Genomic DNA, 112,531 nt, shown 5'->3' on the forward strand with positions numbered 1-112,531 from the left:
ATGCGTCTCGCAACGGCGAAAAGACGGTTGCCGACGACATTTAAACTGTTTAAATAAACGGTTTTAAAGCCGCGTTGCTGCGCGTTCGTCGGGGAGGGATCGTGGCACAGAAAATCAAGCTTTCCACCATCGCGGAGACGCTGGGCGTTTCCACGGCGACGGTGTCGCTTGCGCTCCGCGACAGCCCGCTCGTCGCTGCCGCAACGCGCGACAAGATCAAGGAACAGGCGCGCGCGCTCGGCTATATCTACAACCGCCGGGCCGCGAGCCTTCGCACATCCCGCTCGGGCATCATCGGCGTCGTCGTGCACGACATCATGAACCCGTTCTATGCGGAAATCCTGAAATCCATCGAAAGCGAGCTGGACCGCGACCGGCAGACCTTCATCCTCTCGAACCACTACGATTCCGTCGAGAAGCAGCGCAACTTCGTCGAGACGTTGCTGCAGCTCGGCGGCGACGGGGTCATCATGTCGCCGGCCATCGGAACGCCGCCGGAGGATATCCAGCTCGCCGAGGACAACGGCATGCCGGCGATCCTGATCGCGCGCTCCATCGAGGGGCTGGACGTGCCGATCTTCCGCGGCGACGACAGCTACGGCATCTCGCTCGCCACCAATCACCTGATCGGCCTCGGCCACCGCACCATCGCCATGGTAGGGGGCACGGACCAGACATCGACCGGCCGCGACCGCTACCAGGGCTATGTCAATGCGCTGCGCAAGGCCAATATCGAGGTCGATCCGGGCCTGCGCATTCCCGGCCCGCGCACCAAGCAGGGCGGTTTCGAGGCGGCGGTGCATTTTCTTTCCCTGCCGCAGAAGCCGACGGCTGCCGTCTGCTGGAACGACCTCGTCGCCATCGGCCTGATGAACGGCATCGCCCGCGCCGGGCTCGTGCCGGGCCGCGACGTCTCCGTCACCGGCTATGACGACCTGGAGGAGGCGGCGATCGCGACGCCCGCCCTTACCACCGTCTGGAACGGCCAGTCCGAGGTCGGGCGCAACGCCGCCCGCGCGCTGCTCGACAAACTTTCCGGCAGCCATGAGCCCGATGGCATTCATCTCATCAAACCGGAAATGCGCATCCGGCAATCCACCGGACCGCTGAAGCCTCATCCGGAAGGCTGAGCCCACCCGACCAGAGGAGGTTTTGCCATGGCGGCCAAGACACGCATTCTCGTGCCCGGCACGATCCGCGAGCGGGTGCTCGATCGCCTGAGGGACGATTTCGACATCGTGCGTATCGAGCGGGCCGATCCGTCGCTGCTCGCCCGTTCGGAGGCCGCGAGCATCGCGGGTGCGGCCGTTTCCGGTTCCTTCGGGGCGGCGCTGATCGAGCATCTTCCGGCGCTCGAAGTCATCGCGAGTTTTGGCGTCGGCTATGACGGCGTCGATGTCGCGGCCGCCGCCGCGCGCGGCATTGCCGTCACCAACACGCCCGATGTCCTCAACGATGAGGTGGCCGACACCACCATCGGCCTGCTGCTCAACACGGTGCGCCGCTTTCCGCAGGCGGAAGCCTGGCTGCGCGAGGGGCGCTGGAAGCGCGAAGGCGCCTTTCCGCTGACGCCGCTCAGCCTGCGTGGCCGCCGGGCCGGGATCTACGGCCTCGGCCGCATCGGGCAGGCGATTGCCGAGCGGCTGAAGGGGTTCGGGCTCGATATCGCCTACCACACCCGCCGCCCGCGCGAGGGCGTCTCCTATGCCTATTACCCCTCGCTGCTGGAACTGGCAGGCGCGGTCGATATCCTCATCGCCATCGTGCCGAAGACGGCGGACACCCATAAGACCATCGACGCGGACGTGCTGCGCGCGCTGGGGCCTGATGGCGTTCTGATCAATGTCGGACGCGGCTGGACGGTCGATGAGGCGGCGCTTGCCGATGTGCTGCGGGATGGTGTGATCGCCGCCGCGGGCCTCGATGTTTTCTACGACGAGCCGAATGTACCGGAGGCGCTGCTGGGGTTGCCGAACGTCTCGCTGCTGCCCCATGTCGCCTCGGCCTCGGTGGTGACGCGCAATGCCATGGCCGATCTCGTCGCCGACAATCTCTTCGCCTGGTTCGATCGCGGCGCGGCGCTGACGCCGGTGCCGGAAACACCCTTTACGCGAAAAACGAGGTAGGGGCCGGAAAGCCTTCGTTAACCTTTCGGCAAGTTTGCAGGCGCATGCTTTTCCCATCGAGTCGCCGACGGAGAAAAGCCATGAAGACACTGACGATTGCCGTTCTGGCCGGTGCCGTGTCGCTGGGTCTCTGGAATTTCATGAGCCAGCAGGCCCCGGGCGTGGACCCCGTGGTTTCGGGCTCCATTCCCGCGCGCGGGGCGGCCGGGCACAGCTATACGATTTCCAACGTGGTGGCGAACACGGCCTGCCTTGGCGAGCGCGGCAGCCCGATTTCGAGCCGCAGCGCCCGCTTCGTCGCGGGAGCGGATTGCGATAGCGTCTGGCCCGGTCTTTCCAAGGCGCGGACCTGGACCAACAATGGCGACGGCACGGTCGTCGTCGCGGATGCGCAGGGCGAGGCGATCCTGACGGTCGTCGACGGCGACGGGCTTGCCTATGAGGCCGTCGAGCCCGCCGACGCGATGGTCACGATGATTTCAGCGGACTGACGGCGGCCTATTCGGCCGCCTGTGCAATGCCGGCCTTGGCGGCGGCATAGTCCCGCACGGCCTTACCAAATGCGGCGAAGAGCTTGTTGGAAGGCTGGTCGGAACCCACCCAATATTCCGGATGCCACTGCACGCCGACGGCGAAGGCCTTCGCGCCGATGACCGAGACGGCTTCGATCGTGCCGTCCTCGGCAAGGGCTTCCACGGCAAGGCGCGGCGCCTTTTCGGAGATCGCCTGACGGTGCAGCGAATTGACCTGAATCTCGCCGGCGCCGATCACCGAGGCGAGGCAGCTGCCTTCGTTGACCTTGACGGTCTGGCGAATGCCGTAGGCGACATCCAGCACGGGCGTATCCGGCTTGCGATGGTCCCACATGCCGGGCTGGTCCTGGATCTCGTTGGCAAGCGTGCCGCCGAGAACCACATTGAGTTCCTGGATGCCGCGGCAGATGGCGAGCAGCGGAATGCCGCGCTCCAGCGCGCGCTCGATGAGCGGCAGGCTGGTCGCGTCGCGCGCCCTGTCATAGGGGCCTTCGGCGTCGGTGGCTTCCCTGCCGTAGAGCGAGGGATGCACGTTGGTGCGCGAGCCGCTGACCAGAAGCCCGTCCACCCGGTCGAGGATGCCGTCGAAATCGTTGTCGGCTTCCAGCGCCGGCACGAGGAAGACGGTGACGTCTGCGCCCTTGACGGCGGCGCGCACATACTGGTTCGGGGTGGCCTGCCAGACGTTGCCTTCGATTTCCCTGATGTCGGCGGGAATGGCGACGACGGGTTTCGACATGATGGGCTCCGGAAAAAGAAATACCAAAAGAGGATTTGCTATCAAATCCCGCGCCAGTCAATTCCCCCTTTCTGGCGAAATGACGACAAAAAGGCGGGTTTGAGCGGTACCGTGTCGCCCGCGCATCACGATACCCTGCTAGTTTTGAGGGGGCTGGCGAAGGGAGGGCGTTAACCACGCTCCTGCAAACGAGGATTGCAATGCAAGTTTCTCGCACTTTCATTCGCGCAATACTCTATCGCGTCGGAGTCAGGAAATTGCGCGACGCATGTATGGCAGGTTGAGTTTCTTTGCGTGAAACTTGTTATTCTGCAATATTGAGTTGAAGAGAGCTTCCCTTGGTTGAAAAGGCGTGCAATAATGCCTGAACGTACCCTCTTTATTGGGTAATTTCCCGAAATCATTCATTAAATTTTGGCCGGTAACCCTCGAACGTCATAGGGAGTGCCGAGTCCATGAAGGATAAGGGTCAAAACACACTGCCGGCTGATGTCTACCTGTCGTTCGTCAGCTCGCTGTATGGAAATCGCCAGACCCTTTTCGTGGGCATGATTTCGCATGTCATCACGTTCTCCTTCGTTTACGCCAAGACGTCCGATCCTTTCTTCCTCGTCTGGAGCGCGCTTGTCGTGCTCGTCTGGTCGCTGCGCGCTGAGGGCATGCGCCATTTCGACCGGGCGGAGAAAAGCGCCCTTGGCATGGATGGCATCCGTTACTGGGAGAACTGGTACAATCTCGGCGCCGTCGGCACGACGCTCGCGCTGGGCACGGCCTGCTGCTACAGTCTGATCGTCAGCCGCGACAGCTTTGCCGAGATCGCCTGCATTTCCGTGACCTTCGCCACGATGGTCTCCGTCGTCGGGCGCAATTACGGCTCGCCGCGGGCGGTGGACTACATGGTCTTCTCCGCCTGCTTCCCGATCGCGGTCGGTTTCCTCGCCCTGCAGGATTTCTACCACGCCGTGCTCGCCTCGCTCGTCCTGCCCTTCGCGATGACGACGCGCACCATGGCGAACGGCGTGCGCACCTTTCTCTACAAGAACGTGCTCGCCGCGCGCGACCTTGCGACCATCGCCGACCGCTTCGACACGGCGCTCAACAACATGCCGCACGGCCTGTTCATGCTGGATGCGGACCATCGCATCCTCGTTGCCAATCGCCGGGCCTGCGAGCTTCTGCATCTCGGAAGCCAGGAGCGTCTGAAGGATTGCCATCTCGACGTCGTCCTGCGCTTCGGCGTGCGCAACACCTTCTTCAACGCCGAGCAGAGCAAGACGATCCTGCGCCAGCTCGACGAGCTGCTGCGCGGCGAGCGCTCGCGCGCGCTCGTTCAGGTGACGGACGGGCTCTATCTCGAATTCACCGCGGCCCCGCGCGACAATGGTGGTGCCGTACTGATTTTCGAGGATGTGACGGCGCGCGTGCGGGCAGAAAAGAAGATCCTGCACATGGTGCGCTACGACAGCCTCACCGGCCTGCCGAACCGCACCTATTTCGCCGATCTGGTGCAGGAGGCGCTGGCCGAGCGCAAGAAGCCCGGCACCGTCGGCTTCATGGTTCTCGACGTCGACGACTTCAAGCATGTCAACGACATGAAGGGCCACGTGACCGGCGACCGGCTGCTCTGCGCCATCGCCGAGCGGTTGCGCCGGCTTGCTGGCGAGCGGGTGCTGGCCGGCCATCTGATGGGCGACGAATTCATCCTGTTCTTCCCGAACGAGGCGAACCGGCGCGATCTCGAGGATCGCATGCGGCGCTTCCACGACCAGCTGCGCGGCACCTACGAGTTCGAGGGCATGACCCTCTTCGTTTCGTTCAGCGCGGGCTGCGTGACGGTGGCGAGCGATGACTTCCGGCTGGAAGAGATGCAGATCCGCGCCGACCTCGCGCTGTTCGAGACGAAGTCGCGTGCCAAGGGCAGCGTCACCGTCTTCGAGCAGGAGATGGACGCGCGCTACATGGACCGCCAGAAGCTGAAGGACGACCTGCGCCTGGCGCTGGCCGAGGATGCGCTGTCGGTGGCCTATCAGCCGATGTTCGTGCCGGACGGTTCACGCATCGAATGCTGCGAGGCGCTGTCGCGCTGGACGCATCCCGAACGCGGCCCCGTCGCGCCGAACGTCTTCATCAAGGTCGCCGAGGAGATGGGCATCATCTCCGAGATCACCCGCTTCATGATCAACCGCGCCTGCGCCGACTGCGCGACCTGGCCGGAGCATATGGGCGTCTCCGTCAATCTCTCGGTACAGGACCTGCGCAGCTCGGCGATCATCGAGGTCGTCGCGCAGGCGCTCGACGCCGTGGGCCTTGCGCCGCACCGGCTGCATCTGGAAGTCACCGAAAGCTGCCTGATGGAGGAGCCGATCAAGGTTCAGGCGATCCTGCAGGAGCTGCGTGCCCGCGGCATCACCATCGCCATCGACGATTTCGGCACCGGCTATTCCAGCCTCAGCTATCTCGACCAGCTGCCGCTCGACGTCATCAAGATCGACCGCTCCTTCGTGCGCAACATCGCCGAGGATCCGCGTCGCTTCAAGCTGCTGCGCGGCACGGTGAACCTCTCGCGCGAACTCGGCCTGCGCATCGTCGTGGAAGGCGTGGAGACCGAGGAACAGCTTGCTCTCATCAACAAGTACCGCTGTGCCGATCTGGTGCAGGGCTACGTCTTTGCCGCGCCGATGTCGCCGGATGCCCTGCGCGACCGGTACGAGAGTCTTGGCGGCAAACCGGTCGAACCGCGCCGTCGCGGCCGCCGCGTCGCCTGACGCACCAGGCTTTTCCCTTCGCTAAATCCATAAATCTACACGATATATCAGTTTCTCCGAATTTAGCGTTAACCACGTATTAAAGTTAACAAATAGTATTTTGTACAAATTGTCCTATATCGGCGATTATGGTGTCGGCGGCGGGGTGCGGCCGGCTTTCTGAATTCGGGGTATGGGGCAATGGCCATGATGGAAACGACGAACGGTCGTTTTTCCGACAAGCTTCTCGGGCTGCTCGACAAGGTGGAGTATCGCCGCGTCGAGACGAGCGAGGACATGGAGGACATCGCGCGCATCCGCTACAAGGCCTACAAGGCCGGCAGCGTGATGCATCTGGGCGAGGAAACGCCGCTCTTGATCGACGAGGCTGACTTCGACAGCCAGGCCTATGTCTTCGGCGTCTATCACGAGGAACGGCTGATCTCGACGGTGCGCCTGCATCATGTGACGCCGGATCACCGGGTCACCTCTTCGGGCAAAGTGTTTCCCGACGAGATCAAGGCTTTCCTGGATGCAGGCATGTCGTTGATCGATCCGGTCCGCCTGGCCGCCGATCCGGAAATCTGGAGCGAGATGCCGGCGATCCCGTATCTGACGCTGCGGCTGGCGACGATGGCGGCGGACTATTTCGATGCCGACCGCGTGCTGCAGATGGTCAAGCCGGCGCATGCCGCCTTCTACCGGCGCGTTTTCGACGGCGACTTCGTCGCCTCGCCGAAGAGCAACCAGGGCAAGTTCATCATCGACCTGATGCTGATGGCGACCCGCTGCAAGGATGTGCGCTCCTCGCTCTACAAGCGCTTTCCGTTTTTCCAGTCGGAAGCCTTCGAGCGGCGCCTGCTGTTTGCGCGCGGCGAGGAGATGCCGTTCAGCCCGCTCACGGTGCGCCCGACGGCGCGCCTTGCCCATGCCCATAGCCGCATCGACATCGCGGGCGGGATCTACGGCTGAGACTTGCGTTCTGATGTCGCAGGACGGGCCGGTTTCAGAGGGAAACCGGCCCGTTCCGTTTCGGAAACCATGGCGCGGGGCAGGCGGACTGCGCCTTGCCGTTGCGCTTTGTGCAGCCATTGTGTATGGCCAGAAAGACGCGCATTTTCGCGCTTGAGGGAATCGCCGGCCCGCATGGGTCCGGCCTTGAATAGGCGCTCATCGGGTGGAGTTTTCCGGCTGGCGGGTGCGGCTGCTTAGGAGAAGGTGACTATGGCTGAACATCATAACGGACCGGTCGAACTCGGTGCTCCGATGGACTATCCCGAGCACGAGAAGACCTACGATCTCTTCATCGGCGGTGCCAAGTACGGCACGCTGTTCTGCGTGGCGCTGCTGATCGCCATGGCTGCCGGTTTCTTCACCAGCGCCGGCTTCTTCTCCAGCCTTCTCCTGCTGATCATCCTCAACGTCGTCGGCTTCTTCGCCCTGCGTTGATCCGAACGGCCGCCTCGGCGGCCTTCGCCATACCGCGTTCGATCCGCTCGGCTCCGGGAAGGGGCCGGGCGGATTTTTGCGTTTGTGCATGGAAAAGCGGTCCAGCCAAGGGCCACGCAACGTTCCGGCCGAAACAAAAAGCCCGCGAGACGATCGCGGGCTTTTTCGTCAATGGATGGATGAACGGGATCAGGCCGGCTTGGCGACGGCGCCGCGGGTGCGGGCAAGGCCGTCGCGGGCGGGCGCGTAGTTCGGGTCCAGCTTGAGCGCGTGCGAATAGGACTTTGCTGCGCGGGCGAGGTCGCCGCGACGCTCGTAGATCAGCGCCTGGTTCGCCCAGGATTCGGCAAGCTTGCCGTCGAGGTTGATCGCGGTGTTGAAATCCTGGAACGCGTTGTCGTCGTCGCCCTGGGCGGCATAGGAAATGCCGCGGCCGTTATAGGGTTCCGCCGAATTCGGCGACAGCGAGATGGCCTTCGAGAAGTCCTCGATCGCCTTGTCGTGCTGGCGGCGGGCCTGATAGATCAGGCCGCGATTGTGATAGGCGCGCGGATCGGTCGTGTCGAGCTGGATGGCGCGGTTGAAGTCGCGGAAGGCGTCGTCCAGGCGGCCGGCCTGGCGATAGAGATTGCCGCGGCCGATATAGGCGACGTCATAGTTCGCGTTGAGCTGCAGCGCCGTGTTGTAGTCGGCGGCGGCCTGCGCCTGATCGCCGAGGCTGCGCTGGATGAGCGCGCGGTTGGCATAGGCCTGATAGAAGCGCGGGTTCAGCTCGATGGCGCGGTTGAAGTCTTCGAGCGCCCGGCGGTACTCGCCTGCGCGGCCATAGGCCGAGCCACGGACGTTGTAGCCTTCGGGATCCTGAGGATTGGCGGCAATCACGGCGGAGAGCGAGGAGATGTTCTCCTGCGAGCCCTGCGCGCGCTCGACCTTCAGAACGTCCGTCGAGGTGGTCGACTGGCAGCCGGCGAGCAGAAGCGCAAGCGACGCTGCGGCAACGGCAGCCACCAGGGGACGGCGAGCGCGAGCGGACGCGGAAAGGGAACGTTCGATCGGGAACCCGGTAGATGCAGCCATGTCCAAGTGCGAATCCTCAAAATGGGCTTCTTCACGCTTCATGCGCGAAGAATACGCTACGGCCTTCAAGGCAATTCCGGCAAGGGTGCGTAGCGGTCGAGCCCGGAATTGCACGGGAAGTCTTTCACATCCGTGAAATTCTTCCGGTCACGTCAAAAAAGGCGGCGGCGAATTCATCGCCCCCGCCCGGTCTTGCATCCGAAAACGTCGAAATGACGGCCGATTAGCGGGCGCCAGGACGGCCGCCGATGAGGCCTTCGCGCTGGGCGCGCTTGCGAGCCAGCTTGCGAACGCGACGAACGGCTTCAGCCTTTTCACGCGCACGCTTCTGCGACGGCTTTTCGTAATAGTCGCGCATCTTCATTTCACGGAAAATGCCTTCGCGCTGCATCTTCTTCTTGAGAGCGCGGAGAGCCTGATCAACGTTGTTGTCGCGGACAAGTACCTGCACGAGAATCCCGTTCCTTTGTTGTTGCAAGCCCGGCGATTCTGTGGGTCGTCAGGCAAATAGATGACGTTCGTGCAGCCCAGAAGGCTGACGATTGGCGCGTCGAGTACCAGATAGCTGCGCAGAAGTCCAGTCTCCTGCGCTTCGATGTTAAGGATATTTGCGTGGAAGCCCGGGAAAACCGTTCTGCGGCACCCTTCGGGGTCATGTCGCATGTGGTACAAGGTGCGCCTGAATGCGTCGCAAAGAATACGGCGCGGGACGCCAGGATTTGCTTTCTATCGGGACAGGAAACAGCCGGCTGCGGCCGGCAGACATCGAGGACTTGGGTAATGCGCAAATATTCGGTTTTCGCCGTCGCCCGCGAGGCGATGCGTGGCCACAAGGGATGGGAGGCTCAGTGGACCTCGCCCGAGCCGCGCAAGGAATATGACGTCATCATCGTCGGCGGTGGCGGCCACGGCCTTGGCGCTGCCTACTACCTTGCCAAGGAGCACGGCATCACCAATGTCGCGGTCATCGAGAAGGGCTGGCTCGGCGGCGGCAATACCGGCCGCAACACGACCATCATCCGCTCGAACTATCTCTATGACGAGAGCATGGACATCTACGAGCACTCGCTGAAGCTCTGGGAGGGCTTGAGCCAGGATCTCAACTACAATGTCATGTATTCGCCGCGCGGCGTGATGATGCTGTCGCACAATGTGCACGACAAGCAGTCCTTCCAGCGTCACGTGCATGCCAACCGTCTCTACGGCATCGACAACGAATGGCTGACGCCGCAGCAGGCGAAGGAGTTCGTGCCGGTTCTCGATATCTCCGCCAGCGCCCGCTACCCGATCAACGGCGCGGCCCTGCAGCGCCGCGGCGGCACCGCCCGCCACGATGCCGTGGCCTGGGGCTATGCCCGCGCGGCGTCCGACCGCGGCGTGCACGTCATCCAGAATTGCGAGGTCAAGGGCATCCGCCGCGGACCCGACGGCGCAGTGACGGGTGTGGAGACCTCCAAGGGCTTCATCGGCGCCAAGAAGGTCGCCGTGTCGGCCTCCGGCCACAACTCGGTCATCCTCTCCATGGCCGACGTGAAGCTGCCGCTGCATTCGGTGCCGCTCCAGGCGCTCGTTTCCGAGCCGATGAAGCCGATCTTCCCCTGCGTGGTCATGTCCAACTCGGTGCATGCCTATATCTCGCAGTCGGACAAGGGCGAGCTCGTCATCGGCGCCGGCACGGACCAGTACAATTCGTACTCCCAGACCGGCGGCCTGCAGATCATCACCCATACGCTGGATGCCATCTGCGAGCTCTTCCCGATGTTCCGCCGCGTCAAGATGATGCGCCAGTGGGGCGGCATCACCGACAACACCCCGGACCGTTCGGCGATCCAGGGCGTGACGCCGGTGAAGAACCTCTTCGTCAACTGCGGCTGGGGTACCGGCGGCTTCAAGGCGACGCCGGGCTCGGCTCATCTCTTCGCGCATCTCATCGCCAAGGGCGAGCCGCACAAGCTGGCGGCCGGCCTGACGCTCGACCGCTTCCGCACCGGCCGCCTCATCGACGAGGCAGCGGCCGCGGCCGTGGCTCACTGAGTTCCCATTTTTTCACCCCGCGCGCCCGGCGGCCCCGAAAGGCCGGCCGGCGCGGGACAGGAGAAACCCGATGCTTCTCATCTACTGCCCTTACTGCGAGGAAGAGCGCTCCGAGCTCGAATTCCGCCATGGCGGCGACGCGCATATCGCCCGCCCGACCAACATGGCCGATATCAGCGACGAGGAATTCCAGGACTACTTCTTCCTGCGTGACAACCCGAAGGGTTTGATCTTCGAGCGCTGGCGCCACATCCATGGCTGCGGCCGCTTCTTCAATGCGGCGCGCGACACGGTGAGCGACAAGTTCTACATGAGCTACAAGGCCGGCCAGCCGAAGCCCGAAATTCCCGGTGTGACCCCTGCCACCGAAAAGACCGTCGAAACCTATGAAGCCACGGAAGGAACCGCGAAATGAGCGGTGCTAATCGCATTGCCGGTCAGGGCCGCCTGACGCCCGCCAAGACGGCGCGTTTCACCTTCGACGGAAAGACGATCGATGCGCTGGAAGGCGATACCGTCGCCTCCGCGCTGCTCGCCAATGGCGTGCACCTCGTCGGGCGTTCGTTCAAGTATCATCGTCCGCGCGGCATTCTCTCGGCCGGCCCGGAAGAGCCGAATGCGCTGATCGACGTTTCGCGTGACGCGGCCCGCCGCCAGCCGAACGTGCGTGCGCCGGTGCAGGAAGTCTTCGATGGCATGAAGGTGTCGTCGCAGAACCGCTGGCCCTCGCTCGCCTTCGATATCGGCGGCGTCAATAACCTGATGTCGCCCTTCTTTGCGGCCGGCTTCTACTACAAGACCTTCATGTGGCCGAAGGCCGCCTGGGAGAAGCTCTACGAGCCCTTCATCCGCCGCGCCGCCGGCCTCGGTGTCTCGCCGACGGAAGAGGACCCGGACCACTACGCCAACCGCTATGCCCATTGCGACGTGCTGGTCGCGGGCGCCGGCGTTGCCGGCCTTTCCGCAGCGCTTGCCGCCGCTGAAGCCGGCGCAAGCGTCATCCTCGTCGACGAGCAGCCGGAAGTCGGTGGTGCGCTGCACTACGACCTGTCGGTGAAGATCGACGGGCAGAGCGGCTATGCTTGGGCGCAGGCGACGGCCGCGAAGCTGAAGGCGATGGAGAACGTCACCGTTCTCACCCGCACGACGGCCTTCGGCTACTACAACCACAATTTCGTCGGCCTCGTGGAACGCGTGACGGATCACCTCGCACGTCCCGACAAGACGCTGCCGCGCGAGCGGCTGTGGCAGGTCCGCGCCAAGCGCGTCATCCTCGCCACCGGCTCCATCGAGCGGCACATGGTGTTCGCCAACAACGACCGGCCCGGCATCATGCTGGCTTCGGCGGCGCGCACCTATCTCAATCATTTCGGCGTCGCGGTCGGTCGCAAGATCGGCGTCTATACGGCGAACGATTCTGCCTACGAGGCCGCCTTCGACCTGAAGCGTGCCGGTGTCACCGTCGCCGCCATCGTCGACAACCGTGACAAGCCCGGCGAGGCCGTGCTTGCCGAAGCCCGCAAGCTCGGCATCGAGGTATTGACCGGCCATTCCGTCATCGACACCAAGGGCAAGCTGCGCGTCTCCTCCATTTCGGTCGCCCGCAACGGCGGCGGTTCGGCACGGTCCATCCCGGTCGACGCGTTGCTGATGTCCGCCGGCTGGACGCCCTCCGTCCACCTCTTCTCGCAGTCGCGCGGCAAGGTCGCCTATGATGCGGCTTCCGGCCGCTTCCTGCCCGGCACCTATGCGCAGGATTGCCTTTCGGTCGGCTCGTGCAACGGCACGGACGGCCTGCAGGCGACCATTGAGGAATCGCTGGCGGCCGGCGAGCTGATGGCCCGCGCCACCGGCAACGAGGGTGGCGGCAAGGTCGAGCTTCGCGGCGAGAACGCCTTCGAGTGGACCGGCGGCATGGCCGGGGCAGGCGAGGGCGCGGGTGTCGACACGACCGTCAAGGCCTTCGTCGACTTCCAGAACGACGTCTGCGCCAAGGACATCCGCCTTGCCGTGCGCGAGGGCATGCACTCGATCGAGCATATCAAGCGCTTCACCACCAACGGCATGGCGACGGACCAGGGCAAGCTGTCCAACATCCACGGCCTTGCCATCGCGTCGGAAGTGCTGAACCGCGAGATCCCGAAGATCGGCCTCACCACCTTCCGCGCGCCCTATACGCCGGTCACCTTCGGCGCGCTGATCAGCCATTCGCGCGGCGACCTGTTCGACCCGGCGCGCAAGACGCCGATCCACGCCTGGGAAGAGGCGCACGGTGCGGTCTTCGAGGACGTCGGCAACTGGAAGCGTGCCTGGTACTATCCGCGCTCGGGCGAGACCATGCACGATGCGGTCAACCGCGAGTGCCGCACGGTGCGTAACGTCGCCGGCCTGTTCGACGCCTCGACGCTCGGCAAGATCGAAGTCGTCGGTCCCGATGCCGGCGAATTCATGAACCTCATGTACACCAACGCCTGGGATACGTTGAAGCCAGGCCGCTGCCGCTACGGCATCATGCTGCGCGAGGACGGTTTCGTCTATGACGACGGCGTCGTCGGTCGCCTGGCGGAAGACCGCTTCCACGTCACCACCACGACGGGCGGTGCGCCGCGCGTCATGCACCACATGGAAGATTACCTGCAGACGGAATTCCCGCATCTCAAGGTCTGGCTGACCTCGACCACGGAACAGTGGTCGGTCATTGCCGTACAGGGCCCGAAGGCGCGCGAAATTCTCGAGCCGCTGGTCGAAGGCATCGACATCTCCAACGAGGCCTTCCCGCATATGAGCGTGCGCGAAGGCAAGATTTGCGGCGTGCCGACCCGGCTCTTCCGCATGTCGTTCACCGGTGAAGCCGGCTACGAAGTCAACGTTCCCGCCGACTACGGTCAGGCCGTCTGGGAAGCCATCTGGGCACGGGCAGAACCGCTCGGCGCCTGCGCCTACGGCACGGAGACCATGCACGTTCTGCGCGCCGAGAAGGGCTATATCATCGTCGGCCAGGATACGGACGGTACGGTCACGCCCTTCGACGCCAGCCTCGGCTGGGCCGTCTCCAAGAAGAAGGCGGACTTCGTGGGCATCCGTGGTCTCAAGCGCCCGGACCTCGTCAAGGAAGGCCGCAAGCAGCTTGTCGGCCTGCTGACGAAGGACCCGAAGGTGGTTCTGGAGGAAGGCGCGCAGATCGTCGCCGATCCGAACGAACCCAAGCCCATGAAGATGCTCGGCCACGTGACCTCGTCCTACTGGTCGGAAAACTGCGGCCGGTCGATCGCCATGGCGCTCGTCGCCGGCGGTCAGGCTCGCCTGGGCCAGACGCTCTACGTGCCGATGCCCGACCGCACCATCGCGGTCGAGGTCAGCGACATGGTCTTCATCGACAAGGAAGGAGGACGCCTCAATGGCTGATCACGCTCTTCGCAAGGCGCCGCTTGCCGGCCGCCATGGCGGCTCCGCCGGCGCGCGCGTCACGCCCGCCGCTCCCGCAACCCGTCTGTCGCTCCGCGCGGGCGAGGATGCCATCGGCACGCTCTCGCTGGCCTTCGGCCTCGAACTGCCGCGGCGGCCGAAGACCTCGGCGTCCGTCAGCGGTCGCCACGCGCTCTGGCTCGGTCCGGACGAGTGGCTGCTGATCGACGAGAACGGCGCGGACCTGATGGGCATCGCGTCGGGTGTTTCCGCGCTGCATTCGGCGACGGACGTTTCCCACCGCAACACGGCGGTCCTCGTTTCCGGCCCCAATGCGGCCGGTGCGATCGCCAGCGCCTGCCCGCTCGACCTCGGCAATACGGCCTTCCCGGTCGGCGCGGCGGCGCGCACGGTGCTCGGCAAGATCGAGATCGTGCTGCTGCGCACGGGTGAAGAGGATTATCGCGTCGAATGCTGGCGCTCGTTCTCGCCCTACGCCTTCGGTCTTCTCGCCGAAGGTGCGGAAGACGCCGGCCTCTGATCCCTCAGAGGAAGCGGTAGAAAAACAGGGCTGTCTCCCGCGTGCCGGGGGACAGCCCTTCGTACAGGTGCCTGTCGAAACCGCCGAGCGCAAAGCCCTGGCGCAGATAGAAACGGCAGGCCGCGACATTGTTCGTCTGGGTCTCGAGGCGCAGGCCCGGCAGGCCCTTTTCCCTCGCCCAGTCGGCGGCGTGCTGCATCAGCCGCTGCGCAGCGCCCGTCCCGCGCCATTCAACATCAATGGCAAGATCGTCGATGACGGCGAAATTGTTCCAGCCGATGGAAAGCGCGATGTAGCCGACCGGCGTCTCGTCGCCGATGACGACAAAGAGCGCCTTGTCCGTCGCTTCGATGCTGGCTTCGAGGTCCGCCGGGTCGAAGCCGTAGCTCTTGGCATAGGGCTCCACGGGGTGGGCGCGGGCCAGCCAGTCGCCCTCGAAGGGCGGGGCGGCCTCGCGGGTGACGAGGAAGGAGAAGTCGCAGACGGCAAGGGCGCGAGGATCCTCCCGCGTGGCGGCACGGACCTTCACACGCTCTCCGGCCGATCCTTCGGATCGAACTGGATGATGGTGATCCAGTCGGCCGTCAGCGCCGGCTTGCGCTCGGTCTCGACCTCGACCGATGCATCGTAACGGATCGTCACCATGCCCGCGCCGCGGAAGCGGGCCTCGGCCAGCGTGAAGCGGCCGCGCACGCGCGCACCGCTCTTCACCGGCGTGATGAAGCGGATTTTTTCGAAGCCGTAATTGATGCCCATCGTCTGTTCGACGATGCGCGGCAGGCAGTCGTAGTTCATCGCCGAGAGCAGGGAGAGGGTGAGGAAGCCATGCGCGATGGTGCCGCCGAACGGCGTTTCGGCCGCCGCCCGCACCGGATCGGTATGGATGAACTGGTGATCCTCCGTCGCATCGGCAAAACGGTCGATCATCGCCTGGTCGACGGTGAACCAGCGCGAAACGCCGATTTCCTTTCCGACCTGGGCGGGAATGTCTTTCAGATGAATGGTGGCTGGCATGAGGCCTTCTCGCCGCTTGAAGGAAGTCTTTTTTAGAGAGACGGTTTGTCCGGGCAATGAAAATCAGTAGGTTTCGACAAAAATTTCGACTGTGCGTGCCTGCAGCATGCCGCTCGCGGGATGGTTGACGGCAAGAAGGCTCGTCCAGCCGCGCCCTTCCGGCGGTGGAAGCGACAGGGCCTGTTCGCCATGGCTGCGGTTGATGGCGATAGCAAGGTGGACGATGCGCTGCTGCGTGCGGTCAGGCGTTCTCAACAACACCAGCAATGTGCCGGCGAAGGGAGCCTCCCAATCACCGACCGTCATGGGACTGCCGGAGAGTGTAAGCCAGGCGACATCGCCCGCGCCGCTGAGGAAGGTCGTTTCGCCGAGGGCGGGGAAACGCTTGCGGATCGCCGAGAGCATGGCGGTGTGTTCGATCAGGCCTTCGTCCAGCCGGTCCCAATGCATCCAGGTGATCGCGTTGTCCTGGCAATAGGCATTGTTGTTGCCCTGCTGGCTGCGCCCGCCCTCGTCGCCCGCCGTCAGCATGACGGTGCCGCGCGCGAGGAAGAGGCTGGACAGCAGCGCCTTTACATCCGCGCGGCGGGCGGAAAGCACGGCGCCGTCCGTGGTTTCGCCCTCGGCGCCGTTGTTCCAGGAATGGTTCTCGTTGTGGCCGTCGCGGTTGTCCTCGCCGTTGGCCGCATTGTGTTTGACCGTATGCGAGACGAGATCCATCAGCGTGAAGCCGTCATGGGCGGCGAGGAAGTTGACCGTGCGGGTGCGTTCGGCGCCGTGGCGGGTGAAGATGTCGGAAGAGCCGGCAAAAGCGGTGACGAAGGCGCCGAGCTTGTGGCTGTCGCCGCGCCAGAACATGCGCGTGTCGTCGCGGTAGCGGTCGTTCCATTCGAGAAAGGGGGCGGGGAAGTTGCCGAGCTGGTAACCGCCCGGACCGATGTCCCAGGGTTCGGCGATGAGAATGCGGTCCCTGAGCAGCGGATCGTTGCAAATCTCCGAGAGGAGGGCGGCGCGGGCGGAGAAGCCGTCGGCCTCGCGGCCGAGAATGGTGGCAAGGTCGAAGCGGAAACCGTCGACGCCGGCATGGCGCACGAAGTGGCGCAGGCTGTCCAGCACCAGCTGGCGCACGACCGGGTGCTCGCCGGCAATGGTGTTGCCGCAGCCGGTGTCGTTGATCAGCTCGCCCGGCCGGTCGGGCACGTGGCGGTAATAGGTGAGATTGTCGAGACCGCGCATGGAGAGCGTCGCGCCGTGGCGGTCGCTCTCGCCGGAATGGTTGAAGACGAGGTCGAGGATGACGCCGATGTTTTCCGCGCGCAAAGTCGCGACGGTGTCGGCCAGTTCCTTCATGCCGCCCGGAACGAGGCGCGGATCGAGCGCCATCAGGGCGATGGGATTGTAGCCCCAGCTGTTGGAAAGACCGAGCGGCGGCAGGTGGCGCTCGTCGATCCAGGCGGTGATCGGCATCAGCTCGACCGCATCGACGCCGAGGCGCTTCAGGTGGGCGAGCACGGCGGGGTGGGCGAGGGCGCCGACCGTGCCGCGCATTGCCGCGGGCACGTCGGGATGCAGCATGGTGAAGGCGCGGACGGCCACTTCATAGACGACGCCGCCGGGTCGGAAGATCGGCGGCTTTATCGCAACTGGCTGGTCCCGGATGACGATGGCCTTCGGCACGATGTCGGCGGTCTCTGCACCGAAGAGCGCCAGGCGTCCGTCATGCACGAAGCGGCGGTCGAGTTCCTTGGCATAGGGATCGACGAGCAACTTCGCCGGATCGAACCAGAGGCCGTGGTCCGGTGAATAGACGCCATCGGCGCGAAAGCCATAGCGCGTGCCGGCGGCGGCGCCTTCGACGAAGACGCGGTGGAAGCCGTTCTCGTCCCGCCCCATGGTGAGGCGGGCGAGTTCGGTCTCGCCCTGGTTGTCGAACAGGCAGAGATCGACGCGGGCGGCGTCGCGCGAATGGACTGCGAATTCCACCCCGTCCCCTGAGAGCGTGGCGCCCGGCGCGAAGGAGGGGGCGGTGACGGTCATGTTACGTGATCACCGTCGGTTCGGTGCGGCCCGTGCGGCTCTTGATGCCGGCGATCTCGTCGGCGACCGCGATGAGGTCGGCCAAGGCTTCCTGCGTGTCGATGTCGTGACGGGCGGCATCGGGCTCGAAGCGCTCGATATAGACGCGCAGCGTCGCGCCCGACGTGCCGGTGCCGGAGAGACGGAAGACGACACGCGAGCCGCCGACGAACAGGATGCGGATGCCCTGGTTCTTGCTGACGGACTGGTCGACCGGGTCGTTATAGGCGAAGTCGTCGGCCGTCTCGACCGTAAGGGCGCCGAAGCTCTTGCCCGGCAGGCTGGCTAGCTGATCGCGCAGGTTCGCCATCAGGCCGTTGGCGGCGTCGGTGTCGACCTCCTCGTAGTCGTGGCGGGAATAGTAGTTGCGGCCGTAGCTCGCCCAGTGCTGCTCGACGATGGCGAGCACGCTTTCCTTGCGCACGGCGAGGATGTTGAGCCAGAGGAGCACGGCCCAGAGGCCGTCCTTCTCGCGCACGTGGTTGGAGCCGGTGCCGGCGCTTTCCTCGCCGCAGATCGTGGCAAGGCCGGCGTCGAGCAGGTTGCCGAAGAACTTCCAGCCGGTCGGCGTCTCATAGATGCCGATGCCCAGCTTTTCCGCCACACGGTCGGCGGCGCCCGAGGTGGGCATGGAGCGGGCGATGCCGGCAAGGCCTTTGGCATAGCCGGGCGCGAGATGCGCGTTGGCCGCGAGCATGGCGAGGCTGTCGGACGGGGTGACGAAAATGCCCTTGCCGATGATGAGGTTGCGGTCGCCGTCACCGTCGGAGGCGGCGCCGAAGTCCGGGGCGTCGTCGGCCATCATCGTCTCGTAGAGCGCGCGGGCGTGCACGAGGTTCGGATCGGGATGGTGGCCGCCGAAGTCCGGCAGCGGCATGAAGTTGAGCACCGAGCCCTTGGCCGCGCCGAGGCGGTTCTCGAGGATTTCCTTGGCATAGGGGCCGGTGACGGCGCTCATGGCGTCGAAGACGATACGGAAACCACCGGCAAGCAGCGCGCGGATGGCGGCAAAATCGAAGAGCTGTTCCATCAGCTCGGCATAGTCGGCGACCGGATCGATGACGGTGACCGTCATGCCTTCGATCTCATGGCTGCCCTCGAGGTCGAGATTGACGTCCGCGACATCCGCGATCCGGTAGCTGTCGATGGATTTTGTACGGGCGAAGATGGCGTCGGTGATCTTCTCCGGGGCCGGGCCGCCATTGCCGATATTGTACTTGATGCCGAAGTCTTCCGTCGGACCGCCGGGATTGTGGCTGGCCGACAGCACGATGCCGCCGAAGGCCTTGTTCTTGCGGATGACGTTGGAGGCGGCGGGCGTGGAGAGAATGCCGCCGCGGCCGACCAGCACGCGGCCGAAGCCGTTGGCGGCGGCCATCTTGATGGCGAGCTGGATGACCTCGCGATTGTAGTAGCGGCCGTCGCCGCCGATGACCAGCGTCTCGCCCTGAAAGCCTTCCAGACTGTCGAAGATCGACTGGATGAAGTTCTCCGCATAGTTCTTCTGCTGGAAAACGGGAACCTTCTTGCGCAGGCCCGAGGTGCCGGGCTTCTGGTCGCTGTAGGGTGTGGTCGAAACGGTCTTTATGGTCATGGCTCAGGCTTTCGAAAGAAGGCTGGAATAGAGATCGGCGTAGCGCGCGGCGCTGTTTTCCCAGGAAACGTCCGACTTCATGCCCTGGTTCTGGATGCGGGCCCATATTTTTGGCTCGCTATAGGCCCGGAAGACACGGCGCAGCGCCTGGCGCAGGCCATCGGCATTGATCGGGGTGAACTGGAAGCCCGTGGCGACGCGGGCGGAAAGGGCTGCCTCGTTGGCGTCGATGACCGTATCGGCAAGGCCGCCGGTGCGCGCGACGACCGGTACGCAGCCGTAGCGCAGGCCATAAAGCTGGGTGAGGCCGCAAGGCTCGAAGCGCGAGGGGATGAGGATGGCGTCGGCGCCCGCCTGCATGAGATGCGACAGCGGCTCGTTGTAGCCGATGACGATGCCGATGCGGCCGCGATGGCGCGAGGCGGCGGCGAGCAGCGCGCCTTCCAGCCCCTGGTCGCCGGAGCCGAGCACCGCGAGTTTGCCGCCTTCACCGACGATCCAGTCAGCGACTTCGGCCACGATGTCGATGCCCTTCTGCCAGGTGAGGCGGCTGATGATGCAGAAGATCGGACCATTGTCATCGGCAAGGTTGAACCGTTCGGCAAGCGCCTGGCGGTTGGCGATGCGCTGCTTCAGCGAGCCGGCGGCATAGGGGCGGGCGATGTGCGTGTCGGTCTCGGGATTCCAGACGGCCGTGTCGATGCCGTTGACGATGCCGGCAAGATCGGTGGCGCGGGCATTGATCAGGCCTTCGAGCCCCATGCCGTAGTCGGGCGTCGTGATCTCCTGCGCATAGGTGGGGCTCACCGTGGTGATCGACCAGGCGGTGCGCAGCCCGCCTTTCAGGAAGCCGACGTCGCCGTAATATTCGAGGCCGTCGACCGTGAAGGCTTCCGGCGGCAGGCGGAGATCGGCGAAGATTTCGGCGCCGAACTGGCCCTGGAAGGCGAGGTTGTGCACGGTAACGACGGCCGGAATATTCTGCAGGCCGGTATAACGCATATAGACGGCGGTCATCGCCGCCTGCCAGTCATGGGCGTGCACGACATCGGGCTGCCAGTCCGGCAGAAGGCCACGGGCGATCTCGGCGCCCGCCAGCGAAAGGGCGGCGAAGCGCCGCCAGTTGTCGACGAAATCCTTGCCGGTGGCATCCGTATAGGGGCCGCCCGCACGGTCGAAGAAGCCCGGTGCATCCAGCACGAGGATATCGAGCCCCTCGTGCATGGCCGCCAGGATACGCGCCGGCTCGCCGAGGAGATCGTCGAACGTAGCGACCACCTCGACCTTGGCCAGACGCTGCATGACGGCCGGATAGCCGGGCATGAGCGTACGCATGTGCATGCCGCGCCCGGCAAGCGCGATGGGCAGGGCGCCGGCGACGTCGGCGAGGCCCCCGGTCTTGATGAGCGGGAATACTTCGGATGCCACCGAAAGGATTTTCATGTCGCGGCTAGAGCTCCAGCTTGTCGATCATGGGTTGGGTGATGAGGCAGATGCCGCCTTCAGAGCGGCGGAAACGCTTGGCGTCGAGTTCCGGATCCTCTCCGACGATGAGGCCTTCCGGAATGACGACGCGACTGTCGATGACGACGTTTTTCAGCTGTGCATGGCGGCCGATCATGACGTTCGGCAGCACGACCGCGCCTTCGAGGCGGGAGTAGGAATTGGCGCGCACGCCGGTGAAAAGCAGGCTGCGGGTGAGCGACGAGCCGGAAATGATGCAGTCGCCCGACACGAGCGAGGAGATCGCCGAGCCGCGGCGGTTCTCGTCGTCATGCACGAACTTGGCCGGCGGCTTGATCTCGGCGAAGGTCCAGATCGGCCAGGAACCGTCGTAGATGTCGAGCTCGGGCGTGACGTCCGTCAGGTCGATATTGGCCTGCCAGTAGGCGTCGATGGTGCCGACGTCGCGCCAGTAGGCCTCGCGCTCGAAGTCCGAACGCACGCAGGAGGCGGTGAAGCGATGGGCGACGGCTTTGCCGTGCTGCACGATATAGGGGATGATGTCCTTGCCGAAGTCGCGGCTCGACGTCGGGTCGGCGGCGTCGCGGCGCAGGAGATCCATCAGGAACTTCGTGTGGAACACGTAGATGCCCATGGAGGCGAGCGCCATGTCGGGATTGCCGGGAATGCCCGGCGGATCGGCGGGCTTTTCCACGAAGTCGATGATCTGGTCCTTCTCGTCGACATGCATGACGCCGAAGCCGGTCGCTTCCATGCGCGGCACTTCCAGGCAGCCGATGGTGACCTGCGCGCCGGAATCGACGTGCTGCTGGAGCATCAGCTCGTAGTCCATCTTATAGATATGGTCGCCGGCCAGGATGACCATGTATTCGACGCCGTAATCCTCGATGATGTCGATGTTCTGATAGACGGCATCGGCCGTGCCTTCGTACCACTGCGTCTCGGAGACGCGCTGGGAGGCCGGAAGGATATCGAAGCTTTCGTTCCGCTCCGGACGGAAGAAGTTCCAGCCGCGCTGCATGTGGCGGATCAGCGAATGCGCCTTGTACTGGGTGGCGACGCCGATGCGGCGGATACCGGAGTTGAGCGCGTTGGACAGCGCAAAGTCGATGATGCGGGCCTTGCCGCCGAAATGAACGGCGGGCTTGGCGCGCCGGTCGGTCAGCTCCTTCAGGCGGCTGCCGCGTCCCCCTGCCAGGACATAAGCCATCGCGTCGCGGGCGAGGGGTTGATTGCGCTTCTGCATGGTGTCCTCCCGATTATCCCTTGGTCTTCTGCAATTCCGGCAAGGTGCTGTTCAGTCTTGCTGGAATTGCAGGCATTACACGTCCAGCTCGAACATCATCGTCGCCAGGGGCGGCAGCGTGATATTGGCCGTTATCCTTCCATTGGCATGTTTCTTGGCCTGCACCGCGCCGCCATTGCCCTTGCCGCTGCCGCCGTAGATCTCGGCATCGGTGTTGAGGATTTCCCGCCAGCGCCCCTCCGACGGTAGCGGAACCCCGTAATTCTCGCGGTAGACGGGGGTGAAATTGGTGACGACGGCAATCGGCTTTTCGCCGGGCGCCTTGCGCAGCCAGGCGAAGACCGAGTTCTCGCGGTCGTCGGCAATCAGCCATTCGAAGCCGTCGCCCTCGCAGTCGCGCGCATGCAGCGCGCCCTTGCGGCGATAGGTGCCGTTGAGGTCGCGGATCAGGCGGCGCATGCCTTCGTGCAGCGGGTATTCGAGCAGGTTCCAGTCGAGCGAGCGGGCCTCGCTCCATTCCTGCCACTGGGCGAATTCCTGGCCCATGAATAGCAGCTTCTTTCCGGGATAACCCCACATGAAGCCGTAATAGGCCCTCAGATTGGCGAATTTCTGCCAGTCGTCGCCGGTCATCTTGGCGATCAGCGAGCCCTTGCCGTGCACCACCTCGTCATGGCTGAGCGGCAACACGAAGTTCTCGGTGAAGGCATAGAGCAGACCGAAGGTCATGTCGTTGTGGTGGAACTTGCGATGAACGGGCTCGCGCGACAGATATTGCAGCGTGTCGTGCATGAAGCCCATGTTCCACTTGAAGCCGAAGCCGAGCCCGCCTTCATGCACGGGATGGGAGACCTTCGGCCAGGAGGTGGATTCTTCCGCGATCGTCAGGATGCCGGGATGGCCGGCATAGACGTGGCGGTTCATGGACTGCAGGAAGCGCACGGCCTCCAGGTTCTCGTTGCCGCCATATTCGTTCGGCACCCATTCGCCGTGCTTGCGCGAATAGTCGAGGTAGAGCATCGAGGCGACGGCATCGACACGCAGGCCGTCGAGATGGAACTTCTCGGCCCAGTAGAGCGCGTTGTTGATGAGGTAGGACAACACCTCGGCGCGGCCGAAATTGTAGATCGCCGTGTTCCAGTCCGGGTGGAAACCCTGGCGCGGGTCGGCATGCTCGTAGAGCGCGGTACCATCGAACTGGCCGAGGCCATGGGCATCCGTCGGGAAATGCGCCGGCACCCAGTCGAGGATGACGCCGATGCCGACCTTGTGGCAACCATTGACGAAGCGGGCGAAGCCTTCCGGTTCGCCGAAGCGCGCCGTCGGCGAATAGAGGCCGGTCGTCTGGTAGCCCCAGGACGGGTCGAAGGGATATTCGGAGATCGGCAGGAACTCGACATGGGTGAAGCCCATATCGACGCAGTAGGGGATGAGGCGGTCGGCCAGTTCGTCCCAGCTCAGGAAACTGCCGTCCTCATGCTTTTGCCAGGAACCGGCATGGATCTCGTAGATCGAGATCGGCTGGCGGCGGGCGTCCGTGGTGGCCCAATGGGCCAGATGCGCCTCGTCTTCCCATTTCTGCGCGATGGGGCCGGTCGTCATCGAGGCGTTGTTGGGGCGCAGTTCCGAGCGGCGGGCAAAGGGGTCGGCCTTGAGCGGCAGGACCTGGCCGTCGATGCCGACGATCTCGTATTTATAGGCGTGGCCTTCGGTGATGCCGGGCAGGAAGATTTCCCAGATGCCGGTGTCGCGGCGCAGGCGCATCGCATTGCGCCGGCCATCCCATTCGTTGAAATTGCCGACGACGGAGACGCGCTTGGCATTCGGCGCCCAGACGGCGAAATGGAAACCGTCGATGCCGTCGAGCGTCATCGGATGGGCGCCCAGCTTGTCGAAGAGACGCAGGTGCGAGCCTTCGCGGATATAGTAGTCGTCCATCGGGCCGAGCACGGGGCCGAAGCTGTAGGGATCGACGACGATCCATTCGCCGCCGTCGTTGCGGGCGCGATAGCGGATCGGCTGCAGCTTCTTGAGCGCGACCTCACCGGCGAAGATGCCGGCCGGATGCACTTGTTTCAGCGCGCCGATGTCCTTGCCGGCCAGTGTTTCGGCCGTGACTTCGGCTGCGCCCGGCAGGAAGCAGCGGGCCACATAGCTGTCGCCAGCCGCCCCACCGCTTACCAAATGCAGGCCGAGCACGGCGAATGGGTCCCAGTGCCGGCTTTCCAAGAGTGCATCGATGTCCGCCTTCGCCAGAAGCTCTGACGGCTCCCCCGTCGTGCCTTTTTTCGGCGGTGCGGTCATCAGGCCCTCCAGATATCCTTGGCGTATTGGCGAATGGTTCGGTCGGAGGAGAACCAACCCATGCGGGCTGTGTTCCGTATCGTCTTGGAATACCAGGCGGTCTTGTCGGTCCAGATGGCGTCGACTTCGCGCTGGGCTTTCGCATAGGCGTCGAAATCGGCGGCGACCATGAACCAGTCGTGGTTGTAGATGCCGTCGACGAGGCCGGTGAAACGGTTGCGATCGTCCGGCGAAAAGACGCCGGAGGCGATGGCCTGCAGGGCTTGAGACAGCTCCCGCGACTGTTCGATGATGGCGCGGGGATTGTGCCCTTCGGAGCGCACCTTCGCCACTTCCTCTGCCGTCATGCCGAAGATCACGATGTTCTCTTCGCCGACATGGTCGCGCATCTCGACATTGGCGCCGTCGAGCGTGCCGATGGTCAAAGCGCCGTTCAGCGCGAACTTCATGTTGCCGGTGCCGGAGGCTTCCATGCCGGCGGTGGAAATCTGTTCGGAAAGGTCGGCGGCCGGCACCATGATCTCGGCGAGCGAGACATTGTAGTTCGGCACGAAGACGACCTTGAGGAGACCCCGCACGGCCGGATCGTTGTTGATCACCTTGGCCACGTCGTTGGCCAGCTTGATGATCAGCTTGGCATTGTGATAACTCGGCGCCGCCTTGCCCGCGAAGAGTTTGACGCGTGGCACCCAGTCCAGCTCGGGATGCGAGCGGATCTGGTCGTAGAGCGCGACGGCCTCGATGATGTTGAGGAGCTGGCGCTTGTATTCGTGGATGCGCTTGATCTGGATGTCGAACATCGCCGAAGGGTCGATGCGCACGCCCATGCGACTGCCGACGAGATTTGACAGCCGGTTCTTGTTCTCGCGCTTGATGGCGGAGAAGCGGTCCTGGAAATCCCGGTTGTCGGCGAAGCTGTCGAGCGCTTTCAGCGCCTCCGCATCATCCATGAAGCCTTCGCCAATGGACTCGCGGATGAGGTCGAACAGGCCCGGATTGCACTGCATCAGCCAGCGACGCGGCGTGATGCCGTTCGTCTTGTTGTTGATACGATCAGGGTAGAGCTTGTGGAGGTCGGCGAAGACCGTCTCCTTCATCAGCTCGGTATGGAGGGCCGATACGCCGTTGATCGAGTGCGAGCCGACGAAGGCGAGGTTGCCCATGCGCACGCGCCGTTCGCCCGATTCCTCGATCAGCGAGATGTTTCGGATGCGCTGATCCTCGAAGCCCTTTTCCTTGCGGGCTTCCACGAGGATCTTGGCATTGACCGCATAGACGATCTGCATGTGGCGCGGCAGCAGGCGCTCGAACAGCGGAACAGGCCAGCTTTCCAGCGCTTCCGGCAGAAGCGTGTGGTTGGTGTAGGAGAAGGTTCGGCGGGCGATATCCCAGGCGACGTCGAAATCGAGACCGTGCACATCGGTGAGCAGGCGCACCAGTTCGGCGACCGAGACCGCCGGATGGGTGTCGTTGAGCTGGATGGCGACGGCGTCCGGCAGGGACGTGAAATCGGGATATTGCTGGAGATGGCGGCGCAGGATGTCCTGCAGCGAGGCCGAACAGAAGAAGAATTCCTGGCGCAGGCGCAGCTCCTGGCCGGCGGGCGTCGCATCGGCCGGATAGAGCACGCGCGTCAGGCTTTCGGCCTTGTTGCTTTCGCGCAGGGCGCCGATGTGGTCGCCGGCGTTGAAGGCGTCGAGCAGGATCGGGTCGATCGGGTTGGCTGCCCACAGGCGCAGCGTGTTGACGCGCTTGGCGTGCCAGCCGACGGCGGGCGTATCGTAGGCCGTCGCGATGACGCGCTCGGCCGGCTTCCAGACGAAGCGCTGCTTGTCCTCGCCGATATTGATCGTCTCGACCGCGCCGCCGAAGCCGATCTCGTAGGAGCTTTCGCGGCGCTCGAATTCCCAAGGGTTGCCATGGGCAAGCCAGGTTTCCGGCAGCTCGACCTGCCAGCCGTCCGCCATCTGCTGGCGGAACAGACCGTGCACGTAGCGGATGCCATAGCCATAGGCGGGAACGTCCACCGTGGCCATGCTCTCCATGAAGCAGGCTGCGAGGCGGCCGAGGCCGCCATTGCCGAGCGCGGCATCCGGCTCCAGCTCGGCGATGACATCGAGATCGACGCCGAGCGAAGAGAGTGCATGGCGCATTTCGTCGAGAATGCCGATATTCGTCATGGCGTCGCGCATCAGGCGGCCGATGAGGAACTCCAACGACAGGTAGTAGACGCGCTTTGCGCCGGTGGCGTAGGTGCGACGCGTGGAATCCATCCACTTGTCGGTGATGCGGTCGCGCGCCACCAGGATCGCGGCCGTCAGCCAGTCATGCGGTTTGGCGACTTTCGGGTCCTTGCCGATGCGGTATTTCAGGCGCTCCAGAAGCTCTGTCGCGAGCTGTTCCCGGTCCGATGACCGGGGGGCCGGCGCGAGGTCGTTGTTGGTTACCCGGTTCATCATCGGTGAACTTTGCCCCCTCGCATTCCATGCGTTCGTTCTGGCGAAAATCGCGTTTAAATCAATTTATGCATCTATCCGAAGCGCTTGCAATATGCCTTTTCAAGAAAGGCCGCATGCATTTTCGACATGCCTGAAACAACCAGGGCATGCTAAAAAAGCCCGCTGCGCGGAGCGCAGCGGGCCGATATTGCGGACGGATTTTTCTGGGGTCAGTTGGTGAGGCGCGAGACCATGGCGGCGGCAGACTTACCGATATTGTTGAAGGCGTCGATCAAGTCCTGGCGGTTCTTTGCCTCATAGTAGTTCGCGGGTGTCGAGGCGCAGCTCTTCAGAAGTTTCTGGCCACGCTCCGGCGCCATGAAGGCAACCGTATAGACGAGGATGCCGGCGTCTTTCGCGGTGGTGCAGGAGGCCGACGTCTTCTTGTCGGATTCATTGGCGCCCCAGGTAGACACGGTGTTGTCGTAGCTGGTGTTTTCACCGTCCGTCATGAAGATGAGGTATTTCACCGGAACCAGCCCGTTCTTTGCGGCGTGTTCCTTCTTCTCGGTATCCTCGCCATTCTTGGTGGCCGTCAGTTTCTCGACGGCGGTGGCGAATGCGGTGTGCGAATCCGTGCCGCCGGTCGGCTGCGTGGGAAGGGCGTTGACATAATTCAGCGCATCGGTCGTTCCCCAGGCCAGGCCCGTCTCCTTCTGCGTCGAGTTGTTGTAGGAGATGGCGCCGGTGCGGACATATTCGCTGTTGGGGTCGGCTTTGTTCATCACGTCGACAAGGCTTCCCACGGCCGTTTTCAAGGCGGCGATCTTGCGGATGTAGCAAGGTACTTCCCATTTCGGGTTGCCGCCCCAGTTCGACTCCGTCCAGTTCTGGCACGACACCGTCGTGCTGCCGACCTCATCTGTCTTGAAGGACATCGAGCCCGACCGGTCGAGGACCAGGAACATGGAGACCGCGTTCTTCGATCCCGTGGAGCTTTCGGCCGAGCCCTTGGTGTTGATCTTCGCCGTGGTCTGGCCGAACAGGCGCGTCAGCGCATTGAGCTGCATGTCGTAGCCGGTGGCGATATCGACCTTGAAGGCCTTGGCAGAGCCGGCCTTGGCGGTTTCCACGATATTGACCGTCGTGGACTTGGTCATGTCGGTGCCTTCGGCGGCAGAGCCGACGAGCTGGGTCTTGAAGAAGGTCATGGCGATGACCTTCGCCTCGGCGACGGTCTTCTTGTCGTTGGAAAGGGCCGAGGCGGCGGCGAGCGCGGCCGAGTCGACGGCGTCCTGCAGCTCCGCCCGCATCAACACCATGCGGGTGAGGTCCATTGCAAAGCCGCCGGCACCCAGGATGACCGGCACGGCGACGGCCGCCATGACGGCGAAATTGCCGCCGCGATCCCCTAGGAACCGGGACAGGAACGAGCGCTTTTCCGTCTTCGTCGTCATGAGACTTCACCCACCATCGTCATAATGTGGGCGAAGCCTAGCAGCGAAGTGTTATTCAAGGGTTCGGCGGCGTGGTATAGTTTTCGTAAAATTGCGCGGACCCCGCCTTTCCACCGTTCCCGTTGTTTCCAAACGGGATTTTACGGTGTCTGGCGAACAGGGATGACGTCGACGGCCTGGCTGGTCTGGTGCTGCCCGTAACCTTTCAGGACACCGATGACCGGTGCGACGTCCGCATAGTCGCGGCCATAGGCGACGACGATGTGGTCGGTGCCGGCGGGAATGTTGTTGGTCGGGTCGAGTTCCATCCAGCCGTTCACCCGGCCGCACCAATAGCGCACCCAGGCATGCATGGCGTCCGCGCCTTCCAGTCGCTCCTTGCCCGGCGGGGGGATCGTGCGCAGAAAGCCGCTGACATAGCCGGCGGGAATGCCGAGGCTTCTCAGCGCCACGATCATCACGTGGGAAAAATCCTGGCAGACGCCGCGCTTCAGCTTGAAGGCCTCGCGCGGGGTGGTGTCGACATTCGTCGCCTTCGGATCGTAGGTGAAATCCTTGTGGATGCGGGCGCAAATGGCCGTGGCGATGGCGCGCACCGTCATGTCCGGCTTGGCGATCGCGCGGGCATAGTCGGCGATCTCGGGGTATTCCTTCAGGCGCGGGCTCGGGCCGGTATAGTGATGCGGCGAGCCGGCGTCGAGCGACCAGTAGCCCGCGATATCCTCCGGCAGATCCGCTGCGCGCGGCGAGAAATCGGCCGCCGGCTCCGGCACGTCGACATGGACGCGCGCCTGCATGCGAATGTCCAGTCGCTCATGCGCGTTGCGGAAGAGGATCGCGCTCATCGGGTTTTCGAAGAAGTCGTGGTGATCGACCCGCTCGCCCGGGCCGGGCGTAACGCCGACCGTGCCGGCGACGAGCCGCTGGCGCCCGCCGATGGAGAGCGGCAGCACGCGCACGATATGCCGGCCACCGGAAACCGGGGTGTCGTAGAGATAGCTGATATGGAGGTTGACGTCGTAGAGCATGATGACAGCGCCTCCCTTTCGCTCAGCCCAGATAGGTTTGTGCGAGGATGTCGGACAGCTTTTCGAGTTCCGCCTCGAAGCGCTTGTAGACGGCATCCGTCATGGTTTCCGGCGTCATCACCGCCAGCCCCGCATGCAGGCGCATGGCCTCGCGGTAGAAGGGCGACATCTGGCCGTTGGTGTAGGCATTCGGCAGTTGCTCGACCTCGTTCTTGATCTCGTTGAGCTGATAGAGGATCGAACGCGGGTTGAGCGCGTCGAGCGCCAGAAGGTCGGTGACGGTGAGGCGCGCAGTCGCCACGTTGTAGCGGCGGCGATGGGTCATGACGCTGTCGCCGATCTCCAGCAACATGTCGAGCGCGCCATCCGGCGCGTCCTCGCCGGACATGTGGCCGAGCAGGCGTGTCATATGCAGGCCGCGTTCCAGGTAGCGGCCGATGGACAGAAAACGCCAACCGGTGAAGCGGTACATGTTTTCATGCACGAGACCGGCAAAGCCCGCGAGCTTGCGCAGGAGCACGGTCATGGCGCGCGTCGCGTCGTCGCCGGCCTGCACGCTGACATGGAAGCGGCGAGCCGTCTTCGACAGGTCGTTGAGCGCCAGCCAGCCATCGGGCGAGAAGCGGTCGCGGATGTTGCTGGCGGAGAAGACGGCGCTGTCGATATTGCGGATGAGGCTCGTCGGTACCGCTTCGGACGTGTCGATGTCGAGCGCATCGAGATAGTCGCTGACATCCTTCAGCAGCGGCTGCTCGGGATTGGCATATTCGGCATAGCGGCCGTGCCAGGCGCGCAGGATGCGCAGCGCCCCTTCCGCCCGCTCGATGTAGCGGCCGAGCCAGAAGAGGTTGTCGGCCGCGCGGCTCGGCAGGCTGCCGGGCATGTTGCGGGTGAAGATTTCCTCGGCGGGCAGCAGCGAGGTGCGCTCGACGGGCTTCTGGCTGACGATCCAGACGTCCGCGGCCGAACCGCCCTCCTGCATGGCGATGGCCGAAACGTTGTCGCCAGAGCCGATGCGCGCAAAGCCGCCGGGCATGATCTGCCAGCCGTCGCGGGTGCGGGCGGCGAAGACGCGCAGCGACATCGGCCGCGGCACCAGCTTGCCCTCGACGAAGGCGGGCGTGGTGGAAAGCGTCACGGCCTCCTGGCCGACGAGTTTGGTGCCGTCGTTCGCCAGCCATTCGGCGATCGACTGTTTTGCCGTGTCGCGCAGCGTCGAGCCGAGCACGGACTGTTCGTTGTCGTCGAAGAACGGCCGTGTCGAATAGGCCGGGCCGATGACCATGCGTTCGATATTGGCCGCGACATGGGCGCGCTCGTCCTTCTGGCCGCACCACCAAGTCGCGACGGAGGGAAGCAACTGGTCTTCGCCGAGAAGCTGCCGGCAGATGTTCGGCAGGAAGGCGAGGAAGGCACGGGTTTCGACGATGCCGGCGCCGAGCGCGTTGACGAAGGTGACGGAGCCGGAGCGCAGGGCCTCCACCATGCCGGGCGTGCCGATATGGGAGTTCTGGTTGAGTTCCAGCGGATCGGCGAAGGCGGCATCGAGGCGGCGCCAGAGCACGCCGACCGGTTTCAGGCCCGCGACGGTACGCACCATGACCTTGCCGCCGACGACCGTCAGGTCCTCGCCCTCCAGCAGCATGAAGCCGAGGTAGCGGGCGATATAGGCGTGCTCGAAATAGGTTTCGTTGGCAAGGCCCGGCGTCAGCACGGCGATGCGGTCTTCCGCCGGCTTGCCCACCTGCAGCGTGTTGCGGAAGGCGCCGAAGAAGCCGGCAAGGCGATGGGCATGGGTCTCCGCATAGACATCGGAGAAGGCGCGCGTCGTCGCCACGCGGTTCTCCAGCGCGAAGCCGGCGCCGGAGGGCGCCTGCGTGCGGTCGGAGAGAACCCACCAGTTTCCGTCAGGACCGCGGCCGATCTCGAAGGAGACGAAATGCAGGAAGTGCTGGCCATGCGGCTGCACGCCGACGAGCGGGCGCAGGAACTCGCTGTTGGAGGCGACGAGGGCAGGGGGCAGCAGGCCGTTGGCGACCAGTTCGTTCTTGCCGTAGATATCGGCGACGACGGCTTCCAGAAGCTCCGCGCGCTGGACGAGCCCGCGTGCGAGATTGTCCCATTCCGCCTCGTCGATGAGCACGGGAACATGGGAGAGCGGCCAGGCGCGGTCCGAGCCCGCCTCCTTGCCGTAGGCGCGGTAGAATACGCCGGCATCACGAAGATAGCGGTCGGCGCGGGCGAAACGACCGGCAAGATCGGCCTCGTCCATGCGGTCGAGCGCCTTGAGGAAATGCCGCCAGACGGGGCGCACATTGCCCTGCGTGTCGACCATCTCGTCGGCGACACCCGGAAGCGGCGCATAGGCGCGCTGCGGCTTCTGCGCCGCGTCGGCCGTCATGCGTTCTGCTTCCACGCTGGTGGTCTTCAATCCGTGTACTCCGTATCGAGGCTAGAGGCCGGGCGGTCGGCGCAGATCCAGCGTCAGCGGGAAATCCGCCGGCGGCGTTTCCGGCCATAGCGTATAGCCGCCTGCCCTGTGTCCCCAGGGCTCGAACCGCGCCAGCCGGCGCGCCTCGGCCTCGTTGCCGTTCACCGGGAAGGTGTCATAGTTGCGTCCGCCCGGATGGGCAACGTGGTAAATGCAGCCCCCGATGGCTCTGCGCGACCATGTATCATAAATGTCGAACGTAAGCGGTGTGTTGACGGGCAGCACAGGATGGAGGCCGGAGGCGGGCTGCCAGGCCTTGAAACGCACGCCGGCGATGGAGACGCCCTTCGTGCCCGCAGCCTTCAGCGGTACGGGCCGGCCGTTGCAGGCGACGGTATAGCGTTCGGGATTGGCGGTCTCCAGCGTCACCTGCAGGCGTTCCACGGAACTGTCGACATAGCGCACGGTGCCGCCGATGGCGCCTTCTTCGCCCATGACATGCCAGGGCTCCAGCGCCTGGCGCACCTCCAGCTTCGCGCCCTCGTACTCGACCTCACCGCAGAAGGGGAACCGGAATTCGAGCTGGGCGGCGAACCATTCCGGGCGCAGGTCGAAGCCATTGTCCCGGAGGTCGGCGAGCACGTCGAGGAAATCCTGCCAGACATAGTGCGGCAGCATGAAGCGGTCGTGCAGCGTCGTACCCCACCGCACGAAGCCGCCCTTGGCCGGGTTCAGCCAGAAACGGGCGATGAGCGCGCGGATGAGTAGTTGCTGGGCGAGGCTCATGCGGGCATTCGGCGGCATTTCGAAGCCGCGGAACTCGACGAGGCCGAGGCGGCCGGTCGGGCCGTCCGGCGAGAAGAGCTTGTCGATGCAGATTTCCGAGCGATGCGTGTTGCCGGTGACGTCGGTCAGCAGGTTGCGGAAGAGACGATCGACGAGCCAGGGCAGCGGCGTCACGCCTTCACCGGGAGCGGGCACCTGCGAAAGCGCGATTTCCAGCTCGTAGAGCGAGTCGTGCCGGGCCTCGTCGATGCGCGGCGCCTGGCTGGTCGGGCCGATGAAGAGGCCGGAGAAGAGGTAGGAGAGCGAGGGGTGACGCTGCCAGTGCAGCACGAGGCTTTTCAGAAGGTCGGGGCGGCGCAGGAACGGGCTGTCATTGGGGTTCTTGCCGCCGACCACCACATGGTTGCCGCCGCCGGTGCCGGTGTGGCGGCCGTCGATCATGAATTTGTCGGCGCCAAGGCGCGACTGGCGGGCCTCTTCATAGATTGCCGTGGTGATGTCGACGCAGTCGTCCCAGGTGGAGGCCGGGTGGATGTTGACCTCAATGACGCCGGGATCGGGCGCCACGCGGATGACGTTGATGCGCTCATCCTGCGGCGGGGCATAGCCCTCGATATGGACGGGCAGGCCGAGGGCGGCGGCTGCGCGTTCCGCCGACGCGACGAGGTCGAGATAATCTTCGACACTGACGGTCGGCGGCATGAAGACGCAAAGCCGGCCGTCGCGTGCCTCGACGGAGATGGCGGTGCGCACATGGCCGCCGATCTCGTCGGCGGCTTGCGCGATCTGCGGCTGCTGGCCGGCAAAGGGCTGGAAGTGGGCGGCCTGCAGGGGGCGGCCCGTATCCTTGCCGAAATCCGGCAGGTCGTCCCGCTCGATGCTCGGGTCCATCGGGTTGATGTAGGGATAGACGGCGGGTGAAAGCCAGGGCAGCGAATTGAGTGGCAGACGGTAGCCGACAGGACTGTCGCCCGGCGTAAGGAAGAGCCGGCCGCGGCGGGTCTGCCATTTCTCGCTCGTCCAGCGGCGACCGCTGGCGCGGGAATTCCAGGCCTGCACCGGCAGCACATAGCCGGTCGGACGGGTCAGGCCACGGTCGAAGACGCGGGCGATGCGGCTGCGCTCCTCGGCGTCCTCCAGCCTGGAATTGGACGGATCGACATTGTCGGGGAGCCTCGCCTCCTTCACCAGCCATTCCGCCGGATCCTCGAAAGCGGGCACGACATGGCTGGGTGCGATGTCGAGTTCGCCGGCAATGGCGGTAAGCAGGCGGCCGGCATCGTCTTCCGTGACGGGATGGGCGGTGCCTTCCTCGGCGATGAGGTCGGGGTTCTGCCAGATCGGCTTGCCGTCACGGCGCCAGTAGAGCGAGAAGGTCCAGCGCGGCAGGCTTTCGCCGGGATACCACTTGCCCTGGCCGTAATGCAGGAAGCCGCCGGGGGCGAATTTTTCCCGCAGACGGCGGATGAGCGTGTCGGCCTTTTCCCGTTTGGTCGGGCCGACGGCGGCGGTGTTCCACTCGGCCGATTCGAAATCGTCGATGGACACGAAGGTCGGTTCGCCGCCCATGGTAAGGCGCACGTCATTGGCGGCGAGTATGCCATCCACCTCGCGGCCGAGCGCATTCAGCGCCTCCCAGCTCTCGTCGGAGAAAGGCTTGGTGATGCGTGGATGCTCGGCGACGCGGGTCACCGTCATGGCGAAGTCGAATTCGGTCTGCGCTTCGCCGAAGTAGCCGCCGCTGATCGGCGCGGCGTTGCGGTAGTGCGGCGTGGCGGCGAGCGGAATGTGGCTTTCGCCGGTCAGGAGGCCCGAAGTCGGGTCGAGGCCGATCCAGCCGGCGCCGGGGATATAGACCTCGCACCAGGCATGAAGGTCGGTGAAATCGACTTCCGTGCCGGAGGGGCCGTCCAGCGCCTTCAGGTCCGGCGTCAACTGGATGAGGTAACCGGAGACGAAGCGGGCGGCGAGACCGAGATTGCGCAGGATCTGCACCAGCAGCCAGCTGGAATCGCGGCAGGAACCGCGCGCGACGGTCAGCGTCTCCTCCGGCGTCTGCACGCCCGGCTCCATGCGGATGACATAGCCGATTTCCTGCTGCAGCCGCGCGTTGAGGCCGACGACCATGTCCACCGTGCGCTGGCGGGAGCGGTCGACGGTTGCCATGAAGGCTTCGAGCGCCGGCGTCAGCGGTTCGGGCGTGCGATAGATCTTCAGGTCCTCGCGCAGATCCTCCGGATAATCGAAGGGCCAGTGCTCGGCCTCCTCCTCCACGAAGAAGTCGAAGGGATTGTAGACCGTCATGTCGGCGACGAGATCGACCTCGATCTTCAGTTCGGTGACCGGATCGGGGAAGACGAAGCGGGCGAGGTAGTTGCCGTAGGGGTCCTGCTGGAGGTTCACGAAGTGATTTTCCGGCGAAACCTTCAGCGAATGACTGATGACCTTGGTCTTGGAATGCGCCGCCGGCTTGAGCCGGATGATCTGGGGTCCGAGGCGGACCGGGTTGTCGTACTTGTAGTGGGTGAGGTGGTAGATACCGGCCTTGATCGACATACGCTCTCTTGTTCCCCTCGGACGGTCTGGCGCCGCCGCGAGGGGGAGTTTGTGCAAGGCGAAGAGAGATTGCAAGCGGGAATGGCGTGGCCTTGCCGCTTGCGCTTTCCGGCGTTCAGCGGGCCGCGGCGACCAGCGAGAAATGGGCACCCTGCGGATCGGTGCAATTGAGGATCCAGGCGCCGCCCGGCACCTCCATCGGTCCCATCAGGATGCTGCCGCCGCCGTCGAGAACACGCTTTGCCGCGGCATCCAGCCCTTCGACCACGAAGTAGTAGCCCCAGAGCGGCGGCGCGGGCGAGCCGGGCGGGTTCGTCATCATGCCGCCGAAGGCGTTGCCGCCGCTCACGGCAAAGGTCTGGTAGGTGCCCATGCCGGCTTCCGACATGTCGACGGCCTGGTCCTTCGTCCAGCCGAAGATCCCGGAATAGAAGTCCCAGGCCTCGTCGAGATCGCCGGCCATCAGCTCGTGCCAGCCGACGCGGGCGGGCTCCATCATGCCGGGCTGCTCCGGGCCTTCGTCCTCGGTGCTGAAGAGGGAGAAGATCGCGCCGTGCGGATCGGCGGCGACGGCGAAGCGGCCGATGCCGGGAATCTCCTGCGGTTGCCGGTAGACCCGGCCACCGTTTTCGGTGATGTCTTCCAGTGTCTTCTCTATCCGGTCGGTGAAGATATAGCCCATCCACATCGGCGGCATGCCTTCGGCATCGGCGGGAAGCCGCATCAATCCGGCCACCTGGTCCTCACCGGCATAGGCGAGCGTGTAGTCCATGCCCTCCATGCCGGAATCGCGCATCGACCAGCCGACGACCGACGCATAGAAGCGCTGGGCTGCAGGCACGTCAGGGGTCATCAGTTCGTACCAGCAGAACTTGCCGTAGTCCTTGTGCATCGGTCATCCCCTCTCGGTTGGGCTATGGGTTCAGTCGCAGCAGGAAGACGTTCTGGGGGCATCGTCATATTCGTCCTTGCGCTTGACGAAGCTGAGCGTGCCTGTCTCGTTGCGGCCCTTCGGCGCGCGGTCGAGGATCATCAAGGTCCCCAGCGCCTCTTCGCCGCCGCGGGCGTAGTCGGAATAGGTATGGTAGACGGTTCCGTCCTCGTCCCTGAAGAAGGCGCTGAGGCCGGGCAGTTCGTCATGCGCGTCCTGCGAGGCTGTTTCGCGGTAGTTGTAGTTCACCTTGCCGCTGGCCAGTTCCTCCCGGGTGAAGGAGACATGGTAGTCGAAATTGAAGTCGCTGCCAAAGGAAGAGAACCACGGAAATTTCCAGCCCATGCGCTTCTTGTAGGCGGCAAGCTTTTCCAGCGGCGCGCGGGAAACGGCGATCATGGTGACGTCATGGTGGTTGAGATGCGGCAGCATGCCGTCGATATGGTCGGCCATGAAGGAACAGCCGGGGCAGCCGGCCTCCCAGTCGGGGCCGTACATGAAGTGGTAGACGATGAGCTGGCTTCGCCCGTCGAACAGGTCCGCCAGCGCCTTGCGTCCCTCCGGGGTCTCGAAGGTGTAGCTCTTGTCGACCCTGACCCAGGGGAGGGCGAGGCGTTCGGCGCGCACCTTGTCGCGCAGTTTCGTTTCTTCCTTCTCCATGGCAAGCAGCGCCTTGCGGGCGGTGAGCCATTCCTCCTGGGATACGATCTCGTGGTTCGGTCTCATGCTCGGAACTCCTCTTTCGCGGGCTTTCGACAAATAAGTTGGTATCAACATTAATGGCCCATGTCAAAGCGACGGCCGCTCTCATCCCTCCGGCGCGGATTGTTTCTCAAGTACCTGTAACGCCGCAATGACGGTTTGTGTTGCCTCGGCGATTGCCTTTTTGCCCAAGGTTTCGCCGAGCGCGTTGGCCCAGACGGTCTGTCGGTCCTTGATCGTTTCGAGTGCGGCCTTGCCGTCCGGCGTCAGCACCATCAGCTTGGCGCGCTGGTGGGCGGGGTTTTCGGCGTAGAGAATGAGGCCGTCCTTTTCGAGCAGGTCGGCGACACGCTGCACGCCCTGCCGTGTCATGCCAAGCGCCCGACCGGCGTCGGCGACGGACATCGGCGCGTGATCGGCGGCGGCGAGGACCTGCCAGCGGGCGCTGGTCTGGCCGGCAGGTCTGGCGAGCGCGTCACCGGCATTCTGCAGGTGACCGGCAAGGCGCAGGACGGAGATGGCAAAGGTGGCGAAGGCATCGCCGGCAGGGGTACGGTCAGGATTCATATTGACAACATGCTGTCATTGTGTGAGATTGAATTTGACAGTATATTGTCATTTTCGTCACGATGACGCAAGCGAGGAGAGCGCGATGTTGAAGACCTACAAGGGAAGCTGCCACTGCGGAAAGATAAAGTACGAGGCCGATATCGACCTGGAGGCCGGCACAGGCCGCTGCAATTGCTCGATCTGCTCGAAGAAGCGCTATTGGGGCGCCCAGATCAAGCCGGACGCCTTTCGCCTGCAATGCGACGAGGCGGATCTCGGCGACTACCAGTTCGGCACGATGAGCGGGCACCACCGCTTCTGCAAGACCTGCGGCGTCTCGGCATTCGGGCACGGCTATGTGGAGGAGATCGGCGGGGAATACGTTTCGATCAATGTCGCCTGCCTCGATGATGTCGAGCACAGCGACCTGGCGGCGCTGCCGATCCAGTATTTCGACGGACGAAACAATGCCTGGTGGAACACGCCCGAGGCGACGAAGCACCTCTAGGAAGAGGCCCGGGCGCGGGACAAGCCCGCGCCCGGCAAAAGATCATTCCGGCAGGATGCGCACGGCGCCCTTGTCGGCGCTGGCGGCGAAGGCCGCATAGGCCTTCAGCGCCGTCGTGACATTGCGCTTGCGGGGCGCGGCCGGCTTCCAGCCGAGCTTATCCTGCTCGGCGCGGCGGGCAGCAAGCTCGCTTTCGGAGACCGCGAGATTGATGGTGCGGTTCGGGATGTCGATCTCTATGAGATCGCCCTGGCGAACGAGGCCGATGGCGCCGCCCTGCGCGGCTTCCGGCGAGGCGTGGCCGATCGACAGACCCGAGGTGCCGCCCGAGAAGCGGCCGTCGGTGATGAGCGCGCAGGCCTTGCCGAGGCCTTTCGACTTCAGGTAGCTCGTCGGATACAGCATTTCCTGCATGCCCGGGCCGCCCTTGGGGCCTTCGTAGCGGATGACGACGACGTCGCCGGCCTTCACCTCGCCGCCGAGAATGCCCTTCACGGCCGCATCCTGGCTCTCGAAGACCACGGCGGGGCCGGCAAATTTCAGGATCGATTCATCGACGCCGGCGGTCTTCACGATGCAGCCGTCGAGCGCTATGTTGCCCGAAAGCACGGCAAGGCCGCCGTCCTTGGAGAACGGGTGTTCGACGGAGCGGATGACGCCGTTTTCGCCGTCGGCATCCAGTTCGTCCCAGCGCGCTTCCTGGCTGAAGGCGACCTGGGTGGGGATGCCGCCTGGTGCAGCGCGGAAGAAGGTGCGCACGGTTTCGGAATTGGTGCGGGTGATATCCCAGCGGTCGATGGCGTGGCCGAGCGTTTCGGCATGCACGGTCGGCGTGTCGCGGTGGATGAGCCCGCCGCGGTCGAGTTCGCCGAGGATGCGCATGATGCCGCCGGCGCGGTGCACGTCTTCCATGTGCACGTCGGCCTTGGCGGGCGCCACCTTGGAGAGGCAGGGCACCTTGCGCGACAGTTCGTCGATGTCGTCGAGATCGAAATCGATGCCGCCCTCATAGGCAGCGGCCAGGATGTGCAACACCGTGTTAGTCGAGCCGCCCATGGCGATGTCGAGCGACATGGCGTTCTCGAAGGCCTTCTTGTTGGCGACCGAGCGCGGCAGGATGCTCTCGTCTTCCTGCTCGTAGTAGCGGCGGGCGAGATCGACGATCAGGTGACCGGCCTCGACGAAGAGGCGCTTGCGGTCGGCATGGGTCGCCAGCGTCGAGCCATTGCCCGGCAGCGACAGGCCGAGGGCTTCGGTCAGACAGTTCATCGAGTTGGCCGTGAACATGCCGGAGCAGGAGCCGCAGGTCGGGCAGGCGGAGCGCTCGATGATCTTGACGTCCTCGTCGGAGATCTTGTCGTCGGCGGCGGCGACCATGGCATCGACGAGGTCGAGTGCGTGCGTCTTGCCGTGCAGGACGACCTTGCCGGCTTCCATCGGGCCGCCGGAGACGAAGACGGCGGGGATGTTGAGGCGCATGGCGGCATTCAGCATGCCGGGCGTGATCTTGTCGCAGTTCGAGATGCAGACCATGGCGTCGGCGCAGTGCGCGTTGACCATGTATTCGACGCTGTCGGCGATGATCTCGCGCGAGGGCAGCGAATAGAGCATGCCGTCATGGCCCATTGCGATGCCGTCGTCGACGGCGATCGTGTTGAATTCCTTGGCGACGCCGCCGGCCGCTTCGATTTCGCGCGCGACGAGCTGGCCAAGGTCTTTCAGGTGCACGTGGCCGGGCACGAACTGGGTGAAGGAGTTCACCACCGCGATGATCGGCTTGCCGAAGTCCGAATCCTTCATGCCGGTCGCGCGCCAGAGGCCGCGGGCACCGGCCATGTTGCGGCCGTGGGTGGTGGTTCGGGAGCGATATGCGGGCATGGTCAATTCCTCGAAATGGACGTGGCTGGCATATGGGCCGTCGATGGCCGGATTGCGAGCCTCAGCAAGGTTCCCTAACGCAAAATACCCCCCGCGTCACGAAAGGAATGGAGAATTTTCGCCGCTGCGACGTAATTTCCTTGCCCCGATGGCGGCAGGACATGACCGTTGTCGGCACAGTGCATTCGTGCCATGGTCCGCGCCATGTTTGGCACCGGGCAGATTCTGGCAGAAGACGACGCGGAGGGCGCGCTCGAGCAGGGCCCGCTCTATCTGCGCATCCGCGACATGCTGGCGGCGGCGATTTCCAGCGGCCGGCTGCCGAAGGGCGCGCTGCTGCTGGAAGGGCCGGTCGCGGCTCTCTTCGCCTCCACCCGGACGCCCGTCCGGCAGGCCTTCGCCCTGCTCGAAAGCGCCGGGGCGATCCGGCGGTTCGACGGGCGCGGCTTTCTCGTCGGGCAGGGGCGGGGTGCGCCGAAGCGGCTGGTTCTGACGGCCGAGATGCTGGGGCTCGGCGAGGAGGCGCCGGCGCTTCGCAAGGCGCCGGCCTGGGAGGCGATCTATGAAAGCCTCGAGCGCGAGATGGTGCATCTTTCCGTCTTCGGCCGCCACCGGATCAGCGAGGTGGAGCTGGCGCGCGCCCGTGGCGTCGGCCGCCAGGTGGCGCGCGATGCGCTGACCCGGCTCGAAGCGCTGGGCATCGTCGAGAAGGACGAGCGCATGCGCTGGACGCTTGTGCCGCTCGATGCGGAGCGCATGCGCGATCTGCACGATATCCGCGCCGCGCTGGAACCGCTGGCGCTGGTGCAGGCCGCACCCTTCATCCCGCCCGACGCGCGCCTGATGATGACGGAGCGCTTGGAGGAGGCGCTGGCGCGCTATCCGGACCTCCCCGTCGCGGCGATGGATGGCCTCGAAACGGACCTGCACATCACCTGTCTCAGCTACTGCCCGAACCGGGAGTTGCTGATCGCGCTGCGCCGCGCCCGCTTCATGCTGAGTGTCAGCAAGCACATTATCGGGGTCTCGCACCTGATGCCCGCGGAAGAACCCTTCATCGCCGAGCACCTAGCCGTCTTCCGCGCGCTCGACGTGGACGATGGCGCGCGGGCGGCGGAGACGCTGCGTCATCATATCGTCGTATCCCTGCCGAAGGTTGTGGCGCGTGTCGAGGATCTGCGGGCGGCGCACCGCCCGCAAGTGCCGGTCTATGCCGCGCCCGTCGCGCGCTGAAGAGGTCGTCAATGAAGGTCAGACGCATCGTCGCCAATATCGAAACCGCCGATCCGGCCTCCGTCGCCCGCTTCTATGAGGACGTGCTGGGGCTCGATCTCCTGATGGACCATGGCTGGATCGCCACCTACGGCTCGCAGGCCACCATGCCGCTCCAGGTGAGCTTTGCCTCCGAGGGCGGCTCCGGTACGCCGGTGCCGGGTCTTTCCGTGGAGGTGGACGATGTGGAGGCGGCCTACCACGCGGTCTTGAAGGGCGGCTATGCCGTCGAATACGGACCGGCGGACGAGCCCTGGGGCGTGCGGCGCTTCTTCGTGCGCGATCCGGCGGGCACGCTCGTCAATATCGTCATGCACACCCGCTGACGGCGCCCCGCGGTATGCATTTCCTGTCGGATCCTGTCGGAGACTGGCGGCATAAATGTATGCGCCACCCGGAATCTCCATGGTCTTTGCCATGAATTTGTCGTATAATTGTTTCGTAATTGTACGATGATTTAGAGCCATTCGACGGGGGTAGTGTGGCGGACAAGGCTAAGAGACAGGCGCAGCGCCCGCTGTCGCGCCGGCCGCGGGTGCGTCATAACGTGACGGCGGCCATCGGCACCGATATTTGCGGCGGGCGTTTTCCGCCGGGCGCGGTGCTTCCGCGCGAAAGCGATCTTTGCGAGACCTACGGCGTCAGCCGCACCGTCATTCGCGAATCCCTGAAAGTGCTGGAGACAAAAGGCCTCGTGCGCGGCCGGCCGCGCGTCGGCACGCTGGTCTGCGACCGCGCGGAATGGAATGTGCTCGACGCGCAGATCCTCGAATGGATGGGGCCGGACGTGCTGTCGACCGAGCTTCTGGGCTCGATCCTCGAAGCGCGTCGCACCGTCGAGCCCGCTGCCGCGTTTCTCGCCGCCACACGCGCCACGGCGCAGGAAATCGCCGATCTCGAACGCGCCTGCAACGACATGGCGGGTGCCTCGGACGATCTGGAAACCTTCACCGCCGCGGACGCCCGGTTTCACGAGACCCTGCTGAAGGCGAGCCACAATAAGGTCTTCCACCAATTGTCCTCCATCATCCACGCGGCGCTCTCCTATGCGCTGCACGCCTCCAACAGCGCCGCGTCCGGTCATGGCGAAGCGCTCGACGTGCACCGGGAGCTGGTGGATGCGCTGCGCCTTCGCGACGGGGCGCGGGCGGAAGCTTGCTCGCGCAGCATCCTCGATCTCGCTGCGCGCGATCTTTCGGGCCTGATGGGCAAGGCCGACGATAACTGACGCATTTTGCGGGGAAGATTCCCCGCCACGGACAAGGGACGGAGACATCATGAAAATCACCAAGCTGACCACCTACATCGTGCCGCCGCGCTGGCTGTTCCTGAAGGTGGAGACCGACGAGGGCATCGTCGGCTGGGGCGAGCCGGTCGTGGAGGGGCGCGCGCTGACGGTGGAGGCCGCGGTGCACGAGCTGGCGGATTATCTCGTCGGCAAGGATCCGCTGCTGATCGAGGACCATTGGCAGGTCATGTACCGCGCCGGCTTCTATCGCGGCGGTGCGGTGCACATGTCGGCGCTCGCCGGCATCGACCAGGCCCTGTGGGACATCAAGGGCAAGGCCTATGGCCAGCCGATCCATGCGCTGCTCGGCGGCCAGGTGCGCGACAAGATCAAGGTCTATAGCTGGATCGGCGGCGACCGACCCTCGGACGTGGCGAGCAATGCCCGCGAGGTCGTCGCCCGCGGGTTCAAGGCGATCAAGCTCAACGGCTGCGAGGAAATGCAGATCGTCGACACCTGGGACAAGGTGGAGAAGGCGGTGGAGACCATCGCGACGATCCGCGAGGCCATCGGCCCCTATATCGGCATCGGCGTCGACTTCCACGGCCGCGTGCACCGGCCGATGGCCAAGGTGCTGGCCAAGGAACTGCAGCCGTACAATCTGATGTTCATCGAGGAACCGGTGCTGTCGGAAAACCGCGAGGCGCTGAAGGAGATCGCCAACCATTGCTCGACGCCGATCGCGCTCGGGGAGCGGCTCTATTCGCGCTGGGATTTCAAGTCGGTTCTTTCGGACGGCTATGTCGATATTCTCCAGCCCGACCTCAGCCACGCGGGCGGCATCACCGAATGCCGCAAGATCGCGGCGATGGCCGAGGCCTATGACGTGGCTCTGGCGCCGCATTGCCCGCTGGGACCGATCGCGCTTGCCGCCTGCCTTCAGGTCGACGCCGTCTCCTACAATGCCTTCATCCAGGAGCAGAGCCTCGGCATCCATTACAACAAGGGCAACGACATCCTCGACTACATCTCCAACAAGGAGGTGCTGCATTATGCCGACGGTTTCGTCTCGATCCCGCAGGGACCGGGCCTCGGCGTCGAGGTGGACGAGCAATATGTCATCGAGCGCGCCAAGGAAGGCCATCGCTGGCGCAACCCCGTCTGGCGTCATGAGGACGGCAGCGTTGCCGAATGGTGACAGGGCAGCCCTGACGACGAAACGGGCCGGGGCTGCGCCCGGCCCGGCCGCTAATCGGCGGGAAGAGCGGAGAAATGCTCCATGCTCCCGTCAAGCTGCACCCAGCCATGTTTCGATTGTTCGAAGACGGACAGCGTGGGCGCCGGGAAGGCCGGATCGGCGAATGCGCCGACCGCCACCCCGATCCAGGACGGCGAGGCGTCGGCCTTCCAATAGAGGGTCGAACCGCATGTCGGGCAAAAATACTGGCGGACCCTGCGGCCGCTTTCGGCGACCCGAACGAACTCCGTCGCCGGTCCGGTGATGTCGACGCAGCCGATCGCATAGAACGCATTGGCGCTGAATGGCGCGCCCGTCCGCCGCTGGCACGCGCGGCAATGGCAGAGCGCCGTCAGTTGCGGCGGTGCGGTCGATGTCAGTCTCAGGGCGCCGCAGGCGCATTGGGCATGGGTCATGAAAATCCTCCCGCTTTCACGGTTTGCATGGACGGATCGAAGGATTGGGAAAACGCGGGGCCGGGACCGCAAGCATGGCGGTGGGCGGTGCGAAGGGCGGAGGCGTGATGGGATATCAGGCCTGCCGAAACAGCCAGATAGGGCGGGATACCGGGAAGTCCAGAGGGTATTCAGGGCCGCTCGGAAGGAAACCCGGGCGGTGCCTGGCTTTTCGTTACCGGGTGTGGTGGACGGAATCGTCCGCGCCCCCTATGTCTTAAGGGCACTTCAGAAGGAGAGGACCATGCGCCCCATTTCCGGTTTCGTCGTTGCCGCACTTGCCATTCTGGCACTTGCCGGCTGCAGCACCACGGCGGCCAACAACAACACCACCTATGCCCGTCCGCCGGTCTCCGACGGGGGCGTGCGCGTTCCGCTGAACTGAGCGGCAAGGTCATACGGCCAAAGAAAAGCCGGCCCGCATCAGGCGGGCCGGCTTCCTTGTTTCAGGGCTTCTGTCTTTAGAGCATGTCAGGTTCAGATTGAGCCAGACATGCTCTAAATTCTTTTGTTTTCGTTTGTCTTTTCGGGAAAACCGGTTCCCACTTTTCCCTGACAAACTCAGTGGCTGTCGGCCATGCGGGCTGCGTCGACCGCGGATGCTTCGTCATAACCCAGGCCATTGAAGAAGGCATTGAGAATGACGGCGACGATCGAGGCGAGAACGATGCCCGATTCGATGATCGGGTGGATCGCATGCGGCAGCCACATCAGGTAGTTCGGGGCGAGCAGCGGGATCAGGCCGAAGCCGACCGACACGGCAACCACGAAGAGGTTGTTGCGCGAGGTCTTGAAGTCCACGTTGGACAGGATGCGCACGCCCGTTGCAGCGACCATGCCGAACATGACGAGACCTGCACCGCCGAGCACGAAGGTCGGCACCGCTTCCACCAGGGCACCCATCTTCGGGATGAGGCCGAGGATGATCATGATCACGCCGGCTGCGACGCAGACATAGCGGGTCTTGATGCCGGTGACGCCGACGAGGCCGACGTTCTGCGAGAAGCTCGTATAGGGGAACGTGTTGAACAGGCCACCGATCATGGTGCCGATGCCATCCACGCGCAGGCCCGAGGTGAGCTGCTGCTGGTCGATCTTCTTGCCGGTGATTTCACCGAGGGCGAGGAACATGCCGGTGGATTCGATCATGACGACGATCATGACGAGCGTCATCGTGGCGATCAGGACCGGGTCGAAGATCGGCATGCCGAAGCGCAGCGGGGTGACGACGGCGAACCAGCCGGCGTCGGCCACGCGGTCGAAATGCATCATGCCGAGTGCGGCAGCAACGGCGCAGCCGATGACGACGCCGCTGAGCACGGCGATGTTGCTGATCAGGCCGCGACCGAAGCGGGCGATGAGCAGGATGGACACCAGAACCAGGGCCGACAGCGCGATATGGCTGGGTTCGGCATAGATCGGGTTGGACACCGTCGGCGCGATGGCGAAGCCATCCGGAACGGCCGGGCCGCCGGTCTCGGCGAGCTTCTTGATCTGGGCCAGCCATTCCGTATGGGCCGGGTTGATCAGCTTGGGCGCGGTCGGACCGAAGGGATTGCCGAAGGTCCAGTTGATGCCCACGCGCATCAGCGATACGCCGATGACAAGGATGATCGTGCCGGTCACGACGGGCGGGAAGAAGCGCAGCAGCCGCCCCATGATGGGGGCAAGCAGCAGGGCCACGAAACCGGCTCCTATGATGGCGCCGAAGATCATTCGGGCACCTTCCTGTCCGGGCACCATGGTGGCCATGGAAACCATCGGGCCGACCGAGGCAAAGGTGACGCCCATCATGACGGGCAGGCGGATGCCGACGTGGCGGGTGACGCCGAGCGACTGGATGATGGTGACAAGGCCGCAGACGAAAAGGTCAGCCGAGATCAGGAACGCAACGTCCTGCGGGCTGAGCTGTAGGGCACGGCCAACGATGAGCGGAACCGCGACGGCGCCGCCATACATGACGAGTACGTGTTGAATGCCCAGCGTCGCGAGCTTGCCGACTGGCAGCTTCTCGTCCACCGGATGTATGCTGGATGTGTCGCTCATGGATACTCCCTCCCATCAAATCGACAGTCCTGTTCCCGTCCTCCAACGGGGTGCGCTATCTTTTCGCGCTGCGGTAGAGCGCTTCAAGCATAGCCAGGCAATAAACACTTTACGGTTTCGTGGGGTAATCGTGCGATGGGGAGTATTCGCCGCGCGCCCCTTCCATGCCGAATTCGATTGCCTTTTCACAGGCTTGGTATCGCCGTCGGCTAGAAAAGGCGACTTGTACCGACCATCATATGAGCGCAAAACAATGGCAGCCGTCAACTGTTTCCTGCACGGCATATGTGTATTTCCGCCGTGCCTTTCGCGGGCGCGAAAAAGCGTGCAAAGGAAGGGTCAATGCCCCGAAAACAAACGGAAAATCCGAAAGAAGCCGAAGCGCTGGCTTTTGCACAGAAGGCAATAGAGGCCGGCGTCGACGGGCACCATGCCGAGGCGGTCAAGCATTGGCAAGCCGCATCGGACTATGCGGATTCGCATCTTTCCGGCGCGGATATCGACCACTGGATCAAGAGCGGCCTCGGCGCTGCCCTCTACGATAGCGGCGCGTATCGGGAGGCCATTGCCGTCTCGATGAAGGCGCTCGACTGGTGCGCATCCCACAAGCATCCCCTGCCGGCGATCACCCTTGCGCGAAGCTACCGGCGGCTCGGCGATCATGCTGCGGCGCAAACCTATCTCGATCAGGCCCGTTTCCTTGCAGGCGACCCGAATCTCGAAATCTGGGAAGAGGATTGATTCGACCCAAATCATCCCGCTCAGGGATGGCGAAAACCGGAAAAGCAAAAGGCCCTTCGGTTTCCCGAAAGGCCTTTGAAAATCGAATGGTGGGCGTGACAGGGATTGAACCTGTGACCCCTACGATGTCAACGTAGTGCTCTCCCGCTGAGCTACACGCCCATCCGATGAGGGGCATAGACCACAAAACGTCCGGCGGCGTCAATAGGCTTTTTGAGCTTTTTTTGCGCGCCGATTTTGCGGTCTTTTCCGGGCCTTAGGCGGCCAGCATCTTGTTGACCTCTTCGACGAGGTCGCGCAGGTGGAACGGCTTGGAGAGGACCTTGGCGTCCTTCGGGGCCTTGGAATCCGGGTTGAGCGCGACGGCCGCAAAGCCGGTGATGAACATCACCTTGAGGTCCGGGTCGAGCTCGGTGGCGCGACGCGCCAGCTCGATGCCGTCCATCTCCGGCATCACGATGTCGGTGAGCAGAAGCGAGAAGGGTTCTTCGCGAAGCCGGTCATAGGCGCTGGCGCCGTTGTCGTAAGACAGCACCTGGTAGCCCGCCTTTTCGAGCGCCTTCACCAGGAAGCGGCGCATGTCGTTGTCGTCTTCGGCGAGGAGAATCTTGGGTGTCATGGAATTCGGGAACCGTTGCTAAAGGTTGTCGGCCCACAAGGGGGCGGTTCTGTTACAAGAGCGTAATCCGGTAAATATCCGGTGAATGGGGCAGGGCAAGGCCTCGTCCCTCCTTTCTCAGTATGGACACGCGGCAAGCCCGCTGGCAACATGCCGAGATAAGGACTTTCAGGCATGGTAAAGGACAGTGATGGCGGGAGCCTCAAGCGAAAACAGCCACTTTGAAGTGCTGGAGCCGGTTTCGCAGAGCGTGCCCCTCGTCTTCAATTCGCCCCATAGCGGGCGTCGTTATCCACAGGACTTCCTCGATCGCTCGCGCCTCGATTCGCTCGGCATCCGCCGTTCGGAAGACCATTATGTCGACCAGCTCTTCTCCGTGGCGCCGGCGCTTGGTGCGCCCATGCTTGTCGCGCACTTCCCGCGCGCCTGGCTTGACGTCAACCGCGAGCCCTACGAACTCGATCCGCGCATGTTCGACGGCCCGTTGCCGTCCTTCGCCAATACCGGTTCGATCCGCGTCGCGGGCGGGCTCGGCACCATTCCGCGCGTCGTTGCGGAAAACATGGAAATCTACCGCCATCGCTTTTCCGTGGAAGAAGCGCTGGAGCGGGTGGAGACGGTCTACAAACCCTATCACGCGTGCCTGCGCCGCCTTGTGGTGCGCACCCATGTCGCCTTCGGCTTTGCGGTGCTGATCGACTGCCATTCCATGCCGGGCAATATCCGCGTGTCGGGAACGGGCGTGAAGCCGGATTTCATCATCGGCGACCGCTATGGCACCAGCGCCTCCGGAGAACTTTCCCGCGTGGCGATGCGGCTTCTCGAGGACATGGGCTTTTCGGTGGTGCGCAACAAGCCTTACGCGGGCGGTTTCATCACCGAACACTACGGCCGGCCGGCCAAGGGGCTGCATGCCCTGCAGATCGAGGTCAATCGCGGCCTCTATGTGGATGAAACGACGCTGGCCAAACGGCCCGACTTCGCGGTGCTGCAGACGGCGATTTCCGCCTTCCTGCAGGACTTCTGCGAGCATGTCGAGGCGTTTGCCGCCGACCGGGCGCTGGCTGCGGAATAGTCCGGCGTTCCCGTCAAAAAAAACCGCGCTTGCGGCGCGGTCAAGTCTAGGGAGGAAACACCCAAGGAGGGTATTACAGCCCCGAAGGACTGCAAGAAAACGGTAATGCTGCGTTGCACAAATGTCAAGTGCGGCTGCGAAGCAAGAGGGCGATTTCCGTGAAGGCCTTCGACCGCAATCCGGTTCCGTTTTTTCCGCCGATGCAGTAAGGAAGTCGGGTGTAAAATCCCGCCGAGAGAGCCCCATGCTTCCAGACCGCGCCTTCTTCGACCTCCTTGCCGATGCGGCCAGGAAGGAAACCCTGCCGCGCTTCCGCGTCGGGGCTGATGTCGTCAACAAGGAGGCTGCCGGTTTCGACCCGGTGACCGAGGGCGATCGTGCCGCGGAAGCGGCTATCCGGGTGCTCATCGAGCAGCATTTCCCCGATCACGGCATTCTCGGCGAGGAGCACGGCTCCGTCGGTCTCGACCGCGAATATGTCTGGGTGATCGACCCCATCGACGGCACACGCGCCTTCATTTCGGGCGTGCCGGTCTGGGGTACGCTGATCGGCCTCTATCGCAATGGCGATGCGGTCATGGGCCTCGTCGACCAGCCCTTTACCGGCGAACGCTACTTCGCCGATGGCAAGGCTTCGCACTATGCCGGTCCCGATGGCAGCAAGGTGCTTTCGACGCGCGCCTGCAACAGCCTGTCCGACGCCATCATGTTCACCACGTCGCCGCATCTCTTCACCGAGAGCCGCAAGACCCGTTTCGAGGCTGTGCAGGACAAGGTGCGGCTCTTCCGCTACGGCGTCGATTGTTATGCCTATGCGCTGCTGGCGGCGGGCCATATCGACCTCGTCGTCGAATGCGGGCTGAAGCCCTACGATGTGGGCGGCCTCATTCCGGTCATCGAACAGGCGGGCGGCATCATTACCGCCTGGGATGGCGGGCCGGCGGAAATGGGCGGTGAGATCATCGCGGCCGGCAGCCGCAAGGTCTATGACGAGGCGATGGCGCTGCTCCGGGCGTAGGGGCTTGCTCAGGCGCCGAGGCTGGTTTCCTCGGCGTCGCTGCCCGGAATGAAGGCGTCGATGGCGGCGAGCGCCTGCGCGCGATAACGGTCCGCTTCCTGGAAAAGCTCATGGCGCGCGCCGTCGATCTCGATGAGACGGGCGGCGCGGAAGATGCGGGCAAGGTCGCCGACGGCCTTGCGCGGCACGAGCACATCCGCGGTCGGGCAAAGCAGAAGCGTGGGAATGCGGATGCGTGTCAGGTGGTCCTGATGCGTCACGCGCCGCATGGCGCCCAGCGTTTCGTTGAGCCAGCGCGCGCTCGGCCAGCCGATGGAAAGCGCTGGATGCTCGGCATAGATGGCGGCGTTGCGGGCAAAGCGCCGGGTGTCGGAACTGACGACATTGCGCGCGAAATCGAACGACGGCTCGCCTTTTCGGAAAGTGCGCTTGCCGAAGCCGGCGAGCGAGGCGAGGCGGGCGATGACGGCGATCTTGCTCTGGCTCATCGATTGGCCGCCAAGGGCGATGAAGGGCGCGGTGAGCACCATGCGCTCGATGCGGTTCTCCAGTTCCGGCGCCTGGGAAAGCGCGACGAGCGCGCCCGTCGAATGGGCGACGAGGAAGAAGGGCAGGCGCGCATCCGGCAGCACGATCTTTTCCAGAAACAGGGAAAGATCGGCCTCGTAATCGGCGAAGCGGGCGACATGGCCGGCGCGGCTGCCGTCGATGAGACGGCCGGAGCCGGCTTGCCCACGCCAGTCGAAGGTGGCGACCCAGAGGCCGCGGGCTGTCAGGTCCTCGATCGTCTCGAAATATTTTTCGATGCATTCGCTGCGGCCCTGCAGCAGCACGACCGTGCCCTTGGCTTCGCGCTCCTTCGAGCGGAACACGGCATAGCGGATCTTCACGCCGCCACGGCCCTCCAGGAAACCGGCAAAGTGGTTTTCCGGGATGGGATTGTCGGCAGTGGCGTAGAGGATGGAATCCATCGGGCGGACGCGTCTCGGATCGGGTCTTCGATGGATAGGCGCTGGTACCGCCGCCGTCAAAGAAAAAGAGCCGTCAAAGAAAAAGGGCCTCAAAGAAAAAAGCCGGATGCATGTGACACGGGGGTGAGACACATGCAGTCCGGCGCAATTTGACCGAGGCGGAAGGGACGTTGCACCCCAGTCGTCGAAAGTTGTTGCTTCCGATGTTGTGGTTCTAGCAGGGCCAAGCTGAACGCTATCCGAAGCGATCGTTCATTTGCCGTTCATCGCGAAATTTCCGGGAGGCGTGATTTTCCGGCGGGGTATCCCCCTTGAACGGGCGGAAAAGCGTTCCCATCTCATCGTCACGGGCGCCGAAAGGGTCCGTCGAGGCTGCCGTCGCCAGAATGGGGCGGAGGCCGGATGAACCGGGCCGTTCCTTCGGAAATCTGGAGCAGCCCTCAGAAGACCGCAACCGTTGCTCTGAAGGAGGACACCATGCGTCACGTCGATTTCTCCCCCCTTTATCGTTCCACCGTCGGTTTCGACCGTCTCTTCACCATGCTCGACAGCCTCGGCCAGCCGGATCAGGCCCAGAGCTATCCGCCCTACAACATCGAGCGCACCGGCGAAAACACCTATCGCATCACCATGGCGGTGGCCGGTTTCGACGAAAGCGAACTGTCGATCGAGGCGCGCGAACATGCGCTGACCGTCAAGGGCGAGAAGAAGGACGATGCTGCCGAAGAAAGCCAGTATCTCTACCGCGGCATTGCCAAGCGCGCCTTCGAGCGCCGCTTCCAGCTCGCCGATCATGTGGAAGTGCGCGCCGCTTCGCTGAAGAACGGCCTTCTCCACATCGATCTGCTTCGCGAGATCCCGGAAGCCGCCAAGCCCCGTCGTATCGAGATCGCCGCCATCGGCCGCGAAGCCACGCAGATCGAAGCGCAGACCAACTGAGCCGCTTCGGTTCGGACTGAAGAGGGCGCCCCGAAAGGGCGCCCTTTTTGTTTGCGCCAGGCGCGGTGGTGGACGGTGCGTTTCAGAGCGCCGAGAGGAAACCGTCCACATCCGCTTCGCGCGTCGCAAAGCTGGTGACGAGGCGGATCAGGGTTTCGTCTTCCCGCATGCCCGCCTTCAAATCCGGGCCGGGGTGCCAGTCGTAGAAGGTGGCACCCTTCGCGCGCAACGCCGCGGCTGCATCGTTGCGCAGGATGGCGAAGAGTTCGTTCGAGCCGGTCGGCCAGGCGAGGCGGGCCTTGCCGGAGGCGGCGAAGCCCTGGGCGAGGCGGTTCGCCATGGCGTTGGAGTGCCGGGCGAGGTTCAGCCAGAGGCCGTCGCGGAAATAGGCATCGAACTGGGCGGCGATGAAGCGGGATTTGGAGAAGAGCTGGGCAGAGCGCTTGCGCAGGTAATGCATCTGCCGTGCCTTGGCCGGATCGAACAGAACGAGCGCTTCGGCGCACCAGCAGCCGTTCTTCGTGCCGCCGAAGGAGAGGATATCGACGCCGCGTCTCCAGGTCATGTCGGCCGGCGTCGCGTCGAGATGGACGAGAGCGTTGGCAAAACGCGCGCCGTCCATATGCAGCGGCAGACCGGCCTTTTTCGTGACGTCGGAAAGAGCGGCGATTTCATCGAGCGTATAGGCTGTGCCGGCTTCGGTCGCCTGGGTGATGGTGACGGCCATGGGCTGGCCGCCATGCACGAAATCCGGCGGGAATCGGCCGATGGCGGCGGCAAGGGCATCGGGCGTCATCTTGCCGGCGGAGCCGTCGATCGGCACGAGCTTGGAGCCTGTCGCGAAGAACTCCGGCGCGTTGCATTCGTCCATGTTCACATGGGCCTCGCGGTGGCAGAAGACCTGCCCGCCCGGCCGGTTGAAACTGGCGAGCGCCAGGGAATTAGCGGCCGTGCCCGTGCCGACGAAGAAGACGGCGACCTCGCGCTCGAAAATCTCGCTGAATATCTTTTCCACACGCTTGTCGAGGTCGCTGGTGCCGTAGGCGGACGCGAAGCCACCGGCAGCCTCCACGAGGCTCCGTGCGATGTCGGGATGGGCGCCTGCCCAGTTGTCGGAAGCGAAAAACATGCGGTTTCCAATGCGAATGAGGCCCTGCGGAGGACCATAGTGAAGAAAAAACGGCGATCAATCGCCGGAATCGGCCGAAAGGACCGTTTTTCCGGAAAATGAAAGGAACGGAAACAAAGCGCCGAAGGCTCGTAATTTAATTTCAAGCTCTCACCGGCGCGGGCAATTTTTCTTCATGAGGTGGTGATTATTTGGCATGATGGCCTTGCGGGGTGGGGGTGTTTCTGGCATAGAGCACATGAAATAGGACAGTGTTGCTGTCCTATTTCGGTCAAGAGACCGAAGAGGCACCCTCCGCGACGCCGGACGGTGCCGAAAACGGCGCCGGGCGGGATGCATTCCCGAAATGCCCGAAGCCACGACGGTCCCGATGATCGCATGCTGATCGGCCGTCCTGTTCGGCTGCATCAGGTTCAGGAAGCAGACGCTCGGTGCTCGCACTTGCCGGAAGGCAGGCAGCGGCCACACGAGCCCAGACGGATGCCTGCAAGGCGCGGGCCCAACGGAGGAAGACAATGGTGGTGAAGACTCAAGCACATGATTTGCGGCAGACCCGGGCGCAGACAACTGCGACGGGCGCCAAAACGCGCGCCGCCACGCCGGGCCTGCCGAAAAAACAGGGACTCTATGATCCGCGCAACGAGCATGACGCCTGCGGTGTCGGTTTCGTGGCGCATCTGAAAGGCAAGAAGTCGCATCAGATCGTCCAGGACGGGCTTTTCATGCTCGAGAACCTGACGCATCGCGGCGCTGTCGGTGCCGACCCGTTGATGGGTGACGGCGCGGGCATCCTCGTCCAGATTCCGGACCGCTTCTTCCGCGAGGAGATGGCAAAGCAGGGCATCACGCTGCCGAAGGCAGGCGAATATGCCGTGGGCCACATCTTCATGCCGCAGGATGAGAAGCTGGTCGACTATTTCAAGAAGGTCATCGCCGACGTGACGGCGGAAGAGGGGCAGGTACTGCTCGGCTTCCGCGACGTGCCGGTCGACAATGCCTCGCTCTCCAAGGCCCCCGAGATCGCCGCCACCGAGCCGCGGCATGTGCAGGTGTTCATCGGCGCGGGCCGCGAGGCCGCGACGAACGGCGAATTCGAGCGCCGTCTCTTCACCCTGCGCAAGGTGATCTCCAACCGCATCTACGACGAATACGAGGGCGAGGAGAGCAACTTCTATCCCGTCTCGCTGTCCTCGACGACCATCGTCTACAAGGGCATGTTCCTTGCCTATCAGGTGGGCGCCTATTACAAGGACCTCGCCGACCCGCGCTTCGAGTCGGCCGTCGCCCTCGTGCACCAGCGCTTCTCCACCAACACCTTCCCGTCGTGGAAGCTGGCGCATCCCTACCGCATGGTTGCCCATAACGGCGAGATCAACACGCTGCGCGGCAACGTCAACTGGATGGCGGCGCGCCAGGCCTCCGTCTCCTCGCCGCTCTTCGGCGACGACATCACCAAGCTCTGGCCGATCTCCTACGAGGGCCAGTCGGACACGGCCTGTTTCGACAACGCGCTCGAGTTCCTCGTGCGCGGCGGCTATTCCATGGCCCATGCGGTCATGATGCTGATCCCCGAAGCCTGGGCCGGCAACCAGCTGATGGGTCAGGAGCGCAAGGCGTTCTACGAGTATCACGCCGCCCTCATGGAACCGTGGGACGGCCCCGCCGCCGTCGCCTTCACGGACGGCCGGCAGATCGGCGCGACGCTCGACCGCAACGGCCTGCGTCCCGCCCGCTACCTCGTCACCGACGACGACCGCGTCATCCTGGCTTCCGAGGCCGGCACGCTGCCGGTCAAGGAAGAGAGCATCGTCAAGAAGTGGCGCCTCCAGCCGGGCAAGATGCTGCTCATCGACATGGAAGAGGGCCGCATCATCTCCGACGAGGAGGTGAAGTCCGCGCTCGCCGCCAAGCATCCCTACCGCGACTGGCTGGACAACACCCAGATCATCCTGGAAGACCTCGGCCCGGTCGAGCCGCGCGCGCTGCGCCGCGACGTGTCGCTGCGCGACCGCCAGCAGGCTTTCGGCTATACCCAGGAGGACACAAGGCTCCTGATGTCGCCGATGGCGACGACGGGGCAGGAGGCGATCGGCTCCATGGGTACGGACACGCCGATCTCGGCGATGTCCGACAAGACCAAGCTGCTCTACACCTACTTCAAGCAGAACTTCGCGCAGGTGACGAACCCGCCCATCGACCCGATCCGCGAGGAACTGGTCATGAGCCTCGTCTCCTTCATCGGACCGCGGCCGAACATTCTCGATCATGGCGGCGCGGCCAAGGCCAAGCGCATGGAAGTGCGCCAGCCGATCCTCACCAATGGCGACCTGGAGAAGATCCGCTCCATCGGCCATGTCGAGGACCGCTTCGACACCAAGACGCTGGACTTCACCTATGACGTCTCGCGTGGAGCCGAAGGCCTGCCGGAAATTCTCGACCGGCTCTGCGAGCGCGCCGAACAGGCCGTCACCTCCGGCTACAACATCATCGTGCTTTCCGACCGCCAGATCGGTCCGGATCGCGTCGCGATCCCGGCGCTTCTGGCGACCGCCGCCGTGCACCACCACCTGATCCGCAAGGGGCTTCGCACCTCGGTCGGCCTTGTCGTGGAATCCGGCGAGCCGCGCGAAGTGCATCACTTCTGCCTTCTGGCCGGCTATGGCGCGGAAGCGATCAACCCGTATCTCGCCTTCGACACGCTCACCGACATGCACAAGCGTGGCGAGTTCCCGAAGGAAGTGGACGCGGAGGAAATCGTCTACCGCTACATCAAGGCCATCGGAAAGGGCATCCTGAAGGTCATGTCCAAGATGGGCATCTCGACCTACCAGTCCTATTGCGGCGCGCAGATCTTCGACGCCATCGGCCTCTCCTCCGCGCTGACGGACAAGTACTTCTTCGGCACGGCGACGACCATCGAGGGCATCGGCCTCGACGAGATCGCGCAGGAGACCTTCAACCGCCACAAGGCCGCCTTCGGCCGCGATCCGCTGCTGGCCAACACGCTGGATATCGGCGGCGAATATGCCTACCGCATGCGCGGCGAGGAACACGCCTGGACACCCGACGTCATCGCTTCGCTGCAGCACGCGGTTCGCGGCAACGCGGCCGACCGCTACAAGGAATTCGCCGAGCTGGTGAACGCCTCGTCGCTGCGCATGAACACGATCCGTGGCCTCTTCTCGATCAAGGGTGCGGATGCGCTCGGCCGCAAGCCGATCTCCGTCGACGACGTCGAGCCGGCGGTCGATATCGTCAAGCGTTTCTCGACCGGGGCGATGTCCTTCGGCTCGATCAGCCGCGAGGCGCATACGACGCTTGCCGTCGCCATGAACCGGATCGGCGGCAAGTCGAACACCGGCGAGGGCGGCGAGGAAGCGGACCGCTACATGCCGCTGCCGGACGGTTCGATGAACCCCGAGCGCTCGGCGATCAAGCAGATCGCCTCCGGCCGCTTCGGCGTGACGACCGAATATCTGGTCAATGCGGACATGCTGCAGATCAAGGTCGCGCAGGGCGCAAAGCCCGGTGAGGGCGGCCAGCTGCCCGGCCACAAGGTGGACGCGACGGTCGCCAAGACCCGTCACTCCACGCCCGGCGTCGGCCTCATCTCGCCGCCGCCGCACCATGACATCTACTCGATCGAGGACCTGGCGCAGCTCATCTACGACCTGAAGAACGTCAACCCCGAGGCCGATATCTCGGTCAAGCTCGTCTCGGAAGTCGGCGTCGGCACGGTTGCCGCCGGCGTCGCCAAGGCGCGTGCCGACCATATCACAATTGCCGGCTTCGACGGCGGCACGGGTGCCTCGCCGCTCACCTCTTTGAAGCATGCCGGCTCCCCATGGGAAATCGGCCTTGCCGAGACGCATCAGACGCTCGTGCTCAACAAGCTGCGCTCGCGCGTCGCCCTTCAGGTCGACGGCGGCCTCAAGACCGGCCGCGACGTCGTCATCGGGGCGCTGCTCGGTGCGGACGAGTTCGGCTTTGCCACGGCGCCGCTGATCGCTGCGGGCTGCATCATGATGCGCAAGTGCCATCTCAACACCTGTCCGGTCGGCGTCGCGACGCAGGATCCGGTGCTGCGCAAGCGTTTCAAGGGCGCGCCCGAGCATGTCATCAATTACTTCTTCTTCGTTGCCGAAGAGGTGCGCGAAATCCTGGCCTCGCTCGGCGTCCGCTCGCTGAACGAGATCATCGGCGCCTCCGAACTTCTCGAGAAGGAGACGATGATCTCGCACTGGAAGGCCAATGGCCTCGACTTCTCCCGCATCTTCCACAAGGTCGATGCGCCGAAGGAGGCGACCTACTGGACCGAACGGCAGAACCATCCGATCCAGGACATTCTCGACCGCAAGCTCATCGAGCAAGCAAAGCCCGCGCTGGACGCGAAGACGCCTGTCGCCTTCGCGGTCGACATCAAAAACGTCGACCGTTCGGCGGGGGCGATGCTCTCGGGCGAAGTGGCCAAGCGTTACGGCTTCAAGGGCCTGAAGGACGACACGATCTCCGTGACGCTCAACGGCACGGCGGGCCAGTCCTTCGGTGCGTTCCTTGCCCGCGGCATCACCTTCGATCTCGTCGGCGCCGGCAACGACTATGTCGGCAAGGGGCTTTCGGGTGGTCGCATCGTCGTGCGTCCTCCGGCCGACAACAGGGCGGTGCCGCATGAATCGATCATCGTCGGCAACACGGTTCTCTACGGCGCGATCTCGGGCGAGTGCTACTTCAACGGCGTCGCCGGCGAACGCTTCGCCGTGCGAAATTCCGGTGCTGTGGCCGTCGTCGAGGGCGTGGGCGACCATGGCTGCGAATACATGACCGGCGGTGTCGTCGTCGTCATCGGCCAGACGGGCCGCAACTTTGCGGCCGGCATGTCGGGCGGCGTTGCCTATGTGCTGGACGAGGAGGGTGATTTCGCCCGCCGCTGCAACATGGCGATGGTCGAACTCGAGCCGGTGCCGGAAGAGGACGACATGTTGGAGAAGCTGCATCACCACGGCGGCGACCTCATGCACAAGGGCATGGTCGACGTGTCCGACGACATGACGCGTCACGACGAGGAACGGCTCTACCAGCTCGTCTCGAACCACCTGCACTATACGGGCTCGCCGCGGGCCAAGGAGATCCTCGACAAATGGGCCGAGTATCGTCCGAAATTCCGCAAGGTGATGCCGGTCGAGTATCGCCGCGCGCTCGAAGAGATGGAGCGCATGAGGATGGGGGTCGCTGCCGAGTGAGGCAGCGGTTCATCTACCTTCACCGGCTGGTTTCGCTGAGTGTGGCCGTCGCGGTCCCGGGGATCGCGACCCTCGTGAACGGCGAAATCAGGATCGAATTCATCGTGCTGGGTTTGGTGGCTGGAGCCGCCTACTGGTACTGGGGGCCTACGGGCGCCCCGCTTTGAGCAAGGATTATTGAAGTGGGCAAGGTAACTGGTTTCATGGAAATCGACCGGCAGGTGGCGAAGTATCAGCCGGCCTCCGACCGCATCCGCCATTTCCGCGAATTCACCATCCCGATGTCGGATGCCGAGGTGCAGAAGCAGGCCGCGCGCTGCATGGACTGCGGCATTCCCTATTGCCACGGTCCGACCGGGTGTCCGGTGCACAACCAGATCCCGGACTGGAACGACCTCGTCTATAACGGCAACTGGGAAGAGGCGATCCGCAACCTGCATTCGACCAACAACTTCCCGGAATTCACCGGCCGCGTCTGCCCCGCACCCTGCGAGGAAGCCTGCACGCTGAACCTGGAAGACACGCCCGTTTCCATCAAGACCGTCGAGCAGGCGATTGCCGACAAGGCCTATGAGATGGGCTATATCGTGCCGCAGCCGGCGACGGTGAAGACCGGCAAGAAGGTCGCCGTCATCGGCTCCGGTCCGGCCGGCATGGCGGCTGCCCAGCAGCTCGCCCGCGCCGGCCACGAGGTCCATCTCTACGAGCGCGAATCCAAGGCCGGCGGCCTGCTGCGCTACGGCATTCCGGATTTCAAGATGGAGAAGAACTTCATCGACCGCCGCGTCGACCAGATGCGCGGCGAGGGTGTGACCTTCCACTACGGGGTCAATGTCGGCGTCGACAAGACGATGGATGCGATGCTCTCCGAGCACGATGCCGTGCTCTATTGCGGCGGCTCGGAAACCCCGCGCGATGCCGGCATTCCCGGGGTCGATTTCGCCGGCGTGCACGATGCCATGCCCTATCTCGTGCAGCAGAACCGCCGCGTCGGCCGCGAGAACATCGACAGCGTCGGCTGGCCCTCCGCGCCGATCCTGGCCGGCGGCAAGCACATCGTCGTCGTCGGCGGCGGTGACACCGCATCGGACTGCGTCGGCACCGCCTTCCGTCAGGGCGCGGTAAAGGTCACGCAGCTCGACATCCGCCCGCAGCCGCCGGAAAAGGAAGACAAGCTCGCTGTCTGGCCCTTCTGGGCGACGAAGATGCGCACCTCGTCCTCGCAGGCTGAAGGCGCCGTGCGGGAGTTCCAGGTCGGTACGCTGGAATTCGTTGGCGACGAGGACGGCGTGCTGACGGGCGTCAAGTGCTGCCAGGTCGACGACCGCCGCAAGCCGATCGCCGGCACGGAGTTCATCATCAAGGCGGACCTCGCCTTCATCGCCATCGGCTTCCGCGGTCCCTTCACCGACAGCGTGCTGAAGGACCTCGGCAGCCGGCTGACGATCAACACCGACAAGCGCGGTTCCTCGAACGTCGTTGCCAACGACCGCGACTACAAGACCTCCGTCGACAAGCTCTGGACCGCAGGGGACATTCGTCGCGGCCAGTCGCTGGTCGTCTGGGCGATCCGCGAGGGACGCCAGGCGGCGCGCGCCATCGACGAGGCGCTGATGGGCTCGACCACGCTGCCGCGGTAAGGCGGCCGGAAAACAGCAAAGGGCGCGTCTGTTTCAGGCGCGCCCTTTTTCGTTTCAGCGATGTGCCTTACGGCGTTGCGGTCTTGTTTGCCCGAAAATCGTCGACGCGGCCAAGCGGAGCGTCGGCGGTCTCACCCTTGTCCACCAGCTTCTCCCGCAGGCTCTTGCCGTTGCCCTTGAGCGTGGTGCCACCGAGGAGGGCCGTTCCGCCGTCGAGGGCGGGATCAGCAAGGCTGATGGGCTGCGTCTTGGTGATTTCCGCATCTTCCGTCGGCGTCGTCACGACCAGAAGGTCCTTGAGGTCGCCCTGCAGGCCCGGGCCGTCCGTGGCGGCGTCGCCGAGCAGCCGGCGGATTTCCTTTTCGACGTAGAAGGCGAGCTTGCGCTTGCCGGCCTTGGTGAAGTTGATGCCGTCGGAGCCGCGCAGGCGCACCTGCTGGCCGTTGATGTCGGAGCCGGATATGATGAACTTGCCGCCCTCGTCGACGAAACCGTCCCAGATATCGACGAAGGCGCCGCCGGCCTTTTCGACCTCGGCGCGGTAGATCGTGTTGAGCGTCGTCATGTCTGCCGTGAGCGCGGAAGACTGGAAGGCGGGCATGCCCATCCAGAGCAGCGGCCGGCCGCCTTCATGGGCTTGCGCGGCGATGCGCGCCACGCGCGCCTCATATTCCTTCGTCCAGGCTTCGGAGCGGAATTTTTCCTTCTCGCCGGCGACGACCATCTGCTGGCGGTCGTTCGCGCCCATGCTGATCACGATGAGGGCCGGCTTCTTTTCGGCGATCAACGCGGGCAGGGAGTCGGGCCAGCTGTAATAGTCGTCGCGTACGATACCGGACGAACCGTTGCTCTGCCGCTCGACGACGATGCCCGGCGTTGTTTCGAAGGCCGCGATCAGGCCTTCGCCGAGGCTGCCTGCGATGAAGTCGCCGACGACAAGCACGACCTTTGCATCGGGGAGCTTTTCGACGGCGGCGGGCTCCGGCGTCTTGGCGACGGCCGCCGTCGTCTTCTTCTTGCGAACCACGGGGCGCGGCTTCCTGAATTCCGGTTCGGGCTCGATCTCCCGGCGCTTCGGCGTGCCGAAGAGCAGCTGGAGGATCGACCGGCGCTCGACGCGCTCCTGCGCGCCGGCCGGCACGGCGGCCGTGGCGAAGACGCCTGCCGAAACGGCGAGCGCAAGGCCGAAGCGTATCATCCGGATCGTCATGCTCATTGCGAAGGCTCTCCGTCTCCACCCGGACTGTGCGGGCGTTCGGTGGCGGCATCATGGCAAAGGCTGCCGGCGAGCGAAAGCACCGACAAGCAAAAAGGGGCGCCGGAGCGCCCCTTTCACCTGTTCTTTCATACGGTCAGCGACGAAGCGCGCGCAGGAGCTGCTGGCTCGGTTCGCCGTCCGCGGCAAGGCCCATGCGGTTCTGGAAGGCCTGGATCGCGGCCTTGGAGCCGGAGCCGAAATTGCCGTCGACCTCGCCCTCGTAGTAACCGAGTTCCTTGAGACGCGTCTGGAGTTCGAACTTCTCCGTGATGTCGAGCGTGCCTTCCGGGCGCGGCCAGCGCTGCTTGACGCCGCTATAGCCGGCGAGCTGGTCGGCCAGCATGCCGACGCCCATGGCGTAGGAATCCGAGGCATTGTAGCGCTTGATGACGAAGAAGTTCTTGGTCATCAGGAAGCCGGGGCCGCCATTGGCCGGCAGCTTCAGTTCGGCGCGGTCCGCGCCGTTCTTGAAGCCCTTGCCGCCCGGTCGGGCGAAACCGAGCTTCGCCCATTGGGCGAGCGTCTTCGTCTGGCCGGAATACTTGCTGCCGCCCGGGGGAACGACGGTCTCGTAGCCCCAGGTCTTGCCGGCCTGCCAGCCGTTCTTGGCGAGAAGGTTGGCGGCGGTTGCCAGCGCATCCGGTACGGAATTCCAGATATCGCGGTGGCCGTTGCCGTCGGCATCGACGGCATAGATCATGTAGCTCGTCGGAATGAACTGGGTGTGGCCCATCGCGCCCGCCCAGGAGCCGGTCATGTCGGCAGCGTCGATATCGCCGCGCTGGATGATCTTGAGGGCGGCGATCAGCTGCGTGCGCGCATATTTGGCGCGCTTCTGATCGGCATAGGCAAGCGTCGCGAGGGCCCGCGGTACGTAGTGCAGCCGGTCGTCCTTCTGCAGAACCGCGCCGTAGTTCGATTCCATCGACCAGATGGCGAGGAGGATGTTGCGGTCGACCCCGAAATGACGCTCCAGCGCGGCAAGCGTGCGGGCGTGCTTGGTTGCCATCTCACGACCGATGCGCACCGTATAGGGGTTGACGCGCGAATCGAGATAGTCCCAGATCTTGTGCTTGAATTCCGGCTGGTAGGCGGCCTTTTCCAGCACATCCGGATCGGGTGTCTTGACGCCGGAAAACGCCTTCTGGTAGGTGGCCTTGCTGATGCCGGCCTCCGATGCGGTCGCGTAGAAATCCGCGATCCATTTCTGGAATCGGGCATCCGCATGGGCCGCGGTCGCCTGGGCGAAAAGCCCGGCCGAGAGGAAAAGGGTGAGCGCAGATCGGCGCAGAACGTTCTTCAGATTCTGGGTCATCGGCTGTCATGTCCGTTTCTAAAATTTCGGGACGGCGGCATCGAACCACCGGCTGAACGCAAAACTTATAAAAACGAAGTCAACAAATTCTTTACCATCAAACTTTTGCCCCGTCTTCCTTTGCAAAAAAATAGCAATTGGATTCTATTCCGGCACAGATATGTCCCTGCCATGAGGGCGATGGGCTTAACGAGGTGACTATGTCTCAGACACGTAAGGTTCGCAAAGCAGTCTTTCCAGTGGCCGGCCTCGGCACACGCTTCCTTCCGGCCACGAAGGCCGTTCCGAAGGAAATGCTGACCGTCGTCGACAAGCCCGTTATCCAGTACGTGGTGGACGAGGCGCTGGAAGCGGGCATCGAACACCTCATCTTCGTCACCGGCCGTTCCAAGGCCGTCATCGAGGACTATTTCGACATCCAGGTCGAGCTGGAGCAGACGCTGCGCCAGCGCAACAAGACCGCCGAACTGACGCTGCTCGAAAGCATCCTGCCGGTCGCCGGCTCGACGAGCTTCACCCGCCAGCAGGAACCGCTCGGCCTTGGCCATGCCGTCTGGTGCGCGCGTGAACTGGTCGGCAACGAACCCTTCGCGCTCCTGCTGCCCGACATGATCATGAAGGGCGAGAAGGGCTGCATGAAGGGCATGGTCGAGCTCTTCGAGCATTCGGGCGCCAATGTGATCGCCGTCGAGGAATGCGCGCCGGACCAGACGCACAAATACGGCATCGTCGGCGTCGGCGAGAAGGTCGGCGATGGCTTCGAGATCACCAAGATGGTCGAGAAGCCGGCACAGGGCACGGCGCCCTCCAACTTCTTCATCAACGGCCGCTACATCCTGCAGCCGGAAATCTTCTCGATCCTCGCCACGCAGGAGCGGGGCGCCGGCAACGAGATCCAGCTCACGGACGGCATGGTGAAGCTTGCCGACAGCCAGAAGTTCGCCGCCTATCACTTCCGCGGCGAGACCTATGACTGCGGCGCCAAGGATGGCTTCATCCTCGCCAACATCGCCTTTGCGCTGGAACGTGCGGATATCCGTCCGGCCGTGGAAGGCCCGCTGAAGGCGCTTGTCGCCGGCCTGAAATAATCAGCGGCGCAGAATGAGACCGATGCCGGCGCGCGTGACGCCGGTGTCGGACGCGCCGGACTGGCGCGTCAGCTCGTAGGAGACGTCGCCCGTCATTGCGAGGAAGCGGTTGATGTTCCAGGTAAGGCCCGCGCCGGCGAGATAGATCGACTGGTTCGCGGTGCCGGCGGTCTGGAAATCGCGCAGCGTATAGGCGCCGCTCAGCCGCGCCACCAGATTGTCCCGCAGTTCATGCGTCAGGTCCGCCGTTGCGGCGTAGGACGCATAGCCGCTTGCTCCGGCGGCGGTCGAGGGGTTGAGGTCCGTCACGAGGCCGAGGCGGAGGTCGGTGCCGCGCTGCGGCGACCAGAGCACGGAGCCGTCGATGGTCAGCGCCTTGAGCGCGGCAAGGCGGCTGTCGTCGAAGCTTGCCCGACGATAGCCGAGGCCAAGGTCGCCGCGCAGTTTTTCCCCGAGATCGACTTCCACGCCTGCTCGTCCACCCAGCATCGAGGCTGAACGCTCGTAGCCGAGCGAATCGACCTTCTCGTCATAGATCGAACGGCCGATGGAAGCCTCGATATAGGGAATGAGGGCGGGCGAAAGTTCGTAGCCGACGCGGCCAGTCAGCGTGCCTTCGGTGTAATTGCGGTCGGACAGAATGAGCTTGCTGCCGTTGGAAAGCGTCGCCGAGCCATAGGTGCGTCGCTCGATCTCCGCGCCGATCGTGCCGCGGATCAGGCCGAAATCGCGGGTGACGCGTGCACCGCCCGTATAGGTCGAGACGCCCGACTGGACGCTGGCGCCGTTGACGGCATTCGGGTCGCTCGAACTCTCGCGTTCGAAATCGTAACCGGCGGTGATGTTGGCGATCGTCTCGTCGCTGAGGTCGAGGCGAAGATCGGCGTCGAGCCGCAGGCGCGGTTCGGTCTCGCCGGTGCCGCTGAGGTTGCGCTGGTAGATACCTTCGGCATCGATGGTCAACTGGTGGCGCGACCAGTCGGAGGTCAGCGAACCGCGAAAGCCGGTCTGGGAATAGGTGCGGCTCGTTGCCGTCGCGCCGGTCTTGTTCTTCTCATAACCGAGGTTCTGGGTAATCGACGGCCGGAGAATGAAGGTCCCGACGCGAATGCCCGTCGGCTCGTAGGGGTCGCCGAAATTGCTGCGCGCACCGTCGATATTGCCTTCGCGCGGGTTCAGTCGTTCGGCGCGGCGTTCCGTCTGCCCATAAGCGTCGCCTTCGTCCGCAAGCGCGGCGGCGGCTTCGTCAGAAAGGGCGGGCCGTGCCGCCGTCGAGGCCGTGGTCGTCGCATCCGTGTCCGTCGCTGCGCCGGTGCCGGTGCCGGTGGTGGTGCTCGCACCGGCGAGCGGGTCCGTTTCCGCGGTGCCGGTCGTCGCGCCCAAAAGGGGCGGCTGGAAGGCCGTGGTCGAGGTGGAGGTAGAGGTTGACTGCTGGGCCAGGGCGGGAACGGCCGCAAGCACGGTGCCGGCGAGCAGAAGCCCGGCCAGTCGCCGCGTCGGGCGGGGCGCCGGCGCTCCGCGTTCCATTCCTTTTGCCTCGGTCATGATGGGCCTGCGAATCTTCAATTTCCTAAGCGAACGTAAACCGCCATGGTTAACGCTTGGTTGCTGGCGGCGCGCAATGCGCGTCAACGTTCGCAATGGACAGAGCCGGGCAAAGGCGCTAACGAGGCGCCATGATCAAGAGACAGGCGAATTTTGACGGCGGCGGCGCCATTGCCTCCGCGATCCGGACGGTCGAAACGGAAAAGGCAGGGCTGATCGCGCTCGCCGCCGCGCTGGAGGGCGATCTTCACGACGCGTTCTGCGATGCGGTGCGCCGCATCGGCGACATTGCCGGGCGCGTCGTCATAACGGGCATCGGCAAGTCGGGTCATGTCGGCGCAAAGATCGCCGCGACGCTCGCCTCCACCGGCACGCCCGCATTCTTCGTGCACCCCGTCGAAGCCAATCACGGCGATCTCGGCATGATCGGGCGTGACGACGTGATCCTCGCGCTCTCCTGGAGCGGCGAGACCGCGGAGCTTCAGGGCATCGTCTCCTATTCGCGCCGCTTCTCCATTCCGCTGATCGCCATGACGTCGGGCGAACGCTCGGCCCTGGCGCGGGCCGCCGATACGGTTCTCCTGCTGCCGAAGGCGCTGGAAGCCTGCCCGCACGGTCTTGCGCCGACCACCTCGACGCTGATGCAACTGGCGCTGGGCGATGCCATTGCCGTCGCGCTGCTGGAGGCGCGCGGCTTCACGGCGACGGATTTCAAGACCTTCCATCCGGGCGGCAAGCTCGGTGCGAGCCTCTCCCATGTCGGCGACATCATGCACAGCGGCGAGAACATGCCGCTCGTCGCGCTCGGCACTTCGATGCCGGATGCCGTGCACATGCTGGCGCAGAAGCGCTATGGCTGCGTCGGCGTCATCAATGACGATGGCACTCTTGCCGGCATCGTCACGGACGGCGACATCGCGCGCAACCTGACGCGCAACCTTGCCGAGCTCATCGTCGACGACGTGATGACGCGCAGCCCCAAGACGGTGAAGCCGGCGACGCTGGCGACCACCGCGCTCGGCCTGCTGAACCAGCACAACATTTCCGCGCTGATCGTTACCGACGAGACGTTCCGCCCCGTCGGCATCGTGCATTTCCACGATCTCCTGAGAATCGGCGTCGCCTGACGCCGCAGCGTCAGACCGGCTCGACGCTGAGGTCGCGGCCATTGCTGGCCGTGACGCGTACACGTGCGCCGACGGGCAGGTCCGGCCCCTGAACGCTCCACATCGTATCGTCGAGACGAATACGGCCGCGGCCCTCGGTGATCGGCTGTTCCAGCGTCGCCGTGCGGCCGACGAGGCTCTGGCCACGCTGATTGAGGTGCGGCTGATCGCTGGCGCCGCCGCGGCTGCTGACGATGCGCCGGCCGATGAGGGCAGCGACCAGCGACAGCACCGCAAAGACGAGCCACTGTACCTGCCATGTCCAGAGCGCCTGCTCCCAGAGAAGGAGCGACAGCGCGCCGGTGATGATGGCCGCGATACCGATCCAGACGAGGAAGACGCCGGGCAGCAGCACTTCGAGGATCAACAGGACGATGCCGAGCACCCACCAGGCCCAGGGGCCGAGTTCGGCGATGAGACGATGGATCATGCTCACGTTCCCTGCGGCGGCGTATCGAACGGATTGCGGAAGGCGGGCGTGGACGCGGTGGTGGTGGTCGCCGGCGTCGACTGGCGCGTGCGCTGCGGGACGGTCGCGCCGTCGCCGAAGACTTCCCTGGCGATGGCGCCGATGCCGCCGAGCGAGCCGACCAGCGAGGAGGCCTCCATCGGCATGAGAACGATCTTGGAGTTGGGCGCCTTGCCGATCGAAGCCATGGCCTCGGTGTATTTCTGGGCGACGAAGTAGTTGATCGCCTGGACATTGCCGGCAGCGATGGCCTCGGAGACCATCTTGGTCGCCTTGGCTTCCGCCTCGGCCAGACGCTCGCGCGCCTCGGCGTCCCGGAAGGCGGCTTCGCGCAGGCCCTCGGCCTCGAGGATGGCGGACTGCTTGGCGCCCTCGGCCCGCAGGATCTGGGCGTTTCGGGAGCCTTCGGCTTCCAGCACCTGGGCGCGCTTCTCGCGCTCGGCCTTCATCTGCCGCGCCATGGCATCGACGAGGTCCTTCGGCGGGGCGATGTCCTTGATCTCGACACGGGTGATCTTCACGCCCCAGGGATTGGCGGCCTCATCGACGACGCGCAGCAACTGATCGTTGATCTTGTCGCGGTTGGAGAGCAGTTCATCGAGGTCCATCGAGCCCATGACCGAACGGATGTTCGTCATGGTGAGGTTGATGATGGCGTGCTCGAGATGGGCGACCTGATAGGCGGCCTGCGCGGGGTTCAAGATCTGATAGAAGGCGACGGCATCGGAGGCGACGCTGGCATTGTCGCGCGTGATGACCTCCTGGGTAGGAATATCGAGCACCTGCTCCATCACGTTCATCTTCGAGCCGATGCGGTCGATGAAGGGGATGATCAGGTTGAGGCCGGGCTGGAGCGTGCGCGTGTAGCGGCCGAAGCGCTCCACCGTGTACTGGTAGCCCTGCGGGATCGTCTTGATCCCGGCAAAGAGGATAAGGATCACCAGAACCACGAGGGCAATGACGACGATGTCCAGTCCGGCGAAATCCATATTCTTCTCCTCAAACGGCGACGCGGTGCTACTTTAGGCAATACGCGCCGCGATGCCAGTCTATTTGGACGGGAACAAGATTTATCGCGCTCAGACCCAGCCGGAAAGCTCGCGCCGCACCACCTTTTCCAGAACGCTCATGCCTTCGGGCGTATCGTTCAGACAGGGAATGTGGGCGAATTTCTCGCCGCCATTGTGCAGGAAACTTTCGGCCGCCTGTTCGGCGATCTCTTCCAGCGTTTCGAGGCAGTCAGAAACGAAGCCGGGATTGAGCACGGCGATGCGCTTCACGCCTTCCTGCGCCAGCTTTTCCACGGTCTTGTCGGTATAGGGCTGCAGCCATTCCTCCGGCCCGAAGCGGGACTGGAAGGTGACGACGAGCTTGTCCTGCGACCAGCCGAGGCGCTCGCGCAGCAGGCGCGCGGTCTTCTGGCACTGGCAGTAATAGGGGTCGCCCTTCTCGAAATAGCTCTTCGGAATGCCGTGGAAGGAGGTCAGCACCTTCTCGGGCTCCCAGTCGAGCGTCGAAAGATGCTTTTCGATGGAGATGGCCAGCGCGTCGATATAGGCGGGGTCGTCGTGATAGGGCGGCACGGTGCGCAGCGCCGGCTGCCAGCGCATCTTCAACAAAGTCTCGAAGGCCTTGTCGTTGACGGTCGCCGTCGTCGCGGCTGCATATTGCGGATAGAGCGGGAAGACGAGGATGCGCTCGCACCCTTGCTTCTGCAGGGCTTCCATGCGGGAGGCGATGGAGGGCTGGCCATAGCGCATGGCCCAGTCGACGACGACGTTGGAATGGTCCTTGAGCGCTCCCGCCATCAACTCCGCCTGGCTGCGGGTATAGGTGCGCAGGTAGCTCTCGTTCCTGTCCTTGTTCCAGATCGTCTCATAGGCCTTGCCGACCTTGCCGGGGCGGGTGTTGAGCACGATGCCGAAGAGGATCGGATACCAGGCGATGCGCGGCCATTCGATGACGCGCTTGTCGGTCAGGAATTCCTTCAGGTAACGCCGCATCGACGTGTAGTCGGTGCCGTCAGGCGTACCGAGATTGACGAGCAGGACACCGACCTTGCCATGCTGAACGGTTGGATGGTCGGCGGGCTTGGCGGCGATGTCCATGGTGGATCCTGTGCGTGCGGGTTGGATTGCTCTTCTACGCGGGCGTAGGCCGGTCGGTTCAGAATGGTTCTAAAAAGAAATGCCGGTCCGGGAAAGCCCGGACCGGCAGAAAAAGTGGAGACAAATTGTCCTTATTTTGCCGGGATGGAGAGCTCCGTGCCGACATGCAGGGCGCGCGGACGCGGATTGCCATTGGCCTCGGCAATCTTGCGCCACAGCGTGCCGTCGCCATAGGCGGCCTTGGCGAGATCCCAAAGCGTGTCGCCGAGAGCGATGACGTGCTTTCCGCCCGCCGTTGCGGCGGCCTTGCCGCCGTCCGTACCGGTTGCCGTGGCCGAACCGGCTGCAGCCTCGCCTGTCGTCGCGGCCCCTTCGGTCGACTTGGCTGCCGTCTCCGTGGAGGTTGCGGCATCGCCGGTCGCCGGCTTCGCTTCGGTACCGGTTGCCGCCGCAGCGACCTCGGTGATGCGGCCGTCCGTATAGGGCTTGTAGGGACGATGCGCCGAGAGATAGTCGGCGACGACAAGTTCGAGGTTCGGGCCGAAGTCATAGGCGTTCGTGCCGGACTTGGCGAAGACCGAATAGCCGTCACCGCCCGAGCGCATGTAGTTGTTGGAGACGACGCCGTAGGTCTTGGCGGGGTCGAGCGGCACGAAGGCATCGCCCTCCTTCACCTCGACCGAGACGACGCGGCTGCCGGCCGGCTTCGACTTGTCGAAGGAATATTTCATGCCGGAGACCTGCGGGAAGCGACCGGCGCCTTCCTCGATCTGGCTGAGGCCGTTTTCGAGAGCGGCGACGAGGTCCGAGCCCTTGAGCTGGAAGGTGGCGACCGTGTTCTGGAACGGCAGAACGGAGAGCACTTCGCCCATGGAGACGGGGCCGCCGTCGATGGAGGCGCGCAGGCCCCCGCCATTGGTGATGGCGATCGTCATGCCCTGGTCCTTGGTGCGATCGAGGATCGCATCCGTCACCAGGTTGCCCATGGCGCATTCGGCGGCACGGCACACTTCACGCGAACCGTCGACCGGCTCGGAGGTTTCCGCAACGATCTTGTTCTTCAGTTCCTCGATGGGGCCGGCCAGTTCCTTGATGCGGGCAAGGACCGCTTCGTCCGGCTTGATGGATGCGTCGATCAGGATCGGCTCGCCCGAGGCTTCCTTGACCACGCCGGCATCGTCGAAGACAACCTTCAGGTTGCCGAGATATTTCGTGTAGGCGGCGGCCTGCACGACCGGCACCTTGTAGCCGCCGGGATTGTCGACCAGCGTCGGGTAGGGGCCTTCCGCCTTGTCCGAGGTGTTGGAGAGGAACGTGTTGGTGTGGCCGCCGACCACCACGTCGACATCCGGAATCTTGGCGATGGCCGCCAGGTCGCGCGGATAACCGACATGGGTGAGGGCGATGATCTTGTTGACGCCCTGCTTCTTCAGCTCGCCGATGGCGGCGGTGATGTCTGCGACGTCGTTGCCGATCAGCACATTCGGGCCGGGGGAAGAAAGTTCCGCCGTGTCGTTCGCCACGGCGCCGACGACGCCGATCTTCTGGCCGCCCTGGTCGAGCACGACGAAGGGCTTGATGCGGTCGCCGATCTTCGAGCTTGCGCTGGCGGCGACATTGGCGGTCACGACCGGGAACTGGACCTTGTCGAGGAAGGTCGCAAGGCCGTCCTCGCTGTCGTCGAATTCATGGTTGCCGACGGTCATGGCGTCGAACTTCATGAGGTTGAGGAATTCGGCTTCCACCGCGCCCTTGTAGGTCGTGTAGAAGAGCGACCCCTGGAAATTGTCGCCGGCATTGAGGAGCAGCACGTTCTTGCCGGTCAGCGCCTGGCGCTGGGCGTCGATGGCGGCCTTCAGGCGCGCGACGCCGCCGAAGCACTCACCCTTGCCTTCCTCCTCGGTCGAGCAGGTGGAATCGAACTTGTTGATCGCCTCGATGCGCGAATGCAGGTCGTTGATGTGCAGGATGTTCAGCTCGTAGTCGGCAAGCGCCGAACCGCTGGAGAGCGCGATGATGGAAGCGGCCAGGAGGCCGGATCGGAAAAGCGTCATGGGTCCTGTTCTCCTCGTTTGCCCGCGGCGATGCGCGGGAGGGCTGTCGTTGTTTCTAAACCGGAAACATGACAGCGGGCCGGCGGATGTTTTCACCGCTCGGCGGCAACTTCAAGAAAAAAGAGGGCTTGCCCAACGCTTGTGGGTTTCACGGTTAAAACGAAAAAAGGGCCTTTCGGCCCTTCGTTCAGGATGTGCCTTCGCCTCAGACGCGGCGGGCGAGCGAGAACTGTGCGCCTTCGGCGGTGGTGCAATTCAGCTGGCTCTGGTTGATGAGCGCGCAATTGACCTTGGACTGCGTGTTGCGCACCAGCGAGGTCATGTTGATCTCGACCAGCGTCGGCGAGGTATTGACGTAGGTGCCGGATGCCAAAAGCTGGTTGGTATCCGTCGTGCGCGTCGTGAAGGTACCGGCCGCGAAGGTCGAGACGATGCCGTTCGGATCTACCCAGGCGCCTTCCACGCCCGTCGGCACGGGCTTCTGCGCCACCGGCATTTCGCGCGGCGCGCGTTCCGTCTGGCAGGCGGCGAGCGCGACAGCGGCGGCGAGCAGGCTCAGGACTGTGATCGGCTTCATCTGGTTCTCCAAGGTCTCGGCGGCACGAACCACCCGTCCGGTTCGCCGAACCATGCCGCGAAGAACCGTCGAAAGCAAGACGCGCCGCCCGGCGAACGAGCATTATCCCATTGAAAGCGAAGACGCCCGCGGGATGGCCGCGGGCGTCTGTCGTTTCGATGTTTCCGGCCGCTTAGCGGACCAGGATGTTCCTGAACTGCCACGGATCCTTCGTGTCGAGGTCTTCCGGGAAGAGGCCCGGACGGCCGTCGAGCGGGGTCCAGTCGGTGTAGTGGCCTTCGACCGGGCCGAGATAGGGCGTCTGCACTTCGAGGCAGCGCTTGTAATCGACCTCGTCGGCTTCCACGATGCCGGCCTTCGGGTTTTCGAGCGCCCAGACCATGCCGGCGAGCACGGCGGAGGTCACCTGCAGGCCGGTTGCGTTCTGGTAGGGAGCGATGCGGCGGGTCTCTTCCAGAGACAGGCGCGAACCGTACCAGTAGGCGTTCTTGTCGTGGCCGTAGAGCAGCACGCCGAGTTCGTCGACGCCGTCGACAAGCTCGTTCTCGTCGAGGACGTGCAGGACTGGCTGCTGGTTGCCGCCATTGCCGAACATTTCATGCAGCGACAGCACGGCGTCGTTGCAGGGGTGGTAGGCGTAGTGGCAGGTCGGGCGATAGGTGACGTCGCCATCCTTGTCGCGGACCGTGAAGTAGTCGGCGATCGAGATGGATTCGTTGTGGGTCACGAGGAAGCCGTATTGCGGGCCGGGCGTCGGGCACCAGGAGCGCACACGCGTGTTGGCACCGGGCTGCTCGAGGTAGATCGCGGCCTGGCAGCCCTTCTTGTGCTTCTTGGCGTTCTTCGGCATCCAGTTTTCGTGGGTGCCCCAGCCGAGTTCGGCCGGCTGCAGGCCTTCCGAGATGAAGCCTTCGACCGACCAGGTGTTCCAGAAGGTGTTGAAGGGCTTCGGGTTCTTGGTGCGCTGGGTGTCGCGCTCGGCGATGTGCACGCCCTTGACGCCGACCTTCTTCATCAGCTTGGCCCAGCCTTCGCGGTCTTCCTGCGCGGGCTCGTCGAACTTGACGTCAAGGTCCTTGGCAAGGTTCAGCAGCGCCTGCTTGACGAACCAGGAGACCATGCCGGGATTGGCGCCGCAGGTGGAAACCGCCGTCGTGCCGCCCGGGTGCTTTTCCTTTTCCTTGCGCAGGGTTTCGCGCAGGGCATAGTTCGTGCGGTCGGCGTTCTTCATGTCCTTGTCGAAATAGAAGCCGAGCCAGGGCTCGACGACCGTGTCGATATAGAGCACGTCCAGCTTGCGGCAGAACTTGATGAGATCGACCGAGCCGATATCGACGGAAAGGTTGACGCAGAACGCCTGGCCTTCGCCTTCGGTCAGGAGCGGCTTCAGCAGATCCTTGTAGTTTTCCTTGGTGACATGGGCCTTGACGTGGCGCACGCCGTGGCGGGCAAAGATCTCGGCGTCGGCGGCGTCTTCACGCGGCTCGATGACGATCAGCCGGTTCCGGTCGTACTTGAAGTGGCGCTCGATCAGCGGCAGCGTGCCGCGACCGATGGAGCCGAAGCCGATCATCACGATCGGACCGGTGATTTCGCCATAAACCGGATAGGTGCTGTCTGCCATTTGGTTCTCCTGCGGACGGCCGCTTTGTGCTGAAAATCAGGGACTGCGAGGCCCTTTAGCATAGTATGGCAGCGCTAGAGCACAGATTTCTGTCACAATAAAGGGAGGTCACACATTTCTGCGGCGATATTCTTAACCGGCCGCAACCGCCCTTAATTCCGCAACCAGCGCGGCCCTTTTTTCGGCCAGCCCCTTATAGGCGGCCTGCGGCAGGGTCAGGGCTTCCAGCTGCTCGGCGAAGACCGCCGCGACCTTCGCTGCATCGGGCAGGGTACGCACGGCGGCGAGCGGATCGGTGTAGATGCGGATGGTGAAGAGGATGTCGCCGGAGACCGGCAGCTTGCGCAGCGTCTGGCGCTCGACGCGGGCGAAGGTGGTGTCGAGCGAGAGCACATGGCCTTCCGGCAGCGCGCCATGCGCCTTTGACGCCGGGTAGTGAAGGTCGGCGTCCGGGTTGATCGACCAGTTGAAGCGGAAGACGGGTTGTTCGACCTTCAGGTTGTCGAACATGCGGTTGATGAGCAGGGCGTTGCGCGTGCCCTCGCCGAAATCGGGCACGGGGGCATGGATATCTTCCATGCGGCGGCCGAATTTCTCCGTCAGCGTCCAGGACGACGGGAAGGCGACATAGCCGGCGACCAGTCGCCAGCCGCTGTCGTCGCGGCGCATCAGAACGAGGTCTTCCTGCACCAGCGCGCCGGCGGTGACGAGCGGGGCGTCGTCGGCCTCGAGGGCGACGGTCCGGTTGCCGAACGCAATGGCCGAGCCGGTGCGGCTGTAGCGATTTTCGTGGTGTTCGACGAGGTGGGCCGCGAGGAGGTCCAGCACCTCCCGCTGCGCCTCGCGCGTTCCGCTCTCCTCCACGAAGACCGCGTCGCGATGATCGGCGATCAGCCGATCCTTTTCGCGAAGGTAGCGCTCGATCTCGCCGTCCGGCTCGATCCAGCGAACGGGATCGAGCGGTCCGAGGCCGATGGTGAAGAGACGGGCGGAGCCGTCATAGGGGGTGTGGACCGGCTGCTTCATGCAAACGTGCTCCGGATCAGGCCCCGCAGGGAATTGCCCATCAGGATCGTGCCGTACGCAAGGTCTTCCGGGCGGAGCACCTGTTCGGTGGCCTTGCCCGTTTCCAGCAGTTCCTCGCGCAGCACGCCGGCCAGCAGGCCGGAGGAGAGCGGCGGCGTTTTCAGAAAGCCGGAGCCGTCGTCGAGGAAGAGCGAGGTGATGGTGCCCTCGCAGACCTCGCCACGTTCGTTGAGGAGGAGGATTTCGTCGGCTTCCGTCGCCGGGATTTCGGTGCGGGCGGCGGTGTAGGCGGCGCGGCGCGAAGTCTTGTGGCGGAGCAGGGTGTCGGTGGAGCTGAGACGGGTGGCGGCGAACTTCAGTCGCCATGCAGCATTCGCGGCAAGGGGCGTGAAGGGCGCCGTCTGCACCGCGATGCGGCCCTCGGCGAAGAGTTCGAGGCGGATGCGGAGAGGCTGTGCCATTGGCTCAATGCTCTCTGTTCCCGTCGCGGCAGAAGAAGGCAGTGCTGCGAAGAGAGCATCTCGCGCGCCTTCCGCGCCCGCCAGACCAAGCGCCGCCGCCGATCGCGCGAGCCGGGCCAGATGCCGCTCCAGCCGCACGAAGCCGATGCTGGGCTCCCAGCGCAGGGTCTCGATCAGCGAGAGATCCATTGGTCCCCCACGGCGAAACGCGCCTTCAGCAGGCATTCGTCGTACTCCGCCTCGGCGGTGGAATCGAAGACGATGCCGCCGCCGACATTGAACACGGCATTGCCGTCCGCAAAGAGCGAGAGGGTGCGGATGGCAACGTTGAAGCGCATCGTGCCATCCGGCGCGATGACGCCGATGGCGCCGCAATAGGCGTCGCGCGGGCCGTCTTCCAGGTCATGCAGGATTTCCATGGCGCGCATCTTCGGCGCGCCAGTGATCGAACCGCAGGGAAAGAGGGCGGCGAAGATGTCGCGGATGGAGAGGCCGGCCGTGAGCTTCGCCCGCACGTGGCTCACCATCTGGTGCACGGTCGGATAGGTCTCGACGGCGAAGAGCTTCGGCACGTGCAGCGTGCCGACCTCGGTGATGCGCGAGATGTCGTTGCGCAGGAGATCGACGATCATGCGGTTTTCCGCCTGCGACTTCGGATCGGCCTGCATGGCGGCGATGATCCGCGCATCCTCGGCCGCGCTCGCGCCCCGCGGCGCGGTGCCCTTCATCGGATGCGTCTCGATCCAGCCGTCCTTGTCGACGTCGAAGAAGAGTTCCGGCGAGCGGGAGAGAAGCTGCGGCCCGTCGAGCGACACGAACGCGCCGTAGCGAACGGGCTGGCGCTCGATCAGCGACCAGAAGGCGGCCAGCGGATCGCCGGTCCAGCGGGCGCGGATCGGCATGGTGAGGTTCGCCTGGTAACAGTCGCCCTGCCGCAGATGCTGGTGCAGGCGCTCGAAGCGGCTGCGGTAGGTGGCAAAATCCCAATACGCCTTCGGCTCGGTCAGGAAGGGTTCGTTCTCGACGCGCTGGCGTGGTTTTCCGAGCGGATGCTCGTCCGCCGGCGCCTCGAAGATGCCGAAGCTCATCAGCGGGGTGGGGCGGTTCTCCACCGCGAGCGGGGCGAGCTTTTCCTCGAAGAGATGGCCGGCCTCATAACTCATGAAGCCGGCGATCCAGTGCCCCTTTTCATGCGCCGCCTGCAAGGCCGCGAACGCGGGCTCGAAGCCGGCGCGATCGCGCACGGTGACCACCGCGAGCGGGTCGGCGAAAACCACCGTCCGGTCCTCGCGGTCGTCCCTGAGGAGCACAAAGCGTTCGCGGTCGGTCATGCGGGCATCCGGCCTCTTCTTTCTCGGTCAGGCCCTATCAAGCGCTTCCAGCTCGTCGATCAGCCCTTCGATCATCGACAGTCCCTTGCTCCAGAACGACGGGTCGCTGGCATCGAGGCCGAAGGGCTTCAGGAGTTCGGTGTGATGCTTGGTGCCGCCCGCCTTGAGCAGGTCGAAATACTTCGTCTGGAAGCCTGTCTCGGCCTGCTGGTAGACGGCGTAGAGCGAGTTCACCAGGCAATCGCCGAAGGCATAGGCATAGACGTAGAAGGGCGAGTGGATGAAGTGGGGGATATAGGCCCAGTAGGTCTCGTAGCCCTCGGAAATGCGGATCGCCGGGCCGAGGCTTTCGCCCTGCACGGAGAGCCAGAGCTCGCCGATCTGGTCGGACGTCAGCTCCCCGTCCTTGCGGGCGGTGTGCAGCTTGCGCTCGAATTCGTAGAAGGCGATCTGGCGCACGACCGTATTGATCATGTCCTCCACCTTCTGGGCGAGCATGGCCTTGCGCTCGCGCTTGTCCTGCGTCTTGTCGAGCAGGCTGCGGAAGGTCAGCATCTCGCCGAAGACGGAGGCGGTCTCGGCCAGCGTCAGCGGCGTCGAGGCCATCAGCGCGCCCTGGCCGCCGGCCAGCACCTGATGCACGCCATGGCCGAGTTCATGGGCGAGCGTCATCACGTCGCGCGGCTTGCCCATGTAGTTGACCAGCACATAGGGGTGGGCGGACGGCACGGTCGGATGGGCGAAGGCGCCGGGCGCCTTGCCGGGGCGCACGGGGGCATCGATCCAGCCCTTGTCGAAGAAATCCTTCGCGATAGCGGCCATTTCCGGGGCGAAGGCGCCATAGGCGGCAAGCACCGTGTCGCGTGCCTCGGTCCATGGAATGGTCGCATCGGGCGTCTCGGGCAGCGGCGCATTGCGGTCCCAATATTCCATCTGCTCCATTCCGAGCCACTTTGCTTTCATGGCATAGTAGCGATGGGAGAGACGCGGATAGGCGTCCCGGACGGCTTGCGCGAGGGCGGCGACCACCTCCGGCTCGACCCGGTTGGCGAGGTGCCGGCTATCGGCGATGTCCGCAAAGCCGCGCCAGCGGTCGGAGATTTCCTTGTCCTTGGCGAGCGTGTTGGTGATGAGCGTGAAGGTGCGGATATTGTCCTTGAAGGTCTTCGCCAGCGCCTCGGCCGCCTTGCGGCGCGCCTCGCGATCGGGCGACTGAAGCTGGTTGAGGGCGATTTCCAGCGGCAGTTCCTCGCCGTCGATCGTGTAGCGGAGCGAGGCCATGGTCTCGTCGAAGAGCCGGTTCCAGGCGGCGGCGCCCGTCATCGACTTTTCGAGGAAGAGCTGCTCCGTCTTGTCGTCGAGCTGATAGGGCTTGTCCTTGCGCAGGTCCTCGATCCACGGGCGGTAGTGCGCGGCAAGCGCATCGTTCTGGAGCGCCGCGTCGATGCGCGCATCCGCTATCCTGTTGAGTTCAAGGGAGAAAAACAGGAGATGCGCGCCGAGGTCGGTCAGCCTGGCCTGGACGTCGCCGTAGAATTTGCCGTTCGCCGGCTCGGTCGTGTTGGTGAAGTAGGTGAGACCCGCAAAGGAGATGATGCGGCCCATCACGTCTTCCAGCGCCTCGAATTCGCGCACGGCCGCGCCTATGCCTTCGTCGCCCCTCTTTTCGGTCGCGGCGTCCAGCTTGCCCTTCCACTTTGCCTCGAAGGCAAGCGTGCCGGCCTCGGCCTTCTTCATGTCGGCCTGGAATTCAGGAGAGGCCTGCGAGGGATAGAGATCGGTAAGGTTCCAGCCGGGAAGATCGCCAAGCTCGGCGCTGGCTGCGGCATCCGCCGGCGCGAAAGCGATGCGGGGGGCGGGAAAATGTCGGATCATCTGGTGTCTCTCTTCCTCGTGGGCCTTCCTCACTGGCAGGTCGGCTCTTGCTTGCGTCGGCGTTGGTTAAAATGCAAGCCTTTCTCAAAACGGCATGTTCAACCCTTTCTGCCATGGTCCGCTGGTGTCCAGTTCCCTTGGGCGTGCATGAGGCATGCCTTGAGGCAAGGAGGTTCCAGTGACGGCCCATATTCTTGTCATCGATGACGATCCTGTCCAGCGCAGGCTCTTGAAGAACATGATCGAGCGCTCCGGCCATGTCGCCCATATGGCGGAAAACGGCCGCGCGGGCCTCGACATGCTCGACCGCAAGGGCGGCCTGATCAACGTGATCCTGCTGGACCTGATGATGCCGGAAATGAACGGCACGGCCTTCCTCGAAGCGCTTGCCGAACGCGAGAACACCATCCCGGTCATCGTGCAGACGGGGCAGGGCGGCATCGAGACCGTCGTCATGGCCATGCGCGCCGGTGCCTTCGATTTCGTGGTGAAGCCGGTTTCGCCGGAGCGTCTCAATGTCGCCGTCGGCAACGCGCTGAAGATGGACCAGCGCGAAGGCCGTGGTCGCGGCGGGCGCCGTCATCGGGCCGAGGCCCTGCATTTCGACGACATCGTTTCGGCAAGCGCCGAAATGCTGCGCGTCACGGAGCTTGGCCGCCGCGCCGCCCAGTCGAACATTCCGGTGGTGCTGGAAGGCGAATCGGGCGTCGGCAAGGAAATGGTGGCCCGCGCCATCCAGGCGGCGAGCGACCGGGCGCACAAGCCGTTCGTCACCGTCAACTGCGGCGCGATCCCGCACAATCTCGTCGAAAGCATCCTCTTCGGTCACGAGAAGGGCGCCTTCACCGGCGCGACGGAGCGCCATACCGGCAAGTTCATGGAGGCCGACGGCGGCACGCTGTTCCTCGACGAGATCGGCGACCTGCCGCTCGAAGTGCAGGTGAAGCTGCTGCGCGCCGTGCAGCAGGGCGAGATCGAGACGATCGGCGCGCGCTTCCCGCAGAAGGTCAATGTCCGCCTCATCTCGGCTACCAACCGCGACCTCATCACCGAAGTGCGCGAAGGCCGCTTCCGTGAAGACCTCTACTATCGCCTCAACGTCTTCCCGATCGCCATTCCGGCGCTGCGCAAGCGCAAGGAAGACATCCCGGTTCTCGTGCGCGCCTTCGTGCAGCGCTTTGCCGGCGAGCAGAAACTCGCCCGTCCGCTCGGCGTTTCCGCCGGCGCTTTGGCGCTGCTGACGGCCTATGACTGGCCGGGCAATATCCGCCAGCTCGAAAACGCCATCTTCCGGGCGGTCGTGCTTTCGGAAGGCGCAGAACTCACCGCCGCCGATTTCCCGCAGATCGCCGCGCAGGTTCCGGGCTACGGCCTTGCCGAGGACGGCGGCATCACCTGGGAGGCGGCAAGCATCCGCACGCCGGAGCCGGCCGCCGAAGCGCGCCTGCCGAGCGTCTATCCGGACTTCCGACCGAACGAATCGGTGGAAGCCGCATCCGGCCCGGACAACGCCATTTCCAGCGTCGACAAGGGCGGGCATGTGCGCAAGCTGGCCGATGTGGAAGAGGAACTCATCCGCTTTGCCTTGAAATTCTATCATGGCCAGATGAGCCAGGTTGCCCGCAAATTGGGCATCGGCCGCTCGACTCTCTATCGCAAACTCAAGGATTACGGCATCGATCCCGACGATCCGTTGAAAGAAGCTGCGTAAAAACCCGTGGAATCCCGGCTACTTGGGATTTCTCGATTGCCGTTTATTCCCTGTTAGTGGATTGTTCACTATAACGGGGGTGCGAGATTGAGTGTGGCGAATTTGCCATGCTCTCACCGCAATTGGCAGTCATCTGGGATAACGGACGTTCGTTGTCCTTCGGACGGGGAAAGAGTTGGCAAATTTGTTCGCATCGATGAAGCGCCGGGGGGCGACCCTGAGCGGCCTCTGCAAGACAGTGCTGCATAAGCTGCCGAAGGCGCTGACCACGGCCATGCTTTCCGCTGCCCTCATCCTGCCGACGGCGATCCCTGCGACGGTTCAGGCCGAGAGCGGCAACCGCACGCTCAAGCTCTATTTCATCCATACCAAGGAAAAGACCGAGATCACCTTCAAGCGCAACGGTCGCTACGATCAGCGCGGCCTGAAGCAGCTCAACGAGTTCCTGCGCGACTGGCGCCGCAACGAACCGACGAAGATGGATCCCCGCCTCTTCGACCTCGTATGGGAAGTCTACCAGAAGGTCGGCGGCAAGGGTTACATCAACGTCGTGTCGGCCTATCGCTCGCCGGCGACGAACGGCATGCTGCGCTCGCGCTCCAAGGGCGTCGCGAAGAAGAGCCAGCACATGCTCGGCAAGGCGATGGACTTCTACATTCCCGGCGTGAAGCTCGCGACGCTGCGCGCCACGGCCATGAAATTCCAGGTCGGCGGCGTCGGCTACTACCCGACGTCCGGCTCGCCCTTCGTGCATCTCGACGTCGGCAGCGTGCGCGCCTGGCCGCGCATGAGCCGGCAGGAACTGGCCAGCCTCTTCCCCGATGGCAAGACCATGCACGTGCCGACCGACGGCAAGCCGCTGCCGGGCTACCAGCAGGCGGTTGCAGACTACAAGCGCCGCGTCGGCGCGACCGGCATCGAAGTGGCCGGCGGCGGATCGACGCCATCCGCGTCCAAGCGCAAGGGCGGGTTCCTGGCCGCACTGTTCGGCGGTGGCGGCGACGAGGATGAAGAACCCGAAATGATCGCAAGCAACGCGACCATTGCGGACGATTTCGACGAAGGCGGTTCGGCCGGCTCCAAGGCGAAGGTCGCCGAAGAGGCGAAACCCGTGGCCACCGAGGCCGAAACGGAGCTTGCCTTCACCGCGCCGGTTCCGGGCAGCCGCCCGGCCTTCAAGGCCGCGGAGACGACCAGCGAGCTTGCCCTCGTCGCACCGACGACGAGCGGTGCCGTGGCGGCGCTCGAAGCGGCGACGACGGAAGAACAGAAGCCTGAATTCGAGGATCTGACCGCCTACAAGATTCCGGTTCCCGTGATGCTCGGCGTCCGGACCAAGGCCGGCGACGCGCAGCCGGGCGAGGTCGTGACGGCGGAAGCGGCCGCCGAGGATGGCGAAGAGCTTGCCATGGTGCCGGTGCCGGGCCTGCGTCCGCAGGTCGAGCTCGACCAGTCTCAGACGGCGCTGATGGCCGCTGCCGAAGCCGACGTTGCGCTGCCGAGCGCCGCGGATCGTTCCGGCCTTGCGGCGCTTGCCGATCCGGTGACGGATGACAATGCCAACCCGGTCGAAATGGCCGCCCTGATGCCGACCGACGGCGCCAGCCGTTCGCTTTCCGGAGGCGACGCCTTCGAGGCCAAGACGGTCGAGGAGACGCCGACCAAGGGTGGCCGTCCGAAGAAGAAGGATGCCGACGCGGCAAGCCGCGGTGCGATCCGCACCGAGCCGAAGCTGACGCAGAAGATCCTCTCGCAATGGGCGCTGGCGCAGGACCGCGTCTCGACGAACGCCAAGCCGGTCAAGGCGCCGCGCTTCGTCAGCCGTACGCTGCGGGCCGCACCGACGACCGTCTACATGGCCGGCTTCCAGTCGGAGGGCAAGTCGATCGATGCGGGCCGGTTCAGCGGCAATGCGGTCAACTTCATGGAAGTTCGCAAGTTCGAGAGCGCCGAAAACTAGGCTTCGGTGCTTTGCTCAACAAAAAACCCGCCGGAGCGATCCGGCGGGTTTTTTGTTGAGCTCTTGAGACCTTATTCGGTGTCCGGCGGCAGGTCGACCATGCCGAGGGCCTGCAGATAGGTGTCGAGGATGGCTTCCTGTTCCATGCGCTCGTCCTTGTCCTGCTTGCGGATCTGGATGACCTTGCGCAGGATCTTGGTGTCGAAGCCGACGCCCTTGGCTTCGCCATAGACGTCCTTGATATCGTCGGCGATGGTCTTCTTTTCTTCCTCGAGCCGCTCGATGCGTTCGATGAACGCGCGAAGCTGGTCGCGTGCGACGCCGTGGGCATCCGACATGGTCTTCTCCTTGGATGGGCTAGAAATTCAAAGGTGCCGTGACTTGCCGCGAACTTCCGGCAAGATCAAGGCCTATCGCACGGCAGTAGCGGAATTTCGCCATGGGCAGCGGGTCATTCCTTCGGACGGTTGACCTCGAAGGCCGCCTTCTGCGTATCGCTCGCCTCGCGCTGGTAGCGCTCGCGCCATGCCTCATAGGGCATGCCGTAGACGATCTCGCGGGAGGCTTCCTTGTCGAGCGGCACGCCCGCCTCGTTCGCCGCCTCGCGGTACCAGTTCGACAGGCAGTTGCGGCAGAAGCCGGCAAGGTTCATCAGGTCGATGTTCTGCACGTCCGTGCGCTCGCGCAGGTGCTGGACGAGGCGGCGGAAGGCGGCGGCCTCGAATTCGGTCTGCTGGTCTTTGCTGAGGTCGGTCATCGTCTCGGTCTCAATAGGGCCCGGTGCGGGAGGGGTGTATATCGTATGTGTGCAGGGCGGCGTCCGCATTCAACCGGGCGAAGACCGGCGATAGGCGGTCGACCCAGCGGGCGATGCCATCCGCGTTGCCGATCTCGTCCTGGCGGATTTCGATGAGGGCATGGGGGATGCCGGGCTTCATGCAATGGCGGAACAGGGTGTCGCCGCGCAGGGCTCCATCATAGGGCTCGTTGTCGCCGACGACGATATCGCCGGGCGCCTCCAGCGCCGCAAGCAGCGGGCGTACGGCGCGGGCGTCGCTGTCCCAGAGCACCGTGACCTGCCAGGGCCGGGCGACGCCCTTCCAGGCCGGCGTGAAGGAATGCATGGACAGAACGAGGGGCGCCTTGCCGGTGCGTTCGGCGACCGCGCCGATCGTGCGGGACACGGCATCGTGATAGGGGCGGTGGAAGGTCTCCAGCCGGTACTGCCATTCTTCGGGCGAAATCGGGTGGTTGCGTGGAATGATCGCGCCGTCGGAAATGCGCATGACGAGCGTCGGGTCGTCTTCGCCACGGTTGGGGTCGATCAGCAGGCGGGAAAAGCGGCTCATGACCACCGGCGCATTCAGTCGGGCGGCAAGACCGCGCACCACGCCTTCGACGCCGATATCGTAGGCGATGTGACGTTCGAAGGCGCTTTCCGGCAGGCCGAGGCGGCCGTAACGTTCGGGCAGGAGATTGGTGGCATGGTCCGCCAGGATGACGAGCCCGAGGGTCAGGTCGCCGTCGATGATCTCGAAAGGGGAGTAATCCTGCATGCCTTTTGCCGAAGTTCGCCGCGCCTTGCGACTGATCGCACGGGCCGACCCACCCCGCAAGCTGGGGAGCCTGCCGTACAGGAAAGATTCCTTCTCCTTTCGTGAAAATGTAATCGATTAGTGTTGCGTTGACATTCATGCCCCGCCGTCGCAAGAAAGCGCATATTCAAATCAACGGAGTTCCATTGGAAGCCGTGAGAGCCAAGAGCCCAAACCCGTTTCTCCTGAAAGCCAGCGGCCTTCTCCAGGCCGGCCTTTTCCTCGTTGCGGGTTTCCTCGCCTTGTCCGTTCCGGATGAGGCGAAGGCCGACTTCCGCGTCTGCAACGGCACCCAGAACCTTGTCGGCGTCGCCATAGGCTACCGCGCCAAGGAAGGCTGGGTTACCGAGGGCTGGTGGCAGGTGCCCGCCACGACCTGCGCCACCCTGATCGAGGGCGAGTTGCAGTCGCGCTACTACTATCTCTATGCCGAGGATGCCGCCCGCGGCGGCCGCTGGACCGGTGACGTCAACATGTGCGTGGCCGAGAACGAGTTCAAGGTCACCGGCGTCGAGGACTGCTTCGCCCGCGGTTTCCAGCGCATGGGCTTCAAGGAATATGACACGGGTCGACAGGGAAGCTGGATGGTGCAGCTTTCCGATACGCCAGGGACGCAGGAGAGCCAGAACTGATGAGACGGAACAGAAAAGTCAAAATCCTCGCCACGCTCGGACCCGCATCGTCCGATGAGCAGATGATCCAGAAGCTGCATGAGGCGGGAGCAGACCTGTTCCGCATCAATATGAGCCACGCCAGCCACGATGTGATGCGTACGCTGATCAGCCGCATCCGCGCCGTGGAAGCCCGCTGTGGCCGTCCGATCGGCATCCTCGCCGACCTGCAGGGTCCGAAGCTGCGCGTCGGCAAGTTCGCCAATGGCGCGGAAGAGCTGAAGCCCGGCCAGACCTTCACGCTCGACAACAAGGATGTGCCCGGCGACAACAACCGCGTCTTCCTGCCCCATCCGGAAATCCTCCAGGCCGTGAAGGCCGGTGACCGCCTGCTGATCGACGACGGCAAATTGCACCTGCGCGCCGACAGCGCCGATGGCAAGTCCATCGTCTGCACCGTTATCTCCGGCACCAAGATTTCCGACCGCAAGGGCGTCAGCCTGCCCGACACGCTGCTGCCCGTCGGCGCGCTGACGGAGAAGGACCGCGTCGACCTCGACGCCGTTCTGGCAACCGGCAGCGTCGACTGGGTGGCGCTTTCCTTCATCCAGCGTCCGGAAGACCTTGCCGAAGTGCGCAAGATTTCGCGCGGCCGCGTCGGCCTGATGTCGAAGATCGAAAAGCCGCAGGCCATCGAGCGCATCGACGAGATCATCGACCTTTCCGACGCCCTCATGGTCGCCCGTGGCGACCTTGGCGTCGAAATGCCGCTGGAAGCGGTTCCCGGCCTGCAGAAGCAGCTCATCCGCGCCTGCCGCCGCGCCGGCAAGCCGGTCGTCGTCGCCACGCAGATGCTCGAATCGATGATTTCCGCACCGGTTCCGACCCGCGCCGAAGTCTCCGACGTCGCGACCGCCGTTTTCGAGGGGGCCGACGCCGTCATGCTCTCGGCCGAATCCGCCTCGGGTGCCTATCCGATCGAGGCCGTCTCCACGATGGCGTCCATCGCCAGCAAGGTCGAGCGCGACCCGCATTATCCGGGCATCATCTACGCCCAGCGCACGCCGCCGGAAGCCACCGGCGCCGACGCCATCTCGCTCGCCGCCCACCAGATCGCCGAGACGCTGAAGCTCGCGGCCATCGTCTGTTACACCTCGTCGGGCACGACGGGCCTGCGCGCCGCGCGCGAGCGGCCGGAGACGCCGGTTCTGGCGCTCTCGCCGGTCATCGAGACCGCACGTCGTCTCTCGGTCGTCTGGGGCCTGCACTGCGTCGTCACGGGCGATGCGGAGGACCTCGACGACATGGTCAACCGCGCCTGCCGCATCGTCGTTGCAGAAGAGTTCGGCAAGCCGGGCGACCGCATCATCATCTCGGCCGGCGTGCCGCTGCGCACGCCCGGTGCGACGAACATGCTGCGCATCGCCTATATCGGCGCCGACGGCGTCAGCGGCGTCTGACAGCCTATTCGCTGTGATCCTTCGCAAGGCGGGCTTCGGCCCGCCTTGCTGATTCCTGGAGGTCGCGTTTTTCGCCGGCGATCTTTTCCAGCGCCTCGATGGCAAGGTCCGTCACCACATAGTCCGGCTTGTGACCGAGATTATGGATCCAGACGAGTTCCGACCCGGCGATATCCCGCGCCAGCCCGCGCGAGTGGATTTCCTCATAGACGACGCCATCCGTATCGCCGGTGACGATGACCGTCGGCGTATGGATATCGCCATAGCGTGGCTGCACGCGCTGGACATAGTCCAGCAGGTTGGCGACGTCGGTGGCGTTGTTGCGGAAGGTCGCCGGGCGCAGCACGAGCGCCGGGGCCGTCGCTGTGATGTAATCGTCCGGGCGCGGATTGGGGGCGAAGATGGCGCGGGTGCCGGTCTCGATGCGCGGCAGGCCGGCGGGCATGACCGCGACATGGGCGAAGAGCCAGCCGAGGACGGGCATTCTGGCAAGGTCGTAGTACCAGTCGACGCCACCGGGCCAGGGATGGGTGGCAGGCGCGAGGAAGAGCAGGCCGGCGGTCTTCTCCGGATGTTCCAGCGCGAAGCTGGCGGCGATGGCGCCACCGAAGGAATGGCCGACGATGATCGCCCGGTCGATGCCGCGCTTTTCCATCAGCCGTGCAATGGCATGCGCCTGCCCGTCAGGCCAGGCATTCTCCGGCCCGCCACGCTCGGAATAGCCGTGGCCGGGGCGGTCGATAAAGAGAAGGTCGGCACGGCCCTCCAGCTTGCTGCGGAAGGCGTGCATCTGGTCGCGCAGGTTGCCGCTGGCGCCGTGAATGAAGACGATGGGCGGCAGGTCGGCCTTTTCACCGGCAGGGACAAAGACGCTGTTCATGCGCAAGCCGCCGACCTCGATCAGCTCGCCGATATTGGGGAATTCGCGCTCGATGGCGCGCGCCTTCCACGCCGTGAAAGCGTAGCCGGCGAGCGCGAGGGCGAAGGGAGCGATGAGGAGGGCTGTCAGCATGGTGCGGCGCGGGGAGGGCAAGGCAGGGGTCCGAGAGGGCGATCCGGTGGCATGCCAGCCGGACCATGGGAAGAATCAGGTGCGCTGGCCGGTCAGCTTCTCGGCGAGGTCGCCGAGTTCCTTCTGGGCCTGCCGCTCGGTGGGGTAGATGTCGAGGAACTTCTCCCAGGCCTTCAGCGCCATCTCGTCGCGACCGGTCTGGCTCATGATGGCCGCCATGCCGGCGAGCGCGCCGAAGTGCCGGGGCTCGATCCTCAGCACCTGGTTTATGTCCGACATCGACTTGCGATAGTTGTTCATCTTGAAGTGCAGGGTCGCGCGGCGGTTCCAGCCTTCGACATAGTCGGGCTTCAGGCGAATCGCTTCATCGAGGAAGTCGAGTGCGGCGACGTTCTTTTCCTCGGATATGGCCTTGTCGGCCCACTGGATGAGAAGATTGATGCTGGCGCTGCCGGAGTCCTGCCATTCGCGGCGAATCTGGTTCGCGATGCCCTTGGCGGCGTCAGGATTGCCCTCGCGCTTCAACGCGGTAAAGAGCTTGTCCAGGCGCTGGGCCTGGGTGGTGAAGGCGCTGGAGGCGGGGTCGAGCGAGGCCTTGTCCGCCGGCTGCGCATGTGCAGTGCCCGGCGTGGCGCCGAGGAGCGAAAGGGACAGTCCGAATACAATAAGCATGAAAAAGCGCATGGCGGTTATGGTAAACCGCCATGGCGCTACGTCAAAACGATATTTCTCGATCATCACGACCCGGTAGCGGGCGAGCGACCGCGACGCCCAATCAGCCCTGGCGAGCCTTGAAGCGCGGGTTCTGCTTGTTGATGATGTAGATGCGGCCCTTGCGACGAACAAGGCGGTTCTCGCGGTGGCGAGCCTTGAGCGACTTGAGCGAATTCTTGATCTTCATTTTTCTGATCCGCGTATTTCGGGGCGACTCGAGTTCGCCGGATTTCCTCAATCAAAAACGCGCCGTTTCGGGCGCGCTTTCAGGTTGGGCAGGCATGTACCGTGTCACATTTCTGCTGTCAACCGCAGAAGCCGGTTTTCCAGCCTCCCTCAGCCGAGAATCTGGGTGATATGCCCCATTTTCCGGCCGGGACGGGCTTCCGTCTTGCCGTAGAGATGGACCAGCACACCGGGTTTTTCCAGCCAGGCGGGCACGTCGTTTATGTCGTCGCCGATCAGATTCTGCATCACGCAGTCCGAATGACGGCGGGGATCGCCGAGCGTGTGGCCGGCAACGGCACGGATATGCTGCTCGAACTGCGAGACGATGCAGGCCGCCTCCGTCCAGTGACCGGAATTGTGCACGCGGGGCGCGATCTCGTTGGCGACGAGGACTCCATCCGGCAGGACGAAGAATTCGACGCCGATGACGCCGACATAGGACAGGCTGTCGAGAATCGCCCGCGCAGCCTTGCGGGCCTGGTCGGCGGTCGCCTCGCCGATGCCGGCGGGCAGGGTGGAGGTGTGCAGGATGCCGTTGCGGTGCACGTTCTCCGCCGGGTCGTAGCAGGCGATGGTGCCGTTGTGGTCGCGCGCGGCGATGATGGAGACTTCCCGCTCGAAGGGCACGAGGCTTTCCAGGATCAGCGGCACGCCGCCGAGCGCCTCGAAGGCGCCGTCGCGGCTTTCGGCCGGGGAGCGGAAGAGGCGCTGCCCCTTGCCGTCGTAGCCGAGCCGGCGCGTCTTCAGCACGCCGACGCCGCCGAAACGGTCGAGCGCGGCCTCAAGATCGGCCTGGCTGTCGACGGCGGCGAAGTCGGCGGTGATGATGCCGCAATCGCGGATGAAGCTCTTTTCGACCAGGCGGTCCTGAGAGACTTCCAGCGCGCGCGGCGGCGGGAAGACGGGAACGGATGCGGCCAGCGCCTGAGCGGCGGCGACGGGCACGTTCTCGAACTCGTAGGTCACGACGTCGCAAACGCGCGCAAGCTCGGCCAGCGCTTCCCGGTCGTCATAGGCGGCGACGATCTGGGCATTGGCGAGCTGGGCAGCCGGACAATCGGCCTGGGGCTCGAGGATGACGGTGCGCAGGTTGAGGCGCGCCGCCGCCATGGCGAGCATGCGGCCGAGCTGGCCGCCGCCGATGATGCCGATGGTGCGCACGCTCATAGCGGGCCGTCCACGGGATATTCGGCAACGGCGCTGGACTGGTTCTCGCGCCACTCGTCGAGGCGGTGGGCAAGCTCCGGATCGTTGAGGGCAAGCACGGCGGCGGCGAGCAGCGCGGCATTGATCGCGCCGGCCTTGCCGATGGCGAGCGTTCCGACGGGAATGCCGGCCGGCATCTGCACGATGGAAAGCAGGCTGTCCTGGCCGGAGAGGGCCTTTGACTGGACCGGCACGCCGAAGACCGGCAGCGGTGTCATGGCCGCGGCCATGCCCGGCAGGTGGGCCGCGCCGCCGGCACCGGCGACGATGACCTTGAAGCCTTCCGCCTTGGCGCCGCGGGCGAAGCTGTAGAGCCGGTCGGGCGTGCGGTGCGCTGAAATGATACGGGCCTCATAGTCGACGCCGAGCGCGTCGAGCGTATCGGCGGCGTTCTTCATCGTCTCCCAGTCGGACTGGCTTCCCATGATGATGGCGACGGGGGGCGTTTCGGTGGTGTCCAAGGCGTCTCGTCCGTTCAGGCGATGATATCGGGGATGATCTGGTCTTCCAGCTTGGAAATCCTGTCCTTCAGAACCAGCTTCTTCTTCTTCATGCGCTGGATTTTGAGGGCTTCGCAACCGACCTGGATCATGGCGTTGATCGCGGCGTCGTAGTCTTCGTGTTCCTGGCGAAGCCGTGCGGCGGCAAGCCGCAATTCAGCCTGATCCTGATCTGCCATGCTATTGGTTCCCCGTCTTCCAAGGCGCGTCCGGTCCGCCGAGCCGCAACCTCCATGAAGGGTGCTCCTACCACGAAACCCGTGGTAACGGGAAGTTATCCCTCGCCACGTTTTCGCCTTCGACAAATGAAAAATGACATGGCACACTGACTTTGTTGCAACCTGGATCACCCGGCATGCGAATGACCGGGTGCAAGCAAAAGGAAGGAACTGTCACATGACGATTGAGGCCCATCTGGCTACGCTCGAAAAGAAGCATTTTGCTCTGGAGGAAGAGCTGCACGCCGCCATCAACCGCCCTTCTTCGGGGGATGACGCGATTGCAGACATCAAGCGTCGCAAGCTGCGCATCAAGGATGAGATTGAGCGCCTTCGCTCTTCATCGCACTGAAAAGACAGGGATTTTTCCAGAATTTACGAAAGGCCAGAATTTACGAAAGGGTTGAAGGTCGCTGAACGTTCGGTCTGTATGGGAAGACCCGGGCGAGAGCCCACGTCGCGAAACCGCCCCGAAAACGAAATGATAGATGTCGTGACGCCCTGGCTTGCCGCAACGCATGCCGGGGCGTTCTGTTTCAGGATGGCACGGTTAAAGACGCTCAGGACCAGAACTGGTCGAGCCAGAGATTGAGCCCGTCGAAGCCCTTGGCGTTGATCGCGTAGATGCGCTTCGTGCCCTCGGCCTTCACGCTGACGAGGTTGGAATCCAGGAGCGCCTTCAAGTGCTGCGAAACGGCCGGACGGCTGATCGGCAGACCTTCTGAAAGCTCGTTGACGGTGCGCGGGGCACGGCGCAATTCCTCCAGCAGGAACCTGCGGTTGGGATCGGCAATCGCAGCGAAGGGATCAGGATGCGCCATGGCCGAACGCTATGGCAAAGCAGCATGCCCGGCAAGCGTTTTGTGCGCTGCGAAGAGCCGGATCAGAGGAAGGCGGCAATGCCGTCATAGGCGAGCTTCAGGCCGGCAATGAAGGCCATGGCATACATGAAGGGATAGAAGACATCCGGCTTCATGCGCTTGACGATGAAACCGCCGAGCGCCGTCGCCACGATGGCGAGCGGGATGAGGGTGGCGGAGATCGTCAGGTTGCTCGTGTCGAGCTGGCCGAGCGCGAAATAGGGGCCGAGCTTGATGAAGTTCAGGATGGCGAAGAAACGCACGGACGCGCCGGTGTAGTCGCGTGGCGGCAGCGTCAGCGGCAGGCCATAGACCTGGAAGGGGGGGCCACCGGCATGGGCGACGAAGCTGCCGTAGCCAGAGAGCGTGCCGAGAAAGGCGGCGGGCGCCAGCCGGTGCGGCTTCGGCTGGATGATGTGGCCGTGGCGGACGCGCCAGCTGTTGTAGAAGTAGCGTAGTGCAAAGAGCACGGTGATGAGGCCGATGATGAGGCGCAGTGCATCGCGCGGCACATAGGCGGAGGTCGCCCAGCCGATGGCGATGCCGATCAGCGCGCCGGGCAGCAGCATTTTCAGCAGCGTGCGGTCGTTGTGCTGGCGCCAGATCCACAGCGACACCCAGTCCATCACCACGAGGACCGGCAGCAGGATGGCGGCGGCCTGCACCGGCGGCACGGCCATGGCCAGCAGCGGCACGCCCATCAGCGACAGCGCTTCGCCCATGCCGCCCTTTGTCAGGCCGACCAGGAGAACGGCGGGGATGGCGGCATAATAAATCGAGGGGTCGATGGACATGGAGGCGATTGATCCTGTTCGTCCTTCCGTCTATCCGCTTTGATCTGTTATGACGAGCCTCGTCACCAAACCCAAGGGAAGTGCCCATTCATGTCCGATGTCGAAACCCGCTGCCGCCTGGTGCTGATCCTTCCCGAGGGCGAGGACCTTTCCGCGCGTGCCGCGATGCTGGAAGGCGCACTGAAGGGCGGCGACGTCGCCTCGGTGATCCTGCCGCAATACGGGCTCGACGACGGCCAGTTCCAGAAGCATGCGGAAGTGCTGGTGCCGATCGTCCAGAAGGCGGGTGCGGCGGCGCTCGTTGCCGGCGATACGCGCGTGGCCGGCCGGGCGAAGGCCGACGGCATCCATGTGACGGGCGGGCTGGACGCGCTCGGCGAGGCGGTCGAGAAATTCACGCCCAAGCTGATCGTCGGCGGCGGCAATGCGACCGACCGGCACAAGGCGCTGGAAGTCGGCGAAGTGCAGCCGGATTACATCTTCTTCGGCAAGATCGGCGGCGACATCAAGCCGGAAGCCCATCCCAAGAACCTTGCGCTGGCCGAATGGTGGGCCTCGATGGTCGAGATCCCCTGTATCGTGCTCGGCGGCACGGATCCGGAATCGGCGCTGGCCGTCGCCGAGGCCGGCGCGGAATTCGTGGCGCTCGACAAGGCCGTCTTTGCGGACCCGGCGCAGGCGCCGCAGATCGTTGCCAGCGTCAATGCACTGCTTGACGAAAAAGCGCCACGGTTTGAGCAATAGTAGGCGCGCATGATCAGGGCCGTCCTTTCGCAAGCTTGCCGTATCGCGCCGGTGGCGCTTCTTTCCGCGGGTGTTCTCGTGGCCGCGCCCGCTTGGGCGGAAACCGCCAAGAAGGGGCCGGCCGTGACGGCGGGCGATGCGGAACCGGCATCCGCCGAGGCGACGCCCGATGCGAAGAAGGACGCGGAAAAGCCCTCGGACGGGCCGTCCGGCGGCATCTCGGTTCTGGAGCGCATGGGCGCGGAACTGCCCGCGCTGCCTGCGGAAAAGCCCTTTACCGGCAAGGTCGACGATGCCTATGGCGCCTTCCAGCGCGGGCGTTATCTGACGGCAATGGAACTGGCCTTGCCGCGAGCGCAGCTCGGCGATCCCGCCGCGCAGACCCTGGTGGCCGAAATCCTCGACCGCGGTCTCGGCGTCAAGCGCAACCGCGACCAGGCGATGTTCTGGTACGCGCAGGCGGCCAATGGCGGCGATCCCACCGGCATGTTCAAATATGCCATCCTTCTCATGGAGCGGTCCCGCTCGAAGGAGGACCGGAAGAAGGCCGATGAGCTGATGAAGAAGTCGGCCGATCTCGGCAACGCCTCCGCGCAGTTCAACTACGGGCAGGTGCTGGTGGCCGACAGCCCCGGCGACAAGGGCCTGCGCGAGGCACTGCCCTACTACGAGAAATCCGCCGAGCAGGGTATCGCGGATGCGCAATATGCGCTCTCGCAGATCTACATCAACCTGAAGGACCTGCCCGAGGAAAAGACGCGGCGCGCCCGCGAATGGCTGCTGCGTGCCGCGCGCGCCGGCTATGACACGGCCCAGCTCGACCTCGGCATGTGGCTGGTGAACGGCACTGCCGGCGAACGGGACTACGAGGCCGGCTTCAACTGGATGAAGCGCGCGGCCGAGGGTGGCAATCCGGTTGCCCAGAGCAAGCTCGCCCAGCTCTATATCCACGCCATCGGCACGCGGTCGAACCCGGTCGAGGCGGCGAAGTGGTTCGTGCTGGCGCGTAGAGCCGGCCTCAACGATCCCTCGCTGGAAGACTTCTATCTCGGCCTCAACGACGAGCAGCAGAAGGCGGCCATCGCGGCGGCCAACAAGTACCGCTCGGGCTCCTGACGCCGTCGTATTTACCCTGTTGCACGGTCGTACCCCCTGCTTTGCGCCCCATGCAGGGGTGGAAGGCTTGAAACTTCGGGGGATTTGTGGTCTTGAGGCCGCACATTCGGTCCGGTGCCATCGCGCGCCGCGGCTTTTGCCGTCCCGAAGCATCCGGACATTCCCGAAGGACTTATAGTACATGGCTCGCTCAGCTCTTCTCAACGTCATGGTCCAGGCCGCCTTCAAGGCCGGCAAGTCGCTCTCGCGCGATTTCGGCGAAGTGCAGAACCTGCAGGTCTCGCTCAAGGGGCCGGGCGACTACGTCTCGCAGGCCGACCGCAAGGCCGAGAAGCTGATCCGCGAGGAGCTGCTGAAGGCGCGCCCGACCTACAGCTTCCTCGGCGAGGAATCCGAAGAGATCATCGGCACGGACGGCGCGCATCGCTGGATCGTCGATCCGCTCGACGGCACGACCAACTTCCTGCACGGCATTCCGTGCTTCGCCATCTCGATCGCGCTGGAGCGCAATGGCGAGATCGTCGCGGCCGTCGTGCTGAACCCGGCGACGGACGAACTCTTCACCGCCGAACGTGGCGGCGGCGCCTTCCTCAATGACCGTCGCCTGCGCGTGGCGGCCCGCAAGAACCTGTCGGATGCCGTCATCGGCTGCGGCGTGCCGCATCTCGGCCGCGGCAACCACGGCAAGTTCCTCATCGAACTGCGCCATGTGATGGGCGAAGTTGCCGGCATGCGCCGTCTCGGTGCCGCCGCCCTCGACCTTGCCTATGTCGCAGCCGGCCGTTTCGACGGTTTCTGGGAGCGTGACCTTTCGGCCTGGGACATGGCAGCCGGCATTCTGCTGATTCGCGAAGCCGGCGGCTATGTCAGCGATCTCGACGGCGGCACCGCGATGTTCGACACCGGCGCCATCGTCGGCGGCAACGAATATATCCACAAGGCCCTGCGGGAAGTCCTGCACCGCCCGGTGCCGACGCGCTGAGGGTTGAGGACGGCGGTGCATTCCCGCACCGCTGTTACCGCTAAGCCCTTCAATTCGGCGCAATCTTCCTCTAGTCTCCGCCCCGACGAGGAAGCGGAGATGCGACGACATGGCTAAGCTGGCGCTGCCGGGCTGGGGTGGGCCGGCCGAGACGGGGGACGATTACCCCCACAAACTCTCGAGCCCGATGGCGTTCTTCTGGACGATGGTGATCTTCCTCATCATCGTCGGCTTCGTGGCCGCGATCCTCTTCCGCCAGGCGCAGACGGCATTCCTCTCCAATCCCGGCCTCAACGGTCTCATCCTCGGCGTGCTCCTGATTGGCATCCTGCTGGTGTTCAACCACGTTCTGGCGCTGCGGCCGGAAGTGCGCTGGTTCAATTCCTTCCGCGCGGCGGGCAGCGCCGAGAAGGTGGGACGCGATCCCGTGTTGCTCGCGCCGATGCGCGCGCTGATCGGCCGCCGCCATTCAGTGGCGCTTTCCACGGCGACACTGCGCTCGATCCTCGATTCCATCGCGACGCGCCTCGACGAGTCCCGCGACACCTCGCGTTATCTCATCGGCCTTCTCGTCTTCCTCGGCCTTCTCGGCACCTTCTGGGGCCTGCTCGGCACGATCGGCTCGATCAGCACGGTCATCCAGTCGCTGGATGCCGGCGGCGGCACGGCGAACGACATCCTGACGGCGCTCAAGGAAGGCCTTTCCGCGCCGCTCGAAGGCATGGGCACCGCCTTCTCGACCTCGCTCTTCGGCCTTTCCTCCTCGCTCATCCTCGGCTTCCTCGACCTTCAGGCCGGCCGCGCGCAGAACCGCTTCTACACGGAGCTGGAAAACTGGCTCTCGTCGGTGACGGATGTGGGTTCCGAACTGCAGCCGGTCGCCGATCTGGCGGCGACGTCCTCCACCGATGTTCAGGCGCTGGCCGAACAGATCCTGAAACTTGCGCAGGAAGGCGGCAGCGGCAACCGCTCGACAGCGGCCATGGCGAGCCTTGCGGAAGGCATCCAGGGGCTCGTCAAGAACATGCGCAGCGAACAGCAGATGCTGCGCGACTGGATCGAGGCGCAGCAGGAGGAATCGAAAGCCCTGCGCCGCACGCTCGACCGGCTTGCCGCGCGCTCCGGCGAGAAGGCCGAGCGGGCGGAACGCGCCGCTGAAAAAGCCCAGACAGCCGGGGGCGAATAGCCATGGCGCTCGCCCGCAACCGGCGCAGCCAGCGCACGGTGGATTACTGGCCGGGCTTCGTCGACGCGCTGTCGACCCTGCTGCTCGCCATCATGTTCCTGCTGACGGTCTTCGTGCTGGCGCAATTCTTCCTCAGCCGCGAGATTTCCGGCAAGGACGACGTGCTGAACCGGCTGACGAGCCAGATCAACGAACTGACGCAGCTGCTGGCGCTGGAGAAGAGCGGCAAGCAGGATCTGGAGGATGCGCTTGCCAATCTCCAGGCCTCGCTCGCCCAGTCGGAAAGCGACCGCACGCGTCTCCAGCAGCTTCTGGACAGCGGCTCCGGCGCTTCGGACGCCGCCAATGCGCGCGTCGCGACGCTGGAAGGCGAGCTGGATTCGGAAAAGCAGGTTAGCGCGCGGGCGATGAGCCAGATCGAGCTCCTGAACCAGCAGATCGCCGCGTTACGCAGCCAGATCGCCGCCGTCGAGGAGGCGCTGCAGGCCTCCGAGGCGAAGGACAAGAACTCGCAGGCCAAGATCGCCGATCTCGGCCGCCGGCTCAACGTGGCGCTGGCGCAGCGTGTGCAGGAGCTCAACCGCTATCGCTCCGACTTCTTCGGGCGCTTGCGCGAAATCCTCTCCGACCGCGAGAATATCCGCATCGTCGGCGACCGCTTCGTCTTCCAGTCGGAAGTGTTGTTCCCGTCCGGCGGCAGCGACCTCAACGAGGCCGGGCAGGCGGAGATGGGCAAGCTTGCGACGGCGCTGCTCGATCTCGCCAAGGAAATTCCCGCCGAGATCAACTGGGTGCTGCGCGTCGACGGCCATACGGACAACGTGCCGCTGTCCGGCACCGGCCGCTACCGCGACAACTGGGAGCTTTCCTCCGCCCGCGCGACATCGGTGGTGAAGTTTCTGATCTCCCGCGGCGTACCGGCCAACCGCCTGGTCGCTGCCGGCTTCGGCGAGTTCCAGCCGATCGCCGAAGGCGGCGACGATGCGGCGCGCGCCACCAACAGGCGCATCGAGCTGAAGCTGACCGAGAAGTAGTCTCGGTCCGCTCCGCCGAACGTTCTGCCGACCTTGCCGAGCTGCTGGTCGCTGCCATCCCTGACGTTTGATCCGAGGGGCGCGCACCAACCGCCATTCCGTCATGTTGATCTTACGCGTACGTGCGCGTAAGTTTTCCTCAAGGACGACGGGAGGCATTGCGGTGGATTGTGATCTTCTGGTGATCGGGGCGGGTCTTGCCGGTCTCGTGGCGGCGAGCGAGGCGGCGGCGCGCGGCCTCAAGGTGATCGTTCTCGACCAGGAGGGCGAGCAGAACCTCGGCGGGCAGGCCTTCTGGTCGCTCGGCGGCCTGTTCTTCGTCGACAGTCCGGAACAGCGGCGCATGCGCATCCGCGACAGCCTCGATCTCGCCCGGCAGGACTGGCTCGGATCGGCCGGCTTCGACCGGCAGGAGGATTATTGGCCGCGCCGCTGGGCGGAGGCCTATCTCGATTTCGCAAGCGGCGAGAAGCGCGCCTGGCTGCATGCCATGGGCATGCGCTGGTTTCCCGTCGTCGGCTGGGCGGAGCGGGGCGGCGGACTTGCCACCGGCCATGGCAATTCCGTGCCGCGCTTCCACGTCACCTGGGGCACCGGCCCCGGCGTGCTCGCTCCCTTCGTCCGCAAGGCAGATGACCTGCGCGCATCCGGCGCGCTTGCTTTCCGTTTCCGTCATCGCGCCGACGGGCTCCTTGTCGAAAACGGTGCGGTCGTGGGCGCGCATGGCGCGGTGCTGAAGCCCGATAGCGCGGCGCGTGGCCAATCCACCTCCCGCGAGGTCGTTGGCGATTTCCGCTTCCGTGCCGGTGCGGTGCTGGTCTCCTCCGGCGGTATCGGCGGCGATCACGATCTGGTGCGGCAGAACTGGCCACGCGACCGTCTCGGCGAACCGCCCGGCTTCATGGTCAGCGGCGTGCCCGCCCATGTCGACGGGCGCATGCTCGCCATCGCCCAGCAGGCCGGCGGTTCGGTGATCAACGGCGATCGCATGTGGCATTATACGGAAGGCCTCAGGAACTGGGATCCGATCTGGCCGGGCCACGGCATCCGCATCCTGCCGGGTCCGTCCTCGCTCTGGCTGGACGCACGCGGCCGCCGCTTCCCGGCGCCTGTCATGCCCGGCTTCGACACGCTCTCGACGCTGAAGGCCATCCGCGCGACGGGCCACGACCACAGCTGGTTCATCCTGACCCGAGCGATCATCAAGAAGGAATTCGCCCTGTCCGGCTCCGAACAGAACCCGGACCTGACGGGCAAGGACATACCGCTGCTCCTGAAACGGCTCGGCAAGAATCCGCCCGGTCCCGTGCAGGCCTTCATGGACAAGGGCGCGGATTTCGTGGTGCGCAACGACCTCGGCGATCTCGTCGCGGCCATGAACACGCTGACCGACGAACCGCTGCTCGACGTGGCGCAGGTGCGCGCCGAGGTGGAGGCGCGCGACCGGGAGATCGACAATGCCTTCTCCAAGGACGTGCAGGTCACGGCCATTCGCGGGGCGCGCAACTATCTCGGCGACAAGCTGATGCGCACGGCAAAGCCGCACCGCCTGCTCGATCCGAAGGCCGGGCCGCTGATCGCCGTGCGCCTCAATATCCTGACGCGCAAGACGCTCGGCGGATTGCAGACGGATCTTTCCGGCCGCGTGCTGGAACTCTCCGGCAAACCGGTGCCGGGCCTTTATGCCGCGGGCGAGGCGGCCGGCTTCGGTGGCGGGGGCCTGCATGGCTACAACGCGCTGGAGGGCACGTTCCTCGGCGGTTGCCTTTTCTCGGGCCGCATCGCGGGTAGGGCGGTCGGCGCCTGAGACGCCAACCGCGTCCGCTCAATCCATCTGGATATGGGCGTCTTCGACCACGGGCTTCCACTTGGCAAGCTCCGCCGTCACATGTTTGCCGAGCTCTTCCGGCGTCGAGCCGACGATGGTGGCGCTGAACTCCTTCATGCGCTCGGCGACGGCCGGGTCCTTCAGCGCGGTGTTGGCCGCTGCGTTGAGCTTGTCGACCACCTCCCTGGGTGTGCCGGCCGGGGCGAAGAGCGCATTCCACGTATAGGTCTCGTAGCCGGGAATGCCTGACTCGGCGACCGTCGGCACATCCGGGAAGGACGCGGCGCGCTCCTTGGTGGTGACGGCGAGCGCGCGCAACGTGCCGGCCTTGATGTGGCCGGACGAGGAGGGCAGGTTGTCGAACATGATGGGGATCTGGTTGCCGATCACGTCGTTGAGCGCCGGGCCGGACCCCTTGTAGGGCACATGCTGCATGCTGACGCCGGCCATGCTCTTGAAGAGCTCGCCGGAAAGATGCAGCGGCGTGCCGTTGCCGGAGGAGGCGTAGCTGTAGCCCTCCGGATCGGCCTTCAGCAGGGCAAGCAGTTCTTCGACGTTCTTGGCCGGCAGCTCCGGATTGACCACCAGCACGTTCGGCACGATGACGAGCAGGGAGACCGGCGCGAAATCCTTTTCCGCGTCATAGGGCTTGGTCTTGAGGATCAGCGGGTTCAGCGCATGGGTGGCGACGGTCGCCATCAGGATCGTGTAGCCGTCCGGCTCGGCGCGCGCCACCCGGTCCGCGCCGAGGCTGCCGCCCGCGCCGCCTACATTTTCCACGATGACCTGCTGGCCGAGATTTTCCGACATCTTCTGCGCGATGATGCGCGCCACGACATCCGTCGAGCCGCCGGCCGCGAAGGGCACGACGAGCGTGATGGTGCGGTCGGGGAATTGCTGGGCGCCTGCGGGCGCGGCGAGCGCCAGCGATGCAAGCACGGTGGCGCCGAGCGCCACGAGGGTCCGGCGGGTGATCGTCGTGAATGCCACGGTGTTCTCCTCCTGAGGTGACATGAAGTCCGCCTCCTCAGGATAGGGCGCCGGCCCCGCGCGGCAAGGGCGGCCGGTCAGACGGCCGCCTGCTCCTCACCGAGGAAGGCCTGGCCGCCATGATCGAACTGCAGCCGGGCAAGGCGTGCATAAAGCCCGTCCTGGCGGATGAGCGACTGGTGCGTGCCTTCTTCCACCACGCGACCCGCCTCCATGACGAGGATGCGGTCGGCCTTGAGGACGGTGGCGAGGCGATGGGCGATGACGATGGTCGTGCGCTTGCCCATCTGGCCGTCGAGGGCCTTCTGCACCAGCGTCTCGCTTTCGGCGTCGAGCGCGGAGGTCGCCTCGTCGAGCAGAAGCAGCGGCGCGTCCTTCAGGATGGCGCGGGCGATGGCGATGCGCTGGCGCTGGCCGCCGGAGAGCGTGACGCCGCGTTCGCCGACCATGGTGTCATAACCCTTGTCGAGCCGGTCGATGAACTCCTCGGCCTGTGCAGCGCGCGCGGCGGCGCGGATCGCCTCGTCGCTGACATCGGTCATGCCGAAGGCGATGTTCTCGCGGATCGTGGCGGCGAAGATGGTGACGTCCTGCGGCACGAGGGCGATGCGGCGGCGAAGGGCTTCGGGATCGGCGGCGCGCAGATCCACGCCGTCGAGCAGCACGCTGCCGGTGTCGGGGTCGTAGAAGCGCAGGACCAGTGAGAGGATCGTGCTCTTGCCGGCGCCCGACGGGCCGACGATGGCGACGGTCTCGCCAGCCTTCACGGCGAAGCTGAGGCCGTTGATGCTACGATAGCCGGGGCGTGCGGGATAGGAAAAGTGCACGTCCTCGAAGGTGAGTTCGCCGCGGGCCGGCATCGGCAAGGCCACGGGATTGGCCGGCGCGGTGATGGCGGGCGGTTCGGCCAGCAGTTCCGTCAGGCGTTCGGCGGCGCCGGCGGCCTGCGACAGCTCGCCCCAGACCTCGGACAGTGCGCCGAGACTGCCGGCGGCGAAGACCGCATAGAGCAGGAACTGGCCGAGCGTGCCGGCCGAAAGGGTGCCGGACAGCACGTCGCGCGCGCCGAACCAGAGAACGGCGACGACGGAGCCGAAAATCATGGCGATGGCGAAGCCCGTCAGCAGCGCGCGGGCGCGGATGGCGCCGCGGGCGGCCTCATAGGCGCTTTCGACATTGCCGAAGAAGCGGGCGCGGGCGGCTTCCTCCGCATTGAAGGCCTGCAGCGTGCGGGTCGCACCGATGGCTTCGCCGGCATAGGCGGAGGCGGCGGCCAGCGTGTCCTGCGCCTCGCGCGAGCGGCGGCGCACCGAGCGGCCGAAGGCGACGAGCGGGAAGACGATGACCGGAATGGCGGCGATGACGAGGCTGGAGAGCTTCGGGCTGGTATAGACCATCATGGCGATGGCGCCGAGACACAGGATCAGGTTGCGCAAGGCGACCGAGGCGGTGGCGCCGACGGCGGATTTGATCTGCGTCGTATCGGCCGTCAGCCGCGAGACGATCTCGCCGGACTGGTTGACGTCGAAGAAGGCGGGCGAAAGCTTCGTCACATGGGCGAAGACGTCGCGGCGCAGGTCCGCCACGATGCGCTCGCCGAGCGTGATGACGAAGTAGTAGCGCAGGGCGCTCGCCAGCGCGAGCAGACCCGCCAGCGCGAAGAGCATGGTGAAGTAGGTGTTGATGAAGCCGGCATCGGCACCCGAGAAGCCGTGGTCGATCATGCGGCGCACGGCGATGGGCAGGATCAGCGTCGTGACGGCGGCCATGACGAGAGCCACCAGAGCGCCGGCGACGAGGCCGCGATAGCGGCTTATATAGGGAGCGAGCCTGCCCAGCGGACGAATGTTGCGACGTGCGGATTTCTCCGCCGCGACTGCCTTGCTGTCTGTGGACACCATACCCCCGTTTCCAGTGCCTTGCGGCACGAATTGTCTTTCGGCACTTGTTATCCAGGCGGCCTTCATGTATAGGCTCGCCATCGAATTGGGAAGCCGTAGGTCCGACCGACCGCGGCTTCATTTACGTCTTTGGCCCCGCTGTCGCAATCCGTTGCGACAATTGGCCCCCGGAACAAGCAGGAAGAGTGTCATGAAGGCTGATATCCATCCCGACTACCACATCATCAAGGTCGTGATGACCGACGGCACCGAGTACGAAACCCGCTCGACCTGGGGTTCGGAAGGCGCGACGATGAACCTCGAAATCGACCCGAAGTCCCACCCGGCCTGGACCGGCGGCAACCAGCAGATGCTGGACCGCGGCGGCCGCGTTTCCAAGTTCAAGAAGCGCTTCGAAGGCCTCGGCCTCTAATCTGCTTCATGACGGACTGTTTGAAAGACCCGGCTTCGGCCGGGTTTTTTATTGTCTGCGTTTCGGGTTCGCGCCGCCGGCAACAGGCAACAAAAAACCCGGCCGAAGCCGGGTTCCCGAAGATGGTCCTGCGCTGCCGCTCAGTTGTTGCCGAAGGCGGTCTGCAGCAGGTTGAGCTGGGCCTGGACGCTGTTCTGGTTGTCCGGCTGGAAGGTCTGGACGTCCTGCGGGCGGTAGATCTCGCGGTCGAGCAGGGCGATGCGGTTCTGCAGGCGCAGCGAACGTTCGATGAGGTCGCGGAAGGCTTCCGGCAGATCGTTCCAGCCGGGTGCGGTCTTGTCGACGTTGAAGCTGTCGAGGCGGACCTTGTTCTTTTCGGAGAGAACCTGGTCGCGGCTCATCTCGCCATTGTTGACGGCACGCTGCAGCAGCAGCCAGGACGCCATCTGCATCAGACGGGTGGTGAGGCGCATGGATTCTGCCGCATAGAGGACGGACGCCATGCGGGGCAGCACCTTGGATGCCTGGCGGCCGACGCCGTCAAGATAGCTTGCGGTCTCTTCAACCAGGCCCATGCCCTCGGCGTACAGGGACTTGAATTGCGCGGACGACGCAACATGGCCAGCGAAGCTGACGGTATTCAATCCTCTTTCGGACATGGTTTCATCCCTGTTGAACGCATCACAGTGCAGGTAACGGAAGGTCGGCCCGTGGTGTTCCAGTGGCCGGTCTATGTCGTGAGGATGATGCCATAACCCAATTCGCGCAAGGGTATTCTTAAGAAAGGGTTAATCTCCACAATTCTTTCGGGACAGATGTTGTGGAGGACCGCGAATGAGTAAAAAAAGAGCCGCGGAAAGCGGCTCTCAAGGTAAAACAGGGAGAAAAATCAGACCGATGTCCCGAAGGACGAGAATGTCTGAAGCCGGAAGGACCGGATATGCAAGTAATAACCTGTAAGGCTTAATGGCCGGTTAACTCTATTGTCCATTTGCAGCTTCCTGTGCTTTTTTGGCAAAGATGGCGGGAATGCGGCGGCCGCTCGTTTGCCGAGTGCCAGGTGATTCGCGGGAAGGAAGACGATGTCCTATCTGATGGAACTGCGCGGCCTCGTCGGCCGGCGGCTGCTTCTCGTCCCCTCGGTTGCCGCGATCATCCATGACGGCGAGGGCCGGCTGCTTCTCCACGAGAAGGCGTCGGGTGAGGGGTGGAGCCTGCCCGCCGGAGCCATCGAGCCGGGCGAGACGCCGCAGGAGGCGGTGACACGCGAAGTGCGGGAAGAGACGGGGCTCGTGGTCACGCCCGTCAGCATTCTCGGCGTCTTCGGCGGGCGCGCGTTTCGCCATATCTATCCGAACGGAGACGAGGTCGAGTATGTCGTGACCGTGTTCCGGTGCGCGGTGGTAGAGGCCGGTGGCCGCTGGACGGATGCGGAGACCCGGGCGCTCGGTTACTTCACGCCGGAAACGCTGCCGCCGCTGACGCCGGCCTATCCCCTTTCGGTGCTCTTTCCCGCGTCATAGAGCGGTGTCACTTTTCCTGGAGTTGCTCTATCGGAAGAGGCTTTCCGCCGCCGAACGGCTGGCGCCCTTCCTTGTTTTTTCCGCTTCCAGCCGCTCGATTTCCGCACGCAGGAGATCGATGCGTGCGGCAAGCTCGTCGACAGAAAGCAGCGATAGGTCGCTGCCGATGTCGTGCGCGGTCTTCTTCTGCGGGCGGTCGTCGTCGAAGAGGCTCATGCGGTCTGTTCCTCCTGTTGCTCGTCGGCGGCCTGCGTCTGTTGCAGCGCGCGCGGCGAAAGCTGAAGGCTTTCCGGCGTGGTGAGGGTGCCGGGGTTGATGGTCGTATAGGCATCGCGCATCTCGGCCGGCTTGGCGGCGCGGCGGCGGCTGCGGAAGATGGCGTAGACGGCGATCAGCAGATGCGCCCAGCAGGTGACCATGAAGAGCGCGTAGGGGCCGATGGCCGACATGATGGGGCCGCCCAATGTCGGGCCGATGATCGTGCCGACGCCGTAGAGCAGCAGCAGACCGCCGGAGACCTTCACGAAATCCTCGGGGCTGGCGAAGTCGTTGGCATGCGAGACGGCGATCGGATAGAGCGCGTTCGCCATGGCGCCGTAGAGCGCGGTGAGCACCAGGAGGACGGGCACCGAGGCCGGCTGGAAAACGAAGAGGGCAAGACCGGCGCCGGCGGCAATCGCCGAAAGCACGGCCAGCACGAGGCGGCGGTCGACCCGGTCGGACATGCGGCCGGCAGGAAGCTGCATGACGGCGCCGGCGAAGATCGCGACGCTCATCATGATGGCGATGGTGCTGGAGGTGAGGCCGGCATTGGCGCCGAAGACGGCGCCGAGCGTGCCGAAGGCGCCGTTGGCAATGCCGATCAGCACGATGCCGACGCAGGCGATGGGCGAGGTGCGATAGAGCGCGGGAATGTCGAGCTTCACCTGCTTCAGCGGCTGTGGCGAGGCGGCGGTGGAAAGCGTCGTCGGCAGCATGGCGAGGCAATAGAGGATGCCGGCGAACATGAAGAGCATCGGCGTCGTGACGTCGCCGAGCGCGACGGTCAACTGCCCGCCGACGGTGCCGACGAGGGTGATGGCGATGTAGAGCGAGAAGATCAGGCCGCGGCTTTCATTGGTGGCGCGCTCGTTCAGCCAGCTCTCGATGATCATCGACGTGCCTGCGATGGAGAAACCCGTGACGGCGCGCAGCACGATCCACCAGACGGGATCGACCAGGATGCCCGTCAGCAGCGCGATGATGGCGATCAGCGAGGCGAAACCCGAGAAGGCGCGCACATGACCGATGCGCTTGACGATAGTCGGCGCCAGCAGGCAGCCGAGCACGAAGCCCGTCGCCCAGGAGGTGCCGAGCAGGCCGAGCATGGTCGTCGCATAACCCTCGAAGGCCCCGCGCATGGGCAGGAGCAGGCCGTGCAGGCCGTTCCCCAGGAAGAGGAACAGGGTGCCCATGAGAAGCGCGAAGACGGATATGAGGTTTTTTCGCATGTGATTTCCGCAAGTTCGCCGATGGGAAAGGAATAGCGCACCTGTTGCCGATTGCCAGATGCAAAGGCGACGTGGGCGTGATTTTCACGCCATGCGCTGATCGCTTGGAAAAGTGTCTGAGGTGTGACAGGAAGGGGCTGGAAAGGCCGCCATGTCGAAAATCCTCCCCGCACTTCTCCTTGCCGTCATGCTGTTGCATCTCATCCGGCCCATCGGCCTGCCGGGGCTGAAGCGGCGCGCGGATTTCTGGAAGATCGCGGTCGTCGCCATCGGGCTGATGATGCTGACGGTGCTCGTCCGGCCTTGAGCCGGCGCTGGCGGGACGACGCGGCGTTCAAGCGAAGTCCCAAACGCAAAAGAGCCACCCGAAGGTGGCTCCCATGAGGATTGGTCCGGTGCGGACCCGGGCCTTTCGGCCCGAAGGAAGGTGGGTTCAGAGCGAGGGCTGCCCCGCTTTCGTCACCACTTTTCCCATGTCCGCGGCCAAAGCCAAATTCTCACTAGACATCGGATCACCTTCCTTTCTGAACGTTGACGATACAGGAAATGTAGGCGATCCGCGCCAGAGCGCAAGAGGTTTGTGTTATTTCTGCTGACGCAGGATATCGACGCCCGGCAGCGGCTTGCCTTCCATCCATTCCAGGAAGGCGCCGCCGGCGGTCGAGACATAGGTGAAATCGTCGGCAACGCCGGCATGGTTGAGGGCGGCTACCGTGTCGCCGCCACCGGCGACGGAGACGAGCTTGCCGGCCTTGGTCTCGGCTGCTGCGTGTTTTGCGGCGGAGACCGTCGCGGTATCGAAGGGCGCGATCTCGAAGGCGCCGAGCGGGCCGTTCCAGACGAGCGTCGATGCGCGCGAGATCCAGGCATTGACCGCTTCGACCGTCTTCGGGCCGACATCGAGCATCATGGCGTCGGCCGGAATGGCGTTGACGCCGACGACTTCGTTCTCGGCATTGGCTTTGAACTCACGGGCGACGACGCCGTCCTCCGGAAGCACGATGGCGCAGGTCGCGGTCGCGGCCTCGATCATGATCTGCTTGGCGGTGTCGGCGAGGTCATGCTCGCAGAGCGACTTGCCGACATTGGTGCCGCGGGCGGCGAGGAAGGTATTCGCCATGCCGCCGCCGATGACCAGCGCGTCGACCTTCTTCACGAGGTTCATCAGGAGGTCGATCTTGGTGGAGACCTTCGCGCCGCCGACGATGGCGACGACAGGGCGGGCCGGGTTGCCGAGGCCCTTTTCCAGCGCTTCCAGTTCGGCCTGCATGGTGCGGCCGGCATAGGCGGGCAGCAGATGGGCGAGACCTTCCGTCGAGGAATGGGCGCGGTGGGCGGCCGAGAAGGCGTCGTTGACGTAGATATCGCCGTTGGCGGCGAGCGCAGCGGTGAAGTCGGGATTGTTCTTCTCTTCACCCTTGTGGAAGCGGGTGTTTTCGAGAAGCAGGATATCGCCGTTCGCCATGGCGGCGATGGCGGCAGCGGCCGGTTCGCCGATGCAATCGGAAGCGAAGTGGACCGTGGTGCCGAGACCCTCGTTCACGGCCGGAAGGATCTGCTGCAGCGACATGTCGGCGACGACTTCACCCTTCGGACGGCCGAAATGGGCGAGCAGGACGACCTTGGCGCCCTTGCCGGAGAGTTCCTGGATGGTGGGCGCGACGCGTTCGATGCGGGTCGCATCGGTGACCTTGCCGTCCTTGACCGGCACGTTGAGATCGACGCGGACGAGCACGCGCTTGCCGGCGATGTCGGTGAGGTTGTCGAGGGTTTTGAAGGTCATGAGGCGTGGGCTCCCGTCAGAGTCTTGCGAATAGGGTGGGGTAGTCCGTTACGAAGCCGTCGGCGTCGACCGGAAGTTCCGCGCTGAACGTTCGGTCTTCCGCTTCGTAGAGGTAGCGGCCTGCCGGCTGAAGGCAGGTGTAGTGCTGCCCGTCCGGAAACGGCCGAAAGGTGTCGAATGGCACGTAGACCATTTTCAGGCGGGCGGTGCCGTGTTCGGGCCGAAGAGCGAGCCGGCGGATCGGCAACGTGTTCGTGAAGGGCGAGCCGGCGAGATCGATGTCGATGCAGCCATCGAAGGTGGAGAGCGGCGTGCCATCCTCCCCCTGCCAATGGCCCTCGCCGTCGGCAGTCATCGCGATGCGTCGGCCTGCCGTTTCTTCGACGGCAAAGGCACGCACGCGCCATCGCTCATCGAGGTCGATCGCATAGCGTACACCATAGCGTTCGGCATCAGCTCCGCCGATGACGGTGCTTTCAGCGCGAAAACCGCCGCCCGTCATCCGCACGGTGAGGTGCTCCAGCCCCTCGCCCTCGAACGGACGCCATCGGACCGTCTTGAGGGTAAGGGGCGGGAACATTTTGGGCGTCCTTAGATCAGCTTGCCGAAGGCGACCGCCGTGTCGGACATGCGGTTCGAGAAGCCCCACTCGTTGTCGTACCAGGAGAGGATACGCACGAGGTTGCCGTCGAGAACCTTGGTCTGGTCGGCGGCGAAGTTCGACGAATGGCTGTCGTGGTTGAAGTCGATCGAGACGAGCGGGCCGGTGACGTAGTCGAGGATGCCCTTCAGTTCGCCTTCAGCGGCTTCCTTGATAGCAGCGTTGACTTCTTCGGCCGTGACGTTGCGCTTCGGCACGAACTTCAGGTCGACGACCGAGACGTTCGGAGTCGGCACGCGGATGGCCGAACCGTCGAGCTTGCCCTTGAGCTGCGGCAGTACCAGGCCGACGGCCTTGGCGGCGCCCGTCGAGGTCGGGATCATGGACAGGGCCGCAGCGCGGGCGCGGTAGAGGTCCTTGTGCATGGTGTCGAGGGTCGGCTGGTCACCCGTGTAGGAGTGAACCGTCGTCATGTAACCCTTCTCGATGCCGAAGGCCTTGTCGAGAACGTAGGCGACCGGTGCAAGGCAGTTCGTCGTGCACGAGGCGTTGGAGATGACGCGGTCGTCCTTGGTCAGCGAATTGTGGTTGACGCCGTAGACGATGGTCTTGTCGGCGTTGTCGCACGGAGCCGACACGATGACGCGCTTGGAGCCATTGGCAAGATGCGCGGAGGCCTTTTCCTTCGTGGTGAACAGGCCGGTGCATTCCAGCGCGATGTCGACGTCGCCCCAGGGCAGTTCCTTCGGGTCGCGGATGGCGGTGACGCGGATCGGGCCGCGGCCGACGTCGATCGTGTCGCCGGTCACGGTGACGGTGCCCGGGAACTTGCCGTGCACGGAGTCATAGCGAACGAGGTGCGCATTGGTTTCGACCGGGCCGAGGTCGTTGACGGCAACGACTTCGATATCGGTGCGGCCGGATTCCACGATTGCGCGCAGCACGTTGCGGCCGATGCGGCCAAAACCGTTGATGGCAACTTTCACAGTCATTTCGGGTCTCTCCCTATGGATAAACGTTTGGCGATGTGAGGCGCGGCGGCAAGCCGCGCCCGACGGCGCTTAGCCGAGCTTGGCTTCCGCAGCGGCGACGACGGCTTCCGGCGTGATGCCGAAGTGCTTGTAGAGCTCCTTGTAGGGGCCGGAGGCGCCGAAGGAGGACATGCCGACGAAGATGCCGTCCGAACCGATGAAGTGATCCCAGCCCTGACGGATACCGGCCTCGATGGCGATCTTGACCGGCGAGTGGCCGATGACGGCCTGCTGATAGGCTTCCGGCTGTTCGGCGAAGAGCTCGACGCAGGGAACCGAGACGACGCGGGTGGAAATGCCCTTGGCCGACAGAGCCTGCTGGGCCTTCACGGCGATCTCGACTTCCGAGCCGGTGGCGAAGATCGTCACCTTGGCGTCGCTGGCCGAGACGAGATCATAGGCGCCGCGGGCGCAGAGGTTTTCTTCCTCGTATTCCAGGCGCACCGGCATCAGGTTCTGGCGGGTCAGCGCGATGGCGGACGGGCGGTTGTGGCTTTCGAGCGCCAGCTGCCAGCATTCGGCCGTTTCCGTGGCGTCCGCCGGGCGGAAGACCAGGAGGTTCGGGATGGCGCGCAGCGCGGCCATGTGCTCGACCGGCTGGTGCGTCGGGCCGTCTTCGCCGAGGCCGATGGAATCGTGCGTCAGCACGTGGATGACGCGGATGCCCATGAGGGCGGCAAGACGGATCGACGGACGGCAATAGTCCGAGAAGATCAGGAAGCCGCCGGAATAGGGGATGAGGCCGCCGTGCAGCGCCATGCCGTTCATCGCGGCCGCCATGCCGTGCTCGCGCACGCCGTAGTGAATGTAGCGGCCGGAGAAGTCGGTCGGGGTGATCGACTTGGTCTGGCTGGTCTTGGTGTTGTTGGAACCCGTGAGGTCGGCCGAGCCGCCCATGGTTTCCGGCAGCACGCCGTTGATGACCTCGAGCGCGTCTTCCGAAGCCTTGCGGGTGGCCGGGTTCGGCTTGGTCTCGGCGAGCTTCTTCTTGTAGGCGGCGATGGCGGAATCGAGGCTGCCTTCGAGGTCGCCGGCAAAGCGGCGCACGAACTGGGCCTTCTTCTCGGCATCCGTCTTTTCGAGGCGGGCTTCCCATTCCTTGTGCGCCTTGGTGGCGCGCAGGCCGGCGAGACGCCAGGCGTCGAGCACGTCGGAGGGAACGACGAAGGCTTCCGATTCCCAGTTCAGCGCCTTGCGGGTGGCGGCGATTTCTTCCGCGCCGAGCGGCGAACCATGGACCTTGTGCGTGCCGGCCTTGTTCGGCGCGCCGAAGCCGATGGTCGTCTTGCAGGCGATCATGGTCGGCTTGTCGGACTTCTGCGCTTCCTCGATGGCGGCGGCGATGGCGTCCGGATCGTGGCCGTCGACGGCGATCGTGTGCCACTGGCTGGCGCGGAAGCGGGCGTGCTGGTCGGTCGAGTCGGCAATCGAGATCGGGCCGTCGATCGAGATGTTGTTGTCGTCCCAGAAGACGATCAGCTTGTTGAGCTTCAGGTGGCCGGCAAGCGAGATCGCTTCCTGGCTGATGCCTTCCATGAGGCAACCGTCACCGGCGATGACATAGGTGAAGTGCTCCATCAGGTCGGAGCCGAATTCGTCGCGCAGCTTGCGTTCGGCAAGCGCCATGCCGACGGCATTCGCAATACCCTGGCCGAGCGGACCCGTGGTCGTCTCGATGCCGGCAGCGTGGCCGTATTCCGGATGGCCGGCGGTCTTGGCGCCGAGCTGGCGGAAGTTCTTGATCTCGTCGATCGTGATGTCCTCGTAGCCCGTCAAGTAGAGCAGCGAGTAGAGCAGCATGGAGCCGTGGCCGGCCGACAGCACGAAGCGGTCGCGGTTCGGCCAGGACGGGGTCTTCGGGTCGAAGGACAGGAAGCGGGTGAAAAGAACCGTTGCAATGTCTGCTGCGCCCATCGGCAGGCCGGGGTGGCCGGAGTTCGCCTTTTCCACGGCATCCATGGAAAGGAAGCGAATTGCGTTCGCCATCCGGTCGTGTTTTTCGCGAGAGATCATGACTGTTCCGTCTTCTTCGGGGTGTCAGGGCCGACGCCGCTCTTGGGATATCTGTCGGGGCATCGGTTGGAAGCGGGTGACACATAGCAGGTGCACCGTCGGAGTCAACGAATTCGGCTGTTCCTGCGGCACTTGAGCGCCGGTTTCTCTGACTTTTTCAGCGTTTTTGAATGGACGCGTCCAAGGCGTTTTCGCCCCTCCCGAGGGCTGATCCACAACGGCTTTTCCAGCCGGCCCCGCAGCGCTGTTGACGCTCCTGCCCGCAGTTGAATACTGTCAATGCGAGAGAACCGGCGCTGGCGGCGGCGATTCGCGTTTTTTGAGAGTGCCGGTGAAGGCTTTATGACCAACGGGGAAACAGTCAGGGCAGCGATCGAGGAGCTTCGCAGAGCTCTCGCGAGCCTCGACAATGCGCTCGACATGCGCTTCGACCGCGAGCGCCATCATGGCGAGGTGGAAGGCGAGGTACGGCGGGTCAACGCCGACCGCTCGCGGCTCGCCCAGGAACTCGACCAGTCCGAATTCCGCGCCAACCGTCTGGAGGAGGTCAACCGAGAGGTCTCCCGCCGGCTGGTCACGGCGATGGAAACCATCCGGGCCGTGCTCGACCGCTAATCCCAATGAGAAAGTGATGGCATGGCCCAGGTAACGGTACAGATCGACGGCAAGGCCTATCGCATGGCCTGCGAGGAAGGCCAGGAGGCGCATCTCGAAGAGCTTGCCGCCGGCTTCGATCGCTATGTCGGGCATCTGAAGAGCCAGTTCGGCGAGATCGGCGACCTGCGCCTCACCGTCATGGCCGGCATCATGGTGATGGACGAGCTGAACGACGTCACCCAACGCCTTGGCAAGCTGGAAAAGGAAGCCGAGGCGCTGCGCCAGGGCCGCGAAGGCGTGATGGGCGAGGTCTCCCGCAACGAGGAGGCCATCGCGCAGGCGCTTGGCGAACTCACCAGCCAGATCCAGGGCATGGCCGCCAAGCTCAACGGCAAGCCGCAGGTCAACTGACCCAAAGCGTCACACTCTCCTGCCAACAGGAATGCTGCTTGCCTGTGTTAGCGCCGATGCGGGCGCAAGATCGCGTCCGCATTTTGCTGGAAATGCTGCCGGAATTGCCACTGGCGAAAGCGCCGCTTTCATCCTATATGTCGGATGCGGTCTGCGCTTCCCGACAGGAACCACAATCCCTGGGGCCATACTCGATCCAAAGGGAGCTGTCCCTGGCCAGGCCCGTGGGCTTGGACACACGGCGCCCACCTACGTTTGTAGGCACCCAGGATCGTAAATCTCCATCGGTCGCCGTGGATCGCACTTTCCTGGCATTGTTGCCGAACGAAAAAGGCCGCCCCTTGGGCGGCCTTCGTTTTTTGCGGGTCTCCTCCTTCCCGTCTGTCGTCCTCAGGTTGGCCTGTGGACGGTCGGGTCAGGCCCGACCGGGGAAGGATGGATATTCGTCCGTGTGGGCGGGCGCCTTACGCCGCCGCCTTCAGTTCCTTGTCGATCATGGCGCGGAGGCTGCCGAGGTCCTTGGCGAAGGCGCGGATGCCTTCGGAGAGCTTCTCGGTGGCCATGGCGTCTTCGTTCAGCATCCAGCGGAAGGTCTTCTCGTCCATCTTGACGGGCGAGACCTTGGCGACCTTTTCCGGCGAGAGCTTGCGCTCCAGCGTGCCTTCGGCCGCGTCGAGCTCTTCGAGCAGGGCAGGGCTGATCGTCAGGCGGTCGCAGCCGGCCAGCGCTTCGATTTCACCCGTGTTGCGGAATGAGGCGCCCATGACGATCGTGTCGATGCCGTTGGACTTGTAGTAGTCGTAGATCGAACGGACAGACAGCACGCCCGGATCGTCCTCGGCCGTGAAGGTCTTGCCGGAGGCCTTGACGTGCCAGTCGAGGATGCGGCCGACGAAGGGCGAGATGAGGAAGACGCCGGCATCGGCGCAGGCAATGGCCTGGGCCTTGTTGAAGAGCAGCGTCAGGTTGCAGTCGATGCCTTCCTTCTGCAGCACTTCGGCGGCGCGGATGCCTTCCCAGGTGGAAGCGAGCTTGATGAGGATGCGGTCGCGGGTGATGCCGCGGTCCTCGTAGGCCTTGATGATCGCGCGGCCCTTGGCGATGGAGGCTTCGGTGTCGAAGGAGAGGTCGGCGTCGACTTCGGTCGAGACGCGGCCAGGCACGAGTTCCGCAAGTGCCGCACCGACCGAGATGGCGAGGCGGTCGCCGACAGCGGCGACGACGCCATCGTGATTGCCGCCCTGCGTGCGGCCCCAGCGCAGTGCTTCGGCAACCGTGTCGGCGAACATCGGCGTGCCGAGCGCCTTCAGGACGATGGTGGGGTTGGTCGTGCAGTCGACCGGCTTCAGGCGGCGTACGGCTTCGATATCGCCGGTATCGGCCACGACGGTCGTCATCGCACGCAGTTGTTCAAGCTTGGATGTCATATCCGAAATCCCGAAAGTTGTTGCCGGGCCGCGTTCCTGGGAAACGCCAGGCCCTCCTCCATGTTCCCGTGAAGATGCGCCCGCCGGCCGTGCTTCCGTTTCGGCCATTGGGTGCACCGGCACGCCTCATCCACCGGCAGAATACCGCCAGCAGATATGGGCGGACTATCGGCGTTTCCCCGGGTAAAAGTCAAGCACTTTTGCTCATTCTTTTGAACATATGTCGCATTCTTCGCGGGATATGATAGGGTGGGCCCCGAGACGAAAGCAAAGGAATGGAGGCGACGTGGCCAGGCTCCGGCGCGATACACACACGGCCTATTCGGAATCGGCGGCGCTGCGGTTGCGCGCTGCCTGGCTCTATTACAATCAGGGCCTCACCCAGAAGGATGTGGCGGAGAAGATCGGCGTCAGCCGCACCACCGTCATCCGCATGCTCGACGAGGCGCTGAAGCGCTCGGAAGTGCAGATCTGGATCAACGAGGGCATCGCCGATTGCGTGGATCTCGCGGGCCGGCTGGAAAAGGCCTACGGGCTGGACGAGGCGGTGGTGGTGCCGGCGGCGGACAATGCCGAGGCGACCGCCAAGAGCGTCGGCCTTGCGCTCGGCCAGTTCCTCACCGAGGCGATCCCGGACGATTGCACGGTGGGCGTCGGCTGGGGGCGCACGCTGACCGCCTCGCTTGCGAGCTTCCGCCCGGCGCGGCGCGAGCGGGTGAAGGTCGTCTCGCTGCTCGGCGGCGTGGTGGAGGCGCACCACATCAATCCCATCGAATATACCTGGCAGCTGGCGAGCCAGCTCGGCGCGGAATGTTATCTGTTCCTTGCGCCGCTCCTCGTCGACAGCGGCGAGACCAAGCGCAGCCTGATCGAGAAATGCGGGCTGAAGACGTTGTTCGACCTGGCGGAGAACATGGACATCGCCGTGGTGAGCTGCGGCGATATCGGCCCACGCTCCAGTTCGCTCTCCCGCGACTTCATCGCCCGCAACGAGCTGGAGGAACTGATCGCCGCCGGCTGCGTCTGCGATACGATGTGCAATTTCCTCGACGCGGAGGGGCATACGATCGACCATCCGATCCGCCATCGCGTCATGTCCATCGACCTCGATACGGTGAAGAAGGCGCGCCACATCGTGCTCGTTTCCGGCGGCGCGCACCGGGCGCCAGCCATCCGCGCCACCATTCGCCGTGTCGGCTGCAACACGCTGATTACCGACGAGGGGGCAGCGCAGGCCATGCTGCGGCTGGCGGAGAAATCCGCCGCCGCCTGAGGTCAGATGAGATTGAGACGCGCCGCGCGGGTCACCGCGCCGGTGACGTTGCGCACTTCCAGCTTTTCGATGGCGCTGCGGAAGGCCTCGGCGACGCGCGGCATGGCAAGGTCGGTTTCAAGCACGATATCGGCCGGCGTCTTGCCGTAGGCGGCAAGCTCCAGGCATCGCCTTTCGATTTCGGTCAGTTCTGGCAGGTGGGA

General features: G+C 64.5%; 100 protein-coding genes, 1 tRNA gene, 1 other RNA gene and 1 pseudogene (2 of these 103 running past the window's edge). 43 read left to right on the forward strand and 60 right to left on the reverse strand.

The window, feature by feature from the left end; all coding sequences use genetic code 11:
• The 4 genes from V8U06_RS07075 to V8U06_RS07090 all read left to right on the forward strand — a co-directional run.
• Positions 1–44, forward strand: the final stretch of a protein-coding gene (locus V8U06_RS07075) for a MarR family winged helix-turn-helix transcriptional regulator (RefSeq protein WP_226917856.1). The gene continues 493 nt to the left of window position 1, outside the view; only the last 44 of its 537 coding nucleotides appear in the window; its start codon lies off the left edge, out of view; it ends in the stop codon at positions 42–44.
• Positions 45–101: 57 nt separating this feature from the next.
• Complete coding sequence (locus V8U06_RS07080) at positions 102–1,130, forward strand: LacI family DNA-binding transcriptional regulator (RefSeq protein ID WP_226917857.1); 1,029 nt, start codon at positions 102–104, stop codon at positions 1,128–1,130.
• 27 nt (positions 1,131–1,157) lie between these two features.
• Positions 1,158–2,126 (forward strand): 2-hydroxyacid dehydrogenase, encoded by a 969-nt coding sequence (locus V8U06_RS07085; protein WP_427140071.1) that lies wholly within the window; start codon positions 1,158–1,160, stop codon positions 2,124–2,126.
• 80 nt (positions 2,127–2,206) lie between these two features.
• Entirely contained in the window at positions 2,207–2,617 is a 411-nt protein-coding gene (locus tag V8U06_RS07090; protein WP_427140072.1) for a hypothetical protein, read from the forward strand.
• A 7-nt stretch (positions 2,618–2,624) separates the two neighbouring features.
• On the opposite strand, the gene V8U06_RS07095 is transcribed toward V8U06_RS07090, so the two are convergent.
• Positions 2,625–3,398, reverse strand: coding sequence for a gamma-glutamyl-gamma-aminobutyrate hydrolase family protein (locus V8U06_RS07095; RefSeq protein ID WP_427140073.1), 774 nt, complete (start codon positions 3,396–3,398; stop codon positions 2,625–2,627).
• 455 nt (positions 3,399–3,853) lie between these two features.
• On the opposite strand from V8U06_RS07095, the gene V8U06_RS07100 reads away from it, so the two are divergent.
• From V8U06_RS07100 to V8U06_RS07110, 3 genes are all read left to right on the forward strand, one after another.
• The gene (locus V8U06_RS07100) at positions 3,854–6,163 is read left to right on the forward strand and encodes a putative bifunctional diguanylate cyclase/phosphodiesterase (RefSeq protein ID WP_427140074.1); all 2,310 of its coding nucleotides are present in this window, start codon (positions 3,854–3,856) and stop codon (positions 6,161–6,163) included.
• A gap of 180 nt (positions 6,164–6,343) precedes the next feature.
• Complete coding sequence (locus tag V8U06_RS07105) at positions 6,344–7,114, forward strand: N-acyl amino acid synthase FeeM domain-containing protein (RefSeq protein WP_427140075.1); 771 nt, start codon at positions 6,344–6,346, stop codon at positions 7,112–7,114.
• 252 nt (positions 7,115–7,366) lie between these two features.
• A complete protein-coding gene (locus tag V8U06_RS07110; RefSeq protein ID WP_226917862.1) occupies positions 7,367–7,591 on the forward strand; it encodes an aa3-type cytochrome c oxidase subunit IV in 225 nt (74 codons plus the stop codon).
• A gap of 189 nt (positions 7,592–7,780) precedes the next feature.
• Here the strand turns inward: V8U06_RS07110 and V8U06_RS07115 are convergent, their stop codons facing one another.
• Both V8U06_RS07115 and rpsU read right to left on the reverse strand, forming a co-directional pair.
• The gene (locus V8U06_RS07115; protein ID WP_226917863.1) at positions 7,781–8,668 is read right to left on the reverse strand and encodes a tetratricopeptide repeat protein; all 888 of its coding nucleotides are present in this window, start codon (positions 8,666–8,668) and stop codon (positions 7,781–7,783) included.
• A 223-nt stretch (positions 8,669–8,891) separates the two neighbouring features.
• Entirely contained in the window at positions 8,892–9,119 is a 228-nt protein-coding gene (gene rpsU / locus V8U06_RS07120; protein WP_119256642.1) for a 30S ribosomal protein S21, read from the reverse strand.
• A 329-nt stretch (positions 9,120–9,448) separates the two neighbouring features.
• Between rpsU and V8U06_RS07125 the strand changes: the two genes are divergently transcribed.
• From V8U06_RS07125 to V8U06_RS07140, 4 genes are all read left to right on the forward strand, one after another.
• Positions 9,449–10,702, forward strand: coding sequence for a sarcosine oxidase subunit beta family protein (locus V8U06_RS07125; RefSeq protein WP_226917864.1), 1,254 nt, complete (start codon positions 9,449–9,451; stop codon positions 10,700–10,702).
• Between the two features lie 70 nt (positions 10,703–10,772).
• On the forward strand, positions 10,773–11,117 hold the full coding sequence (locus tag V8U06_RS07130; RefSeq protein WP_226917865.1) for a sarcosine oxidase subunit delta: 345 nt from the start codon (positions 10,773–10,775) through the stop codon (positions 11,115–11,117).
• Positions 11,114–14,107 (forward strand): sarcosine oxidase subunit alpha, encoded by a 2,994-nt coding sequence (locus V8U06_RS07135; RefSeq protein WP_427140076.1) that lies wholly within the window; start codon positions 11,114–11,116, stop codon positions 14,105–14,107. Before V8U06_RS07130 ends, V8U06_RS07135 begins: the two co-directional genes overlap by 4 nt.
• Positions 14,100–14,648: a sarcosine oxidase subunit gamma gene (locus V8U06_RS07140; RefSeq protein ID WP_427140077.1), complete on the forward strand. Its 549-nt coding sequence runs from the start codon at positions 14,100–14,102 to the stop codon at positions 14,646–14,648. Before V8U06_RS07135 ends, V8U06_RS07140 begins: the two co-directional genes overlap by 8 nt.
• A gap of 4 nt (positions 14,649–14,652) precedes the next feature.
• On the opposite strand, the gene V8U06_RS07145 is transcribed toward V8U06_RS07140, so the two are convergent.
• The 15 genes from V8U06_RS07145 to V8U06_RS07215 all read right to left on the reverse strand — a co-directional run bounded on the left by V8U06_RS07145 (position 14,653) and on the right by V8U06_RS07215 (position 37,242).
• The gene (locus V8U06_RS07145; RefSeq protein WP_427140078.1) at positions 14,653–15,177 is read right to left on the reverse strand and encodes a GNAT family N-acetyltransferase; all 525 of its coding nucleotides are present in this window, start codon (positions 15,175–15,177) and stop codon (positions 14,653–14,655) included.
• The gene (locus tag V8U06_RS07150; protein WP_427140079.1) at positions 15,174–15,662 is read right to left on the reverse strand and encodes a MaoC family dehydratase; all 489 of its coding nucleotides are present in this window, start codon (positions 15,660–15,662) and stop codon (positions 15,174–15,176) included. Before V8U06_RS07150 ends, V8U06_RS07145 begins: the two co-directional genes overlap by 4 nt.
• A 63-nt stretch (positions 15,663–15,725) precedes the next feature.
• On the reverse strand, positions 15,726–17,699 hold the full coding sequence (glgX, locus tag V8U06_RS07155; RefSeq protein ID WP_427140080.1) for a glycogen debranching protein GlgX: 1,974 nt from the start codon (positions 17,697–17,699) through the stop codon (positions 15,726–15,728).
• A gap of 1 nt (position 17,700) precedes the next feature.
• Positions 17,701–19,332, reverse strand: a complete 1,632-nt coding sequence (locus V8U06_RS07160; RefSeq protein WP_427140081.1) for an alpha-D-glucose phosphate-specific phosphoglucomutase — start codon at positions 19,330–19,332, stop codon at positions 17,701–17,703.
• Between the two features lie 3 nt (positions 19,333–19,335).
• Entirely contained in the window at positions 19,336–20,775 is a 1,440-nt protein-coding gene (gene glgA, locus V8U06_RS07165; protein WP_427140082.1) for a glycogen synthase GlgA, read from the reverse strand.
• Positions 20,776–20,782: 7 nt separating this feature from the next.
• Positions 20,783–22,042, reverse strand: coding sequence for a glucose-1-phosphate adenylyltransferase (gene glgC / locus V8U06_RS07170; protein ID WP_427140083.1), 1,260 nt, complete (start codon positions 22,040–22,042; stop codon positions 20,783–20,785).
• Positions 22,043–22,117: 75 nt separating this feature from the next.
• The gene (gene glgB, locus V8U06_RS07175) at positions 22,118–24,346 is read right to left on the reverse strand and encodes a 1,4-alpha-glucan branching protein GlgB (protein ID WP_427140084.1); all 2,229 of its coding nucleotides are present in this window, start codon (positions 24,344–24,346) and stop codon (positions 22,118–22,120) included.
• Positions 24,346–26,805 (reverse strand): glycogen/starch/alpha-glucan phosphorylase, encoded by a 2,460-nt coding sequence (locus V8U06_RS07180; protein ID WP_427140085.1) that lies wholly within the window; start codon positions 26,803–26,805, stop codon positions 24,346–24,348. The genes glgB and V8U06_RS07180 overlap by 1 nt, the downstream gene beginning before the upstream one ends.
• A 209-nt stretch (positions 26,806–27,014) precedes the next feature.
• Complete coding sequence (locus V8U06_RS07185; RefSeq protein ID WP_427140086.1) at positions 27,015–28,241, reverse strand: vWA domain-containing protein; 1,227 nt, start codon at positions 28,239–28,241, stop codon at positions 27,015–27,017.
• A 140-nt stretch (positions 28,242–28,381) separates the two neighbouring features.
• On the reverse strand, positions 28,382–29,269 hold the full coding sequence (locus V8U06_RS07190) for a transglutaminase family protein (RefSeq protein ID WP_427140087.1): 888 nt from the start codon (positions 29,267–29,269) through the stop codon (positions 28,382–28,384).
• Between the two features lie 22 nt (positions 29,270–29,291).
• Positions 29,292–31,670, reverse strand: a complete 2,379-nt coding sequence (locus tag V8U06_RS07195; RefSeq protein ID WP_427140365.1) for a circularly permuted type 2 ATP-grasp protein — start codon at positions 31,668–31,670, stop codon at positions 29,292–29,294.
• A 51-nt stretch (positions 31,671–31,721) separates the two neighbouring features.
• A complete protein-coding gene (locus V8U06_RS07200; protein ID WP_427140088.1) occupies positions 31,722–35,042 on the reverse strand; it encodes a DUF2126 domain-containing protein in 3,321 nt (1,106 codons plus the stop codon).
• 115 nt (positions 35,043–35,157) lie between these two features.
• The gene (locus tag V8U06_RS07205; protein WP_427140089.1) at positions 35,158–35,934 is read right to left on the reverse strand and encodes a VOC family protein; all 777 of its coding nucleotides are present in this window, start codon (positions 35,932–35,934) and stop codon (positions 35,158–35,160) included.
• Between the two features lie 30 nt (positions 35,935–35,964).
• Positions 35,965–36,699 carry a DUF899 domain-containing protein gene (locus V8U06_RS07210; protein WP_427140090.1) on the reverse strand — a complete coding sequence of 245 codons (735 nt, stop codon included), beginning with the start codon at positions 36,697–36,699 and terminating at the stop codon, positions 35,965–35,967.
• Between the two features lie 81 nt (positions 36,700–36,780).
• Complete coding sequence (locus V8U06_RS07215) at positions 36,781–37,242, reverse strand: MarR family winged helix-turn-helix transcriptional regulator (RefSeq protein WP_427140091.1); 462 nt, start codon at positions 37,240–37,242, stop codon at positions 36,781–36,783.
• 85 nt (positions 37,243–37,327) lie between these two features.
• On the opposite strand from V8U06_RS07215, the gene V8U06_RS07220 reads away from it, so the two are divergent.
• Positions 37,328–37,732, forward strand: a complete 405-nt coding sequence (locus V8U06_RS07220) for a GFA family protein (protein WP_427140092.1) — start codon at positions 37,328–37,330, stop codon at positions 37,730–37,732.
• Between the two features lie 42 nt (positions 37,733–37,774).
• Here V8U06_RS07220 and ilvD read toward each other — a convergent pair whose 3' ends face one another.
• On the reverse strand, positions 37,775–39,610 hold the full coding sequence (gene ilvD / locus V8U06_RS07225; protein ID WP_427140093.1) for a dihydroxy-acid dehydratase: 1,836 nt from the start codon (positions 39,608–39,610) through the stop codon (positions 37,775–37,777).
• Positions 39,611–39,814: 204 nt separating this feature from the next.
• Between ilvD and V8U06_RS07230 the strand changes: the two genes are divergently transcribed.
• The 4 genes from V8U06_RS07230 (at position 39,815) to dgoD (ending at position 43,308) form a co-directional block, all read left to right on the forward strand.
• A complete protein-coding gene (locus V8U06_RS07230; RefSeq protein ID WP_427140094.1) occupies positions 39,815–40,843 on the forward strand; it encodes a GntR family transcriptional regulator in 1,029 nt (342 codons plus the stop codon).
• Positions 40,844–40,854: 11 nt separating this feature from the next.
• On the forward strand, positions 40,855–41,208 hold the full coding sequence (locus tag V8U06_RS07235; RefSeq protein ID WP_427140095.1) for a VOC family protein: 354 nt from the start codon (positions 40,855–40,857) through the stop codon (positions 41,206–41,208).
• Positions 41,209–41,363: 155 nt separating this feature from the next.
• Positions 41,364–42,110 (forward strand): FadR/GntR family transcriptional regulator, encoded by a 747-nt coding sequence (locus V8U06_RS07240; RefSeq protein ID WP_427140096.1) that lies wholly within the window; start codon positions 41,364–41,366, stop codon positions 42,108–42,110.
• A gap of 49 nt (positions 42,111–42,159) precedes the next feature.
• Positions 42,160–43,308: a galactonate dehydratase gene (dgoD, locus tag V8U06_RS07245; protein WP_427140097.1), complete on the forward strand. Its 1,149-nt coding sequence runs from the start codon at positions 42,160–42,162 to the stop codon at positions 43,306–43,308.
• Between the two features lie 50 nt (positions 43,309–43,358).
• On the opposite strand, the gene V8U06_RS07250 is transcribed toward dgoD, so the two are convergent.
• Complete coding sequence (locus V8U06_RS07250; protein ID WP_427140098.1) at positions 43,359–43,763, reverse strand: GFA family protein; 405 nt, start codon at positions 43,761–43,763, stop codon at positions 43,359–43,361.
• Positions 43,764–44,046: 283 nt separating this feature from the next.
• On the opposite strand from V8U06_RS07250, the gene V8U06_RS07255 reads away from it, so the two are divergent.
• Positions 44,047–44,187 carry a hypothetical protein gene (locus V8U06_RS07255; RefSeq protein WP_427140099.1) on the forward strand — a complete coding sequence of 47 codons (141 nt, stop codon included), beginning with the start codon at positions 44,047–44,049 and terminating at the stop codon, positions 44,185–44,187.
• Between the two features lie 176 nt (positions 44,188–44,363).
• On the opposite strand, the gene V8U06_RS07260 is transcribed toward V8U06_RS07255, so the two are convergent.
• On the reverse strand, positions 44,364–45,848 hold the full coding sequence (locus V8U06_RS07260; RefSeq protein WP_226917891.1) for a nucleobase:cation symporter-2 family protein: 1,485 nt from the start codon (positions 45,846–45,848) through the stop codon (positions 44,364–44,366).
• Between the two features lie 342 nt (positions 45,849–46,190).
• Here V8U06_RS07260 and V8U06_RS07265 point away from each other — a divergent pair, with 342 nt between their 5' ends.
• Positions 46,191–46,589: a hypothetical protein gene (locus tag V8U06_RS07265; RefSeq protein ID WP_427140100.1), complete on the forward strand. Its 399-nt coding sequence runs from the start codon at positions 46,191–46,193 to the stop codon at positions 46,587–46,589.
• Between the two features lie 87 nt (positions 46,590–46,676).
• On the opposite strand, the gene V8U06_RS07270 is transcribed toward V8U06_RS07265, so the two are convergent.
• Together V8U06_RS07270 and cpdR1 are read right to left on the reverse strand one after the other, a co-directional pair.
• Positions 46,677–46,751, reverse strand: a tRNA-Val gene (locus tag V8U06_RS07270).
• Between the two features lie 94 nt (positions 46,752–46,845).
• Entirely contained in the window at positions 46,846–47,208 is a 363-nt protein-coding gene (gene cpdR1 / locus V8U06_RS07275) for a response regulator CpdR1 (RefSeq protein ID WP_023512679.1), read from the reverse strand.
• A 190-nt stretch (positions 47,209–47,398) separates the two neighbouring features.
• Here cpdR1 and V8U06_RS07280 point away from each other — a divergent pair, with 190 nt between their 5' ends.
• Together V8U06_RS07280 and hisN are read left to right on the forward strand one after the other, a co-directional pair.
• The gene (locus tag V8U06_RS07280) at positions 47,399–48,283 is read left to right on the forward strand and encodes an N-formylglutamate amidohydrolase (RefSeq protein WP_427140101.1); all 885 of its coding nucleotides are present in this window, start codon (positions 47,399–47,401) and stop codon (positions 48,281–48,283) included.
• Between the two features lie 244 nt (positions 48,284–48,527).
• The gene (gene hisN / locus V8U06_RS07285) at positions 48,528–49,301 is read left to right on the forward strand and encodes a histidinol-phosphatase (protein ID WP_427140102.1); all 774 of its coding nucleotides are present in this window, start codon (positions 48,528–48,530) and stop codon (positions 49,299–49,301) included.
• Between the two features lie 8 nt (positions 49,302–49,309).
• Here hisN and V8U06_RS07290 read toward each other — a convergent pair whose 3' ends face one another.
• Complete coding sequence (locus V8U06_RS07290; RefSeq protein ID WP_427140103.1) at positions 49,310–50,272, reverse strand: alpha/beta fold hydrolase; 963 nt, start codon at positions 50,270–50,272, stop codon at positions 49,310–49,312.
• A 477-nt stretch (positions 50,273–50,749) separates the two neighbouring features.
• Here V8U06_RS07290 and V8U06_RS07295 point away from each other — a divergent pair, with 477 nt between their 5' ends.
• Positions 50,750–51,211 carry an Hsp20 family protein gene (locus tag V8U06_RS07295; RefSeq protein ID WP_427140104.1) on the forward strand — a complete coding sequence of 154 codons (462 nt, stop codon included), beginning with the start codon at positions 50,750–50,752 and terminating at the stop codon, positions 51,209–51,211.
• A gap of 82 nt (positions 51,212–51,293) precedes the next feature.
• Here V8U06_RS07295 and V8U06_RS07300 read toward each other — a convergent pair whose 3' ends face one another.
• The gene (locus tag V8U06_RS07300) at positions 51,294–52,340 is read right to left on the reverse strand and encodes a threonine aldolase family protein (protein WP_427140105.1); all 1,047 of its coding nucleotides are present in this window, start codon (positions 52,338–52,340) and stop codon (positions 51,294–51,296) included.
• 515 nt (positions 52,341–52,855) lie between these two features.
• On the opposite strand from V8U06_RS07300, the gene gltB reads away from it, so the two are divergent.
• Both gltB and V8U06_RS07310 read left to right on the forward strand, forming a co-directional pair.
• Positions 52,856–57,580 carry a glutamate synthase large subunit gene (gene gltB / locus V8U06_RS07305; RefSeq protein ID WP_427140106.1) on the forward strand — a complete coding sequence of 1,575 codons (4,725 nt, stop codon included), beginning with the start codon at positions 52,856–52,858 and terminating at the stop codon, positions 57,578–57,580.
• 182 nt (positions 57,581–57,762) lie between these two features.
• Positions 57,763–59,220, forward strand: a complete 1,458-nt coding sequence (locus tag V8U06_RS07310; RefSeq protein WP_427140107.1) for a glutamate synthase subunit beta — start codon at positions 57,763–57,765, stop codon at positions 59,218–59,220.
• 67 nt (positions 59,221–59,287) lie between these two features.
• Here V8U06_RS07310 and V8U06_RS07315 read toward each other — a convergent pair whose 3' ends face one another.
• Together V8U06_RS07315 and V8U06_RS07320 are read right to left on the reverse strand one after the other, a co-directional pair.
• Complete coding sequence (locus V8U06_RS07315; protein ID WP_427140108.1) at positions 59,288–60,436, reverse strand: SGNH/GDSL hydrolase family protein; 1,149 nt, start codon at positions 60,434–60,436, stop codon at positions 59,288–59,290.
• Positions 60,437–60,572: 136 nt separating this feature from the next.
• Positions 60,573–61,793: a lytic murein transglycosylase gene (locus V8U06_RS07320; protein WP_427140109.1), complete on the reverse strand. Its 1,221-nt coding sequence runs from the start codon at positions 61,791–61,793 to the stop codon at positions 60,573–60,575.
• A 200-nt stretch (positions 61,794–61,993) separates the two neighbouring features.
• Here V8U06_RS07320 and galU point away from each other — a divergent pair, with 200 nt between their 5' ends.
• A complete protein-coding gene (galU, locus tag V8U06_RS07325; protein WP_226917901.1) occupies positions 61,994–62,881 on the forward strand; it encodes a UTP--glucose-1-phosphate uridylyltransferase GalU in 888 nt (295 codons plus the stop codon).
• Here galU and V8U06_RS07330 read toward each other — a convergent pair whose 3' ends face one another.
• Complete coding sequence (locus V8U06_RS07330) at positions 62,882–64,408, reverse strand: outer membrane beta-barrel protein (protein ID WP_427140110.1); 1,527 nt, start codon at positions 64,406–64,408, stop codon at positions 62,882–62,884.
• Positions 64,409–64,557: 149 nt separating this feature from the next.
• On the opposite strand from V8U06_RS07330, the gene V8U06_RS07335 reads away from it, so the two are divergent.
• Positions 64,558–65,553 carry a KpsF/GutQ family sugar-phosphate isomerase gene (locus V8U06_RS07335; RefSeq protein ID WP_427140111.1) on the forward strand — a complete coding sequence of 332 codons (996 nt, stop codon included), beginning with the start codon at positions 64,558–64,560 and terminating at the stop codon, positions 65,551–65,553.
• A 10-nt stretch (positions 65,554–65,563) separates the two neighbouring features.
• On the opposite strand, the gene V8U06_RS07340 is transcribed toward V8U06_RS07335, so the two are convergent.
• The 10 genes from V8U06_RS07340 to V8U06_RS07385 form a co-directional block, all read right to left on the reverse strand.
• Positions 65,564–66,022 carry an NfeD family protein gene (locus V8U06_RS07340; protein ID WP_427140112.1) on the reverse strand — a complete coding sequence of 153 codons (459 nt, stop codon included), beginning with the start codon at positions 66,020–66,022 and terminating at the stop codon, positions 65,564–65,566.
• Between the two features lie 2 nt (positions 66,023–66,024).
• Positions 66,025–67,050, reverse strand: coding sequence for an SPFH domain-containing protein (locus V8U06_RS07345; protein WP_427140113.1), 1,026 nt, complete (start codon positions 67,048–67,050; stop codon positions 66,025–66,027).
• Positions 67,051–67,140: 90 nt separating this feature from the next.
• Positions 67,141–68,169 (reverse strand): ferrochelatase, encoded by a 1,029-nt coding sequence (gene hemH / locus V8U06_RS07350; RefSeq protein ID WP_427140114.1) that lies wholly within the window; start codon positions 68,167–68,169, stop codon positions 67,141–67,143.
• A 131-nt stretch (positions 68,170–68,300) separates the two neighbouring features.
• On the reverse strand, positions 68,301–70,223 hold the full coding sequence (locus V8U06_RS07355; RefSeq protein ID WP_427140115.1) for a 5'-nucleotidase C-terminal domain-containing protein: 1,923 nt from the start codon (positions 70,221–70,223) through the stop codon (positions 68,301–68,303).
• Between the two features lie 205 nt (positions 70,224–70,428).
• Positions 70,429–70,800 carry an outer membrane lipoprotein Omp10 gene (gene omp10, locus V8U06_RS07360; protein ID WP_226917908.1) on the reverse strand — a complete coding sequence of 124 codons (372 nt, stop codon included), beginning with the start codon at positions 70,798–70,800 and terminating at the stop codon, positions 70,429–70,431.
• Positions 70,801–70,972: 172 nt separating this feature from the next.
• A complete protein-coding gene (locus V8U06_RS07365) occupies positions 70,973–72,424 on the reverse strand; it encodes a homospermidine synthase (protein WP_427140116.1) in 1,452 nt (483 codons plus the stop codon).
• 132 nt (positions 72,425–72,556) lie between these two features.
• Entirely contained in the window at positions 72,557–73,450 is an 894-nt protein-coding gene (locus V8U06_RS07370; protein ID WP_427140117.1) for a heme-dependent oxidative N-demethylase family protein, read from the reverse strand.
• Complete coding sequence (locus V8U06_RS07375; RefSeq protein ID WP_427140118.1) at positions 73,447–74,100, reverse strand: aminotransferase class IV family protein; 654 nt, start codon at positions 74,098–74,100, stop codon at positions 73,447–73,449. The genes V8U06_RS07370 and V8U06_RS07375 overlap by 4 nt, the downstream gene beginning before the upstream one ends.
• Complete coding sequence (locus V8U06_RS07380; protein ID WP_427140119.1) at positions 74,085–75,242, reverse strand: aminodeoxychorismate synthase component I; 1,158 nt, start codon at positions 75,240–75,242, stop codon at positions 74,085–74,087. Before V8U06_RS07380 ends, V8U06_RS07375 begins: the two co-directional genes overlap by 16 nt.
• A 27-nt stretch (positions 75,243–75,269) precedes the next feature.
• Entirely contained in the window at positions 75,270–77,117 is a 1,848-nt protein-coding gene (locus V8U06_RS07385) for a M3 family oligoendopeptidase (protein WP_427140120.1), read from the reverse strand.
• Positions 77,118–77,295: 178 nt separating this feature from the next.
• Between V8U06_RS07385 and V8U06_RS07390 the strand changes: the two genes are divergently transcribed.
• A complete protein-coding gene (locus V8U06_RS07390; protein ID WP_427140121.1) occupies positions 77,296–78,828 on the forward strand; it encodes a sigma-54-dependent transcriptional regulator in 1,533 nt (510 codons plus the stop codon).
• 175 nt (positions 78,829–79,003) lie between these two features.
• A complete protein-coding gene (locus V8U06_RS07395) occupies positions 79,004–80,788 on the forward strand; it encodes a DUF882 domain-containing protein (RefSeq protein ID WP_427140122.1) in 1,785 nt (594 codons plus the stop codon).
• Positions 80,789–80,859: 71 nt separating this feature from the next.
• Here V8U06_RS07395 and V8U06_RS07400 read toward each other — a convergent pair whose 3' ends face one another.
• The 3 genes from V8U06_RS07400 to V8U06_RS07410 form a co-directional block, all read right to left on the reverse strand.
• On the reverse strand, positions 80,860–81,126 hold the full coding sequence (locus V8U06_RS07400; RefSeq protein WP_226917916.1) for a DUF2312 domain-containing protein: 267 nt from the start codon (positions 81,124–81,126) through the stop codon (positions 80,860–80,862).
• Positions 81,127–81,239: 113 nt separating this feature from the next.
• Positions 81,240–81,545, reverse strand: a complete 306-nt coding sequence (locus V8U06_RS07405; RefSeq protein ID WP_427140123.1) for a DUF1244 domain-containing protein — start codon at positions 81,543–81,545, stop codon at positions 81,240–81,242.
• Positions 81,546–81,555: 10 nt separating this feature from the next.
• Positions 81,556–82,344 carry an N-formylglutamate amidohydrolase gene (locus tag V8U06_RS07410; protein WP_427140124.1) on the reverse strand — a complete coding sequence of 263 codons (789 nt, stop codon included), beginning with the start codon at positions 82,342–82,344 and terminating at the stop codon, positions 81,556–81,558.
• 293 nt (positions 82,345–82,637) lie between these two features.
• Here V8U06_RS07410 and V8U06_RS07415 point away from each other — a divergent pair.
• Positions 82,638–83,015: pseudogene (locus tag V8U06_RS07415) on the forward strand (DUF1036 domain-containing protein); the annotation flags it as partial.
• On the forward strand, positions 83,015–84,454 hold the full coding sequence (pyk, locus tag V8U06_RS07420; protein ID WP_427140125.1) for a pyruvate kinase: 1,440 nt from the start codon (positions 83,015–83,017) through the stop codon (positions 84,452–84,454). The pseudogene V8U06_RS07415 and the gene pyk, both read left to right, overlap by 1 nt.
• 4 nt (positions 84,455–84,458) lie before the next feature.
• Here pyk and V8U06_RS07425 read toward each other — a convergent pair whose 3' ends face one another.
• The 6 genes from V8U06_RS07425 to V8U06_RS07450 form a co-directional block, all read right to left on the reverse strand.
• Positions 84,459–85,466 carry an alpha/beta fold hydrolase gene (locus tag V8U06_RS07425; RefSeq protein ID WP_427140126.1) on the reverse strand — a complete coding sequence of 336 codons (1,008 nt, stop codon included), beginning with the start codon at positions 85,464–85,466 and terminating at the stop codon, positions 84,459–84,461.
• A gap of 75 nt (positions 85,467–85,541) precedes the next feature.
• Positions 85,542–86,204, reverse strand: coding sequence for a hypothetical protein (locus V8U06_RS07430; protein ID WP_427140127.1), 663 nt, complete (start codon positions 86,202–86,204; stop codon positions 85,542–85,544).
• A 37-nt stretch (positions 86,205–86,241) separates the two neighbouring features.
• The gene (gene ykgO / locus V8U06_RS07435) at positions 86,242–86,367 is read right to left on the reverse strand and encodes a type B 50S ribosomal protein L36 (RefSeq protein ID WP_024271182.1); all 126 of its coding nucleotides are present in this window, start codon (positions 86,365–86,367) and stop codon (positions 86,242–86,244) included.
• Positions 86,368–86,516: 149 nt separating this feature from the next.
• Positions 86,517–87,575 (reverse strand): 5-(carboxyamino)imidazole ribonucleotide synthase, encoded by a 1,059-nt coding sequence (locus V8U06_RS07440; protein WP_427140128.1) that lies wholly within the window; start codon positions 87,573–87,575, stop codon positions 86,517–86,519.
• The gene (gene purE / locus V8U06_RS07445; protein ID WP_226921838.1) at positions 87,572–88,039 is read right to left on the reverse strand and encodes a 5-(carboxyamino)imidazole ribonucleotide mutase; all 468 of its coding nucleotides are present in this window, start codon (positions 88,037–88,039) and stop codon (positions 87,572–87,574) included. The genes V8U06_RS07440 and purE overlap by 4 nt, the downstream gene beginning before the upstream one ends.
• Positions 88,040–88,089: 50 nt before the next feature.
• Positions 88,090–88,293 carry a YdcH family protein gene (locus tag V8U06_RS07450; RefSeq protein ID WP_226917923.1) on the reverse strand — a complete coding sequence of 68 codons (204 nt, stop codon included), beginning with the start codon at positions 88,291–88,293 and terminating at the stop codon, positions 88,090–88,092.
• Between the two features lie 217 nt (positions 88,294–88,510).
• Between V8U06_RS07450 and V8U06_RS07455 the strand changes: the two genes are divergently transcribed.
• Positions 88,511–88,684, forward strand: a complete 174-nt coding sequence (locus V8U06_RS07455) for a YdcH family protein (protein ID WP_226917924.1) — start codon at positions 88,511–88,513, stop codon at positions 88,682–88,684.
• A gap of 208 nt (positions 88,685–88,892) precedes the next feature.
• Here V8U06_RS07455 and V8U06_RS07460 read toward each other — a convergent pair whose 3' ends face one another.
• Entirely contained in the window at positions 88,893–89,153 is a 261-nt protein-coding gene (locus V8U06_RS07460; RefSeq protein ID WP_306032356.1) for an ArsR/SmtB family transcription factor, read from the reverse strand.
• A gap of 62 nt (positions 89,154–89,215) precedes the next feature.
• Positions 89,216–89,986: a sulfite exporter TauE/SafE family protein gene (locus V8U06_RS07465; protein WP_427140129.1), complete on the reverse strand. Its 771-nt coding sequence runs from the start codon at positions 89,984–89,986 to the stop codon at positions 89,216–89,218.
• 90 nt (positions 89,987–90,076) lie between these two features.
• Here V8U06_RS07465 and V8U06_RS07470 point away from each other — a divergent pair, with 90 nt between their 5' ends.
• The 6 genes from V8U06_RS07470 to V8U06_RS07495 all read left to right on the forward strand — a co-directional run bounded on the left by V8U06_RS07470 (position 90,077) and on the right by V8U06_RS07495 (position 96,855).
• A complete protein-coding gene (locus tag V8U06_RS07470) occupies positions 90,077–90,730 on the forward strand; it encodes a thiamine phosphate synthase (protein ID WP_427140130.1) in 654 nt (217 codons plus the stop codon).
• 9 nt (positions 90,731–90,739) lie between these two features.
• Positions 90,740–91,846, forward strand: a complete 1,107-nt coding sequence (locus tag V8U06_RS07475) for a tetratricopeptide repeat protein (protein WP_427140131.1) — start codon at positions 90,740–90,742, stop codon at positions 91,844–91,846.
• Positions 91,847–92,027: 181 nt separating this feature from the next.
• Positions 92,028–92,828 (forward strand): inositol monophosphatase family protein, encoded by an 801-nt coding sequence (locus V8U06_RS07480; RefSeq protein ID WP_226917929.1) that lies wholly within the window; start codon positions 92,028–92,030, stop codon positions 92,826–92,828.
• Positions 92,829–92,937: 109 nt separating this feature from the next.
• Positions 92,938–94,014 (forward strand): flagellar motor protein MotA, encoded by a 1,077-nt coding sequence (locus V8U06_RS07485; RefSeq protein ID WP_427140132.1) that lies wholly within the window; start codon positions 92,938–92,940, stop codon positions 94,012–94,014.
• Positions 94,015–94,016: 2 nt separating this feature from the next.
• Complete coding sequence (locus tag V8U06_RS07490) at positions 94,017–95,048, forward strand: peptidoglycan -binding protein (protein ID WP_427140133.1); 1,032 nt, start codon at positions 94,017–94,019, stop codon at positions 95,046–95,048.
• A gap of 163 nt (positions 95,049–95,211) precedes the next feature.
• Complete coding sequence (locus V8U06_RS07495; protein WP_427140134.1) at positions 95,212–96,855, forward strand: FAD-binding dehydrogenase; 1,644 nt, start codon at positions 95,212–95,214, stop codon at positions 96,853–96,855.
• Positions 96,856–96,873: 18 nt separating this feature from the next.
• Here the strand turns inward: V8U06_RS07495 and V8U06_RS07500 are convergent, their stop codons facing one another.
• Positions 96,874–97,866, reverse strand: coding sequence for a Bug family tripartite tricarboxylate transporter substrate binding protein (locus V8U06_RS07500; protein ID WP_427140135.1), 993 nt, complete (start codon positions 97,864–97,866; stop codon positions 96,874–96,876).
• A 77-nt stretch (positions 97,867–97,943) separates the two neighbouring features.
• Entirely contained in the window at positions 97,944–99,767 is a 1,824-nt protein-coding gene (locus tag V8U06_RS07505; RefSeq protein ID WP_427140136.1) for an ABC transporter transmembrane domain-containing protein, read from the reverse strand.
• 190 nt (positions 99,768–99,957) lie between these two features.
• On the opposite strand from V8U06_RS07505, the gene rpmE reads away from it, so the two are divergent.
• Positions 99,958–100,179 carry a 50S ribosomal protein L31 gene (rpmE, locus tag V8U06_RS07510; protein WP_226917935.1) on the forward strand — a complete coding sequence of 74 codons (222 nt, stop codon included), beginning with the start codon at positions 99,958–99,960 and terminating at the stop codon, positions 100,177–100,179.
• A gap of 140 nt (positions 100,180–100,319) precedes the next feature.
• Here rpmE and V8U06_RS07515 read toward each other — a convergent pair whose 3' ends face one another.
• Positions 100,320–100,838 carry a DUF1465 family protein gene (locus tag V8U06_RS07515; RefSeq protein ID WP_427140137.1) on the reverse strand — a complete coding sequence of 173 codons (519 nt, stop codon included), beginning with the start codon at positions 100,836–100,838 and terminating at the stop codon, positions 100,320–100,322.
• A gap of 423 nt (positions 100,839–101,261) precedes the next feature.
• On the opposite strand from V8U06_RS07515, the gene V8U06_RS07520 reads away from it, so the two are divergent.
• Positions 101,262–101,702 (forward strand): NUDIX domain-containing protein, encoded by a 441-nt coding sequence (locus V8U06_RS07520; RefSeq protein ID WP_427140138.1) that lies wholly within the window; start codon positions 101,262–101,264, stop codon positions 101,700–101,702.
• A 27-nt stretch (positions 101,703–101,729) separates the two neighbouring features.
• Here V8U06_RS07520 and V8U06_RS07525 read toward each other — a convergent pair whose 3' ends face one another.
• Complete coding sequence (locus V8U06_RS07525; RefSeq protein WP_226917938.1) at positions 101,730–101,918, reverse strand: DUF1192 domain-containing protein; 189 nt, start codon at positions 101,916–101,918, stop codon at positions 101,730–101,732.
• Positions 101,915–103,192: an MFS transporter gene (locus V8U06_RS07530; RefSeq protein ID WP_427140139.1), complete on the reverse strand. Its 1,278-nt coding sequence runs from the start codon at positions 103,190–103,192 to the stop codon at positions 101,915–101,917. Before V8U06_RS07530 ends, V8U06_RS07525 begins: the two co-directional genes overlap by 4 nt.
• 151 nt (positions 103,193–103,343) lie before the next feature.
• Between V8U06_RS07530 and V8U06_RS07535 the strand changes: the two genes are divergently transcribed.
• The gene (locus V8U06_RS07535) at positions 103,344–103,499 is read left to right on the forward strand and encodes a hypothetical protein (protein ID WP_427140140.1); all 156 of its coding nucleotides are present in this window, start codon (positions 103,344–103,346) and stop codon (positions 103,497–103,499) included.
• A 276-nt stretch (positions 103,500–103,775) separates the two neighbouring features.
• On the opposite strand, the gene V8U06_RS07540 is transcribed toward V8U06_RS07535, so the two are convergent.
• The 4 genes from V8U06_RS07540 to tkt all read right to left on the reverse strand — a co-directional run bounded on the left by V8U06_RS07540 (position 103,776) and on the right by tkt (position 108,620).
• The gene (locus V8U06_RS07540; protein ID WP_427140141.1) at positions 103,776–104,975 is read right to left on the reverse strand and encodes a phosphoglycerate kinase; all 1,200 of its coding nucleotides are present in this window, start codon (positions 104,973–104,975) and stop codon (positions 103,776–103,778) included.
• Positions 104,976–104,991: 16 nt separating this feature from the next.
• Positions 104,992–105,555 carry a putative glycolipid-binding domain-containing protein gene (locus tag V8U06_RS07545; RefSeq protein ID WP_427140142.1) on the reverse strand — a complete coding sequence of 188 codons (564 nt, stop codon included), beginning with the start codon at positions 105,553–105,555 and terminating at the stop codon, positions 104,992–104,994.
• 11 nt (positions 105,556–105,566) lie between these two features.
• Positions 105,567–106,568: a type I glyceraldehyde-3-phosphate dehydrogenase gene (gene gap / locus V8U06_RS07550; protein ID WP_226917943.1), complete on the reverse strand. Its 1,002-nt coding sequence runs from the start codon at positions 106,566–106,568 to the stop codon at positions 105,567–105,569.
• A gap of 69 nt (positions 106,569–106,637) precedes the next feature.
• Positions 106,638–108,620: a transketolase gene (gene tkt / locus V8U06_RS07555; RefSeq protein WP_427140143.1), complete on the reverse strand. Its 1,983-nt coding sequence runs from the start codon at positions 108,618–108,620 to the stop codon at positions 106,638–106,640.
• Between the two features lie 342 nt (positions 108,621–108,962).
• Here tkt and V8U06_RS07560 point away from each other — a divergent pair, with 342 nt between their 5' ends.
• From V8U06_RS07560 to ssrS, 3 genes are all read left to right on the forward strand, one after another.
• Entirely contained in the window at positions 108,963–109,235 is a 273-nt protein-coding gene (locus V8U06_RS07560; RefSeq protein WP_226917945.1) for a DUF4164 domain-containing protein, read from the forward strand.
• Between the two features lie 21 nt (positions 109,236–109,256).
• Complete coding sequence (locus tag V8U06_RS07565) at positions 109,257–109,628, forward strand: cell division protein ZapA (RefSeq protein WP_226917946.1); 372 nt, start codon at positions 109,257–109,259, stop codon at positions 109,626–109,628.
• A 145-nt stretch (positions 109,629–109,773) separates the two neighbouring features.
• Positions 109,774–109,932, forward strand: a non-coding RNA gene (ssrS, locus tag V8U06_RS07570) — 6S RNA.
• Positions 109,933–110,092: 160 nt separating this feature from the next.
• On the opposite strand, the gene tal is transcribed toward ssrS, so the two are convergent.
• Positions 110,093–111,055 carry a transaldolase gene (gene tal, locus V8U06_RS07575; RefSeq protein ID WP_427140144.1) on the reverse strand — a complete coding sequence of 321 codons (963 nt, stop codon included), beginning with the start codon at positions 111,053–111,055 and terminating at the stop codon, positions 110,093–110,095.
• Positions 111,056–111,341: 286 nt separating this feature from the next.
• On the opposite strand from tal, the gene V8U06_RS07580 reads away from it, so the two are divergent.
• On the forward strand, positions 111,342–112,328 hold the full coding sequence (locus tag V8U06_RS07580) for a sugar-binding transcriptional regulator (RefSeq protein ID WP_226917948.1): 987 nt from the start codon (positions 111,342–111,344) through the stop codon (positions 112,326–112,328).
• 2 nt (positions 112,329–112,330) lie between these two features.
• On the opposite strand, the gene V8U06_RS07585 is transcribed toward V8U06_RS07580, so the two are convergent.
• Positions 112,331–112,531, reverse strand: partial view of a hypothetical protein gene (locus V8U06_RS07585; protein WP_427140145.1) — the 3' portion only. Its footprint extends 24 nt past the window's final position; only the last 201 of its 225 coding nucleotides appear in the window; its start codon lies off the right edge, out of view — the gene reads right to left on this strand; the stop codon is at positions 112,331–112,333.

The organism is Shinella sp. G-2, assembly GCF_050172695.1.
GTDB lineage: Bacteria > Pseudomonadota > Alphaproteobacteria > Rhizobiales > Rhizobiaceae > Shinella.

Excerpts from the sequence above, each read along its gene's own strand:
- V8U06_RS07085 (WP_427140071.1), top strand. The coding sequence starts at position 1,158 with ATGGCGGCCAAGACACGCATTCTCGTGCCCGGCACGATCCGCGAGCGG.
- V8U06_RS07090 (WP_427140072.1), top strand. The coding sequence starts at position 2,207 with ATGAAGACACTGACGATTGCCGTTCTGGCCGGTGCCGTGTCGCTGGGT.
- V8U06_RS07095 (WP_427140073.1), bottom strand. The coding sequence starts at position 3,398 with ATGTCGAAACCCGTCGTCGCCATTCCCGCCGACATCAGGGAAATCGAA.
- V8U06_RS07100 (WP_427140074.1), top strand. The coding sequence starts at position 3,854 with ATGAAGGATAAGGGTCAAAACACACTGCCGGCTGATGTCTACCTGTCG.
- V8U06_RS07105 (WP_427140075.1), top strand. The coding sequence starts at position 6,344 with ATGGCCATGATGGAAACGACGAACGGTCGTTTTTCCGACAAGCTTCTC.
- V8U06_RS07110 (WP_226917862.1), top strand. The coding sequence starts at position 7,367 with ATGGCTGAACATCATAACGGACCGGTCGAACTCGGTGCTCCGATGGAC.
- V8U06_RS07115 (WP_226917863.1), bottom strand. The coding sequence starts at position 8,668 with ATGGCTGCATCTACCGGGTTCCCGATCGAACGTTCCCTTTCCGCGTCC.
- V8U06_RS07125 (WP_226917864.1), top strand. The coding sequence starts at position 9,449 with ATGCGCAAATATTCGGTTTTCGCCGTCGCCCGCGAGGCGATGCGTGGC.
- V8U06_RS07130 (WP_226917865.1), top strand. The coding sequence starts at position 10,773 with ATGCTTCTCATCTACTGCCCTTACTGCGAGGAAGAGCGCTCCGAGCTC.
- V8U06_RS07135 (WP_427140076.1), top strand. The coding sequence starts at position 11,114 with ATGAGCGGTGCTAATCGCATTGCCGGTCAGGGCCGCCTGACGCCCGCC.
- V8U06_RS07140 (WP_427140077.1), top strand. The coding sequence starts at position 14,100 with ATGGCTGATCACGCTCTTCGCAAGGCGCCGCTTGCCGGCCGCCATGGC.
- V8U06_RS07150 (WP_427140079.1), bottom strand. The coding sequence starts at position 15,662 with ATGCCAGCCACCATTCATCTGAAAGACATTCCCGCCCAGGTCGGAAAG.
- glgX (WP_427140080.1), bottom strand. The coding sequence starts at position 17,699 with ATGACCGTCACCGCCCCCTCCTTCGCGCCGGGCGCCACGCTCTCAGGG.
- V8U06_RS07160 (WP_427140081.1), bottom strand. The coding sequence starts at position 19,332 with ATGACCATAAAGACCGTTTCGACCACACCCTACAGCGACCAGAAGCCC.
- glgA (WP_427140082.1), bottom strand. The coding sequence starts at position 20,775 with ATGAAAATCCTTTCGGTGGCATCCGAAGTATTCCCGCTCATCAAGACC.
- glgC (WP_427140083.1), bottom strand. The coding sequence starts at position 22,042 with ATGCAGAAGCGCAATCAACCCCTCGCCCGCGACGCGATGGCTTATGTC.
- glgB (WP_427140084.1), bottom strand. The coding sequence starts at position 24,346 with ATGACCGCACCGCCGAAAAAAGGCACGACGGGGGAGCCGTCAGAGCTT.
- V8U06_RS07180 (WP_427140085.1), bottom strand. The coding sequence starts at position 26,805 with ATGATGAACCGGGTAACCAACAACGACCTCGCGCCGGCCCCCCGGTCA.
- V8U06_RS07185 (WP_427140086.1), bottom strand. The coding sequence starts at position 28,241 with ATGACGACGAAGACGGAAAAGCGCTCGTTCCTGTCCCGGTTCCTAGGG.
- V8U06_RS07190 (WP_427140087.1), bottom strand. The coding sequence starts at position 29,269 with ATGCTCTACGACGTCAACCTCCATATCAGCTATCTCTACGACACCCCG.
- V8U06_RS07195 (WP_427140365.1), bottom strand. The coding sequence starts at position 31,670 with ATGACGGCCGACGCGGCGCAGAAGCCGCAGCGCGCCTATGCGCCGCTT.
- V8U06_RS07200 (WP_427140088.1), bottom strand. The coding sequence starts at position 35,042 with ATGTCGATCAAGGCCGGTATCTACCACCTCACCCACTACAAGTACGAC.
- V8U06_RS07205 (WP_427140089.1), bottom strand. The coding sequence starts at position 35,934 with ATGCACAAGGACTACGGCAAGTTCTGCTGGTACGAACTGATGACCCCT.
- V8U06_RS07210 (WP_427140090.1), bottom strand. The coding sequence starts at position 36,699 with ATGAGACCGAACCACGAGATCGTATCCCAGGAGGAATGGCTCACCGCC.
- V8U06_RS07215 (WP_427140091.1), bottom strand. The coding sequence starts at position 37,242 with ATGAATCCTGACCGTACCCCTGCCGGCGATGCCTTCGCCACCTTTGCC.
- V8U06_RS07220 (WP_427140092.1), top strand. The coding sequence starts at position 37,328 with ATGTTGAAGACCTACAAGGGAAGCTGCCACTGCGGAAAGATAAAGTAC.
- ilvD (WP_427140093.1), bottom strand. The coding sequence starts at position 39,610 with ATGCCCGCATATCGCTCCCGAACCACCACCCACGGCCGCAACATGGCC.
- V8U06_RS07230 (WP_427140094.1), top strand. The coding sequence starts at position 39,815 with ATGTTTGGCACCGGGCAGATTCTGGCAGAAGACGACGCGGAGGGCGCG.
- V8U06_RS07235 (WP_427140095.1), top strand. The coding sequence starts at position 40,855 with ATGAAGGTCAGACGCATCGTCGCCAATATCGAAACCGCCGATCCGGCC.
- dgoD (WP_427140097.1), top strand. The coding sequence starts at position 42,160 with ATGAAAATCACCAAGCTGACCACCTACATCGTGCCGCCGCGCTGGCTG.
- V8U06_RS07250 (WP_427140098.1), bottom strand. The coding sequence starts at position 43,763 with ATGACCCATGCCCAATGCGCCTGCGGCGCCCTGAGACTGACATCGACC.
- V8U06_RS07255 (WP_427140099.1), top strand. The coding sequence starts at position 44,047 with ATGCGCCCCATTTCCGGTTTCGTCGTTGCCGCACTTGCCATTCTGGCA.
- V8U06_RS07260 (WP_226917891.1), bottom strand. The coding sequence starts at position 45,848 with ATGAGCGACACATCCAGCATACATCCGGTGGACGAGAAGCTGCCAGTC.
- V8U06_RS07265 (WP_427140100.1), top strand. The coding sequence starts at position 46,191 with ATGCCCCGAAAACAAACGGAAAATCCGAAAGAAGCCGAAGCGCTGGCT.
- cpdR1 (WP_023512679.1), bottom strand. The coding sequence starts at position 47,208 with ATGACACCCAAGATTCTCCTCGCCGAAGACGACAACGACATGCGCCGC.
- V8U06_RS07280 (WP_427140101.1), top strand. The coding sequence starts at position 47,399 with ATGGCGGGAGCCTCAAGCGAAAACAGCCACTTTGAAGTGCTGGAGCCG.
- hisN (WP_427140102.1), top strand. The coding sequence starts at position 48,528 with ATGCTTCCAGACCGCGCCTTCTTCGACCTCCTTGCCGATGCGGCCAGG.
- V8U06_RS07290 (WP_427140103.1), bottom strand. The coding sequence starts at position 50,272 with ATGGATTCCATCCTCTACGCCACTGCCGACAATCCCATCCCGGAAAAC.
- V8U06_RS07295 (WP_427140104.1), top strand. The coding sequence starts at position 50,750 with ATGCGTCACGTCGATTTCTCCCCCCTTTATCGTTCCACCGTCGGTTTC.
- V8U06_RS07300 (WP_427140105.1), bottom strand. The coding sequence starts at position 52,340 with ATGTTTTTCGCTTCCGACAACTGGGCAGGCGCCCATCCCGACATCGCA.
- gltB (WP_427140106.1), top strand. The coding sequence starts at position 52,856 with ATGGTGGTGAAGACTCAAGCACATGATTTGCGGCAGACCCGGGCGCAG.
- V8U06_RS07315 (WP_427140108.1), bottom strand. The coding sequence starts at position 60,436 with ATGAGCATGACGATCCGGATGATACGCTTCGGCCTTGCGCTCGCCGTT.
- V8U06_RS07320 (WP_427140109.1), bottom strand. The coding sequence starts at position 61,793 with ATGACCCAGAATCTGAAGAACGTTCTGCGCCGATCTGCGCTCACCCTT.
- galU (WP_226917901.1), top strand. The coding sequence starts at position 61,994 with ATGTCTCAGACACGTAAGGTTCGCAAAGCAGTCTTTCCAGTGGCCGGC.
- V8U06_RS07330 (WP_427140110.1), bottom strand. The coding sequence starts at position 64,408 with ATGGAACGCGGAGCGCCGGCGCCCCGCCCGACGCGGCGACTGGCCGGG.
- V8U06_RS07335 (WP_427140111.1), top strand. The coding sequence starts at position 64,558 with ATGATCAAGAGACAGGCGAATTTTGACGGCGGCGGCGCCATTGCCTCC.
- V8U06_RS07340 (WP_427140112.1), bottom strand. The coding sequence starts at position 66,022 with ATGATCCATCGTCTCATCGCCGAACTCGGCCCCTGGGCCTGGTGGGTG.
- V8U06_RS07345 (WP_427140113.1), bottom strand. The coding sequence starts at position 67,050 with ATGGATTTCGCCGGACTGGACATCGTCGTCATTGCCCTCGTGGTTCTG.
- hemH (WP_427140114.1), bottom strand. The coding sequence starts at position 68,169 with ATGGACATCGCCGCCAAGCCCGCCGACCATCCAACCGTTCAGCATGGC.
- V8U06_RS07355 (WP_427140115.1), bottom strand. The coding sequence starts at position 70,223 with ATGACGCTTTTCCGATCCGGCCTCCTGGCCGCTTCCATCATCGCGCTC.
- omp10 (WP_226917908.1), bottom strand. The coding sequence starts at position 70,800 with ATGAAGCCGATCACAGTCCTGAGCCTGCTCGCCGCCGCTGTCGCGCTC.
- V8U06_RS07365 (WP_427140116.1), bottom strand. The coding sequence starts at position 72,424 with ATGGCAGACAGCACCTATCCGGTTTATGGCGAAATCACCGGTCCGATC.
- V8U06_RS07370 (WP_427140117.1), bottom strand. The coding sequence starts at position 73,450 with ATGAAGCAGCCGGTCCACACCCCCTATGACGGCTCCGCCCGTCTCTTC.
- V8U06_RS07375 (WP_427140118.1), bottom strand. The coding sequence starts at position 74,100 with ATGGATCTCTCGCTGATCGAGACCCTGCGCTGGGAGCCCAGCATCGGC.
- V8U06_RS07380 (WP_427140119.1), bottom strand. The coding sequence starts at position 75,242 with ATGACCGACCGCGAACGCTTTGTGCTCCTCAGGGACGACCGCGAGGAC.
- V8U06_RS07385 (WP_427140120.1), bottom strand. The coding sequence starts at position 77,117 with ATGATCCGACATTTTCCCGCCCCCCGCATCGCTTTCGCGCCGGCGGAT.
- V8U06_RS07400 (WP_226917916.1), bottom strand. The coding sequence starts at position 81,126 with ATGTCGGATGCCCACGGCGTCGCACGCGACCAGCTTCGCGCGTTCATC.
- V8U06_RS07405 (WP_427140123.1), bottom strand. The coding sequence starts at position 81,545 with ATGACCGACCTCAGCAAAGACCAGCAGACCGAATTCGAGGCCGCCGCC.
- V8U06_RS07410 (WP_427140124.1), bottom strand. The coding sequence starts at position 82,344 with ATGCAGGATTACTCCCCTTTCGAGATCATCGACGGCGACCTGACCCTC.
- pyk (WP_427140125.1), top strand. The coding sequence starts at position 83,015 with ATGAGACGGAACAGAAAAGTCAAAATCCTCGCCACGCTCGGACCCGCA.
- V8U06_RS07425 (WP_427140126.1), bottom strand. The coding sequence starts at position 85,466 with ATGCTGACAGCCCTCCTCATCGCTCCCTTCGCCCTCGCGCTCGCCGGC.
- V8U06_RS07430 (WP_427140127.1), bottom strand. The coding sequence starts at position 86,204 with ATGATCGAGAAATATCGTTTTGACGTAGCGCCATGGCGGTTTACCATA.
- ykgO (WP_024271182.1), bottom strand. The coding sequence starts at position 86,367 with ATGAAGATCAAGAATTCGCTCAAGTCGCTCAAGGCTCGCCACCGCGAG.
- V8U06_RS07440 (WP_427140128.1), bottom strand. The coding sequence starts at position 87,575 with ATGAGCGTGCGCACCATCGGCATCATCGGCGGCGGCCAGCTCGGCCGC.
- purE (WP_226921838.1), bottom strand. The coding sequence starts at position 88,039 with ATGGGAAGCCAGTCCGACTGGGAGACGATGAAGAACGCCGCCGATACG.
- V8U06_RS07450 (WP_226917923.1), bottom strand. The coding sequence starts at position 88,293 with ATGGCAGATCAGGATCAGGCTGAATTGCGGCTTGCCGCCGCACGGCTT.
- V8U06_RS07455 (WP_226917924.1), top strand. The coding sequence starts at position 88,511 with ATGACGATTGAGGCCCATCTGGCTACGCTCGAAAAGAAGCATTTTGCT.
- V8U06_RS07460 (WP_306032356.1), bottom strand. The coding sequence starts at position 89,153 with ATGGCGCATCCTGATCCCTTCGCTGCGATTGCCGATCCCAACCGCAGG.
- V8U06_RS07465 (WP_427140129.1), bottom strand. The coding sequence starts at position 89,986 with ATGTCCATCGACCCCTCGATTTATTATGCCGCCATCCCCGCCGTTCTC.
- V8U06_RS07470 (WP_427140130.1), top strand. The coding sequence starts at position 90,077 with ATGTCCGATGTCGAAACCCGCTGCCGCCTGGTGCTGATCCTTCCCGAG.
- V8U06_RS07475 (WP_427140131.1), top strand. The coding sequence starts at position 90,740 with ATGATCAGGGCCGTCCTTTCGCAAGCTTGCCGTATCGCGCCGGTGGCG.
- V8U06_RS07480 (WP_226917929.1), top strand. The coding sequence starts at position 92,028 with ATGGCTCGCTCAGCTCTTCTCAACGTCATGGTCCAGGCCGCCTTCAAG.
- V8U06_RS07485 (WP_427140132.1), top strand. The coding sequence starts at position 92,938 with ATGGCTAAGCTGGCGCTGCCGGGCTGGGGTGGGCCGGCCGAGACGGGG.
- V8U06_RS07490 (WP_427140133.1), top strand. The coding sequence starts at position 94,017 with ATGGCGCTCGCCCGCAACCGGCGCAGCCAGCGCACGGTGGATTACTGG.
- V8U06_RS07505 (WP_427140136.1), bottom strand. The coding sequence starts at position 99,767 with ATGGTGTCCACAGACAGCAAGGCAGTCGCGGCGGAGAAATCCGCACGT.
- rpmE (WP_226917935.1), top strand. The coding sequence starts at position 99,958 with ATGAAGGCTGATATCCATCCCGACTACCACATCATCAAGGTCGTGATG.
- V8U06_RS07515 (WP_427140137.1), bottom strand. The coding sequence starts at position 100,838 with ATGTCCGAAAGAGGATTGAATACCGTCAGCTTCGCTGGCCATGTTGCG.
- V8U06_RS07520 (WP_427140138.1), top strand. The coding sequence starts at position 101,262 with ATGTCCTATCTGATGGAACTGCGCGGCCTCGTCGGCCGGCGGCTGCTT.
- V8U06_RS07525 (WP_226917938.1), bottom strand. The coding sequence starts at position 101,918 with ATGAGCCTCTTCGACGACGACCGCCCGCAGAAGAAGACCGCGCACGAC.
- V8U06_RS07530 (WP_427140139.1), bottom strand. The coding sequence starts at position 103,192 with ATGCGAAAAAACCTCATATCCGTCTTCGCGCTTCTCATGGGCACCCTG.
- V8U06_RS07535 (WP_427140140.1), top strand. The coding sequence starts at position 103,344 with ATGTCGAAAATCCTCCCCGCACTTCTCCTTGCCGTCATGCTGTTGCAT.
- V8U06_RS07540 (WP_427140141.1), bottom strand. The coding sequence starts at position 104,975 with ATGACCTTCAAAACCCTCGACAACCTCACCGACATCGCCGGCAAGCGC.
- V8U06_RS07545 (WP_427140142.1), bottom strand. The coding sequence starts at position 105,555 with ATGTTCCCGCCCCTTACCCTCAAGACGGTCCGATGGCGTCCGTTCGAG.
- gap (WP_226917943.1), bottom strand. The coding sequence starts at position 106,568 with ATGACTGTGAAAGTTGCCATCAACGGTTTTGGCCGCATCGGCCGCAAC.
- tkt (WP_427140143.1), bottom strand. The coding sequence starts at position 108,620 with ATGATCTCTCGCGAAAAACACGACCGGATGGCGAACGCAATTCGCTTC.
- V8U06_RS07560 (WP_226917945.1), top strand. The coding sequence starts at position 108,963 with ATGACCAACGGGGAAACAGTCAGGGCAGCGATCGAGGAGCTTCGCAGA.
- V8U06_RS07565 (WP_226917946.1), top strand. The coding sequence starts at position 109,257 with ATGGCCCAGGTAACGGTACAGATCGACGGCAAGGCCTATCGCATGGCC.
- tal (WP_427140144.1), bottom strand. The coding sequence starts at position 111,055 with ATGACATCCAAGCTTGAACAACTGCGTGCGATGACGACCGTCGTGGCC.